This is a genomic window from Campylobacter sp. 2018MI10 (assembly GCF_018501175.1).
Lineage (GTDB): Bacteria > Campylobacterota > Campylobacteria > Campylobacterales > Campylobacteraceae > Campylobacter_E.
Window position 1 is genome coordinate 1 of record NZ_JAHCZD010000002.1, and the last position, 115343, is coordinate 115343.

Consider the following 115343-nt stretch of genomic DNA (forward strand, 5'->3'; position numbering starts at 1 on the left):
AGTGAATGATTTAAAACTTATATATAAGAAAGTTTTAAATGGCTCTTGATCACTTGTTTAGATATCAAAGATTGACGTTGAAATAATTGATATATTTAAAATTAACAATAAAACTATTTAAAATAACAAGTTTGATAACTGAAGTTATGCAAACGAAAGCCTGAATTATATACAGCAAAACTTAAAGTATTCTTAAATATAAAAATATTTTTTAAAAAAATTGAAAAAAATGAAAATTATTTGGAAAAATAGGGAAAGTTGGGAGAATTTAAAAAATACAATTTAAAAACATTAAAAACTAAAATTAGTGAAGATAGTTTGTAGTTTTGGTGGTTATGTGGTGAGAGTTAGGTTTGAGAAATTTGAAATTTAGTAAGAAAATAAATAATAATTTTGAATAATATAAAAAACATTACTTGAATTATTTGTATAAAATATTTTAGATAAGTTAATTTTACATAACTTAATGGCATTATATATTTTATAAGATTATTAAGTTATATAGCTAAATTATAATAAAATATCTAAGTTTTAAAATAGGAATTTATATTTAGATTTTATTCCAAATATAAATTATCTTTAGTTTTTTTAGCAGGTTCAATATTTTTTGAATTAGGTAATTCTAAATTATCTTTGCCCTTTATATAAGCTATAATATTATCAATATCCTTATTTGACAATTTATTTGCATATCTTTGCATAACAAATCTTGTTTTGCCTCCAAAATCTTTATCGTTTTTGTAAGATTTTAACATTGATTTTAAAGTAGATGCTGAATGAGTGTTTAAGGATTTAAATGTAGTGCTTGATTTATCTCCTAAATCTCCATGACAAGAATTGCATTTATGAATATTTATAAAAAGTTCTTTACCTAAATTAATATCTAAATTATCACTAAAAGTATAATTTAATAAATCATCTGTAGTCACTGCATTTATAGAATTTATAATACATAAAAATAATAAAATTTTTTTCATTCTAAGTCTTTAAAAAGCTAGGCTTAAAGCCTAGCAATTAATTAAAATGTATATTTAGCTTGGAATCTGATTAAACTTTCTTTTTTCTTATCAGACTTATCAAGACTTAATTTGTTATCTTTAGTAATACTTACTTCAGTAGCATCTTTAGTTTCTGCGTAAGCATAGAATGCTGAGAAGTTTAGTTTGTCGCTGTATTTGTAAGATAGTTGTGGCTTAACTTCAAATAATTTTTCTTTATTGTTAACAATTTTATTTGTTCCGCTAATAATATCAACACCAAATCTTACATCTTCAAATGTATAGCCAATTGTTCCGAATACGAAATCTTTTTTACCAAAACCACCTTGGTAGTCTTTCATTACGATTTCGCCGTAGTTGATTAATTGACCTTCATCTTCTACAGTATTAAGAGTTAATTTATCTTTTTTACCATAACCAGCATAACCTACATTGAAGTCTAAGCCGAATGCATCAAAGCCAGCTTCTGCTGCATAGAAGTTACCATTAGCTGCTGTTTCACCTTTTCTATCTTTTTTAAGGCTATTGCCTGCGTATTGAGCGTGAATATTGTATGCGAAATCATCTTTATCGCCTAGAGCAACATTGAAATCTACTGCATAGAATGTGCCCCAGCTAGCCATATTTGAAACCCATAATTGAGCTGCTACTGGGTCAAAATTAGCAATTGCTGCTATACCATAAAGGTTCTTACTTGTAGCGTATTTATTACCTTCTTCATCTTTAACAAATAAAACACTACTTAAATCTCCATCATTGTTATAGTTATCAAATGCATAAGCTGCTAAAGTTACATTTTCAATGCTGTTATTTACTATTTTTAATCCTGTTCCTAGTAAATCATCAGTCCAAATTGAACCGATTTCCATTCTACCGAATATGAATGAAGTATCGTAATTTGTATAAGTTAAATAAGCATCTCTTACATTAAAAGTTTTTTTATCATTTAAATATGCTGAATTACCAAAAGAACCATCAGTGTTTGAATATTGGAATAATGCTGTAGCTTTAAAATTATCAGCGATATCAGCACCAAATTTTAATTGAACTTTATATAAATGTCCGTTATCTTCTGATCTATCTATTTTCGTAGTAACTGAATTGTTTTTTATTTTTTCAGAATTTGTATCGTATCTATATCTTAACATTCCTGATAGGTCTACATTTTGAATAGCTTCATCTAAAGCAACTGCGTTCGCGAATGAGAACGAACCCGCAGCAACAACTGCTGCTAAACTTAATTTAACTAATTTCATTTTTTCTCCTTTTTTTGTAAAAATGTAAGGGAATAGTAGCATAAATTTTGAAAATTAAGCTTAAAGTTATATAAATTTTTAAAAAAATGTAATTTGAATTATTCTTAAAAAAGGAAAACCCCTTGATTTCTCAAGGGGTTTAAGTCTCTCAAGGAGTAAAAAACTAGTCTAAGTTGCGATGATTTTAAAGAAGCTAGGTTAATACTTAGTAAAAGTATTTATAGTAAGATTATTTTTTTAAACAAAACGAAAGAGCTATAATGAAAATTAAAGAATATTTACAAAAACATATAGATAAAATATATAAAAGTTATTGCAAAAAATCAGTATTTACTAACTATAAAATAATAGGAGTTAGAAATAATAAGCTTAAAAGGTATGCAAAAACTATAATTAAAAAGTATGATTTAAATGATTATTTATCAAATACTAATTTTAATAGTTTTGATGAAATGCAACTTTATATACATGTGCTAAATGAGTTAGATGATTATGATTTAGTAGTTAAGAATTTAAAAATAATATTAAAAATCATAGATAATTGGTGTAGTTGCGATACTATAAGACCTAAGTGTTTTGATAATAATCTTGATAAGGTAGAACAAATCATATGCGAATGGATTGAATCTAGCGCAATATATGAAAAAAGATTTGGGATTTTATGTTTTATAAGATATTTTAGCAGTGATACCACAAAATTAGAAAAAATATTTAATATAAAAAGTCAAGAATATTATGTAAATATGGCTAGAGCTTGGTATTTTACAGAACTTTTAAGTAATAATTTTGATGAAACTTTTAATTTTTTAAAAATTAAAAAATTAGATAATGAAACTTTATCAATGATGTTTCAAAAGATAAGTTATAGTGCAAAAATATCAGCAGAGAATAAGATTTTATTAAAAGATTTAAGAAAGTAATATGTTTTAAATAAGTAAAAATTAAATATGATTTCTACTTATTTAAAATTCTTTAACTTAGCTACTAAAATATCGCAAAATTCATCAAAATTAGCTCTATAATCTTTTAAATCCCCTAATTGCTTACCCCACATACATTCAGGATAAAATCCATCATCACTAAATCTAGCCATTATATGCCAATGAGCTTTAGGAAAGTAGTTAGCAAATGAAGCGTGATTAATCTTAGTTGGCTTATAAAAACTAATCATTTCTTTTTCTATAAGCATAGCAATTTTAAAGATTTTTAGGCTTGTTTCTTCATCATTACTAAGTTCTTTGTATTCGTCTTTTGCATGGATTTCTAGCCACGGGATAGAACTCTCGTGGCGTTTAATATAGCAAAAACTATTTTCATAAATCATACTTCAAAATCCCAAAAGAAACTAATCCATTCTTTAGCTTCTTTTACACAAAATTCAGGTTTTATAATAGCGCTTGGCTTATAAAAAATAACAGCAAGTTTAACTTCTAAATGTGGGTAAATTTCTAAGATTTTTTTACGAATTGCATCAAGACTTTCACCACTATCTACGATATCATCAATGATTAAAACTTTTTTAGCTTTACTTAAATCAGGAATATTAGTAATTTCAATAGTATCTAATTTTTTTTGCCCATCATAATGAATACTATTTAATACAAAAGCATTTCTGCTTTTAAGCGCAGTTGATAATGCGTGAGTAAGTGTAAGACCACCACGAGCAACACCTACAAAAGCGTCTGGGTTGAACTCATCTTGAATGCGTTTTGCAAACGGCTCAAAGTCATTTTTAAATTCATCGTAAGTATATTTATACATAGTTTTACCTTTTAATTAAATTTCATAAATTGTAGCAAGAACACTGCCATACAAATAATAGAGATAACGATTATACCACTACTTAGCTTATTAAATTCTTTTCTTAATAATCTAACTAATACATAAGAAATAAATCCAAAAGCAATACCTGTAGTAATTGAGTAAGTAAATGGCATCATAATTACTGTAAAAAACGTAGCAACACTATTTGCAGGGTCTTTAAAATCAATATTGCTAACTTCCATAAACATTAAAATTCCAACCATTATCAAGATAGGATAAATAGCATTAACAGGAATTGCTTGGAAAAATGGTAAAAAGAATATGCAAAGACAAAACATTCCCGCTAAAAATATATTGCTAAGTCCTGTTCTAGCACCACTTTCTATACCAGCACTACTTTCTACAAATGCAGTTGCGGTTGATGTGCCAATAACTGCTCCGATACAAGTTCCTGCCGCGTCTGCTATCATAGTTTTACCTAATTTTTTATCTCCACTATCATCAAGAGTTCCGTCTGATTTTGTTTTATTTTTAAATATTCCGCCCCTAATTCCAGCACCAGTAATCGTGCCTATACTATCAAATAATTGAGTTACAAAAAGTGTCATTACTGCAGGTAATACCGATAAACTTAAAGCACTCATAATATCAAGTTTTGCAAAAATACTCATAAGCCCATCTTTTTCACTAAAATTTGGAATTGCCACAAATTCACTTGGTAATTTTGCTCCACCTATTCCAAAAGTCCAAGCGATAATACTACCTATTAAAACCGCTAAAATAAAACCTGCTTTAATCTTCCAAGCCCAAAAACAAACAATTAAAAATAATACAAATAAACAAAATAACACATTCGGGTCTGCAAAATTACCTATTTTTAAAAGAGTTACAGGATCAGCCGTAACAATATGAGCCTGATTCATCCCCATAAACGCTAGAAAGCACCCAATACCAGCACTTATAGCACGGCGAAAATCTTCAGGAATGCTTTTTAAAATAAAAATACGAAAATTTGTAAAAGAAAGAACTAAAAATATAAAACCACTTATAAAAACAGCACCTAAAGCAGTTTCAACAGGAATTCCTTGACCTTTGCACATTGAAAATGTAAAAAATACATTAAGCCCCATACCTGTACTCATTGCTATTGGAGAATTTGCAAAAAGTCCTGTAAATGCAGTTGCTATTATAGTTACTAAAGCAGTTGCTAGCATTAAAGCTTCTACACTAAGCCCTGTATTGCTTACTATAAAAGCATTAGTTGGAATAATATAAAGCATTGATAAAAATGTTGCTAAAGCACCATTAAACTCATTTTTAACACTTGTATTGTTTTCTTTTAACTTAAAAAAGTCCATTTTTTTCCCTTATAAAAAAATATTTAGCGTAAAGCACCTAAGATTAAACACAATAAGATTAAAAATTCTAGCTCATAGCAGTATCCTTTTGTTTGTAGTAAGAAATTATTAGATTAAATTGTTTGAAAGTATATTTTTTGCAATCATATATTAATTGCATAATGAGTTTGAATGATGTTTTTAAAATGGAGCTAAAAACATATAAAGAATTCAATCAATATTCCTTAATCTCATTGTATAAACTATCTCTTTCTATTGGAATTAAATTTGATGTTTTGATATTGTCTATGAAGTCTTGTAGCGTAATGCCATTAGCACTTTTTGCACCACCTGCACTTTGGATATTTTCTTTTTCTATTGTTCCATCAAGGTCATTTGCTCCGTATTCTTGAGCCACCATTGCAAGGTTTAACCCTAAAGTCGCCCAATAAGCTTTAATATGAGAAATATTATCTAAAACAAGCCTTGCTATTGCAATAGTTTTTAGAATTTCTATACTTCCAAGCGGTTTTAAATCCTTTAAAAACGAATTGTCTTTTTGCCATACTAACGGAATAAAAGCATTAAATCCTTTGCTAATATCTTGTTGTTTTCTTAGTCTTAGCATATGGTCAATTCTGTTCTCACGACTTTCAATGTGTCCAAAAAGCATAGTTGCATTACTTTGTTTTCCTTTTTGATGCCATAGCCCATGAATCTTAAGCCAATTATCAGAACTAACTTTGCTAGCACAAAGCTCATTTCTAACTTTTTCATCAAAAATTTCAGCACCGCCACCCGGCATAGAGTCAACTCCATATTCAAGCATTTTGTCAATTACTGCAGAATAATCTCCATCAAAAAAACTCTTTGCAATAAAATTAATTTCAGCAGCTGTCATTGCTTTAATATGTAAATGTGGGTATTTATCTTTAATTTTTCTAAAAATCTCAAAATACCATTCCCAACCACCTTTTTTATTGTGAGCTGAAACAATGTGTATTTCTTTTGTCCCACGAGTAACGGTATCATCAACTATTTTTAAGATTTCTTCGTGTGTTAGATGATATGGATTTGGATTGTGCCTATGAGCTGAAAATGCACAAAAAGCACAAGTATCAACGCACATATTTGTAGGATTTATGTGACGATTACAATTAAAATAAACTTTTTTTCCGTGAAGTTTTAATCTCTTTTTATTAGCGTAAAATCCTAAGACTTGCAAATCTAAATCGTATAACTTATAACAATCTTCTTCGCTTAATCTTTTGCCTTCATCTAACGCTTCTAAAATATCCATTTACCATCCTTAAAAAAGAAAAGTGATTATATTTATCTTTGTTTAACAACTTACTATAAATTAGCGTAATTTTTATTATTAAAGGATTAAAAATGTGCGGAATTGTTGGGTATTTAGGACAATTAGAAAAAAAAGAAATTATACTAAACGGCTTAAAAGAGCTTGAATATCGTGGATATGATAGTGCTGGTATGGCTGTGTTGGAAAAAGACGAATTGAGTTTTTTTAAAAAAGCTGGAAAATTAGAAAACCTAGCAAATTTTATGAAAAATTTAAACTTTAATGATGAAGGTGTAGCCATAGGTCATACTCGTTGGGCAACTCACGGAAAACCTGATGATACAAATTCCCATCCACATTATGGCGAATATTCTTGCGTAATACATAATGGAATTATAGAAAATTATAAAGAAATAAAAGAAGAACTAAAAACCACACATTTTAATTCGCAAACAGATACAGAAGTAATTGTTCATTTATTTGAAAAATACGCAAATACTTTAAGTCCTGAAAAAGCTTTTAGTGAAGTTATTAAAAAAATTGATGGAGCTTATGCAATATTACTAATCACAAAAAAAGCTCCAAATACTATATTTTTTGCTAAGAAAAACGCACCACTAATAATAGGAAAAGGCTCAAATAATAGTGAGTTTTATATGGCATCTTGTGATGCTCCATTGGTTGGAATTTGCAAACAAGTTGCTTATTTAAACGATGGGGATTTTGGCTTTTTAGATAAAAATGGAATTCATTTGTTAAATGGTGTTGTTGAGTTTAAAGAATTAAATTGTGATAAAGAAAGTGCTTTAAAAGATGGATTTGATACTTTTATGGAAAAAGAAATCTACGAGCAAAGCCAAATCGTTCAAAATATATTAATAGGAAGAATTATTAATGATAAAGTATGTTTTGATGAATTAAAGAATTTAAATCAAGACTTTAGTAAAATCATAATTTGTGCTTGTGGCACTAGCTATCACGCAGCATTAGCATCTAGCTATATTTATGAAAGAAGTGCTAATATTGAATGCCGTGTAGAAATAGCAAGTGAGTTTAGATATAAAAATGGCTTTTTAGATAAAAACGCTTTATTCGTTTGTATATCTCAAAGCGGCGAGACAGCTGATACTCTTGAAGCTTTAAAAATAGCAAAAAATGCTGGGCTTAAAACTTTAGCATTATGCAATGTTGATAATTCAAGCATAGCAAGAGAAGCTGATTATTGTATTTTAATTCGTGCAGGGATTGAAAAAAGTGTAGCAAGCACTAAAGCATTTTGCGCTCAAATGCTAAATCTATGGCTACTAGCATTGTATTTAAATAAAAATCCTAATTTAGATATTAAAAAAGAATTACTTGCTATTAAGGATTTATCTAATGTATTAAAAGTAAATAAAAATACTCACGATAAATTAAAACGCTTAAGCAAAAGATACTTACACGGACACGGATTTTTCTTTATAGGTAGAGATTTATTTTATCCTTTAGCACTTGAAGCGGCATTAAAATTAAAAGAAATAAGCTATATGCACGCAGAAGGCTATGCAGCAGGAGAGATGAAGCATGGTCCTATCGCACTTGCTGATAGCGAATTATTTACAATTGCATTTATGCCAAAAAATATTTTATATGATAAAACTCGCTCAAATGTCTTAGAATTAAGCGCAAGAGATGCAAATATTTTAGCAATTTCTCCTATTGAGTTTAGTGAAGCTGATGATTTTATAAAAACAAGCGAACAAGAACATTATCTAAGCGAATTTTTTGAAATGATGGTAATTATGCAATTATTTGCACTAGAAATTACAAATCGTGTTGGTGCAAATGTAGATATGCCAAGAAATCTAGCAAAAAGCGTAACGGTTGAATAAAGAATTTAAATTAGGATAATTTCCTAATTTAAATTCCACAATTTTTATTCATTTATAGCATTTAAGTGCTGTTCTATTTCATCAAGGCTATTTGTATGAAAATTTCTTAATTTTATATTTGAATAAAATAAGCCATTGGTTTTGATTTTTAAAATTCTCTTTTTTCTTTTATAGCTTTTAATATCGCTTAGTTTTATGTATTTTGTAAAAAATATAAATCTAACTCCAATTCTATCTTTATACAAAATCACTTTAATTATAGGCATATCATAAATATAAATCACAAGCAAAATTGAGAAAAATATGCCTAAATAAACAAAACCTGCTTTAAAAGCTCCTTGTGTTATTGCAATAATCAAATAAATAAATACAAAATACAAAACACTGCTAAAATCTAATTTAGATTTAATTATTTTCGCATCCATAATTTACTCATTAATTGATAAAATCTCGGCTCTTCCATTTACAATAGCTACGCAGTGTTCATAATGAGCAGTATTTAACCCATCTGCTGAAGCAGTTTCCCACATACCTTTTAGATTTTTAGGTCTTCCATCTTTTTGACAAATCATAGGCTCTATACAAAATACCATTCCATTTTTAATCTTTGGACCATTTTTAATACTATCATTTGGGTGTAGATAGTTTGGTATTTCAGGCTCTGCGTGTGGTTTTCTACCAATGCCGTGTCCGCAAAATCCTTCTAGTGGAACAAAACCACGAGAGCGAATAAAGTCTTCTAAAATCTTGCTAAGCTCTTTAAATCTCATACCATCTTTAATATTACTTATTGCATTTAGCAAACAATCCTTGCTACAAGCAATTAATTCTTCATCTTTTTTAGAGATTTTGCCAACACCATAAGTCCTAGCAGCGTCTCCATAATATCCATCTATGAAAGTTCCAACATCGCAACTCACAATATCGCCTTCTTTTAAAACTCTATCATCAGGAATTCCATGAATGCAAGTTTCATTAAGACTAACACAAATTGCACCCGGAAAACCATAAAGCCCTTTAAAAGCTGGTTTTGCACCAAGACTTAAGATATAATCTTCTGCAGCTTTATCTAATTCTTTTAAAGAAATTCCTGGTTTTATTAAAGTTTCAAGATAATCTAGCGTTTTTGCAACCATTTTATTAGCTACTCTTAATTTTTCTATTTCTGCTGGTTTTTTAATTTCTATCATATTCATCCTTTCTTACTTTATACCCCAAAAATACAAGCACTAAGGCTATTATAAATTGAGAGATATTATCTTTATTAAAACCCACATAGTCTAACATTGAAGCATTAATTATAATTATACCAATGGCTGAATAAAGAAATATTTTAGTTAAAACCCCAGTATTAGCCATTCTTGTGCAAGGACATTTTCTACTAAGTCTTTCTATTTTTTCATTTTTTGGTGATGCTTTTTGAAAAAACCAAGCCATCAAACCAAAAAATACTAAAATTAATTCTATTATTAACATTGCTTAATGTATCTTATCCAAGAATCAAAATGTGGTTTTTCTAAACTAACTTTTGTTTGATTTCCATGACCTGGTAGTAAATAAAAATCATCTTTTAAATTCTTTGCTTTTTCAAGACTATTTACCATATCATCAGCATTTGAGAACTCAAAATCCCATCTGCCTATACTTCTTTCAAATAAAAAATCCCCACTAAAATAAACATCATCAAATTCAATCATAGAACAACCTGGAGTATGACCTGCAAAATGATGAAAAGTAAATTTTAAACCATTAAACACTAATTCTTCTTTGTCTTCAACGGCTATTGCTATATCATCGCTTGGCAAAAAACCATAAAAAGGATTTTTTAACATAAATATATCATCTTTTGGGGTATATAAAGGAGCGTTAAATTCTTGTGCTACTAATTTATTGTCCCATATGTGGTCGTGGTGTCCGTGAGTGTTTAAAATCGCTAGGACTTTGCTTGAGTTTTCTTTAATAAAACTTAAAGCACCTTTGCCTGGGTCTATTACAATATCTCCTAATTCGTGCTTTACAATATAACAATTTGTAGCGTAATCTCCACAAGGTCTTACTAAAATCTCATACATTTTTAATCCTTTCATAAAAATCTTTTAATATCTTAGTATCTTTACTAGCTCTAAAATCAATTATAATTTCTGATTTAAAATCTTTATTAAAAAATTTATCTTGCATAGTTTGTGCTAAAATTTTTGCTGGGTCAATCAATGTGGCTTTAGGAAAATAAGTTTTAAATTCTTGCTCTAAAAATGGATAATGAGTACAAGCATAAAGAATATAATCATAATTATTTTTATTAAAATAATTTGCAAAATCTTCACTCGCTTTAGAATAATCCATGCTCTCAACAATAGGAACAAAAGAAATAGGACTTATAAAATCAGCTTTTATATTATATTTTTTACAAGCGTTTTGATAAAGCCCTGAGCTAAGAGTTGCTTTTGTAGCTACTACTAAAGAATTTTGATTATTAGCAATTTGGCTAAGCCCTAAAATACCATAATCACTTATAGGAAGAACTTTAATAGCTACATTTAGCTCGCTTAAAATTGAGCTAACTGTGTTACAGGCTAAAATAATCAAATCTACATTTAAACTTGTTAAATAATCAATTGCATTTTGACCGATTTTTAAAATTTCTTCTTTGCTTTTAGTTCCAAATGGGACATTTTTATTATCAGCATAATAAATTATTTCTTTTGCTACACGGCTTTTTACTAATAATTTTAAAGTTCCAAGCCCACCTACACCACTATCAAAAATTGCTATTTTATTTAGCATTTATATACCTTCTTGCATCTAAATATCTTGTATTCCAATATCTTACATTAAGGCTTTGAATTCTTGTTCCACCTTTTGAAGATAAATGTATAAAATTGTTATTTTCAAGATAAATTCCAACATGTAAGCCAAAAGGTCCATCTGTTCTAAAGAACACTAAATCTCCTGCTTTAAGCTTAGATTTTGAAACTTTTTTACCACCTAATCTTTGCTCTTTTGTACTTCTACTTAGATTAAATCCATATACTTGTTTATAAATCTCTTGAGTAAAAAAAGAACAATCCGCACCTTTGTTTTTATTAGTGCCGCCAAGTCTATAAGGAGTGTATCTCCACTCACTTGAAGAATTTAAAATACGCTCTACATTTTTATTTGTTTGTTGTACTTTTTCTATATCCAATTTAGTATCAAAAATAGCATTAGGAGTAAACATTTGTGCTGGATAATTAGAATAAACATCATCAATTAATACTACACCATTGATTTTATTTTGATAGTTTTCATAGTTATTGTTGGCTATATTTTGCGAACAAGCCACAAAAAATATAGCCAAAATAATCGGCAAAAATATTTGCCTATTTATAATCATAAGCCTACTGCACTTAAGGTTTGATATTTATTCACATACATTTGAGCTTCAATTTTTCTCATTGTATCAAGTGCTACCTGAACAACAATTAAAACTGATGTTCCACCAAAATAAAATGGAACTCCCATAAATTTAGCTAAAAGCCAAGGAAGCGTAGCGATAATTGCTAAATATATTGAGCCACTTAATGTCAAGCGACTTGCAATTTCATTTAAATATAAAGCTGTTCCTTCTCCTGGACGAATACCTGGAATAAAACCACCTTGTTTTTTTAGGTTTTCTGAAATATCTTTTGCATTAAATGCAATTGATGCGTAAAAATATGCAAAAAAGATTACAAAAAAGAATGTAAAAATATGAAATACATAACCATTTGGATTGAAAATATCATTAATTTTCATAATGTATTCATTTGTACTTGATTGTAAAACAGTAGCAGGAAATGTCAAAATTGCACTAGCAAAAATTGGAGGAATTACACCACTTAAATTTAATTTAATAGGAATATAATTCATAATTCTTTTATTTTGATTTTGCATTAAAACTTTTCTACTATAAGAAATTGGAATTCTTCTTTCTCCCAATTCTACATAAATAATAGCACCAATAGCTGCAATAATAACTAAGGCAATACCAATTACTACTAAGAAATTTAATTCACCAGTATTTACAAGGTTAATTGTGCTAGAAATCGCACTAGGAATTCCCGAAACGATACCAGCAAAAATAATTAATGAAATACCATTGCCAATACCTCTTTGAGTAATTTGCTCGCCTAACCACATAAGCAACATAGTTCCAGCTAACATACTAGCAGCGCTTAAAGCTATAAATGTATTAAAATCAATCATAATAGCAGCTTCACCTGTTCTTGAGTGTAAGCTTTGAAGCCCTACTGAAACTCCAACACTTTGAATTAAAGTAATTACAATAGTTGCTACACGAATAATTTGCATATATTTAACCATTCCATCGCGTTCTTTTTTCATACGACCGATATTTGGAAATGTTGCTGCAAGTAATTCCATAATAATTGATGAAGTAATATAAGGCATTATACCTAAAGATATGATTGATAAACGCTCAGCAGCTTTTCCACTAAACATATTAAACATACCTAAAGCATTATTTGTGTTTGATTCAAAAAATTCTTTAATTACATCTACATTTACGCCAGGAACTGGCACGTAAGCCAGTATCCTGTAAGCAAATAAAAGCGCCAATGTTATAAAAATTTTATTGGCAAGATTTTTATTCATTATTTACTTCCGCTAGTTTTAATGTTTTCGTCTTTGATTTTTGCTACTAATGAACTAGCACTTGCGCCAATTAATTTTATTTTCTTAACGCTTGAAGAAAATTTATGAACACTTTTTAAGCTTTCAAAAGTAATTTCTTTTAATTCTTTAATAGCTGTAACTTTTTCAACATTAATTACATAAGGTTTTTCAAACTTAGAAGTAAAACCAACTTTAGGTAATCTTCTTTGAAGTGGTTGCTGACCACCTTCAAAACCTCTTTTTTCATTATAACCTTTTCTAGCTGTTTGACCTTTACCACCTTTTGTAGCAGTTTTTCCCCAGCCAGAACCTTGACCACGGCCTATTCTTTTTGTTTTATGAGTAGAGCCTGCTGCTTTTTGTAAATTTTCAAGTCCCATTTTTTATCCTTTCAACATACTTAAAGCTTTGATTGTAGCTCTTACAACGTTGCCTGGATTTGATGAACCAAGTGATTTTGTAAGAATATCTTTAATACCTGCAAGTTCAATAATTGGACGGCTTGAACCACCTGCGATAACTCCAGTACCTTCGCTAGCAGGTTTTAATAAAATACGGCTTGCATTGTATTTTACTTCAATATCGTGTGGGATTGTTTGGCCACGAAGTTTAACTGAAATGATATTTTTGAACGCATCATCTACTGCTTTTTTAATAGCATCAGGAACTTCTTTAGCTTTACCATAACCAACACCTACAAGGCCATTTTTATTACCTACAATTACAAGTGCTGTAAATCTAAAGCGGCGACCACCTTTAACAACCTTTGTAACTCTACCGATATCAACAATTACTTCTTCAAATTCTTCTCTATTATATTTTTCCATAATTTATCCTTATAGTTTGATACCGTTTTCTCTTAAAGCATCAGCAAAAGCTGCTACAACACCATGGTATAAATAACCATTTCTATCAAAAACTGCTTCTTCAATTTTTGCCGCTTTTAAGCTTTTTGCAAATTCAGCTGCTAATTTCTTAGCACCTTCAATATTTGCTTTAATGCCTAATTTTTTACCATTTACGCTAGCTATTGTGTGAGCTTTTACATCATCAATTGCTTGAACATAAAGCGTTCTATTTGATTTAAAAATAGATACTCTTGGTAAAGTTGCACAACCGCTAATTTTTGCACGAATTCTCTTTTTTCTCTTAATTCTAAGAGATAATTTTCTTTTTAAGATATTTGCTCTCATTATTTATCCCTTACTTCTTAGATGTTTTACCAGCTTTGCGAATAATACGCTCATCTGAATACTTAATACCTTTACCTTTATATGGCTCAGGTGGTCTAAATTCACGAATTTTAGCTGCAACTTGACCTACTACTTGCTTATCAGCACCTGTAATTACGATAGTATTTTTCTCAACTGCTATTTCAATGCCTTCTGGAGCATCAAAAATTACTGGATGTGAGTAACCTAAAGCCATTTCTAAAGTTTTACCTTTCATTGCAGCTTTATATCCAACACCATTTATTTCTAATACTTTTTTAAATCCTTGAGTAAGACCTATTACTATGTTATTAGCTAAAGCTCTGTAAGTTCCCCAATAAGCTCTTGAACTTCTATCATCACTTTTTGGAGTGAATACTACTTGATTATCTTTAACTTCTACATTTACATGGCCTTTAAAATCAAGTTCTTTTTTTACATTTCCTTTAGTAAAACTAAGAACATTACCATCTACTTTAGCTGAAATTCCAGCTGGAATTTCAATTGGTTGTTTTCCTATTCTTGACATATTTTTCCTTTTTATTTGTCTAGGGAAAGCTTAAGCTTTCCGAATGCCATAAAAAGCATTAATTACCAAATAGTGCAAAGTACTTCGCCACCGATGCCTTCTTTATAAGCAACTTCATTGCTAATAACACCTTTGCTTGTACTTACAACTATTGTTCCATAACCGTTTTTAAATCTTTTGATTTCATCTTTACCACGGTAAACTCTACGACCAGGTTTGCTAACACGCTTTATTTCATTAATAACGCTTTTGCCTTTTTCATCATATTTTAAAACTACATTGATGAATTTCTTTTTATCTTCTTCAACAACGCTATAATCTTCAATATAACCTTTCGCTTTAAAAATATCAACAATAGATTCTACAACTTTTGAATGTAGTAATTTTGTTGTATCTAATTTACGAAGTGCTGCATTTCTAATACGAGTTAGTGAATCTGAAATTAAATCGTTAATCATAACTTCTCCTTACCAGCTAGCTTTCTTAAGACCAGGAATTAATCCTTCATTAGCCATTTTTCTTAGGCACACACGGCAAATTCCAAAATCTCTATATACTGAGTGTGGACGACCACAAATTTGGCATCTTGTATAAGCTCTAACTTTAAACTTAGCTGGACGAGCAGCTTTTGCTATCATTGATTTTTTTGCCATATTACTTTCCTTTTGTGAAAGGCACACCGAATAATTCTAATAATCTTAATGCCTCTTTATCGCTATTTGCTGTTGTTACAACATTTATATTCATACCATGGGTTCTTAAAATTTGGTCATATACAACTTCAGGGAACATTAATTGTTCATTTAAACCGAAGCTATAATTTCCACGACCATCAAAACCATCTCTACTTAGGCCTCTAAAGTCTTTAACTCTTGGTAATGCAATAGAAATTAACTTATCTAAAAACGCATACATATTGTCTTTTCTTAAAGTTACCATTACACCAACAGGGAAACCATCTCTTACTTTAAAACCAGCAACTGATTTTTTAGCTTTAGTTACAACTGCTTTTTGTCCTGAAATTAAACTAATTGTATCAACAATGCTTTGTAATACTTTTTGATCTTTAGTAAATTCAGCACCTAAACCAACGCTAATTACAATTTTTTCAATAGCAGGAATTAACATAGGATTTTTAATATCAAATTCTTTAGCAATAGCAGGCTTAATGCTATTAACATATTTTTCTTTTAATCTCATATTATGCCTCCACCTTTGCTACATTTGAAATATCCATAGGCATTTCCTTATTTACAAAACCACCTTGTGGATTTTGTTCGCTTGGTTTAACTGCTTTCTTAGCAATTTTGCAACCTTCAACGATTACTTGATTTTTCTTAGGAAAAACTGCCTTTACAACACCTGTTTTACCTTTATCATCACCTGCGATAATTTTTACATTATCACCTTTTTTAATTTTAAATTTAACAGCCATTATAAAACCTCCGGAGCTAGTGAAACAATTTTCATAAAGCCACCATATCTTACTTCTCTACCAACTGGCCCGAAAATACGAGTTCCAACTGGCTCTCTTTTAGCATCTAAAATAACTGCTGCATTTTCATCAAAACGAATTAATGAGCCATTTTCTCTTTGAACTTCTTTTTTAGTTCTTACGATTACAGCTTTAACTACTTGACCTTTTTTAATTTTACCATTTGGTAAAGCTTTTTTAACAGATGCAACTATAACATCACCTACAGTAGCATATCTTCTCTTGCTACCACCTAATACTTTTATACACATAATTTCTTTTGCGCCGCTATTATCAGCAACTACAAGCCTTGTAAAACTTTGAATCATTACTCAACTCCTGCTGCTAAGATTGTTTTAAGACGAAAAGATTTGCGTTTTGACAATGGTCTGCATTCAATTGCCACAACTGTATCGCCAACATTAGCAGTATTTTTTTCATCATGAACTAAATATTTTTTAAAGCGTTTTACAATCTTTCTATATCTTGGGTGAACAACTTTACGCTCAACTAGAACGCTAACTGTTTTATCACCTGATTTTGCAACGATTACGCCTTGTATTTCTCTTTTAAAACTCATAATTAGCCCCTTATTTCATAGCTGATATTGCAGTATTGATTTTAGCAATATCTTTTCTTACTACGCGAAGCTCATTTGTATTTGTAAGCTGCATCGTTTTAAGCTTTTGTTTTAGTGTAAATAAAAGCACCTTTTTCTCTTTTAACATAGCATTTAATTCTTCTGCTGTTTTATCTTTTAGCTCAGTATATTTCATTTTCACTCTCTCTTGTAACGAACTTAGTTTTAAATGGTAATTTACTCATAGCAAGTGCAAGAGCTTCTCTAGCCATATCTTCACTAACGCCTGTCATTTCAAAAAGAATTCTGCCTGGTTGAATATTCATTACCCATTCTTCAACACTACCTTTACCTTTACCCATCCTTGTTTCAAGTGGTTTTTTAGTTAAAGGTTTATCTGGGAATACTCTTATCCATGATTTACCTTGTCTTTTAACATGACGAGTTAGAGCAATACGAGCTGCTTCAATTTGGCGTGAATTAACTCTACCACCCTCAGTAGCTTTTAAAGCATAATCACCTAGAGCAAGTTTTGTGCCACGGCAAGCATAGCCACGATTGCGGCCTTTCATCATTTTTCTAAATTTTGTTCTTTTTGGCATCAACATAATTATTTACCTCTTCTGGTTCTTCTTGTCTTCTTTGCTGCTGGCTCTTCAGTTTTATCAGCTTGAACACCTTTATGTAATACCTCACCTTTGAATATCCATACTTTAATACCTATGTTTCCATAAGTTGTATGAGCTTCAGCAAAACCATAATCAATTTTTGCTCTTAAAGTATGTAAAGGCACACGACCTTCAAGATACCACTCTGTTCTAGCCATTTCAGCACCACCTAAACGACCTGCAACGCTAACTTTAATACCTTTTGCTCCTGCTTTTTGTGCATTTTGAATAACTTTTTTCATAGCACGGCGGAAAGCAACACGCTTTTCAAGTTGAGTTGCAACACTTTCTGCTGCTAATTGAGCTGATGCATTAGCACGACGCTCTTCTTTAATATTAAGATTTACTTCTTTATTGATAATTTTTTGTAGTTTTGTTTTAATTACTTCAACATCACTACCTTTTTTACCAATGATAATTCCAGGACGAGCTGCAACTACAGTAACTCTTAATTTCTTAGCAGTTCTTTCTATTATTATTTGACTAACGCCTGCATAGTATAGCTCTTTTTTAAGAAAAGCACGGATTTTATAATCTTCGCCTATGCTTTGTGCTAAACTAGCTTTAGCTGGAAACCATCTTGATTCCCAATTTCTATTAATTCCTAGTCTAAGACCGATCGGATTTACTTTTTGTCCCATTTTAGCTTTCCTTACTTTCAGTTTTTGCTCTGCTTACTTCAACCATAATATGAGCAGTTGGTTTTCTAATGCGACTTGCACTACCTCTTGCTCTTGGTCTAATTCTTTTTAAAACTGCACCTGCATCAACACGGCATGAACTTACTACAACTTCACTTGGCTCATATCCACCATTTGCAACAGCACTTGAAATTGCATTAGAAATGTATTTTGCTGCTTTATTTGGCATAAATTTTAAACTAGCCATTGCTAATTCAGCATTCATTCCTTGAACTTCTCTTGCTAACAATCTTGCCTTAGTTGGTGATAGTCTTATGAATTTAATTAATGCTTTACTCATCTACTACCCCTTATTTTCCAATTTTCTTCTGCACAGAACCTTTGTGGCCTTTAAATGTGCGAGTTGGTGCAAATTCACCTAATTTATAACCTATGTGATTTTCAGTTACATATACTGGAATAAAGCTTTTACCATTATGAACGTTAAAAGTAAGACCGATCATATCAGGAGTTATAGTGCTTCTTCTTGACCAAGTTTTAATTGGTTTATTATCGTTAGCTTTTTTTGCTGCGATAACTTTTTTCATAACATGAGAATCAACAAAAGGACCTTTTTTTAATGATCTAGCCATCTTATTTTCCTTTTCTTCTTGATATTATTAGCTTATCGCTAGCCTTTTTACGGCGAGTCTTAGCACCTTTAGTTGGTTTACCCCAAGGTGTAACTGGGTGACGACCTGAGTTCTTTTTACCCTCACCACCACCATGTGGGTGATCTACTGGGTTCATTGCACTACCACGAGTTTGTGGGCGAATACCTCTATGTCTATTGCGTCCTGCTTTACCGATTGTAACGTTAGCCCAATCTTCATTACCAACTTCACCAATACTAGCCATACATTCAGCTAATACTCTTCTCATTTCACCTGATTGTAAGCGAACGATTACATATTTTTCTTCTTTACCCATTAATTGAGCAAAAGAACCTGCTGAACGAATCATTTGTCCACCTTTACCTGGTTTTAACTCAAGGTTATGGATAATTGTACCTACAGGAATTGATTTTAATTTCATAGCATTTCCTGGTTTAATATCTAAACCTTCAGCAGCTGAACAAACAATGTCATTTACTGCTAAACCACGAGGTTGGATAATATATCTTTTTTCACCATCTTTATAAGCAATTAATGCAATACGGCAATTTCTGTATGGGTCATACTCAATAGCTTCTACACGACCTTCAATTCCAAATTTATTTCTTTTGAAATCAATGATACGATATAGTTTTTTAGCACCTGCTTCTTTATGGCGACTTGTTATTCTTCCGTTGTTATTTCTACCTGCTGCAGCTGGAAGTTTTACAAGTAATGAGCGGACACTAGCTTTTGCTGTAATATCATCGCTACTTACACCTGTAATATATCTTCTGCTTGGGGTATATGGTTTATAAGTTTTAATAGCCATCTTAGCCTTCCTTATTCTCTAAACTAGCACCCTCAGGTAGCTTTACATAAAACTTTTTAAAGTCACTTCTTTGGCCTTCAATTCCTCTAAATCTTTTAACTTTTCCATCCATTCTTAATGAATTTATTTTTAAAGGAACGATACCAAAATATTCTCTTAACACTTGCTTTAGACCATTTTTTGTCATTTTAGGACTAGCTTGAATAACTACTACGCCACTTTCTTGAAGGCCTAAAGTTTTTTCTGTATAAACTATATTTTTTATATCTGTGATATCAGCCATCTTAGCCCTCTTTCGTAATTGATGCTAAAGCATCTTTTTCAATAATAACTGAGTTAAATATACTTAATAAATAAGCATTTACTTCAGTAATATCAACAACATAACAATTTGCAAGATTTCTAAATGCTAATAATGTTTTTTCATCTAATAATGATTTAACTATTAAAGCATCTTTAACACCTATTTTATTAATCATAGCTCTTGCATCTTTTGTTTTACCACTTTCAATAACTATATTATCTACTGCAAATATTGCGTTTGCATTTGCTTTATCAGCTAAAGCTCTTTCAAATGCTAATCTCTTTTGCTTTTTATTTACTTTTTGAAAATAGTTTCTATTATTTGTTGGACCAAATGCAACTGCACCACCTACCCATACGTTAGTTCTAGTTGAACCTGCACGAGCACCGCCACGACCTTTTTGTCTCCATGGTTTTTTACCACCACCGCTAACATCACTTCTACCTTTAGTATGAGCTGTATTTGCTCTCATGCTAGCTTGATATGATTTTACATATAAATAAAGGTTATGAGGATTTACTTCAGCGTATCTTGCTGGTAAATCAAGCTCACTAGCTTTTTCAAATTTATCGTTTAATACGCATACTTTCATTTTACAATCCTTACTTTACCCATTGCACCATTATAACCTGCAACGCTACCTTTTAATACTAAAACACCATTTTCAGCGTCAAATGAAACAACTTCATTTTTAACAGTAACTAATTCATTACCAAAATGACCCGCCATTTTGCGTCCTTTTTGAACACGACCTGGCCACTCGCGGTTACCTATAGAACCTGAGCGTCTGTGAAAACGGCTACCATGACTTGCTGGACCACCTGCAAATCCGTGTCTTTTAATAACACCTGCAAAACCTCTACCTTTTGAATTAAAGCTTACTTTTAAAACTTTTGCTTCAGCTAAAGGTGTAGTGTCAATGTCACCTGCTTCTTTATTTGCTACTTCTAAACTAGCAAATTTGTTAAACTCTGCACTTAGGCTGTATTTTTTTTGCTGACCTGCTATGCACTTGTTTTGATGTTTACCTTGTGCGTAAGCAACGATAGCTTTACCATCTTTAAGTTCGCAAACTTTTGTTTTTACTAACTTAAGTAATGTTACAGGAGTGCTAGATGTGTTAATTGTTCTACTCATTCCGATTTTTTCAACAATATATTCCATACTCTATCCTTACTTGCCCATTGCACGAACTTCAACATTAACTTCTGGTGCCAAATCAAGCTTTGTTAAGCTATCAACGGTGTCAGTAGTAGCAGCCAAAATATCAATCATACGAGCGTGAATTCTCATTTCAAATTGTTCTCTTGAATCTTTATTGATGTGCGGAGATCTTAAAACGGTATAACGCTTTATTTTTGTAGGCATTGGCACTGGACCTCTAATTTCAGCACCAGTTCTCTTAACGGCTTCAACAATTGCCGCAACTGTACGATCTAGAACCCTATGGTCATAAGCTTTTAACTTTAACCTAATTCTTTCCATAATTTTTCCTTTTAAAAGAACTCGTTGGCATTTAAGCCAACCCATTAAAGAACATGTGATAAGTATCACAAAAACTAAAATAGGTTCGCAAGTGTATTTAATATAAGTTTATTTGTCAAGAAAAAATATAAAATTCTACATATTTTTATCTTTTTTAAAGAGATAATAAATATAATTTAATTTATTTTATCTTATTTCTTATATAAATATATTTAAAAATTTACATTTTTTTAAGTTTTAAAATTATAAAATTAAATAATTTTTTTAATTTTATATTAAGGTAAAATATGCTTGAGTTATTTTATGCTTTATTTTCAGGTATTTGTTTAATTTGTTGTGGTGTTTTAATGTATATGAAATTGTCTAAAGAAGAAAAACAATGAATATTATAAGCCTGCTTGTTTTAATTTCTTTTATCTTATTTTTAATCTTGTCTTATTTTCTTTCAAAAAGAACTAAAAATTTAGATGACTTTTTTGTTGCAGGAAGAAATGCTAATACTATATTTTTAACAGGTACTGTTTTTGCAAGTATGTTATCTACAAATGGTTTTATGGGTGATTGTGCTTGGGTATATGATGGCCACTTTATATCATTAATGGTGATAAATACTATGTGTGCTTGTGGTTATATCTTAGGCTCTTTATTTTTTGGAAGATATCTAAGAACAAGCAAAGTAAAAACTCTACCTGAATTTTTCTATTTAGTATTTAAAGAACATAAACTTGCAAAATATCTAAGAATGTGTTCGGCTTTTGTAGTTTGTTTTAGTATGTTTGCTTATCTTGTTTCAGTTATGCAAGGTGTTAGTATTTTATTAGAAAGTTTAACTGATTTTAGCAAAACTACAAGCTTAATTGCAGGTTTTATTATAATTTTAGCCTTTGTAAGCCTTAGTGGCTCAAATGGAGCAATTATTAGTGATACTCTTATGTGCATTATGTTTTTAAGTGTTACTATAATTGCAGCATTTTATATTTTTAATACTATTGAAAATCCTTTTATAGCAATGAAACAACTTGCTCAATCACGGCCAGAAACATTAAAAGCTCCAAATGAATTATCTTATGTATTAACTATGGGAATTATCTGGTGTATAACTATAGCTATTTCTCCTTGGCAAGCAGGTAGAAATTTAATGGCTAAAAATGAACATGTGATTTTTAGAACGAGCGTATTATCAGCAATTTTAACAGTATATTTTCTAGGAATTTTATACCTATTAGTAATAGTTATTAAATATAGTGGAATTAATATTAATACCAGTGAAAAAGTAGTAATTATTTCTGCTTTAGAACAAATGCCTCCTATTTTAGGTGCAATGCTAATAACTGGTATAGTTCAAGCAGGAATTAGCTCTGCTATGACATTTTTAGCTGTTATTGGTTTTAGTTTTAGTGAAGATATTATAGGACAAATAAGCAAAAAAGAAAAAACTGATAAACAAAAACTTATATTGTGCAGAATAATTATATTAAGCGTATGCGTTTTATGTTTTATAATTAATACTTTTGAATTAGCAAGTATTAGAATAATTGCTTGGTTTGCAAGCACTATAATAGCAGCTAGTTGGATAGTAAGCGTTATTGGTATTTTATATATCAAAAACTATGGAATAAAATCAGCCCTAGCATCTCAAATCAGTGGATTTTTAACTTATATAATTGTTAGATTTTTAAGCGAACTAAACTTAATTACATATGAAGCATTTTTTTGCTCTATATTGTCTAGTTTAATCTTTGGAATTATGTTTTTAGAAAAAAATTCTAATAAAAATTTAAATTTTATGTCTATTAAATTAGAAACAAACGAATACAAAAAAACTAAATTATATGCCATATTATTAATATTTTCAGGCGTTTTATTATCTTCGTTATTGCTTAAATATTATTCTTCATTATTTAATTAAATATTTATATCAATATATCTTTAAGTTTCAAACAAGGAAAAAAATATATAATTAAAAAACTTATATTTAAAATTTAATATTTTAAATTAAGATTAAATTAAAAAAGGAGATTTTATGAATATTTTAGTTTGCACTAAAATTGTTTTAGATGAAGAAGAATTAAAATTTTCAAATGGTGAATTAGATCAAACTTCTAATTTAAAAATTTCTAACTTTGATTTAAGCGCAATTGAATGTGCTTTATCAATTAAAGAAAAAAATGCTGATTGCAAAATCATAGGAGTTTATGCTGGCGAAAGTCTAAATTCAAAACTTAGTAAAGATTTATTAAGCCGTGGCTTAGATGAGTTAATCAATTTAAAAGGCGTTGCAGTTGATAGCATAAGTGCAGCAAATGCAGTTTGTGAATATGCAAAAAGCATTGATGCAAAAATTATAATCGCTGGTTCAAATTCTTCTGATTTATTTCAAGGAATATTTTCACCTTTTCTAGCTGCAAAATTAGATGCTGCATATGCAGGTAATGTAAGTGCTATTAATGCAGTTTCAAATATTGTAGATTTAAACACTAGTGATTCTTTAAACGAAAGTCATCTTAATTTAGATTTACCTGCAGTGCTTAGCGTAAATCCTGAATACTATGAAGCAAAAATACCTGGTATGAAAGCTATCTTACAAGCTGCTAAAAAACCTTGCAGTGAAGTTGCTGCTAGTAATAATGTGTCGAAAATTACTACATTAAAAATAGAAGCTCCAAAATCAAAAGATAGAGCAAAACAAATATTTGAATTAAAAGACTTTGAGAATTTCAAATCGGAATTTGAAAAATTATTATAAGGAGCAAGATATGAAAATTTATGTATTTACAAACGAAATTGATACCTTAAAAAAGATTAATAATTTAGGTATTATTGACACTCACTATTGCACTGAAAATATACAAAGCATTGCTGAAAATCAAATTAAGTTTAATATTGCTAATGGTGCTAGCATTAATGATTGTGCAAAAAGCATTGCTGAAGATTTAAAAAATCAAGATGTATTATTTATCACCTCATCAGCTAATAAAGATTTAGCAGCTTTAGTTGCAGGATATTTAGACGCTCCTATTGTTAGTGATGTATCAACTATAGATTTAAGCAATGGGGTAAAAACTACTAATATTGTTTATGGTGGTGCTGCTATTAGAACAAGTGAACTTACAGGAAATGAAAAAATAATCTCTTTAAGCACAAACTACGCGGCAAATGAAAATGAAATAGCTTTGAAAGATGTAAATACTACAACGAAAGAAATATCGGCTAATAAAGTAAAAGTTTTAAGTGTTAATAAAAAAGTAAATAACGATGTAGATTTAAGCAAGGCAAAAATTATTGTTGCAGTTGGTCGTGGCTTTGCTCAAAAAGAAGATTTAAATTTAGCATATAAATTAGCTGAAAAATTAGGCGCGCAAATTGCATGCTCAAGACCTATTGCAGAAACTGAAAAATGGATAGACAAATCTCGCTATATAGGTATTAGTGCAAACATTATTGCACCTGATTTATATATTGCTATAGGTATTAGTGGACAAGTTCAACATTTAGTAGGTTGTGTAAATTCTAAAAAAATTGTAGTTATTAACAAAGATGACAAAGCACCATTCTTTGAATCTGCAGATTTAGGAATTGTTGGTGACTTAAAAGAAGTTTTAAATAACTTATCAAAAGTATTAATTTAAAGGAGTATTTATGGTTTATTTTGAAAATGAAGGTTTAAAGTGTGAATTAAACGATGGAATTTTAATTATGAAAATTAATCGTGAAAATAAAGCAAATGCACTAAATCACGAAACAAGTTATGCTATGGAAGATGTTTTAAATCGTGCAGAGCTTGATAAAGATGTAAGAGTTATCATAATAACAGGTGCTGGTTCAAAAGCCTTTTGTGCTGGAGAAGATTTAAGTGAACTTAGTGGAAGTGGCGAGTGTGCTACAGTTACACCGCATGGCTTTGGAGGTATTACAAATCGCCTTAGCAAAAAGCCAATTATAGCTGCTGTAAATGGCTTTGCAGTAGGTGGTGGCATGGAAATAGCTATGAGTTGTGATTTAATAATTGCATCAGAAAATGCTAAATTTGGCTTAACCGAAGTTAAAGTTGGACTTATTGCATCAACTGGTGGTCTTGTAAGACTTGCAAGAGATATCCCTACAAAACTTGCAATGGAAATGATGCTAACAGGTCGTGTAATTAAAGCCGACGAAGCTTTAAAATATAATCTTATTAACAAGATAGTTCCACAAGATGAGCTCATGAATGAAGTTTTAGAATTAGCTAAAACAATTACAAAAAATGCTCCATTATCGCTTGAATTTTCAAAAATGATTTTTCATAGAGCAAAACAAATGAGCCTTGAAGATGCAACTGCATATTGTGATATAGCATATCGTTTTATAGAAAAAACAGCTGATGGAATTGAAGGACCTAAAGCCTTTATTGAAAAGCGTGAACCTGTTTGGCAAGGAAAATAATCATGGTAGAAAAAAGAGGAATAGAACCTAAAGTATTTTTTCCATCACTTTTTGTAGTGATTCTTTTAGGTTGGTGGGTTATAAGTGATTTAGATGCTGCTAATGCAACTATAAATAAAACCTTTGATTTTGTTACTCAAAAGTTTGGTTTTTTATTTGAATGGTATATGGTAGCAATGTTGGCTGGATTTTTTTGGCTAGTGTTTGGACCTTTAAGTAAAAGAAAGTTAGGAGATGGCGATCCTGAATACAGCACTATATCTTGGATATTTATGATGTTTGCAAGTTGCACTAGTGCAGCTATTATTTATTGGGCTGTTTTAGAGGTTTATTACTACTCTATTTCTATGCCATTTGGATACGAAAAAATGAGTTATGAAGCTATGGATATGGGGCTTCCATATTCTATGTTTCATTGGGGGCCTTTGCCTTGGGCTTCTTATGCACTTTTAACAATTGCATTTGGTTATTTTATGTTTGTTAAAAAAATGGATACTATTCGCCCATCAGGAACATTAGCACCAGCAATAGGAGAAAAATTAGCTAATGGTTGGCTAGGAACTATAATTGATAATGTTTATGTAGTTTGCTTAATTCTAGCAATGGGAACTTCACTAGGTCTTGCAACCCCTATTGTAACTGAATGTATGCAATGGTTATTTGGAATAGAACACACTTTAATGCTAGATGCAACAATAGTTTCATGCTGGGTAGTATTTAATGCTATTTGTGTGGCTCTTGGTATTTCTAAAGGTATTAAAATTGCTAGCGATATTAGAACATATTTGATGATTATTATGCTTGGATATGTGTTTATATTAGGCTCTACTACATTTATGCTTAATTATTTTACCGATAGTATTGGTATATTTATTACAAACTTTGCAAAAATGATATTTTACACAGATGGTATTCGTAGCAATGGTTTCCCACAAGCTTGGACAGTGTTTTATTGGTGTTGGTATATAGTTTATGGAATTTCAATGAGTATTTTCTTAGCTCGTATTAGTAAAGGTAGAACAATAGGACAACTTTGTATAGGAATTGTTGCTGGAATTAGTGCTTCAACTTGGATTATGTGGGGTATTTTAGGTGGAAACACAATGCATTTAATGGTAACAAAAGGCCTTGATATCCCTGCAGTTATTGAAAAATCTGGCGCTTTTAGGGCTGTAATTGAAACTTGGGCAACACTTCCTATGCCTACTGTTTGTATTTTTGGCTTCTTTATTTTTGCATTCATTGCAACTATTACTTTAATCAACGGATGTGCATATACTCTAGCAATGAGTACTTGCAAAGGTGTAAAAGAAGATGAAGAACCACCTCTATTTATAAGAATAGGTTGGAGTATTTTAGTAGGAGTTGTAGGTGTTACGTTGCTTGCATTAGGAGGATTAAAACCTATACAAACAGCAATTATAGTTGGGGGTTGCCCTTTATTTTTCGTAAATATTTTAATCATTTATGCATTCTTAAAAGATGCTAAAAAAATGAATTGGTTTTAAAAATTATTAAAGGAGAAAAATTATGGATTTTAAATTAAACGAAGAGCAAGAATTATTCGTAGCAGGCATTAAAGAATATATGACTAGTAGAAACTGGGAAAGCTATTTTGCAGAGTGCGATGAAAAACATGAATATCCTATTGAATGGGTTAAAGGGTTAGCAGAACTTGGAGTTGATACTATGCTTTTAGATGAAGAACATGGTGGAATGGGTGTAAGTATGGTAACACTAACAGCTATTTGGGAAGAATTAGGTCGTCATGGAGCACCTACTTATGTATTATATCAACTTCCAGGATTTGGTACTATCTTAAGATATGGAACACAAGAACAAATTGATAAAATATTTGCATTCCGTGGAACAGGCAAGCAAATGTTTAATAGTGCTATTACAGAACCTATGGCAGGAAGCGATGTTGGAAGTCTTAAAACAACTTATATAAGAAAAGATGGCAAAATTTATTTAAACGGACAAAAATGCTTTATTACAAGTTCATTACATACTCCTTATTTAATAGTAATGGCAAGAGATGGATCAAGTGAAAAGCCTATTTATTCTGAATTTTTTGTTGATATGAGCAAGACTGGTATCAAAGTGACTCCACTTGATAAACTAGGTCTTAGAATGGATAGTTGTTGTGAAATTACATTTAACAATGTAGAACTTGAAGAAAAAGACTTCTTTGGAAAAGAAGGAGAAGGGTTTAATAGAGTTAAAGAAGAATTTGATGCTGAAAGATTTTTAGTTGCTTGCACAAATTACGGCGTAGCTTTATGTGCTTTTGAAGATGCTTGCAAATATGCTAATGTTAGAGTTCAATTTGGTGAAGCTATCGGGAGAACTCAATTAATTCAAGAAAAAGTAGCTTTCATGGCAATGAAACTTAATTCTATGAAAAATATGATTTATGAATGTGCTTGGAAAATGGATGAGGGAATTGCTAATTCAGGAGATAGTGCAATGTGTAAATATTATTGTGCTAATGAAGCATTTAGCGTAATTGATACAGCTGTACAAATTCTTGGTGGAATTGGTGTTACAGGTCATAGGGTAGGAAGATTTTGGAGAGATTTAAGAATAGATAGATTAAGTGGTGGTAGTGATGAAATGCAAATCCTTACACTTGGTCGTGCAATATTAAAACAATATAGATAAAGGAGTTTAAAATGAATACACCTAAATTTGGTCCATTAAGTGGAATAAGAGTAGTTTTCTCAGCTATTGAAATAGCTGGACCATTTGCAGCACAAACTTTAGCAGAATGGGGAGCTGAAGTTATTTGGATTGAACATAGCAAATACACTGATACTATTAGGGTTCAACCAAATTATCCTGAACTTAGTAGAAGAAATTTATATGCTTTAAGTCTTAATATTTTTAGTGAAGAAGGTAAAGAAATTTTTTATGATTTAATAAAAACAGCTGACATTTTTATTGAAGCTAGCAAAGGCCCTGCATTTGCTAATAAAGGTATAACAGATGAAGTTTTATGGTCTTACAAAAAAGATTTAGTAATTGCACATTTAAGTGGTTTTGGTCAATTTGGTGATGATTATCACACAAATTTAGCAGCTTATAACACAATAGCTCAAGCATTTTCAGGATACCTAATACAAAATGGAGACATCAACCAACCAATGCCAGCATTCCCTTACACGGCTGATTATATGGTAGGTCTTACGGCAGCAGCATCTTGTTTAGCGGCTTTACATAAAGCAAAAGCAACAGGCGTTGGAGAAAGCATAGATGTTTGTATGTATGAAGTAATGCTTAGGGTTGGGCAATATTATATGATGGATTACTTTAATGGAGGAGAAATGTGTCCTAGAATGATTAAAGGAAAAGATCCACTTTATGCAGGTTGCGGATTATATAAATGTGCTGATGGTTATATTGTATTTGAAGTAGTTGGTGGATATCAAGTAAGTGAAATTTTTAAAGATTTAGGTATAGGAGAATTAATAGGCACTGAAGAATATCCAGAAGGTATTCAGCTAATATCAAGAAAAACTAGTAAAGCTACTTTATTTGAAGAAAAACTTGATGAATATTTTGGCAAATTAAATGTAAAAGATGCGCTTGATTATTTAAAGAGTAAAAAAATTGCAGGCGCAAAAGTTCTTGAAGTTAGTGAATTAGAAAGTAATTCTCAATATATTGCAAGAAATAGCATTATCACTTGGGAAAACGAAACAGGAAAAACTATTAAAGGTCCAAATATTATGCCAAGATTTAAAAATAATCCTTGTAAAGTATGGAGATCAATGCCTAGTTATGGAAAAGATACAAAAGATATTTTAAGTAGTATTGGTGTTAGTAAAGAAAAAATTAATAAACTAGCAGAAGAAAAGATTATTAATTGCGGTAAATAAAAATGCAAATAGTAAGCGAAAAAAACTTAGCTCATTTTTTAGAGCTAAAAGCAAAAAATGCTAAAGTAGATGATTCTACTTTAGCATCTTCTTTAAAAAGCCTTTGTTTTGTTTATGATAAATGTGAGGCTAACTATGAAAATGCTTATCTTGATAATTATGAAAATTTTGATGAGTATTTTATCAATAATGCAAAATTAGTTAATGGTTATTTTCAAGTTGGAGATTTTATAAAAGCAGTGAATTATAAACAATTAAATGCTTTAGCAAACCAGTGTGCTAATTATTTTAAAGAACTAGGGTTAAAACAAGGAGATAAACTAGGGCTTATGATTTATAACTCTTTTGAGTTTGCAATTATCTTTTTTGCTAGCTTTAAGCTAGGCTTAGTTTTAGTTCCTATAAATGCTTTATTTGCATATGATGATGCAAAATATGTAATAGATAAAACTAAGCTACAATATATTATATTAGAAAAGGAATTTCAAAAAAATTTTAAATTTAATATTAATACAATAATTAAAGAAAAATTATTAGAAAATATCAAAAATAAATCAAAAGAATTTGAAACAAATATTATAAATTGTGATGATTTAGCAATAATATTATTTACTTCAGGGACTACAAGCAAACCAAAAGGCTGCAAATTGACTCACTATAATTTACTTTATGCAAGTCATTTTACTTCAGCTCAAATAGGTTTAAGGTGTCAAGATATTTTTGCTACTTCTATGCCAAATTGGCATATAGATTTACTCACAACTGCATTTATGCCAAGTCTTAGAGCCAATACTAGATTTATTTTACTCAATAGATTTTCTGCTAGAAGATTTTGGCAACAATTGGTATTTTTTAAAGCAAATGTTAGTGAAGTTGTTCCAAAAATGATAGAAATAATAAAATTACAAAAACCATTTTTTAGAGAAGATAAGCACAACCTAAGATTTTTATTATATTTTCTAAATATGAGCAAAAAAAAATATCTTGAATTTAAAGCTAGATTTAAAACTGATCTCTTTACTAGCTATGGACTTAGTGAAAGCATAGTTGGTATTATTGGAGATAATCACTATGAAGAATTTAAATTCGGAAGTTTAGGTAAGGTTTATTTTGGTGTAGATGTAATTATTGCAAATAAAAAAGATAACAAACTAATACCATTAAAAGCTAATGAAATAGGTGAAATTTGTATAAAAGCAAGAATGGGTAAAGAAATTTTTGCAGGTTATTATGAAGATGAAAAAGCTAATAATGAAGCTTTTTGCGATGGTTATTTTCTAACTAAAGATTTAGGCTTTTATGATGAAGAAGGTTTCTTTTATTTTTATTCAAGAAACAAAGATTTAATTAAAATAAATGGAGAAAATGTAAGCGCTATTGAATTAGAAAATAAACTATGTGAACATGAGGCTATTAAAAACGCTTGTATTATAGCTGCATGTGATGACATTAGCTGTGATTTAATTATTGCTATTGTTGAACTAAATAATAATGAAGGTATTAGTTACAAACAAGATTCAAAAGATTTAATGAGTGCTATCTTAGATGAGAACTTAAAAAGCTTAAAAAAAGACATATTAAAAATTAACAATACTCTTACAAGTTTCAAAAGAATTAGAGATATTGTTTTTGTAAAAAATTTACCTTACAACCACATAGGTAAAGTTTGTAAAAATATTTTAGGAGAAGTTTATGGAAGAATTTGATGTGATTGTAGTGGGTGGTGGTATAAGTGGGCTTATTTGTGCTTATATACTAGCCCAAAAAGAATTAAGCGTAGTTTTATTTGAACGTGCAGATATAGGGACTAAAAATGTTTCTGGCGGAAGGCTTTATGCTCATACACTAAGAGACATTAAAGGATTAGAAGATTTTGACACTGCTTGTGAAAGAGCTATTATTTGTGAAAAATTAGGCTTTATGAATGACGAAAGTACTTTTATGATAGAAAGTAGAACTATACTTAGCGATGATAAATTTTCAAACTCTTATAGTGTGTTGCAAAATAAATTTTTAAATTATCTTTCTAATAAATGCGAAGAATTAGGAGTTATGATTGCTAGCAATGTTTTAGTAGATGATTTGTTAATTAGGTTAGAAAATGGTGAAATAACTAAATCAAGTTCATTAAATAGAACATTAAGGAACAATGAGAGCGTAATAGGTGTTAAAGCTGGTGAAGATGAAATGAATGCAAAATATGTAGTTTTAGCTGAAGGATTAAATTCTCTTCTTTCACAAAGCATTGATTTGCATGCAAGTAATGATGGCAACAATAGTTTTATAGGCAAAAACTATGCATTAGGAATAAAAGAAGTGATTGAGCTTCCTGTTAGCTCAAGATTTGCTTTAAATGATAAAGAAGGATTAGCAGCACTTTACGCAGGAAAAGCTAGTGATTATTTAATGGGCGGTGGATTTTTATACACTAATGAAAATACTATTTCTCTTGGTTGTGTTATAGGACTTGGAAGAAATATGAATAAAAAAAGCCATGAAATATTTGAAGATTTTAAAAATCACCCAAGCATTGCTCCACTTATTAAAGATGGAAAAACTTTAGAATATAGTGCAAAATTAGTTCCTGAAGGTGGATTTAATGCGATGAGCAAATTAGGAGCCAATGGTGTTTTGGTAGTAGGAGATGCTGCTGGTTTTTGTATGAATCTTGGCTACACCGTACGTGGAATGGATTTAGCAATTATGTCAGCAAAAAATGCTGCTCTTGCTATATCAACAGCCATTAATGATAATAAAAATGCTTTAGAAACTTATAAAGCTAACTTAGAAAAAGAAGGATCTTTTTTAGATTTCAAACAATTTAATCAAATAGGAGAATTCTTAGAGAATAACGAAAGAATGTTTAATGACTATCCAAAAGAATTAAATATTTTAATGAAAAGTCTATTTAAAATAGATGGCAAAAGCGAACCTATAAAAGCAAAAGTTATAAGGCTTATAAAATCAATCGGGGTTATCAATTTAATCAAAGATATATGGAAAGGAAGCAAAGTATTATGAATATTGATGAAAAATTAGGATTAAATAAATTTAATATTGATGAAGAAAATGCTCATATCATAATAAATGATATAGATAGCTCATTGGCAAAAGCATTATGCGATATTTGTCCTGCAAATTTATATAAATTAGAAGAAGATGTTCTAAAATTTGATTATGCTGGTTGCCTTGAATGCGGAACTTGTAAAATGGTATCTTGCATATATGCAAACCAAAAAAATGAAATAACAAGTACAATGGCAAGTGCAAATAACTGCGGAAAATTACTAAAACAATGGAAAGTTCCTAATGCAAGTTTTGGTGTAATATATAGATATGGATAAGTTTATAACTTATCCTTCTTCTTGAATAAATTCTGGAGTTGGTATATCTAAACTTTGTATAAGCTTATTTAATTCTTCATCCATATTACTTTCATAATAAGCCCAAGTTCCAACTCTTTTTACTTTTAACAAATTAGCTTCTTTTAATATTTTTAAATGCCTTGAGATTCTTGATTGACTCATATCAAACGACCTGCACATATCACAAACACATAAAGGTCCATTTTTGATTAAAAAAGCAGTAAGTGCTATTCTAGTCTCATCGTTAAGTGCTGAAATTCTTTTTAATAATTCTGTCATTTATTCTCCATATATATTTAATTAAATATATCATTATATATAATTTTTACTTTCAAATTGATTAAACTTATCTTATTATTAAAATTTTTATAATTATTGTATAAAATAGGAAACTTAATTCCTATTTTAAATTCCTAGACTATTTTATTATCTTGTAATAGTTTTTTAAATTCTTCTTTTAAAAATGGTTCTATTTCTTTATATGTTAAACGAACTTTTATATATCCACTAGCGTATGAAAATAATTCATAAGGACTATATGAAAATACTATTCCTAAATTATCAAAATAAAAATTATTTAATTCTAAAGAACTAAAAAATTTATTATCTTTTTCTGGATGTTTAGTTATATTTTGAAAATCTCTTATTTTTTTAGATATTTTTTCTTTTAACCTATCTGTATCTTTAAAAGCTTCGTTTGATGAAATAATTTTACCTGCTTTATCTAAAATTGCATATTTTTTAAAATGTAAAGGATGGGCACCTTTATTATCTTCTACTAAACTAAAACTTATACTCGTTAAATCATTCTTAGCAAATATTACATCTTCTAATATTTCTAAAGTTCCAAAATGAGTTAAGCTTTGAGCAAAAAATTCATTTAAATTAAGCTCTTCTTTATTATTTCCAGATAAATATCTAATCTTAAAATTACCATCGCTTGTACTGATACTAATACTATCATATTTAACCCCAATTGATTTTGAAGCCTCATAATCTATATTATTTGTTATCGTATCGTTACACGCAAAACATACATTATCTTGAATTATACTCATACCACTAACAAACTCAACTTTATCTTTATGGTCGTTAATTGTAAAATATGCGGTTTTATCTTTATCTATCATTAAAAACCCAGCAGAATTTAAACTAAGTGCCAAAATACTTGAAATTAATACTTTTTTCATTTTATACTCCTTAAATAAAAATAGTATTTTATCCTAAGTTAATAACACTTAAAAATTTTAATTAATTTTGTTTCACGTGGAACATATTTTATAATAATCTAAATTTGTTCTAACCCGTTTTCACAATAACTTTTATCATTTAATAAAGTATTTAAATAAATTTTATGGTTCTGTTCTAAATTTCTTTCATTTTCTTTATGATATATATGATATGCTATTGCTTGATGTTTTAGTCTTTTTAATTTATAGCCCTTATTTAAGAACCTTATTACAAATTCACTATCTTCTCTTCCCCAGCCTTCAAAATCATTATTAAATCCATTAATTGAAATAGCATCTTCTTTGTAAAAACCCATATTGCAACCACGAATACCTTTTATGTATATTTTTTTATCATTCGGTGTTTTTTGTGCTATTGATTTTAATTTTTTACAAATACTTTTATCAATTTTTGAGAAGTACTTAATTATTTTTGATAGAACATTAATTTTGTTTGCTTTAAATGTTCTTATATTTAATTCTATATTATCTTCTCTAATATCTTTTGAAATATTTTCCTTTAAACAAATTCTACTACCTTGTAAAAATACCCCTTTTTCAGCATTATTTTTATAATTTTTTATAAAATCATTATCTACAAGCATATCTGAATCAATAATAACCAAAAAATCTCCACTTGATATTTTTATAGCATTATTACGAGATCTTGCTAATCTAAATCCTAAATCTTCTTGATACGCATGTTTTAATATAACAGGATATTTACTAAACTTTTCAATTATATCCCAGTTATCTCCACCATCATCAGCTATAATTATTTCATCTGGTAATGTAGTCATTTTAAAGACATATTCAAGGCATCTTGTTAGTGCTACTTTATCGTTGTAAGTTGTGATTATTAAAGAACAAGTTGGAATTTTTGCATCTTTTAATTTTGCATATTTAAAAAAAGAACCTAAAGCATTGCATAAACTTATTATAAATCCATTAAAACCATCTTTTATTCCTAATTTTAAAAAATAGAATTTAAAAAATGTAAAAAATCCGTGGCTTATAGCTTTAAAAGTGCTAGTTTTTTTATTTTTATTATTTTGTGCATAAATTTCTGTATATCTTTGTAATTTTGTTATTAAATCATAAATTGAATTGAAAGCAAAATGGTGAAGATGGATATTGGTTTTTATTAATTGTGAATTATTTTTAATGATAATATTTTCATGAACATTAGCGTCATCATAATTAGTATGAGTTTTATTAAAAATCCTAACTATATAATCAGGATAAAACCCACAAGTTTTTATCCATTCATTTTTATAATAATTTTTTCTATTTATTGCATAGATTTTTGTAATATCGCTAAAATCAAGATTTTTTAAAAGCTCTAAACTATTAAAATCTATTACTTCATCAGCATCAATACAAAAGACCCAGTCATTACTAGCTAAATTTACAGCAAATTGTTTTAATTTGCCAAATCCTATAAAAGGTGAGCTAAAAACTTTTACATTTTTAAATTCTTTTGCAATACTAACGCTGTTATCAGTGCTTTCATTATCTACTAACACAATTTCATCAAATTCTGCTAAAGCATTTAAACAACGCTTTAAATTTTTTTCTTCATTTTTAGCGATAATGCAAACACTTATTTTCATTGACAACCTTCGCATTCAATGCTTCTATCGACAGGTTTATTATCTAGATGTTCGCTTGCTGGACTTTCACTTCTTAGATAATAACAAGATTTAAGTCCTAGCGAGTGAGCTAATGTATAAATACTATTTAAATACCCGCCACTTGCTTTGTCAAGACTAACAAATATATTTAAGCTTTGTCCTTGGTCTATCCATTTTTGGCGAATTGCAGCAGCACGAACTAAATCTCTTTGGTCAAGCTCATAAGCTGTAACATAATATTGCCAGGTATCAAGACTTAGATTTGGTACAACATTAGGTATCATTCCACTTAAGTTTTGTTCAAACCATTTTCTTTTATATACAGGTTCAATTGTTTGAGTAGTTCCAACTAGAATTGATATACTAGAAGTTGGAGCTATTGCCATTAAATAGCCATTTCTCATACCTTGTTTGCTAACTTTTTTTCTTAAATCATTCCAATCACAATTTGATTGATTAAATAAATTATCTCCTAGTGTTAGCATTTTTGCATTATCGTTAGCGACATCAATAGGGAAAATTCCCTTACTCCAATTACTTCCTTCATATTCAGGATATACACCTTTTTCAACTGCTAAATCACTACTTGCACTTATAGCTTCATAAGATATATTTTCCATAATTTTATCAATTAATTCAAAGTGGTCGTTAGTCCCAAACATTATTCCTTTTTCTGCTAACATTTGTGCTTCACCCATAACACCTAAACCTATTGCACGAGATTTAAGGTTAGTGTTTTTTACTTTTGCGTGTGGATAAAAATTAAGTTCAATTACATTATCAAGCATTCTAATTGCTATTGGAACTACTCTTTTAATATCTTCTATACTATTAATTTTACTTAAATTTATACTAGCTAGATTACAAACTGCGGTTCTTCCTTCATCATATTCTTTTTCTACTATATAAACTTTTTTACCATTTAAAGTATCAAGGCTACTTAATTTTTTTGCAGTTTTTACTTGTGAATTATCAAGAGTTAAAATATCATTTTCTTCATAAATCTTTATACTACCATCTTCAAAAGTAGCTTTTATTTTATAATGATTTGGGTCTGTATTTTGAAAAATTTCTGTACATAAATTAGAACTTCTAATAAGACCTGAATGAGAATTTGGATTAGCTTTATTAGCATTATCTTTAAAGCATAAAAACGGCATTCCACTTTCAAAATAATTTGTTAAAATCTTTTTCCAAAGCTCTTTTGCATCCATTACTTCTTTTACTATATTTTCATCTTTTTCAAGTCTTTCATACTCTAATTCAAATTCTTTTCCGTATAAATCACAAAGTTGTGGAGTATCAAATGGGTCAAATAAAGTCCATTTTCCATTTTCAGCAATTCTTTTCATAAATAAATCATTTATCCATAAAGCAGGGAATAATTCGTGAGCTCTTCTTCTTTCTTCTCCGCTATTTTTTCTAAGGTCAATAAAATCACAAACATCCATATGCCAAGGCTCAATATAAACAGATATTGCACCTTTTCTTGTGCCTAATTGATCAACCGCTACGGCAATGTCATTTGTGATTTTTAAAAATGGAATAATTCCACCAGCTGCATTTTTATGTCCGTCTATACTACCACCCATAGCACGAACCTTACTCCAATCCCAGCCTATTCCACCGCCAAATTTAGATAATAAAGCCATTTCTTTATAAGAATCAAAAATACCTTCTATATTATCAGGGGTTGAGCCGATATAACACGAGCTTAATTGGTGTCTTGTTGTTCTTGCGTTACTTAAAGTTGGAGTTGCACACATAACTTCAAATTTGCTTATTAAATCATAGAATTTCTTAGCCCATTCTTGCCTATTTAATTCGTTTTGAGCTAAAAACATAGCTATTGCCATAAACATATGTTGTGGTAATTCAATAGGATTACCTTTGCTATCTTTAATTAAATATCTATCATAAAGGGTTTTAATACCTAAGTAAGTAAATTGTAAATCTCTTTCAGGTTTTATATAAGAATTTAAATCATCTAAGTCATATTTTTCTTTAAGACCTAAAAATAATCTTCCTGCTTTTTCTCCGCGCTCAAAATATTCTCTTAAATGCACATATTCTTTTTGTGGATTAACTTTGTGATATAAATCATATAAAAATAATCTCGCAGCTACAAAAGTCCAATTAGGTCTATCTATATCTATTTTATCAACTGCTGTTTTTATTAAAGTATTTTGTATTTCTTCAGAAGTTATCATATCTCTAAATTGTATTTTAGCATCAACTTCTAGCTCACTTTGGCTTACATTATCAAGCCCTTCAGTTGCTAAAGTTGTATATTTTTTAATCTTAGATATGTCTAATTCTTCTACTCTACCTGTTCTTTTTACTACCTTCATGATTGATTATTTTTCCTTTGTGAATTTTAAAAAAGAATGTATTATAATAAGTAGATATATAATAAAGGTTAAAAAGAGTGGGATATTTATATAAAAAATTTTTTACTACAGAAAATAAAAAAGCTTATCAATTAGTTATGCAAAATTTAAACTACGATTTAAAAAAAGCACAAAGATTTTGTGATAAAAATCGTGTTATTATTTTTAAAAATAATGTTAGTAAAAAGCTAGAAAATACTTTAAATATAGAAGAAATAAATTTAACTGATATTGAAATATGTAAAAAGAATTCTATTATTTGTGGAGAATATTATTTACTAATTTATGAATGCGTTAGTAATAATTTAAAACCAATTTTTGAAAATGAATATTTTGCAATTTTTAATAAACCAAGCGGAGTTTTATCACATCCTAATGGAAGAAATTGTGAATATTCTTTAAATGATGAAATTTGGCAAAAATATGGAGAAAATGCAAGTGTAGCTCATAGACTTGACGCTGCTACAAGTGGTCTTATAATGGTAGCTAAAACAAAAACTGCCAATAAAGAATTAAAAGAACTTTTTGCAAAACAAAAAATACACAAAGAATATTTAGCATTAGTATGTGGTAATATTAAAAATGATTTTTGTGTTAGTGCAAGACTTAAAAATGATGATGATTTAAAAAATAAAATGCAAGTTTGTGTAGATGGCAAGATTTCGCAATCTGAATTTATAGTTATCAAAAATTATCCTAAATATACACTTTTAAAAGCAATTCCACTAACAGGAAGACAACATCAATTAAGAGTGCATTTGCATTATGTAGGAAATAAAATTGCAGGGGATAATTTGTATGGACTTACTAACAAACAAGCAAGAGATATTTTAGATAAGAAAATATCAAATATAAAAGAACTTTGTGGTGCAAGTAGGCTTTGTCTTCATTCTGCAAGATTAAAATTTACTTATAAAAATCAAGATTATGATTTTTTTAATTATGATATAGAAAATGAATTTTTAGGAGCAATTAAATGAATGGATTAGATATATTTCAATATTTATTTATGGGTGTGGTTTGCATTGGTGGAATTATTGGAATGATTTTTATCATAATCAATGAAAAGAAAAAATAATGTTTCACGTGAAACTTTTTATCATTAGATTATTTTAATGTTTCACGTGAAACAAAAAACTTATAATAAAATTAAAATTATTTACATACAAAATAAATTCATTAAACAAAAATTTTATTCTAAAACTTTGTTATAAATATAAATATAAAATATTTTATAAATTTTATTGAAGGAGAAAATATGAAAAAGATATTAATTTCTTTATTTTGTATAGGTGCATTAAATGCTAGTTCAATCAGTGAAATTGAAAAATTAAAACAAGAAAATGAAATTCTAAAACAAAGAATTGATGCTTTAGAAAATAAATTCTATGACCCGTTTGATGATTTTTTTAAAAGTTTTGATGCAATCAATAAACAACATATAAAAGCTTTAAATGAAATCAAAAAATCAATGGAAGATGATTTTAAAAACTACAAATCAAATTCTAATTACTCAAGTTATTTTCAAATCAACAATATCATATCTTATATGAAACAAACTTCACAAAATATAGATAATAAAACCAATTCAAAAATAGAAATAAAAACATATAACGAAAACACAAAAAAGGAATATTTATTAAAAGATATTATAAAAGATTTTGATACTTTTAAGGTATATTTTAATTCAAAAAATCTTGATAAAAATATAGAATTAGACAAATTCTATATTAGCAGTAATGGTTTTGTATTCTTATCAAAGGATTTTAAAAATCAAATTATTATTAATTTTGAAGATATGAAAATTTATTTAAAAGATGAATTTTTAAAAGAACTTTCTTTATAAATTCACAAACCCTATTTTATAAATAGGGTTAAACTTTAAAAATATATTAAAATATAAATTTAATTACCGATATATTAGTATAATCAGTAACTAAATATAAAGGTAAATTATGAAGCAATCACTTCTATTAGAATTAATCTATCCACTTCCTGCGGCAACACTTGGTTTTGAACTTTTAGTATTTTTAGGTTCAATATATTTTAAAAAACTAAATATCACTTTTATAACATTGTTATTTTTAGCTAGTAGGATATTATTTATTTTTATGGATTTTCAACAAGCCCACGCATATATTTCACTATTTTCACCGATTGTATTTGCAATATTATTAACGCTTAAAAAAGATTATCTTTCTACAAAAAGATTAATTCCTGCTTATTTGGTAGTATTGTTTTATATCTTAATTGGTATATTTATTAAAGATTATCAATTCATATCGTATTTACATAATTTAAACTTTATAAATCTTACTTATGCTTATTCAGATTTTTCTTTTTGCTTATTCTTGGTTTTAATGATTTATGTTGTAATTCTTAGAAAAATTAAAAATTTTGAATGTTTCTTGCAAGGTGCATATATTGCAGCCTATTTTCAATTTATATTCTACAATAGCCTTCAATTTTATAATTTAAGTTATTTTGAATTAGGCTCATTTATATTCTTAGCTGCTATTGGTTATCAAGGATATAAACTAGCGTTTTATGATTCACTAACTAATGTTTATAACAGAAGAGCTTATGATACTACTGAAGTAAAAAATAAAGATGTAATTGCTGTAGTTGATATAGATTTTTTTAAAAAGATTAATGATACTTACGGGCATGATGTAGGAGATATTATTTTAAGAAGTCTTGCAAGTATTTTGAAACAATATTCAAAAGCTTATCGTTATGGTGGAGAAGAATTTGTTTTGATTTTTAAAGAATATGATTTTTATAAGTGTGTTAGCTTACTTGAAAACCTTAGAAACGAAGTGCAAAATCATACTTTTAAGGCTAAAAATCACGAAATAAAACTAACTATTAGTATAGGTGTTAGTTTGGTTACAAACTCTAAATTTGGAGCGTTTGAAACTGCTGATAATAGACTTTATAAAGCTAAACAAACAGGAAGAAATAAAACTATATTTGAATAACCAAAGTCATATTAAATTCTTTAATAAATTTATTATTTATACTAAGTTTGTGAGTATATTTATTTTTATAAAATTACTTAAAAGATAGTAATATTTGAAAACCTTATTTTAAATCCTATAAATTAGAATTTAAAATAAGAAAATTCAATGTTTAAAACTCAAATCTAATACTTGCATTAATATTATAATCAATATTTAAATTCCCACTAAAAGTCTTTTCAGCTTCTATATTTAATCCTAATTTTTTACTAATATTTTTATTAAGTCCTATACTTGCAAAACCTCTTTTATCTTTCTTCGCTCCACTAAAAGCAAAAGAACTAATCCCATCACTAACTAAAAAATCAGGATTATTAGTTAAATCAAATATTCCACCAATTCCAGCTCTTAATGTTGTATTATTAATATCTACTCCAGTATAAACTGCTGCTTTTGATACCATTAAAACTTTTGAAGAAGATGTAATATTGACATTTGATACTTGAGATAAATTGCCAAATTGAATTACTTTTTCACCTTTAATATCAGTCTTTGGGATATAATTTGCAATCAATTCTACGCTAGGCTCTAAATAAAATTCATCACCAAATCTATAACCTAATTCAGCACTTGCTATTATACCTGTTCCTTTACTAGTAGAATTGCCTAAAAATGTATCGTTTTTAAACTCGCTTTTATAATGATTTGTTTTAAGAGTAGCATCTAAGAAAAATCCATTATTATAAACATTACTAACATACACTCCAAAACCATAATTATTAATTTTTGAATTAGTAGTATTATCAGTAGTTGTTTTACCGATATTTAGCATAATTCCTGCATAAGTATCAAAATCATTATTATTTATAATTTTGTCAGCACCTAATTGTATTTCATTGGCTTTTATAGAAGTATTTTTGATACTACCTTTATTTATATATCCACGAATCCAAATTCCTGCATTGTTATTAGCAAAACTTCTTAATTCTCCTAAACGCTTATTAAGGTTATTGTATTCAAACACTTGAGAAAAATAAAATTGCGAAGTCATTAATTTAGCTGATTCTAAAGCTTTTTCATTTTTACCTGTTACCATTAATTTGATAGCTTCTTTTTGTTCTTCTAATGCTATTTCAAATTTTTCTTCATCAGTCTTAAGCTCACTTGGTTTAATAGGATTTGCAGGTTTTAAATCTATCCAAGGAATGCTTGGTTTGATTTCAGGTTTTGCTTCTTCGTTAGGATTAGGTTTAATATTTTCATTAGGATTTATAGGAGTTTCTGGTGTAACTTCTGGCTTAATATCAGGTTTTATTTCTGGCTCACTTGGTTTAGTATCTTCAATATTTGGTGGGGTTGTTGGCTTAATAGGATTTGCAGGTTTTAAATCTATCCAAGGAATGCTTTTATTATCAAAATCTTTTATCATTGTGCCTTTATTTTCTAGGCTTTTATCCGTATTTTGATTAATTAACTCTTTTGCTTCGTTACTTGCTAATAAATTATCATTAAAATCTACTAAATCTTTTATTTTATCACTATTAGCCACTATTTCATTTATTTTATTTATATCTAATTTAGAATTATTTTTATAAGTTAAATCATTAAAACTTTGCTTATTATCCTTAGCTAAAACATATACTTGATAATCTCCTACCTTTTCACTCTTTAAATAAGAATTAGCTAAAGCATATTCGCTAATTCCTGAATAGAATTTAAGATTTGTAGCAAAATCATTATTAGCACCCTTTAAAATAGCTAAAGGTAAATTAACACTTAAATTATTTGCTACTAAATTCCCTTTAGTATCTTTGCTAACTACTCCAATAATTCCAAAATTATTATTAGCCCCACTTGTGCTAATTTTAGAAATTATTGCTCCATTATAAGTAGTATTTGTGCCACCTAAGAAGAATGTAGAATTATTTGCAATTAGTTCATTTGTGCTAAATGTTCCTAAACTTGTAGAATTATTTAAGCTTATTTTATTTGCTGATATTTTATTTCCTGCTAAATCTTTAAAACTACCTACTAAAGAACTCCTAGTTAAATCAATATTAATAGAATTATTACTTTTAATATCAAAATTAAGAGCTGAATTTGTAGCCTTTAAAACACCCCCCCCCCATTAATTCTAAATATCCTTTAGTATTTATATCTTTACCTACTTTTGTATTAGTTAAATTAAAATTTTTAGCACTATATTTAGCATCACTTATAGATGGTAATTTAAATCCTTCTAAAGTGCTTTTATTTAAAATTATTTCATCAGCACTAAAACCACCTTTAAAAATTGAATTAGTATCATCAATTTTGCTTACATATTCACTTTTTACAATTTTATTAAATACTGAATTAGAGCTTTTTATTTCTCCTGAATAATTATTTAAAGCCCCATCTAAATAAACATTATCTAAGGTTATTTTAGAATTTATAGTAGGTTTTAGAGTTTTTATAAGTCTAATATCATCAGAATTTACAATATCGCCTTTAATATAACTATTTGTAATTATAAATGTTCCAGTAGAAGTTGAACTTTTATTTAAATCAAGACCACCACCAATATAAGCTTTGTCAATATTTGCATTTTTTCCGAGATTTGTTTTAGTGCTTGAATTGATAATAGTATCAAAAGTATTATTTGTAGCATTCATAGTATTGCTTGATTTTGCAATGAAATTTGAATTATTTTTATAAATACCCTTAATAGTAAAATCCCCATCAGTATTTATATACCCTGTTATACTAGAGCCTTTATTATTTTTAGTATCATCTATTACAATAGTGCTTGATTGATTAGCCATAATAGCTGTTGATTTTATATCATTATCTCCTGCTTTTATGATTGAACCACTTATATTTAAATAGGTTTTATCAGTTCCAAAACTACGAGCATTAATAGCTTGATAACTTCTACCACGCTGATAACCTCCTTCTACTAAAGAATTATTTAAATTTAATGTCCCCTTATCTATTAAAATAGCAGAAGCAAATTGAAAATCTGTTCTATCAGCATTACCAGCATAAACACTAGAATTAATTAGAGTAACTATTCCATTATTTTTTATTTTAATAGCTTCTATATTATTACTAAATACACTATTGCCTTGAGAAATAAAAATAGAACCATTATCTGTAAAATTACCGCCAGATACTAATATTAAATAATCTTTATTATCAATTTGTGTATTTTTATAATCAAATATTAGATTTTTATTTTCTATACTATTTGTAGTTAATGTGCCATTAATTACAAAAGTTGAATAAATACTATCATCTATTTTATTGGCTTTAATACTAGATATTCCTGTTTGTTTTATGTCTATATTTTTTGTTAAGTCACCAACAATATTTGTAGCATCATATGAATATAAAATAGTTGTAAGAACTATACTTAATTTAAAAATATTTTTCATTAAAAAACCTTTATTTTTTACATAAATTTGTATTACATGAATTAATATTAAATAAAATTTAGTTATTTTAAAATATTAAATATAAATATTAGAAATATTTAGCTGAATTGTAGGGCTAGGTTTGAAATAATTTTTTTGCAAACTATAATGAATATTGACACATTCATTTTCAAATGGGATAAAATCACAATTAAAACAAATCGCTTCAAAAGTTAAATTATTTTGAGTAAAAGTGCATTTTAAGTGCTTTTCGTTTAATAAAACTAGATTTTTAATAATTACGCCTTTACTTATAAAAAATGGCTTTTCATTACCTTGTCCAAAGGGCTCAAAATCACTTAAAATATCTAATAATTCCATATCAATTTCGCTAAATTCTAACTCGCCTAAAGTATTAGTAGTATCACAAAAATCAATATCATTATAATTAAGTTCTAAATTATTTAGCCTTGTTTTAAATTCTTTTAAATGTTCAACCTTTAAAGCAAGTCCAGCAGCTCCTTTATGTCCGCCGTAATTAGTCAAAATATCGCTCACATTTGATAAAAGCTCTAAAATATCAAGCTCTGCTACGCTTCTAGCACTTCCTTTTGCTAAGTCATCTTCAATATTAAAAACAAAACTAGGTTTATTAAATTGTTTAGCTAAACGACCTGCAACTATGCCTAAAATACCCTTATGCCAATTCTTAGAATAAGCTATGATTACTTTATCATTTTCGTTTGCAAATTCTATGCTTTCTAAAAAACTTTGCTTTTCTTGTTCTTTTCTATCTTGGTTTAATTTTTCTATTATTTCTAATAAATTCTTAGCTTCATTAAGGCTTTTTGCTCTTAAAAATTTATAAGAAATACTAGCATCATCCATTCTTCCACTAGCATTTAATAATGGTGCTATTAAAAACGGAATACTCTCATAATCAAAGAATTTCTTTTTATATTTTTCTTTTAAAACTACAAAAGCAGGACGATTTAATTTATTTAACTCTTTTAAGCCATAGCGAACTAATATATGATTTAAATCATTTAAATTCATCATATCAGCAACAATTGCAATACACAATAAATCTAAAAAACTAGCCATATTGTATTCTATATCTAATTCTTTTTTAATAGCCCCACATAGCCACCAAGCTACTTGCGCCCCGCAAATCTCACAATTAATATGCTTAGAAAACTCACAATCATCTCTTTTTGGATTAATTACAGCATAAGCATTTGGTAAAGTATCTCCTGGGGTGTGATGATCGCTTATTATTAAATCTATACCTAATTCTTTACATTTATTTGCAGCTTCATAAGCTACTATTCCATTATCAACCGTGATTATTAAACTAGCGTCTAAATTACTCACTATATCTTCGCTAATTCCGTATCCATCGCTAAAACGATTTGGAATTTTAACAATTATTTCTACACCTAAATTAGCAAAAAATTCACTCATAATAGTAGAAGATACTATGCCATCTACATCATAATCTCCTACTACTGCTATTTTTTCTTTATTTTTTATTGCCTTAGCTATTCTAATTGCTGCTTTATTCATATCCTTAAAGGTATGAGGTTTTGGAATAGTGCTAAGGCTTTTATGAAAATCGTTTTTAAATCTATCTTCTAAAACCTGCTTAATTTTAGTTTTATTTAGTGCAAGCATTGTCTAATAAAGCCTAAGATGACAGGATTTGCTTTAGTTAGCCTTGAAGTAAATTCAGGATGATATTGAACGGCTACGAAGAAATCATTATTTGTATTTTCAATAGCTTCAATAAGTCCATTTGATTCCCCACTAATAATAAGTCCATTTTGCTCGTATAAATCACGATATTTTGAGTTAGCTTCATAGCGATGGCGATGTCTTTCATAAGCTACTTTAGAATTATATAACTTACTTAAAAGTGTGCCTTCTTTTATATTGCAAACATATTCGCCAAGTCTTAAAGTCCCACCTAATGGAGTTTTTATTGTTCTGATTTCTTTTGAACCTGATTGATTAATAAATTCATCAATTAAATAAACAATAGGATTTTTAGTATTCTCATCAAATTCAGTTGAGTTAGCATCATCAAGTTTTATAACATTTCTAGCAAATTCAATTAAACTAAGCTGCATTCCAAGACAAATTCCTAAAAATGGAATATTATTTTCACGAGCGTATTTAATAGCCTTGATTTTACCTTCAACACCACGCTGTCCAAATCCACCAGCTACAAGTATTCCATCATTTCCAGCTAAATCATTTTCATCTTTTAATTCTTCGCTATCTATCCAATTAATTTCTACTTTTGTATCAAGATTTGCACCTGCGTGAATTAGTGCTTCTGTTAAAGATTTATAACTTTCTTTTAAATCTATATATTTTCCTACGAAAGCAATTTTAACTTTTTTGCTTGGATTAATTATTTTTTCTGTTAATGCTTCATACTCTTTTAAATTAGGAGTTTTTAGCTTTAGATTTAAATGTTTTGCAATAGGTAAAAGTATATTTTGCTCTAAAAATTTAAGTGGAATTTGATATATGCTTTTTGCATCAATACTTTCTATTACACAATCAATTTCTACACCACAACTCTTTGCAATTTTTTCTTTTATTTCATCGCCTAGTGGAATTTCACTACGAGCTATTATCATATCAGGACTAATACCTATTCTTCTTAATTCTCCAACTGAATGTTGGGTTGGTTTAGTTTTTAATTCTCCTGCTACTTTTATAAAAGGAACAAGAGTTAAATGTGCATAAAATACATTATTTTTTCCGTATTTAAGTCCTAAAGAACGAATTGCTTCAAGAAATGGTAAGCCTTCAATATCTCCAACCGTTCCACCAATTTCTACTACTAAAACATCTTGATTTAAAGCCGCTGCTTCCATTCTACTAGCAATTTCGCCTACAATGTGTGGAATTACTTGAATAGTTTTACCTAGATATTCTCCACGGCGTTCTTTTTCAATTACGCTTTGATATACTTTTCCTGTAGTAAAGTTATTAAGATGAGTTAAATCTTCATCTAAAAATCTTTCATAATGTCCTAAATCAAGGTCAGTTTCTGCACCATCTTTTGTAACAAAAACTTCTCCATGCTCAAGTGGGCTCATAGTTCCTGGGTCAATATTTATATAAGGGTCAGCCTTTAAAATACTTACCTTTAATCCACTTTGTTTTAATAAACTTGCAATACTAGCTGCTGCAATTCCTTTACCAAGTGAGCTTAAAACTCCACCTGTTACAAATATAAATTTAGCCATACTTTTTCCTATCAGTTTTTTTTATTGTATATAATTTTAATAACCAATCAAATAACTTCGTTTTTTAAAAATTCTAAAACCCTAATTTGTGCGAAATCTTCAATTTCTTCTTCGCCTTCTTTAATTGATTTTTTCAATACTAATCTATCAAGTTGAACGAAATTAATTTTTCGCTTTAGTTTTGGATTTTGTTTAGTTAATTTTTTAATTCCTTTAAGTATATTATCAACTCCCATTGTATCTTGTTTAATATATTTTATATATTGATAAATGGTCGCTAAAAATATTCTTCTTTTGATTTCTTTTTTATAGATTTCTTTTGAGAGTTGTTCTATTTTTCGCTTTAAATCTTGTCTTTCATCTTTAACAACTCCTGCAATACAAGAAATTAATTTAGCTCTTAAATCAAAAGAATTATTAACTCCTATAAAAGTAATTCTTAAATTCGCTAAAAAAATATAAATTAAATCTAATTTCATTTACCCTCTATTAAGTCATTTTATCTTAAAATGCGTTTTCTCAAGTCAAGCCTTGTGCAATGTTTGTAAAAAGCAGAGCTTCAGGATGGGAACATAGCAGAGCACTTTTTATGAGTGTGTGCCGCAAGTCTCTTGGCTTGGGTTTGTAAAAAACTCTTCAAATTCTTTTAACATTTCATAAAAATTTACTTCACCAATTTTAGGATTTTCTTTAAAATCATTTAAAATCTTTGAATAACCATTTTTTAAATCCTTAGATTTAACGCCGTAATAATTAGAAATGATTGCTTCTAAAAAAGCTCCAGTTTTATCACAAGCTTTAAGCATTTTTCCATCAATTGTATTAAAACAATCTTCATTATAATCGTTAGGATTTTGAATAATTTTTACATTTTCTTTATTTATTCTATTTTTAAATTCATCTTTTTTAATCTTACCATCTTCATTATAAATTCCTAAAAGATAAGCAAATTCAACTCTTATATTATTAGGCACAAAAGGTAAAATCTTTTCATCAATTAATTTAAGCTCATAATCACTTATTATTTCACTAAGCCCATCAATTCCGTATTTAACAGGTGTAATAATATCTCTTGTAAGACTTTCTGGTAAATCGTGAAAAATCGCACAAAAGAAGTTGCTAATAAATCTAGTATCACAAGCTTTTATTTTAAGACAATAAAAATAGCTTAAAACAGCTACTACTAACATATGTCCTAAAACACTTGTTTCAGGAATTCTAGGAGTTTGAGCCCAACGCTTTTGAAATCTTAAACGACCACTTAAATCAATTACCTTAGCTAATTTTTGATTTAATGATATTTTTTGAACTGCTAAAATTTCTAAATAATCTTCTAATTCTTCATCTAACTTAGCTTTGATTTCTTCATAATTACTAACATTTGGATATATGAATGAAAACTCATATCTAGTTGATAAATACCCTGCTGCTTTTAAAATAAATTTTTCTTTTTCGTGAGTTTTATCATTATAATAATCATTAAAAATTTTTAAAAAATCATCGTTTTTATTGATTAAACTAAATTGTTTTTGTATCCATTCATCTAATTCTTTTTGTTTTGTTTTTTTGATTTCATTTAATACATCAGGGCGAATATCAGTAACTATTACACGAGAAATAAACTCAACAACAATAGCATCAAGTAAAAATCTCATATCAATGTCTTTTTCACTTTTTGCTAAAAAATAAGCAATAATAGCCTTATGAGCTTGTTTATCAAGTTCAACTAAATTACAAATTCTAGGAAAATCATTCCATCTTGAAATTGAAGCAGCCTTAAAAATATGTAAAACAAGCTCTGGGCTAATCATTATTTATCCTTTTTATCTTTTTTCTTTTCTTTTTTAATTTCCGTATCAGAGCAGCACTCAATCACCGTATGAACATTACCACGAGGATTAAAATCTCCAACTAATTTAATATATTTTGGTTTTAAACGCTTTTTAAGAGTATTATAAATCTTATTTATACTATCTTCGTGGCTTATGTTTTTGTTATAAAATGAATTAACATAAAGTTTAATTGCTTTAAGTTCAACTACCCATTTATTAGGTATATATTCTAAATATAATGTTGCAAAATCAGGATAACCACTTCTTGGGCAAAGACAAGCAAATTCAGGTAGAGTTATTTTAATAATATAATCATTTTTTTGCTTATTTTCCCAACGCTCTAATTTTTTACCTTTAATTTTTTTTATTTCTTTTTGTCCGTATTTTAATTTTTCTTTCATTTCATCTCCTTAAGATTTTTGTCCTTATAAAATAAAAAGCCTTGATAATAATCAAATTTAATATCTTTTGTTAAATCAAGTAGATTTTTATTATCAATAAATCTCATAATAGTTTTGATATTTAGGCTTTTACATAAATTAAATAAATTTTCATAAATTATAAAATATTTTTCATTTTTTACATTTTTATTAAACTCAATATCAAAAATACCAAATTCAAATTCTAATCGTTTTAAATATTCTAAAGAACTAGGCGAACCTATACGATTTAGGGCAAAATTGATATTAATTTCTTTATATTCTTTTATTATTTCTTCAAATCTTGGCATATCATAATAAACATCATTTTCAAAAAATTCAAAAATAATTTTCCCATTTGTATTAGGGTGCTTAATAAAATATTCTCCCAAATAAAATAAGAAATTTAAATTCCTTAAAAAATCAGGAGATATTTTAATAATAATCCTATTATCAAAATGATATTCTTTCGCTAAAAGTTCTAAAAGATTTTTATAATAATTAAATTCTAAATTATTTTTAATAATTATTTCATCTAATTTAGCTTGAGATATTTTCTCTGGATAATCTGAATTAATCCTATAATTTAAATAATATATTTCTTCTTCGCCTTCTAACCTTTGGATTTTTAAGAAAAAATCACTCTTATTTATAGAGCTTATAATACTATTAGTAATGATATTTTCAGTGGCTACATCTACATCATCTTTTAATCTATTTTGTGCTTCTAAATAAAGTTTATTAAAATTAATACTTGATTTTATAATAGAATAATCACATTTAAAATCAACTCCATCTATTCTTTCTCTTTTAATTTCTAAAAATATTTTTTTAATTTCGTGTTGCAAGGTTTTATGTTTTGAACTACTTAAAATCATAAAATCAGCAGTAGTAATTCTGCCTATTATTAAATTTTCATCCCACGCATAGAATTTATCAATTAATTTTTTTAATAATCTATCACTTTTGTTAAATCCTAGCATTAATTTAATTTCGTTTATATTAGAAATTGTAAAAAACACTATAAAATCATCATTATTTAGGTATTTTGTAAATTCACTTTGCAATAAAGTCCCAGTTTTTTCATCAATTACATTATGCTTTACTGATTTATAAATTACAAAAACAAAATAATAAAAATACAAAAATATAAAACATAAAATTACTAATATATCTAATGGTTTAAAAACAATTTCATCAAATCCTTGTAAATATACAAAGGCAAAAACTAATAATAATAAAGGCATAATGAGCTTAATAGCTGCATCTTGCCTATTTTTTCTTTCAATTTTTTTACTAATTGTCATATATCTAAGTGTTTTACATCTTTAGCGTGTGCTTGAATATATTCACGGCGAGGCTCAACTTCATCTCCCATAAATAAATTAAACACTCCACTAGCCCTATCAAAATCATCAACACTAATTTGAATTAAACGGCGATTTTCAGGGTCCATTGTAGTTTCCCATAATTGTTCTGGGTTCATCTCACCAAGACCTTTATAACGCTGAATATAAGTTCCTTTTTTAGCATTTTTTTCAACTTCATCAAGAACTTCTAAGAAATCTTTATCATTAAAAATATTTCTTTCTTCAATTTTTTTATAAATATAAGAAGCTTCTTCAAAATATGGACTATAAAATAAATCATTATTTACAACTATTTCTTCTAAACCATTTTGAGTTTGAACATAGATTTTAATCTCATCTTCACTAAGATAATGATTTAATATATTAAATCCTTTTGCTTCTAAAAATTCTTTTGATACTTTAAAAATCTCTTGCATATTAAGAGCTAAAATATCAGGATTTTCAACATAATGTCTAATTAATTCAATCACATTAAAGCGTTTTTTAAGCTCATTTAAAATACTTCTATAAGCTGCTACAACTTTTAAGAAATCTTTTAAATCATTTGTCCCAATTCCACTAAATTCTAAATTCTCAACTCCAGTTTCAATCAAATAATCATTTAAAGCTTTTTCATCTTTTAAATATATTTCTTTTCTTTGACCTTTTTTATAGCGATATAATGGTGGTTGAGCTAAATATACATGTCCATTTCTAATTAATTCTTGCATAAATCTAAAGAAAAATGTAAGAATTAGAGTTTGAATATGAGAACCATCAACATCAGCATCTGTCATAATGATAATTTTATGGTATCTTAATTTTTCTATATCAAAATCATCGCCTATTCCACAACCAAATGCCGTAATCATATTTTTAATTTCATCAGATTTTAAGATTTTATCAAGGTGTGATTTTTCAACATTTAAGATTTTTCCTTTTAAAGGTAAAATCGCTTGAAATTCCCTATTTCTTCCTTGTTTAGCAGAACCACCCGCACTATCGCCCTCTACTAAATATATTTCTCTAATTTCAGGGTCTTTTGAAGAACAATCAGCTAATTTTCCAGGTAAAGTCCCTACACTTATGCTTTCTTTTTTACGAGTTAATTCTCTTGCTTTTTTTGCTGCTTCACGACCTCTTGCAGCCATTAAAGCTTTATTCATAATAGCACGAGCATCATTTGGATTTTCTTCAAAGAATTTAGTTAAAGCATCGTTTGTAATTTTATTTACTATACCACGAACATAAGAACTACCTAATTTACCTTTAGTTTGTCCTTCAAATTGTGGTTCAGGAACTTTTACACTAACTATTGCAATAAGCCCTTCTTTAGTATCTTCTCCTGTTATTTTTATATCTTTTTCTCTAGCAGCTGCATTTGCTTCAATATAACTTGTAATTACCTTTGTAAGCCCCATTCTAAAGCCTGCTTCGTGAGTTCCACCATCTGCAGTTTTAATGTTATTTACGAATGAAAATAAAGTCTCACTATAAGTATCATTATACATTAGTGCAATATCTACTACTACATCTTCTGCTTCATCATTAAATGCAATTACATTTGTAACAGCTTCTTTTTTATTTAAATCAGTTACAAATTGAGAAATACCACCATCATAATGATAAGTTTCGCTTTTACCATTTCTTTGGTCTTTAAAATTAATAGTAATTTGTGGATTTAGATATGCTAATTCACGAAATCTCTTAGCTAAAGTATCATAATCAAATTCAACTACTTCAAATATCTCAGGATCAGGGAAAAACTCTATGCTAGTTCCTGTACGATTAGTTGTTTTAATTATTTCTAGCTCACTTGTTGGAATACCTTTAGAAAATTCTTGTCTATGAGTATTTCCATCTCTTTTAACAGTTGCAATTAATTTAGATGAAAGTGCATTTACAACCGATACACCAACGCCGTGCAAACCACCACTAACCTTATAAGTATCTTTATCAAATTTTCCACCAGCGTGAAGAACGGTTAAAACAACGGTTAGAGTTGAGATATTTTCAGTTGGGTGAATTCCAACAGGAATTCCACGACCATTATCAGTAACTATACAAGAACCTTCTTTGGTAATTTCAATATCAATAGTATTACAAAAGCCAGCCATAGCTTCATCAATAGAGTTATCAACTACTTCATAAACCATATGATGAAGACCATTAAAGTTAGTATCGCCAATATACATTCCAGGGCGTTTTCTAACTGCTTCTAGTCCTTTTAATACTTTAATTTTACTTTCTGCATAATTTTCTTGCATTATTTATCCTTAGTTTTTATTTGCTGATATTAGTGATAAGAAATTTTTACTTTCTAACACAACAGGAGCTGCTGATGAATAGAATTTAAATGTGAAATATTCATTTTCATTTAAATGTAAAAAATCCATCATATGTTTGTTTGTAAGATTTATTTCAAATTTATCTTCTATAGTAATATTTGTTTCTAGCTCACTTGTAGCATTTGTTTCGTTAAAATCATCACTTAAAGCATTATTTTTAAATGTGATTTTACCGGTTTCAAATTCTATTTGACATTTTGTGCAAACTGCACTTAGTTTTTTTATTTCATTTAAAAAGTCTTCGTTTTTAATGATAATTTCATTTGTAGGTAATTTATGTGGCATTACTTCAACATATCTTAAAAAATCAATAGTTGCTAATTTTGTAAAGAATTTAAAATTATCATTTTCAATGATTAAATAATTATTTGTTTTATAAACCCTTACTTCTTCATTTAATAATTTTTGTAGTTCTTGAGCTGATTTTTTTGTAATTATTAATCTTTGTTCATATTCATTTTGAGCTATGAATGAATATTTGTGAATTCTTTTAGAATCGCTTCCTACAAAAACAATGCTATCTTTTAAAATATCTATATAACAGCAATTAAATTGAAAAGAAATACCATTATTATCAACAGCAGGTAAAATCATTTTAAAGCCGATATTTAGTTCTTTTGCACTTATTAAAATAGGTGTTTTGCTATTTTCATCTTCTAAGAAAGAAAAATTATTTTCACTATTTATTGGCAATGAAAAATTAGTTTTATTTTGAGTAATTTTGATAGATTTTTCTAATTTTTTGATTTTAATATCGCTATTATCAAGGCTTTTTAAAATATCAATTAATTTTTTAGCATTGATAAAAATTTGCCCTTCATTTATGATATTACATTCTTGGATTTTATATTCAATTCCTATTTCACTATCACTTGCTCTTAAAATTAATTCATTGTTATAAGCTAATAATAAAATATTAGAATTTAAACTTGTATTATCTTTTTTCTCAACATAATTGCTAACTATTAAAGCTATATTTTCTAATCTCTTTTTGTCTATTTGTATTTCCATATTCTTCCTTTTTCGCTTTATTATATTTAATAATCTTTATTTTTTGAGTTTATTATTTTATTTTTTAAATGTTCTACTAGGCTTCTAAAATCATCATCAAGACATATCATTTCATTTATTTTTTTAATATGTTTTGAAATAGCACTATGGTCTTTCATTTGAAAATGAGTTGCTATTTGGCTTACTGAATTTGAAATTAATTCTTTAGTTAAAAATATAACTATTCTTTTAGCTTTTACTATTTCTTGTTTTTTGGAACTTGATTTTATTTCGCTTATTTTTACATTTAATTCTGAACTTACTATATCAAAAATATCTTCAATTTCAATATTTGATTGATTTTCTTTAATGTATTCTTTTATTTGATTTTTTAAATCATCTAAGGTTATTTTTTGTTTTCTTATACTTTGAAAAGCGTAAATATAATTTATAATTCCTTCTAAATCCCTTACATTTTCACCTATATAATTAGCAATAGTATTAATCATTTCATCATTTAATTCTATATCATATACAAGGCTTTTTTTCTTAATAATTGCTTTTTTGGTTTCTATATCAGGGACACTAATATTTGCAAGAACTCCTTTGTTAAATCTTGATTTTAATCTATCTTCAATTCCATTTAAATTTATAGGAGCTACATCTGAAGTCATTATTATTTGACCATTTCTTTCTACTATATCATTAAAGATATGAAAGAATTCTTCTTGTATTTTATCAGTAGTGCCTAAGAACTGAATATCATCAATTAATAATAAATCACAATCTTTATATTCACTATTAAAACTATCAAATTTATTTGCTAATATTGCATTTTGATAGTCTTTCATAAAACCTTTTGAAGTTTTATATATTACTTTTTTTCCAAGTTCTAAACATTCATGTCCACTAGCTTGTAATAAGTGAGTTTTTCCTAAACCTGTATTTGAATATATAAAAATTGGATTAAAGTCTTTTCCAAATTTATTTTCATCTGTTATTGCTTTACAAATTCTATAAGCAAACTCATTACTTTGTCCTACTATGAAATTATCAAAAGTAAGGCTTTGATTTAATATTGAAATTTGTTTTTTAGCTACTATTGGTTGAGTTTCTTGTGGTTTGTTTATTTTTTCATTATTTACTTGAATTGTAATTTTATATTTTTTACTATTTGTTTTTTCTGCTATTTTTTCTAATATGCTTTGGTATTTTGTTTGAATATGTTTAGCTATGAATTGATTAGGTGCATTTAGAATTATTTCATTATTTTTACTTTCATTAATTTGTAAAATTTCAAAATAATTTTTATATTGATTTTCTCCAATTAATACTTTTAATTCTTCTAGAATTTTATTTAACATTTATTCCTCTTTTTTGTTATTACCTTTGATGATGTGAAAATCTAGTAATATTTGTTTAAAAATATTTAAAACACCTATATATCAATGCTTTTAATAGTGAAAAAATATACCAAAAATATACAAACAATTTACAATATTTCATCATAAATTTCACAAGCTCTTTAAAAAATTCTTTAATTTAGTGAAATTTTTTTATGAATTTTTATTGTAATTTTTAAAATTCTTATAAATTTTCGTGAAATTCTATAAAAATCAGTTTATGTGAAATTCTATTTCATTAAGAAATTTATCGTAATAATAAGCATTTCATAAAAAAATAATTTTAAATTTCACAAGGATTTCACATATGAAAATTTTAGGATTTGACCCAGGAACTAGATTTTGTGGATATTGCCTTTTAGAAAAAAATGGCAGCACAAATACTCTTTTAGAAGCAGGTCTAATAAGATTTAAGAGTAAAGAATTAATAGATAATATTTTAGAATTAAACGAAGCTTTAGAAATGATTTTTAAAAAAGTTCCAAATGCTAGTGTTGCAGTTGAAAATATATTTTTTGCTTATAATCCGCAAAGTGTTTTAAAACTCGCACAATTTCGTGGAGCAATGCTGCTTAAAATCTTGCAAACTTATGGGAATTTTAGTGAATATACAGCTTTACAAGTTAAAAAAACAATCACAGGCAAAGCAAAAGCAGAGAAAGAACAAGTAGCTTTTATGGTTAAAAAGCTTTTAAAAATCAATAAAGAAATAAAACCACTTGATATAACCGACGCAATGGCGGTTGCATTAACTCATAGTTTTTATATAAAAAATACTTAAAATATTAACTTAAAGATATATTAGAATCTGTCAAAACAGATTCTAAAATTTATTTTAAACTAGCTAAAATTTGCATAGCTTCTACATTATCTCCTTGTTTTACAAGTATTTTATCTATTATTCCATCACTCGTTGCTTCAATTGGAACTTCCATTTTCATAGCTTCAAGAATAAATAATTCTTGCCCTGCTTTTACTTTATCTCCTGCTTTTACAAGCACTTTAAACACATTTCCTGACATTGAGGCTAAAATGCTTTTATCATTAGCTATTGATTGTGAAATTTCTTGTTTTTCAATAATTTTTGAAGTATTTTCTTTTTCTTTTACTTTTATTTCGTAGCTATTGCCATTTACTAAAATTTTATCTTTTTCAATTTCTACATCATAGGTTTTATCATTGACTTGCACTGAATAAAGATTGTTAGAATTTGATTTAGTATTTTGAGAAATTTTTCTAACATTGACTTTTGCTTCACCTTTTAAAAATGCTAATCCTTTTTCTTTACAAGCTGCAACTATGAATAGATTTTCATCAGTTACTAAAATACCTTCTTTTTTAAGTATTTTTTCAATATATTTAAGTGATTTGGTTTCATCAAGGTCGGCTAAATCTATTGCTTTTTCTTTTGTTGGTTTTAGATTTAATTGCTCACTTGCAAGTTTTACTATTTTTGGATCTGGTGCTACAGGAGTTTTTCCAAAATAGCCTAAAACCATTTTGCCATAGCCTTCTGCGATTTTTTTCCATTCGCCAAACATTACATTATTAAATGCTTGTTGGAAATAAAATTGACTAACAGGAGTTACACTAGTTCCAAAGCCACCTTTTTTTACCACTTCACTCATAGCTTTTATAGTATCAGGGAATTTATCTAATACATTATTATCTCTCATCATTTGAGTATTTGCTGTTAATGCTCCACCTGGCATAGGTGAAATCGGTATTAATGGACTAACTTGTATAGCTTCAGGTGGCATAAAATAATCTTTCATACAATCTTTAAATACTTCTTCATATTTTAAGATTTTTTCAACTTCAAGCCCACCTAAATCATAATTTTTACCTTTTACAGCGTGTAACATTGTAAGAATATCAGGCTGACTTGTTCCACCACTAACAGGAGCTGCTGCAAGGTCAATTCCATCAACACCAGCTTCAAGTGCTGCTAAATAACAAGCTACACTAACACCTGCACTTTCGTGAGTATGAAGTCTAATGTGAGTATTTGCAGGTAAAATTTTTCTAGCCATTTTTATTGTTTCATATACTTTTTGTGGATTACTTGTCCCTGATGCGTCTTTAAAACAAATGCTATAAAATGGGATATTAGCTTTTAAAATTTCTTTTAAGGTTTTTTCATAAAACTTAGTATCGTGAGCGCCTTTGCAACCTATTGGTAAATCCATCATAGTTATTACAATTTCGTGTTTTAAACCATAATGCACTATTCTTTCGCCACTATATTTTAAATTCTCAACATCATTTAAAGCGTCAAAATTTCTAATCGTAGTAGTTCCGTGTTTTGCGAATAATTTTGCGTGTAAATCTATTATTTCACGACTACCAGTATCAAGTGTAACGGTATTTACTCCACGAGCAAGGGTTTGAAGATTAATACCATCTCCTACAATTTCACGGAATTTATCCATCATAGTAAATGCGTCTTCGTTTGTATAAAAATAAAGGCTTTGAAATCTTGCCCCGCCACCAAATTCAAAATGCCTTATCCCCGCTTCTTTTGCAGCTTGTAATGCTGGGAAAAAATCATTCATTAAAACTCTAGCTCCATAAACTGATTGAAAGCCATCACGAAAACTTGTATCCATAATATCTATATATTTTTTAGCCATTTTTCTCTCCTTTAATTTAATTTATCTTTTAATGCCGCACAAATTGAAGCGATTATTTCATCTTTATCTTTTTTATTTTTATCATCAATATTGCTTAGAATTTTTTCTAAATTTGTTTTTATATAACTCGTATCAAAAATACCTTTTCTAAATTCTTTACTTTTTGCAATAGTTTTTAAAAATGAAATTGTTGTTTTTACGCCTTCTATTGTAAATTCTTCTAAAGCTCTTTCTAATTTATTTACCGCTAAATCATAACTAGATGCTTTTACAACTAATTTTGCGACTAAAGAATCGTAAAATGGCGGGATTTTATAACCTTTATAAAGATGGCTATCAACCCTAACTGAAGGTCCTAAAGCAGGATAATATTCTGTAACCATTCCTGGTGTTGGTATGAAATTCTTATTAGCATCTTCTGCAGTAATTCTAGCTTCAATAGCAAAACCATTTGATTTAATATCACTTTGTTCTAATTCTTGAATTTGTCCTGCTGCATATCTTAATTGCCTTACTATTAAATCAACCCCTGTTATCTCTTCTGTAACGCCGTGTTCAACTTGTATTCTAGTATTCATCTCCATAAAATAAAATCTATTGTAATCATCTAACAAAAATTCAACCGTTCCTGCATTAGTATATCCAGCCGCTTTTGCAGCTGCTACTGCAGTAGCTCCCATACTTTTTCTTAAATGTTCGCTTATTGATGGACAAGGTGCGATTTCTATTATTTTTTGATGGCGTCTTTGAATAGAACAATCTCTTTCGCATAAATGAATTATATTGCCATAATTATCGCCTAATATTTGAAATTCTATGTGGCGTGGATTTTCTATGAGTTTTTCCATAAAGACATCATCATTATTAAAATATGCTTTAGCTTCTCTTTTGCAAGTATTAAATGCAGGTATTAATTCATCTTCATTCCAGACTTCTTTAATCCCACGACCACCGCCACCGCCACTAGCTTTTAATATTACAGGATAGCCAATTTTTTTGGCAAATTCTTTTATTTCTTCTTCTTTGCATTCATTTAATACTTTTGTTCCTGGAACTACTGGAATGCCGTTTTGTTGCATTAATTCTCTTGCTATATTTTTATTTCCCATATTTTTAATAACTTGAGATTTTGGTCCAACGAAAATTAATCCTGCATCTTCTACCATTTTTGCGAATTCATAATTTTCACTTAAAAACCCATATCCAGGATGGATTGCATCAGCACCACATTCTTTTGCAGTTTGGATTATTATTTTTGCGTCTAAATAGCCTTTAATGGCATCTTCACCTATACATTTTGCTTCACTTGCGATTTTTACATGCAGACAATTTTCATCAGGCTTTGTATAGATAGCTACACTTTGAATATGCAAATCCCTACAAGCTCTTATGATACGAACAGCAATTTCTCCCCTATTTGCTATTAAAACCTTACTAATCACCTTTAAACTCCTAATTTTAAATAGTGATTTTATTTTAATATTTTAGATTGAAAAAGATGAGTTTGCTTTTGTTTTAACCATTTATTTGTTACTAAAAGTAACAAAATTAAATATTCAATTTTTTAGTTTATGGAATTTGATTTTAATATTTTTACTTGGTTTATATTGAAAAATCAATATAAACCAAAATAAGCAAATTATAATTTATTTTAAATTCTCTTGGCTTTTTAAATACACACTAGCACAATCTTTGCTAAGTTCTCTTATTTTTAGCATAAAATCTTGTCTTTGAGTAACGCTAATTGCACCCCTAGCATCAAGGGTATTAAATAAATGCGCACACATTAGACAATAATCATACGCAGGTAGTGAGTAACCACTATCAAGCACACTTCTTGCTTCATTATATGAAATATCAAACATTTCTTTAAGTCTTGAAGCATTTGCTAATTCAAAATTAAACTTAGAGTATTCAAACTCACCTTGCTTATGAACATCAGCATAAGTTAGCCCACCGCCCCAATTAATATCATAAACATTATCAATATCTTGAATATACATTGCCAAGCGTTCAAGTCCGTAAGTAATCTCTGCACTAATTAAATCACAAGAAAATCCACCAACTTGTTGAAAATAAGTAAATTGAGTAACTTCCATTCCATCAAGCCATACTTCCCAGCCAAGCCCCCAAGCTCCTAAAGATGGGCTTTCCCAGTTATCTTCTATAAATCTTACATCGTGTTTATTTAAATCAATTCCTAAAACTTTTAAGCTATTTAAATATAAATCTTGAATATTCGCTGGACTTGGTTTCATTAATACTTGAAATTGATAATAAGCACCTAAACGATTTGGATTTTCTCCGTATCTTCCATCAGTTGGACGGCGAGATGGAGCAACATAACAAACATTATGTGGTTTTGTTCCAAGTGATTTTAAGAATGTTTGTGGATGAAAAGTCCCTGCACCTGCAGGAAAATCATAAGGCTGGATTAAAGCACAACCTTGCTCGCACCAATACTTTTGTAAGTTTAAAATAATTTCTGAAAATGTCATTTAAAAGCCTTTAAAATAAATTTTATTTATCATACAAAATTAATATAAATTTATGTTATTTTGCATATAATTAGCGATTTTTTAAGGAGATTATATGAAAAAATTAATTTTAATTACAAGTTCTTTATTTGTTTTTAGTGCTTGTGTTAGTCAAGAAAATGAAGTTGTAAAAAGCAATTTAATGAATCTTGCTTTACAAACTGCTTTAAATCCTAGCTTAAAAGACGAACAAACTAACTGCATTACTAACAAAAATGCAAGCTCTTGTTTAAATATTGCAAATGTTTTATTACAAGGCACTTCAACTTCTCAAAACATTCAAGCAGCAGGTTATTACTATCAATTAGCTTGTTCTTTTGGCTTAGCAATTGGTTGCGATAAAGCTAACGAATTAAAAAAATAACCTTTTAAGAATTTAAAACGAGTTAGTTTTAAATTCTTTTAAATATATTCTTTCAATTAAATAAAAATCAAAATATTAAATTAATAAAATAATTATAATTTTTTAAGAAAATATATTAAAGGATAAAAATTATTATTAATTGTGTAAAATTGTAACAATGATTTTTATTTTTATTATATTTTATTCTTATATTAATCTTAATGATTTTCTTTTCTTATAACATTTAAGTAAGGAGGATTTATGATTGAACAAATTAACTTAATCATTTTATTTTTTTTATTATTGTCAATAGTTTTAGGCTATTTATTTAAAGCAAATATTGGTATTTTTGCAATTGTTTTATGCTTTATTGCTGCTTATATTTATGGCTTAAAACCTAGTGAAATTGTAAAATTATGGGGGCTTGATTTATTTTTTATCTTAGTTTCTATTACTTATTTTTATGGCTTTGTCATAAATAATGGAACTTTAAATAATCTAGCTTCAAAAGCAGTTTATGGGGTAAGAAACTATCCTTGGAGTATTCCTATAGTTTTATATATTGTTGTTGTAATTTTTGTTGGTATTGGACCAGGACATTATGCTGGATTTGCCTTTATGAGCCCATTAGTTTTATACATAGCTAATAAGATTAAAATGAATAAAATTTTAGCTGCTATTATAATTTATTCAGGTTCTTGTGCTGGGGGATTTAATCCTTTTACTTTAGGTGGTAGGGTTACTTATAATCTAATTGAGAATTTAGGTTTTACACCTGAACAATCAGCAATTATGCAATTAAATCTTGGAAAAAATATGTTTATAGCACATACTTTAATTTTTATTTTAGGATATGTGTTATTAAAGGGGTATAAGGTTGTATATTCATCAAATATTGATAAACCTGAAAAACTAAATTCTATACAAATTAAAACGATTTTAATAGTTACATTTGTATTTTCTTTGGTTATGGTTCCATCAATTTATTTATCTTTTCAACCTGAAAATTTATTGATGAGTAAAATGACTATATTTTTTAATCCTACTTTTGTTTCTTTCTTAGGAATTATTTTAGCTATTGTATTTAAGATAGGAGATGAAACACAAGCTTTTAAAAATATACCTTGGAATTTAATTTTTATGATTGGTGCATTAACTATGCTAATAGCACTTGGAAAATCTACTGGTGCTATGCAAATAATAAGCAATTTTTTAAGTGCTCAAGGTGGCAATGATAGTAGCTGGATATATTATTTATTAGGCGTTTTATCTTCTTCAATGAGTGCGTTTGCTTCTAGTATGGGCGTTGTAATGCCGACATTTTTTCCTATTGTTCCAAGTCTTAGCGTATTAGAGCCATCTTTGGCATTTTCTATTATCGCAACATTTGCAACATTTACGGGGTATTCAAGTTTTTCATCAGGTGGAGCATTGGTTTTAGCAGGGACACAAGATGAGCAAGAAAGAAAATATTTATTTATTAGGTTATTAATATTACCTATTTTGCTTGTGTTATTTGGGTTTTTGTTATTGTTTTTAGGTGTTATTAATTAATTTATGAAAGGGAAAATTATGGAATTTAAAAATTATATAGGCAAACAAGAAATTATAAAAGAAGAAATAAGTCTTACTCAAGTTGAAAAAATAGTCGCAACACTTGATTATAAAGATTTAAAATTAGGTGATGAATTACCTTATTTATGGCAATGGTGCTTTTTTAATAAGGCTTTAAGTAAAGATAAATTAGGCAAAGACGGACACCCTAAATTAGGTGGAAGCGATGATAGTTTTTTACCTAGTTTTGGAAATGTTAATCGTATGTGGGCTGGTGGTAGATTTACTTTTAATTCAGCGTTGATTATAGGCAAAATCGCTACTAAAATTACTACTATAAAAGATATTCAAGAAAAAATTGGAAATACAGGAAAATTAATTTTTGTTACTTTAGAGCATAAATATTATCAAGATGAAGATTTAAAAATTATTGAAGAACAAGATATAGTTTATAAAGAGCCAACTCCACCAAAATTAACTAGCAACAAACCTGTAAGCGAAGCTGATTTTTCTGAAAGTTTTTGCCCTGATTCTACTTTATTATTTAGATATTCAGCACTTACTTTTAATGGGCATAAAATCCATTATGATTATCCTTACGCTACTATGGTTGAAGGATATAGTGGTTTAGTAATTCACGGACCTTTATTAGCTACTAAGATGATTAGTTGTTTTGCAAAAAATTATAAAGATAAAAAAATCACAAAATATAGTTATAGAGGATTACACGCAGTTTGCACTCCTAGTAGTTTTTGCGTTGAGTCAAAAATAATTAGTGAAAACGAAGCAAATGTGTGGATAAATAAAGATGGCTTTATAGCTCATCAAGGCATTATAAATTATAAATAAAGGAGAAAAAATGTTGCCATTAGAAGGAAAATTAGTATTAAGTATAGAACAAGCAATAGCAGCACCATTTTGCACTAGACAATTAGCTGATTTAGGTGCTAGAGTTATTAAGATAGAACGCCCTGATGTAGGTGATTTGGCAAGAGGATATGATACTAGAGTAGATGGACTTGCAAGTCATTTTGTATGGACTAATAGAAGTAAGGAGAGTTTAGCTATTGATTTAAAAACCGAAGAAGGTATGAAAATAATAAAATCAATTTTACCTAAGGTGGATATTTTCGTTCAAAATCTAGCATTTGGGGCTGCAAAAAGACTAGGATTAGATTATGAAAATTTAATTAAATATAATCCAAAAATGATTGTTTGTGATATTTCTGGCTATGGAGAAGGTGGAGAATACGAACACAAAAAAGCTTATGATTTATTAATTCAATCAGAAAGTGGCTTAGTATCTATAACAGGAACTGGCGATGAGTGTGTAAAAGTGCCAATTAGTATAGCTGATATATCTGCTGGAATGTATGCTTATAGTGGGATTTTACAAGCACTTTTATATCTTGAAAAAACAAATAAAGGCTCAAGAATAGAAATATCAATGTTAGAATGTATGGCTGAATGGATGGGGTATCCAATATATTATACTTATAAGGGTGCTAATCCGCCTATTAAAAAAGGTGCTTTTCACGCTAGTATTACTCCTTATGGTCCTTATAAGGCTGGTGATGGTAATGTTGTTATGTTTGGTCTTCAAAATGAAAGAGAATGGAGTAATTTTTGTAAGATTGTATTAGAAGATGAAAGCTTAATTAATGATGAAGAATTTAAAAACAATACATTAAGAACAAAAAACGCACAAAAGATTAAAGAAATAATAGAAAATAAATTTAAAAATCTAACAGCAAAAGATGTTGTGGATAGATTAGAAAAAGCAAAAATTGCAAATGGTAATGTAAATGAATTAAAAGATGTGTGGAATCACTCTCAATTAAAAAGTAGAAATAGATGGAGAGAAGTTGATACTGAAGTAGGTAAAATCCCAGCATTATTGCCACCGGCTACAAATAATAATTATGAGCCTAGAATGGATAAAATCCCAGCGTTAGGAGAACATACTCATAAAATCTTAAAAGAATTTGGATTTAAAGATGAGATTTCTCAACTACAATCAAAAAATATAATAAAGGTAAGAGATGAAAACTAAGAGTTTTTTGTTTGTTCCATCAATTAAAAATGATAGATTTAATAAGGCTTTAAATAGTGGAGCTGATTATATTATTATTGATTTAGAAGATTCAATTAGCCCTAATCAAAAAGATAAAGGCAGGGCTAATATTTTAGAATTTGCAAATAATACAGATGCTAATTTTTTTATAAGAATTAATGATACTAAGAGTGAATATTTTAATGATGATATGAAATTATTAGATGAATTAAATAAAATGAAAAAATTATATGCAATTGTATTGCCTAAGAGTGAGAGCTCAAAAGAATTTGAATTATTTAAAGATTTTAAAGATTTAATAATAATTCCAATTATTGAAAGTGCTTTGGGCGTTGATAATTTAGATGATATTGCAAGTTCAAAATTAATTAAATTATTAAGTTTTGGTGCTTTAGATATTTCTTTAGAATTAGGATTAAAAGAAGGCAGCGGAAGAGAAAATTTATTAAATCACATAAGAAATCAAATAGTGATAAAAAGTGCAAAATATAAATTATTACCACCAATTAATGGAGTATATCCTGATATTAAAGATGAAATTGGTTTAAAATCTGAATTAGAATTTGTATCTTCTATGGGTTTTGGCGGGTCTTTAAGCATTCATCCAAATCAAATTCCAATAATTAATCAAGTATTTAGTCCTACTAAAGAACAAATTCTATGGGCTAAAGAAATAGTAGAATTGGCAAAAAATACTGATGATATTGTATTTAATTATAAAGGCAATATGATAGATTTGCCAGTAATTAAGAAAGCTCAAAATATACTAGCAAATATCTAATATCTCTCTTAGGAGAGATATTAAAATAAGTGTGGGATTATTCCTGCAATATATCCAAAAATTAAGCAAATAATACTAATTGCCCAAATATAAAAGAATGAGCGTTTAATATGTTCTTTTATAGATACATCAGCAAGACCACATCCAAGCAATGTAGCAGGAACAACAGGGCTTATAAATGTAGCACAATTTCTAGCTAAAACCATAATAATAGCAAGGTTCATTGGGTCAATTCCAAAAGCATTTGTAACGCTTAAAACCACAGGCATAACGCCATAAAAATAAGAATCCGTGCAAAAGATTAATGCCATAGGAACAGCAAGTAAGCCTACTACTAAAGGAATTAAATTACCATACTCATTAGGCACTAGAGTTAGAATTGAAGCTCCCATTTTATTCATAATTCCACTTTTATCAAATACACCAATTAAAATTCCTGCACCAATTAAAGTAATATACATCATTATTGCTCCACCACTTGCTTTATCTAAAACTTTTTTAGCTATTTTTAAATTAGGATAATTTAGTGGCAACGCAATTGCAAAACCTATCATAAAGCAAACATAAGAAGGTAATACATTAATTACTAAAGCAGCAATAACAGCTATTAGTAAAAATACATTTACTAAGAAAAATTTATCGTTTTGAAATTCGCTTTTTTCAATTTCAAGTTTAATTCCTTCAAGATTACCACCAGCACCACGCCTTTTTTCTTGATAACCGATAAAAATAGCTAAAGCTAATGCTAAAACAAGACCTAAAACTTGCATAGGGATTAATTGATGCCATAAATCATTTGCGTCAGCTTTAATAACCGTTGCAGCTCTTAGAGTTGGACCTCCCCAAGGAAGAACATTCATAACACCCATTGCACTAGCACAAATTAATAAAAGTGATGATTTTCTCATTCCAAGTCTTTCATAAATTGGAAGCATAGCTGGAATAACTATTAAAAATGTAGCTGCTCCACTACCATCAAGATGAACAAACATTGCCATAAGTGAAGTAAGAATTGTGATTACAAATACATTTGGTGTAACTTTGCTAAGTAAGAAATTAATAATTTTATTAAAAAATCCACTAGCACTAAGCACACTAAAAAAAAGAATAGAAAATACAAATAAAGCCGCTGTATCGCTAACGGTGTTTACACCATCTTTTATAAAACCTTTCATTGCTTTAAAGTTTAAAACATCTCCTTTAACTCCTAAAGCTTTTCCGACTTCTAACCCACAATAATCCATTATCATAAGCATCGCAGCAACTACAAAGCTAACTAAAATAAATGCTATCGCAGGAGTGGTTTTATCTTTTAAAAGTAGCCATACGATAAATCCAAGCCCAATAAAGCCTGTAAGTGATAAAAATAAATCCATTTTTAACCTCCATAAAAAAATGTTAGATTTTAACAAAGTTACAATTTGAAATAATTGAAAATGGATAATTTTTTTAAAAAGTGTTAAGTTTCGTAACAAATTTTAGAATTTAAGAAAAAATTAAAAAATAATAATTCAAATTCTAAAAAGAATTTGAATTAATAATTAATCTTGTTTGTTAGGTAAGATTAGATTTAGAATGATTGCAAGTAAGGCACTAAGTCCAACTCCTGAAAACGAAACGCTTCCAAAACTAGCACTAAGCCCACCAACACCTACAATCAAAGTAGAACTAATAATTACTAGGTTTTTATTGTTAGTTAAATCTATTTTAGCATCAACTAAGGTTTTAATCCCAAGACTAGCAATTGTTCCAAATAAAAGTATCATAACTCCACCCATTACAGGCAATGGAATTGATTGTAAAATGGCATTAAATTTACCCACAAATGCAAGTAATATTGCAAATATTGCAGCCCAAGTCATAATTTTAACTTGTGCGTTTTTTGTAATCATTATTGCACCTGTAACTTCTGAATAAGTTGTAACTGGAGGACCACCTATTAAACCTGCAACACAAACTCCAACACCATCTCCGCTTAAAGTTCTATGAAGACCTGGGTCTTTTGTATAGTCTTTTTTAGTTACTGCACCTATTGCCATAACTGCACCAATATGCTCAATTACAGGAGCAATTGCAACAGGTATCATAAAAATTGCTGCACTAAAATTAATGCTAGGTGTTTCAAAATGTGGGATTGCAAACCAAGGTGCAGCTTTAATTGCACTAGTATCAACATAGCCTAAAATAAAGGCTAAAATATATCCACAAATAGCACCTATTAAAATAGGAACTAATTTAAACATTTTTGAGCCAAAAATAGCAATTACAATAGTAACTAAGAATGAAAAAGTAGAAAGCATTAAAGCTATATCTTTATCAATTACTTGAGTTGAACCACTCATACCCATAGCCATTCCAGCCGCACTTACAGCAACGCTAAGACCTATTACGATAATTACAGGGCCAATTACAACTGCGGGAAAAAGTTTGCTAATAAAACTTTCACCTTTTGTTTTGATAATTGCAGCAAAGATAAAATAAACAAATCCTGTGCAAAATAAGGCAAACATAGTTGAATTAATTCCCCATTCTTTCATAGAATAAATTATAGGGGTTATGAATGCAAATGATGAGCCAAGATAGATAGGAACTTTAAATTTCGTAATGATTTGAAAAATAATCGTTCCGCACCCAGCACCTAAAAGAGCCATTGCAGGATTTAGTCCGGTAAGTAAAGGAACTAATACCATTGCACCAAAGGCTACGAATAAAATCTGAAGTCCAGATATCGCGTCTTTAATCATAAAAAAATCCTTTTTTATTTTGAGTTATTATCTCACAGGGGTAAGGTAAAAAAGGATTTTTTTCATTAAATTAAATAAACATAAAGGAGGATTGGTGACCCATACGAGACTCGAACTCGTGTTACCGCCGTGAAAGGGCGATGTCCTAACCGCTAGACGAATGGGCCTTTCAAGAAGTTTTTTCTTGTGATGTAAAAGCCGTTATTATATGTGAAAATTCTTAAAGTTTTCTTAAATTATAAAAATTTTTTTCAATTTTTTTAAAATTTTTGTAAAAAATTGTAATTTTGATGAAAATTTTCAATTTAAAAACGATAATTTTAATCTTTTATGTTTAATATTTACATTTTTTTATAAGGAGAATATATGAAAGAATTAAAAGAAGCAAGGCTTAGATTAGTTGCTATGCCAAAAGATACAAATCCTGCAGGCAATATTTTTGGTGGTTGGATAATGAGTCAAATAGATTTAGCTGGTGCAGTTGCAGCTAAAGAAATAGCAAATGGTAGAGTAGTTACTATCGCAGTTGAACAAATGACCTTTAAAAAACCTGTTTATGTTGGAGATATTGTGAGCTTTTATGCTGATATTGTAAAAGTTGGAAGCACATCAATACAAGTTCAAGTAGAAGTTATCGCTGAACGCTGCACTCCTAAATTATATGGAGTTTGTGTGCCTGTTACAAGTGCACTTTTAACTTATGTAAATGTTGATGAAAACGGAGAAAAAATCAAAATTGATGAAAATTTAAAACGCTACAAGGGATTTTAATAATCCCTTTTATTCAACCTACTTTTTAAACTTACTTGTTAGAATTAAAAAAACTTTTAAGGATAATTATGAAATATGTTTTATTTGATACAGAAACTACAGGAAATACAGAATTAGATAGGATTATTCAAGTAGGTGCTTTGGTAATTGATAGTGAAAAATATGAATTTAATGAAATAGAATATGCTGAAAATATTTTTGACAATATACAAGAAAGAAAAGTTTTAGTATTTGATGAATTATGCAGTAGCGAAGTAAATATTTCTTTTGAAGCTATGGAAGTTCATAATATAACCCCTGAAATGCTTATTAATAAGCCAAAATTTAGTGAAACGAAATTTTCAAAAATGTTAAATGAACTTAATTCAAACGAAAATTACTTAATAGCTCATAATATTAAGTTTGATTTAGGAATGTTAGAAAAAGAAGGTTTTCAAAATAATTTTAAATTAATTGATACTTATAAGTGCGCTAAGGCTATTTTTCCTGATTTTAATCATCATAGATTGCAATATTTAAGATATTTTTTAGGGCTTTATAAAATTGAGCAAGAAGAAGCACAAAAATTAGGAATAATTATAAAAGCTCATGATGCGATAGGCGATGTTTTGGTTATGAAATTATTATTAGATGAGTTATTAAAGCATAAAAACTATGAAGAATTGCACGAAATTACAAAAGCCCCATTAATTAGCACTAAATTTAGCTTTGGAAAATACAAGGGCAAAAGTTTTGATGAGGTTAGAGCTGTTGATAATGGATATTTGTTGTGGGCTATGAATAATTTAGATGATGAAGATTTAAAATATTCTATCAAGAAATTTTTAGGATTAATTTGAGAATTTAAATCTCAAATTATCATTTTTTCTATGTTATATTTTCTATATAATTAATGTTATTATCATTTATTGCTATTAAATCTATGCAATAATTTAAATTATTATAATCTTCATAATGTTGATTAAAAATATAAATAGATTTTATAATTCTTTCTAATTTTTTTGGTGTTAAATAATATTCGCTTTCATAATTTTTGCTTGACTTTACTTCAATAAAATGCAAGGTTTTATCCTTTAAAGCGATTATGTCAATTTCTCCAAATTTGGTTTTATAATTTGTTTTAATTATTGTGAAATTATTTTTTTCTAAGTATTTTTTAGCTTTTTGTTCGTTTTCATAGCCAAAAATATATGATTTTAGTCCTTTTATACTCTTATTTAATAAGTTCTCTTGCTTCATTTATTAAATCTTCGTTAGGATAAATTCCGCAAAAATATTCAAAAGCAAGGGCTGCTTGAAAAATAAGCATATCAAGTCCATCTTGAGTAATAATATCTGGATTTTTTAACTTACAAAAATCTAAAAATATATCGTGATTATATGCTAAATCATAAGCAATTTTTGTATTTTTTGCTAGTTTTTCTAAAAGATTTTCTTCTAAAGGTAGTAGATTTTTTAAACTTGCGCTTGTTGAGTTTATAATTAAATCAAATTCAAATTCATCTAATGTCGTATGAACTTCGCATAAAAAATCATCTTTTTTACTTCTATTAATTACTTTAGTTTTTATATTATTTTTTGCTAAAGAATAATAAACAGCCCTAGCAGCCCCACCAGCTCCTATTATTAAGGCATTGTTTATTTTGTAATTTTTTATAGGTTCATAAAATCCAAATATATCAGTATTATAAGCTTTTAAAATTCCATTATCATTTATTATAGTATTTGCTGCTTTTGTGTTTATAACGCCTTCATCTTTATAATTTGCTAGTATTGCAACTTCTTCTTTATAAGGTAAAGTTACATTAACACCTTTATATTTTAAAATTGTGTTTTTTAAATCATTTGGATTTTCTACTAAAATTTTCTCATAATTAGCATTTATATTTAATCTTTCATACCATAGATTATGAATTATAGGAGATTTTGAGTGAGCGATAGGATTTCCTATCACTCCGTAAATATTATTTTGCATGATAATAAAATGCGTCTTTTTTCACATTATCTCTTACAAATTTTAAGGCATTTGCTTTATCAGAATTTGAATAAGGTCCTACAATTACTCTACTCATACCTTTATTATCAGTAACTACTTTATATTGTAATCCTAGCGTATCTAGTTTTTTAATTTCGTGTGATTTTAGGTCAATATTTTTACCTGCATATACTTGAATATAGCTTCCATTATCACTTGTAGTAGGTGCTTTATTTGCTGGTTTTTCTTGTTGAGCAACTGGTTTTTTAACATTTAATGTATCAAATACTGAGTTTTCTTGTTTTGTTGTTTGAGTAGCTTGTTTTTTCTCTTCTACAACCACAGGCTTTTTCTCTTCAACTACAGTAGGTTTTACTTCTTCTTTAGGAGTTTCAAGTGCTGGCGTAGGTTGTTGATTTGCTTTTGCTAATTCTTTTACAACATTTTGAACTTCTTGAGATTTTTTAGGTTCTGGTTCTACTATATTATTTTCTTTTTTTAATCTTTCTTCTAAAGATGTAAAATCATCACTAAAACCATCATTTTCACTTTTTAAATTCTCAAAAACTTCATTATCTTGAGCTTTTTGTTCAAATGTAGCATTAGGTTCTATCGGTGGTAATGGGCTTTTTTGACTATCTCCATTGCTTATTAATTTATATATAATTAAGGCAATTAGAAAAACTATTATGCCTATAATTATCTTAAATAACATTTGTTTTTGTTTATTCTTTTTGTTGTTACTTTCTAAAACTAAATCTTCAAATTTATTGTGTTCTTGCATTTTCAATCCTTTACATATGTTTTGACCAAGATGCCCCACGCTCTTTTTGATAAATTTCATAAGGTAATGCTAAAATATTGTATTCCTTAGGCATATCAAGTGTTGGAAATACTCTCCATTCAACGGGCATTTTTTGAGCCAACATTGCACTTAGTTTATTAGCTAATCCACAACCTTCGGCAAATGCAGTATGACCTTTGTGAATATATAAATGAAGATGACCTGGCGTTTTGCTTTTATACGCTGTGAAATTAATAAAACCTTCTTCTCTTAATAATAATTGAGCTCTATGCCAAAATTTTTCAGTATTAAAACCATTGTAGTCAAATACTATATTTTCTACTTTATCTTGTGCGTTTATTAAATTGTGAGCTATTGTTATTTTACCTTCTGAATGTTCTCTTATTAAGCTTGGAGATAAAAACTCATTAACTCTTTCATACTTATTAAAAAAAGTTCTACCTTTATGCTCAATTTTGCTTACTATAGTATCTCTTTTTATAAAATAATGTGAATTAATCATTTTAATTAAGGCTAATTCATTGCTTGTTAACATTTTAAGTCCTTATATAATGGGAAATTTTCGCTTAATTTTAGCGTAGTTTCTTTTGCTTTTTTTATAATTTCATCGTTATTTAAATTCTTTAGCACTAGGCTTATTGTCTGTGCTATTACTTTCATTTCTTCTTCTTTCATACCACGAGCACTAAGTGCAGCAGTGCCAAGTCTTAATCCACTTGTAATAAAAGGAGAACGCTTTTCGTTAGGAACGCTATTTTTATTAGCTGTAATACCTGCTTTTTCTAATGCTATTTGAGCATCTTTTCCACTAAATTCACAATCACTAAAATCCATTAACAACAAGTGATTGTCAGTTCCACCACTTACTAATTTAAATCCTTCTTTTAGCAATTCATCGGCTAATACCTTGCAATTTTTTATAACTTGATTAGCGTATGTTTTCCAACTTTCATCAAGATTATATTTAAATCCAACTGCTTTTGCTGCAATAATATGCATTAATGGACCACCTTGAAGGTTAGGAAAGATTGCTGAATTTATTTTTTTTGCAAGTTCTTCATCATTAGTCATTATTATCCCACCTCTTGGCCCTCTTAGAGTTTTATGAGTTGTTGAAGTTACTATGTGAGCGTGTGGAAATGGACTTGGGTGAAGATTAGCTACTACAAGACCAGCAATATGTGCAATATCAGCTAATAAAAATGCTCCTACTTTATCAGCAATTTTACGAAATCTTTTAAAATCAATTATTCTAGCATAAGCACTAGCACCACAAACTATTAATTTTGGTTTTACTTCTAGGGCAATTTTTTCAATTTCATCATAATTTAAATAACCATTTTCATCTACTCCATAGCTATAGCTAGTATATACTTTGCCACTTGCATTTACCTTTGAGCCGTGAGTTAAATGCCCACCTGCACTTAAATCCATTCCTAAAATAATATCTCCTGGATTTAATAATGCTGCGTATGCACCTTGATTTGCTTGTGAGCCTGAATGGGGTTGAACATTTGCGTAATTACAATTAAATAATTTTTTACAACGCTCAATTGCTAAAACTTCTGCTTTATCAACGATTTCACAACCACCATAATATCTTTTTGATGGATAGCCTTCTGCGTATTTATTTGTAAGAATACTACCTGTAGCCATCATAACTTCAGGAAAAGTGAAATTCTCACTAGCAATCATTTCTAAATTCTCATTTTGTCTTTTAAATTCTTCTTTTATAATTTCATTAATTTCTGTATCAAATATCATCTTAACCCCTTTTTTTTATATAAATTCTCGCTAGTAATCATTCACAAATTGAAATTATCAATCCTTTTTAGGACGCATAGCAGGGAATAATATTACATCTTTGATTGATTTTTTGTTAGTTAGCATCATAACAAGTCTATCAATTCCTATGCCCTCACCTGCAGTTGGTGCCATACCAAACCCTAACGCATTTACGAAATCTTCATCCATTTCGCATGCTTCGTCATTTCCAGCTTTTTTAGCTTCTACTTGAGCCAAAAATCTTTCGTATTGATCAAGTGGGTCATTTAATTCGTTAAATCCATTTGCTAGTTCTTTTCCAGCTATAAACAATTCAAATCTCTCAGCTATTTCAGGATTTTCATCACTTCTTCTACTTAATGGACTAATTGATACTGGAAAATCCGTAATAAATGTAGGATTTATAAGTTTATCTTCTACATAATTATCAAATAATTCTGCTTGTAAATGTCCTAAATCTAATTTTTCATTTGCTTCAAATCCATCAGCCTTTAATTTCTTTAAAATTGCAGCTTTATCATTTACTATAGCAGCATCAATACCACCTATTTGAACTAAGGCATCTTTATATGGAATTTTTGCAAATGGAGTGCTAAAATCTATTTGCTTATCATCGTATGTAATAGTAGTGCTAAGTCCTAAGTGAGCTATTAATTTGCTTAATAAATCTTCAGTTAAATTCATTAAATCCTTATAATTATGATAAGCCCAATAAAACTCAATCGTGCTAAATTCAGGATTGTGAGTAAGATCCATTCCTTCGTTTCTAAAGCAACGATTTAATTCAAATACAGCTTCAAAACCACCAACTATTAAGCGTTTTAAGTAAAGTTCAGGTGCAATTCTTAAAAATCTATCAACACCTAAAGTATTATGATGAGTAATGAATGGTCTTGCGTTAGCTCCGCCTGCAATTTCGTGCATCATAGGAGTTTCAACTTCTAAAAATCCTAGATTTTCAAAATATCTTCTAACAAATGAAACAATCTTACTTCTATTAACAAAATCTTGTCTAATTTCAGCATTCATAATCATATCAAGATATCTTTGTCTATAGCGGCTTTCCATATCCACTAAGCCGTGAAATTTTTCAGGTAATACGCAAATACTTTTAGTAACTAAATCTAATTTATCTACATGAATACTAAATTCGCCTTTTTTTGTTACGAAAGCATAACCACGAACTTTGATAATATCGCCTACTTCTATGAGTTTTTTAATATTATCAAACCAAGTTTCATCAATTGTGCTTTTATTAAAATAAATCTGAATTGAGCCACTAAAGTCTTCAATGTTCGCAAAAACGGCTTTCCCACCATCACGCATAAATTTAATTCTACCGATTAATTCACAGATTTCTTCTGCTTTTTTTTCTTCAAGTTCATTTATGAAATCATATTTATCTTTAAATTCTTTTATACTCATCGGTTTTGTTACAAAATGAGAATAAGGATTAATACCTAAAGACCTTAGCTCGTTAGCTTTACTAATTTTTTGCTGTTCTAGTGGGTTTTCAAACATATTTTTACCTTTCTTTATATTAAATTATTTTTTTTGACATTCTTTGCAAGTTCCATATAATTGCATTAAATGGCTTGATAGTTTAAAACCATGTTCTTTTGCAATTTTTAATTGTCTTTGCTCTACTATATCATCTTGAAATTCTATAATTTTATTACAAGATTTACAAATCATATGGTCGTGGTGTGGCTTGTTTGCAAGCTCAAATTTTTTACCTGCAGTTCCAAAAGAAATTGAAGTTACCATTCCTGATTCTTCTAAAAGATTTAAAGTTCTATAAATTGTTGCGATACCTATGTTTTGATTAGGATCCATTTCTTTTAATGCTTCATAAAGTTCATCTGGAGTGCAGTGTTCGTCATTGTTATAAAGTAATTTTAATAAACTTTCTCTTTGTTTTGTGTATTTTAATCCACTTGTTTTTAGAATTTTTTTAAATTCTTCTAATAATACATCGTATTCCATATTTTCCATGTTTTCTCCTTTTATTTTGAATTTTCTTCTTTTAATTCATTATTTAATAAATTTTCTTTTTTTGTATTTATAGTATTTTGAATCGCTTGTATATTAGCGATTGCTCCACCTGTTTGAATTAAGACAGGATACATCATACTATTTGCAAAAAATTGGTTTACTTTACTATTTATTATAGGTAAGGCATTTATACAAGATGCAATTATAGAAAAAATTATAAATATTTTTCCAGCGCAAAATATAAATCCCATAATTTTATCAATTATTCCAAGTCCGCTTAAGGCTACTAGTTTTGATATTATTCTTCCTAAAATAAGAAAAATTCCCCAAACTATAACTAAAGTTATAACAAAACCACATAGGTTTAATAAAAGCTCATTATCGCTTTTATAAACATATTGATTAATTAATGCCCCTACTTTTTCTGAATTGCTAGTGCTTACATATACGCCTACTAAAATACCAGCTAATCCAAAACCTTCTTTAATAAGTCCTGAAATAATTCCACCAATACCTAAAATTAGCGTTACGCCAATTATTACACAATCTAGTATTAAGCCGCTATTCATATCAAATTCACTAGCTCATTATATTGAGTGCTATATCTTAAAGCAAGCTCACGAGTGATTAAACCAGAGCGAACCGCTTCAACTAAGCTTTGTGTTTGGGTTTTCATACCTGTGCCTTGTTGATTTAACTGCATTTGTGAATATATTTGATGGTTTTTGTTTTCACGAATAAGGTTTGCGATAGCCATATTATTAATCATAATTTCGTGAATTGCTAAACGACCACCACCTTTTTTAGGTATTAAGCTTTGTGCTATAACTGCTTGTAATGAAAACGATAACATATTTCTAATTTGGTCTTGCTCTCCACCACTAAAGCTATCTACGATACGGTTGATTGTTTGCATAGCTGAGTTTGTATGTAGGGTTCCAAATACTAAGTGACCTGTTTCAGCTGCTGTAATTGCTGCTGCTATTGTTTCTCTATCTCTCATCTCACCGATTAAGATGATATCAGGGTCTTGTCTTAAAGCATATTTTAAAGCTGTTTGAAAGCTTTTAGTATCTATATCAACGTTTCTGTAAGAAAATACTGATTTTTTGTTTTTATGCATAAATTCAACTGGGTGTTCTATGGTTAAAATATGCTTACTTTCTGTTGCGTTGATTTCATTTAACATTGCTGCTAGAGTTGTTGATTTACCAGAACCTGTTGGACCTGTTACAAGAATTAGTCCTTTTTCTTTTTTGATTAATTCTTTAAAAATTGGTGGTGCTTTTAAATCATCTAAACTAGGGATATTTTCAGGAATTAGACGAAATGCAGCTGCAAGTTTTCCTTCTTCAACATAGTAATAGTTTGCCCTAAAACGCCCTACTCCTTCAACTGCATAAGCGAAGTCTAGTTCTCTTTCTTCTTCTAATGTTGCTTTTTGTGCGTCTGATAAAATACTATAACAAGAAGCTTTAATAATTTCAGAATTTAAAACAGCAAATTCCAAATCATTCAAAGTTCCGTGAATTCTTAAAAGTGGTTTTCTACCAGGAATAAAGTGCAAATCACTCGCATCATTTTCTTTCATAAATGTTAAAATTCCATTCATTTGAATGGTATTAACGCTATCTTGAGTTTGAATATTTTCTTCCATTTATTTTCCTTATTCTATGATTTTAGGTACAGAGAAAAAATGTCCATTTGTAGATGGTGCATTTTTTAAAATATCTTCAATAACTTCTGATTTTTGTGGTATATCTTCTCTTAGTGGAGTATAATTTAAATTATTGATTTTTAAATTATTAGTATCAATTTCATTTAAATTATCTACGAATTTTAAAATATCATCAAAATCAGCAATTAGTTCTTTTCTTACATTATCATTTAACCTAATTGATGATAATTTTTCTAATCTTTCTAATAGCTTTTCATTGACTACCATAAGTTCACCTTGCTTTAATAAAATTTCATCTGATTATATAATAAAAATTTAATATAGCACTAAATTTATCAAGATTTACGAAAAATTGTTACAATTTCAGCTTTAATTTTATTAATTTTTAAGGAATTTAATTTGAAAGAAAATTCATATAGCGTAGAAGAATTTGGCATTAAAGTTGAAAGATTTATTAGAAAATACAAATTTCTTTTTATATTTTTGATAATCGTAATTGTTGCTTATTTTGTTATAACATCTATTAATGATTCTATAAAACAAAAAACAAAAGAAGAAGCAAATGCTTTATATAATGAGCTATTAATTACTAAAAATAATGATAAATTAAATCAATTAAAATCTTTAAATCCTAACTTATATTTAGCAGTGCTTTTAGATGAAAAATATTTAGATGAATTATTACAATTTAATCCTAGTAATGAGGATAAATTATTGTTAGAAATTTATAAAGCTAGAGAATTTAAATCAGATTTTTTCTTAACAGATTTAAAAACAATACAAGAAGCTTATGCGTTGTTAAAAGATAATAAAATTAAAGAAGCTGAAGTAAAACTTAATTCAATAAGTGCAAATTCTGTATTTTTAAGAATTGCTAATAATTTAAAACATTATCAAGGTAACCAATGAAAAAATATTCTTTAATAGCTTTATCTTTAGTATTTTTAGCGGCTTGTTCAGGTTCAAAACAATACTATAAGCCAGAAAATACTCAAAAGCTTACAACAATTAAAACGAAAAATGAGAATATCTTGAAGAATTTTAAAGGCTATGAAATCATTAACAAACAAGATAATATCTTATATTTATCTAATGATTTAGGATTTTTAAAAATCTTAAAAGATAAAGAAGTAATTTTTGATAAGAAATTTGATGCAAAAATTGTAAGCATCGCAACAGAAGGCAATAAGGCTGTAATGGTTGATGCTTTGAATAATATAATAATATTTGATTTGTTAGAACAAAAATATTTATTTAGTGAAAACTACGGACAAGCAAATGGAGTGGTGAAAAAATTAGCAAATCCTAGTTTTAATAACAATGTGATAATAATTCCTAGCTTAGATGGCAAATTAATCGTTATCAATAACAATACCAATACTTTTATAAGAAGTATAAATGTAGGAACTCAAGAATTTTTTAATAATGTTGTATTTTTAAAAGCTGATAGTGAAAAATTAATCGCAGCAAGTTCTAGTAAGGTATTTACAATAATTGATAATAAAACATATACTAAACTAATCAATATTAAAAAGGCTTTAGAAAAAGATAATTATATTTATATTTTATCAAATGAAGGCGTAATTTATAAATTTGATTATTTATTAAATGAAATTACAAAAATTAAATTTAAATATGCAAACTATAGTGATGTTTATGTTTATAATAACTTTATTTATGCTTTAGAGCATAATGGATACTTGATAAAATTAGATGATAAATTAAATGAATTAGCTGTTTATAATTTAGATTCTAAAATAGATTCAGGTGCTTATTTTAAGGATAATATTTTATTTTATAACAACAAAAGCTATGAATTGAAATGACTTTAATTGATATTGGAAACACAACAGCTTGTGTTTATAAAGAAGAACATGCAAAAAGGATAGAGTTAAAAGACTTTATCCCAAACTCTTTTAAAGAAAAAGTATTTTATATAAGTGTAAATTCTAATTTTTCTACACTACCTAATAACTATATTAATCTTGAACCTTATTTTAGTCTTAATACTTCTTATGTTGGTTTGGGTGTTGATAGAATTGCTTCTTGTTATTGCATTGATTCTGGCATTATTGTAGATGCTGGTAGTGCAATTACAATTGATAAAATGAGTGGCGGCAAACATTTAGGCGGATTTATTTTGCCAGGTATTCAATCATATCTTAATGCTTATAAGAATATTTCTTGTAGATTAGATTATGAATTAAATACATCTATTGATTTAAATTCGTTACCAAATTCCACAAAAGACGCTATTAGCTACGGGATAATTTCAAGTGTTGTAAATAGTATTAATGATTTTGCTAATGATGAGATAATTTATCTAACTGGTGGAGATGCAAGCTTTTTAAGTCAGTTTTTTAAAAACGCAATAAATGAGAAAAATTTAGTATTCCAAGGAATGCAAAAATTAATTAAAGACTTGAATTTATAAATAAATAAAATTATCATTAAAAAAATTACAAAAAGGATGGAGTATGGCACAACATTTTGATGTTATAGTAGTTGGTGGTGGAATTAGTGGAGCGGCTTTGTTTTATGAGCTTAGCAAATATACAAATGTAAAAAAAGTGGCATTAATAGAAAAATATCACGCATTAAGCACTCTCAATTCTAAAGGCACTAGCAATTCTCAAACAATTCATAGCGGAGATATAGAGACAAATTATACTTATGAAAAAGCTTCAAAAGTAAAACCTAACGCTGATATGATTGTAAATTATGCAAAATTAGTAAAAGCAGAAGAGAAGTTTATGTTTTCTCATCAAAAAATGGCTTTAGCTGTTGGTGAAGAAGAATGTGCTTTTATGCAAAAAAGATATGAAGAATTTAAAGATATTTATCCTTATATTAGAAAGTTTGATAAAGCAGAAATAAAAAGAATAGAGCCAAAAGTAGTAGAAGCTTTAGGTGGTGGTGATAGACCTGAAGAAATATTTGCAATGGGTGCATTAGCAGGGGATTGTTATACAACGGTTGATTTTGGCAAAATGAGTGAGAGTTTAGCTGAAGAAGCAATGAAAGCTAATCAAGAAAATCAAATGTTTTTTAATGAAGAAATTGTAAATATTTATAAAAAAGGCGATGTTTTTTATTTAATTAGTGCTAACAAGACTGAATTTAGTGCGAATTTCGTAGTGGTAAATGCAGGTGCTCATTCATTGTTTTTAGCACATAAGATGGGCTATGGTCTTGATTACGCCTGTTTGCCTGTTGCAGGTAGCTTTTATCTGACTAAAAAGCATTTATTAAATGGTAAAGTTTATATGGTTCAAAATCCAAAATTACCTTTTGCAGCATTACACGGCGACCCTGATATTTTATGTGATATGAATACTCGTTTTGGTCCGACTGCTTTAGTATTACCTAAGCTTGAGCGTTATCACGGGCTTAAGAGTTTGCCTGAATTTTTTACAACTTTACGCCTTGATGGAACTACTATTAAAATCTTACTTGATTTAATGAAAGATAGCACTATTAGAAATTATATTTTAAGAAATTTCTTATTTGAAGCGCCATACCTTAATAAAAATCTTTTCGTAAAAGACGCTAGAAAAATCGTCCCAAGTCTTACAACTGATGATATAACTTATGCAAAAGGTTTTGGTGGAGTTCGCCCACAAGTGCTAAACAAAACTGAAAAGAAATTAATGCTAGGCGAAGCTAGTATAGTGCCACAAAATCAAGGAATAATCTTTAATATGACCCCAAGTCCAGGTGCGACTAGTTGTATGGGAAATGCTTTAAGAGATTTAAGAATGGTGGTTGATTATTTAAAACTTGAATTTAACGAAGAACTATTCAATAAAGAACTAAGGGGATAAAATGAAAAAAACAAAAATAATAGCAACTTTAGGGCCTGCAAGCGATAGCGAAGAATGTATAAGAGAAATGATAAAAGCAGGTGTTAATGTATTTCGTTTAAATTTTTCTCACGGCTCTCACGAATATCATAAAGCGAATTTAGATAAGGTAAGAAAAATAGCTGAAGAATTAGGCGAAAATATCGGAGTATTACAAGATATTTCAGGACCAAAGATTAGGGTATTAGAACTTCCCGAGCCATTTTTATTAAAAAAAGGCGATAGATTAGATATTTATAGGCATACAATAAAGGCTAATCAAAAAGCACAAAATCACTATGAAGTAAGCACAAATTATAATGAAATTTTAGGTGCAGTAAGAGTTAGCGAAGCTATATATTTATGTGATGGTTCTATTAAAGTAATAGTTGAAGATATAAATCAAGATTATTTAAAATGCCAAGTTCAAAACGATGGAAAATTAGCGTCAAATAAAGGTATAAATTTTCCTAATACAAAAATCAATATAGAAGTAATTACTAAAAAAGATAAAGATGATTTATTGTGGGGTGTTAAAAATGATGTTGATTATATGGCAATATCTTTTGTTCAAAACGCTTATGATATCAAAAATGCTAAGCAAATATTAGCCGAAAACGGAAATAAAACTGCTGTTTTTGCAAAGATTGAGAAATTTGATGCTGTTGAGAATATAGATGAAATTCTTAATGTAAGCGATGGGATAATGGTTGCTCGTGGGGATTTAGGAATAGAAGTTCCTTTTTATAAGGTTCCAAGCATACAAAAATCAATAATCAAAAAAGCTAACGAAATAGGTAAACCAGTAATTACTGCAACTCAAATGCTATTTTCTTTAGCAAATAACAAAAGTGCAACTAGAGCAGAGATAAGCGATGTTGCAAATGCTGTGTTAGATGGAACTGATGCAGTTATGCTTAGCGAAGAAAGTGCAGTTGGAATTGACCCTGTAAATGCCGTTAGCATTATGGCTGCAACTATTAGCGAAGTAGAGAAAATCTATCCATATTGCAATTTTAATCACGATAAAAGAGATATGACTGATACCATCGCAGCATCAGCTGTGCAACTTGCAAAAGATATTAATGCAGACGCATTGATTTGTCTTACAAGTAGTGGTGCAAGTGTTAAAAAAATGGCAAGATATAGACCTGATACAAAGATAATAACAATGAGCCATTGTGATAAAACACTAAAAAGCCTTAGTATTTGTTGGGGTCTTAGTGAAGCTTATGTGGTTGATAAGGCAGGTAGTTTGCACGAACTTTTACAAAATTGTGTAAGAGTAGGGGTAAAAAAAGGCATTATGGATAAGAGTAAAAATTATGTTATTACAGCAGGTTATCCTGTAGGAGAAACAGGTAGCACGAATTTAATCAGAGTTCTTGGAAAAGAACAAATAGAGTATTATTTAAACTTGTAGAAAAAAAGGAATTTAAAATAGGCTTTTGCTTATTTTAAATTCTAAAAAATGAATGATATTTAAACTTATATTAAATAATAATTATTATAATACTTATCAATAATTATGAAAGGAAGTTTAAATGAAGAGAATATTCTTAAGCTCAACTTTAGCTTGTGTTTTAGCAAGTTCTTTAAATGCTAGTTATGTAATAAAACCAAATGAAATGATTGATATTTATGATGATAGTATTAATAAAACTAGCATTCAAGCAAATCTTATTAAGTCTTTAAATCCAGATGATAGTTTTAAGTGGCATTATGCAAGATACTTTGAAGGCAAATCAAAAACTGATTTGTATTTTAGAGATATTAGCGTAAGAGATGATAAATTACTAGCAGCAGGGAGCTATCATTCATCAATAGTGTTATTTGATTTAAAAAATGACAATATTGTTTATAATGATTTTTACGCGATAAAAGATGCTGATCATTCTGAATTAGGTAAGAAATATCCAGAAGCTACCGACGATGCAAAAAAACAAGAAAAAGTTAAAGAAGATAGCAAAACAGATAATAATAATGATGATGAGTGGAGTGGGGCAAGTGAGCTTTTCGTAGAGCAAGTAGAATTTATAGATGATAAAACTGCTTTTGTAAATACTATGCCAAAATATTTAGGAAGAGATAATAAAAATGCTAGACCATATTTGCACCATTCAGGACTACATAAAATAAAATTAGATAATAGCGGTGATTTAAAGGAATTAGCCTTTTTAAAGGGTGAATATTTTTTGTTTAGAAAATACAAAGATGGTGTAATTGCTTTAGATGATAAAGAAACTTTTAGTATTTTTGATAAGAATTTAAAATTGATAAAAAGCTTTAAGATTAAAGATGTAGTAAAGGCTGATGTTAGTCTTGATAGATTATTTGTGCTTGTAAAAGGCGAAAATAAAGGCATTTATGAATACGATATTAAAAAATCTAAACTAAATAAAATCGCAGATTTTAACGCACAATATTTTGGTCGTCCTATAAAAGCTACTACAAGCCCTTTTTTAGTAAGTCCTGATGCAAAAAATATTTATTATACAACACCACATAATTATAATTCTAAGCTATGTAAAGTAAGTGTATTAAATCATACAACAGAGTGTTCAAATACAGGTTTTGCTTTATATTCTGGCTCTTATGCTATTAGTCCAGATGGTAAAACTTTGGCTTATACTTTTGGAGATAGATTAGGGCAAACTAGCATTTTTAATATTGAAAATAAGCCGTATTTAGCAGGAAGTATTAAGGGTGGGAATGTAAGTTATGCCGCTACATTTAAAGACAATAATACATTAATTGTTTCTAATAATCGTAGAAATATTGATATTTATGATTTATCAAAAGGCAAAAGCATTAGTATAGATGATAAATTTGAGAATTTAAAAGCAAATATTTTTAGTTTTATTGCACCAAATATGGAAAACATTAAAATTAAGATGAAAAATAGTGGTGGAAAAGAAAAAATAAAATCAGATATTATTTTTCCACAACATATTGATGGGATAAATATTGTTTATCTTTTACCTGATGAGTTTGCAGATTTTGTTGATGAAAAAGGTAAAATTTTTGCTTTACCAAAAAATGATTTAAGTGGGGAATTTAGCGTTATATTAAAGCTATGTGAAAACGGCAAAATAATTCGTGAAGAAGCCTTAACAACTCCATTTAATATAAAAGTTAGTAAGTGAAAGAATTTGTTTTTTCTTGTTTTAGCACAAAATGTGTTGTTAAATTAGAAGCTAGCGAATATGAAGCTTCTAATTTAGCTATTAAATGTTTTGAGCTTTGTAAGAATCTACATTTAAAATATAATTATTTTGATAATTCTTCGCTGGTATCTAAAATTAATAATAAAAGCAAAAATCGTATAAAATTAGACCAGCAAACTATGATGATTTTGCAAAAACTCTCAAGTCTTAGTGAAATTACTAATTATGCTTTTGATATTACATTAATCAATAAAAAATTAAAAAATAATGCAAAATATGGTAAAAATTCATATTTTTTATCTAAAAAATTTATAGAATTTGAAGATATAAATACAAAAATTGACTTAGGTGGTGTGATTAAAGAATTTGCAGTTGATGAATGTGCTAAAATTTGTGAAAAATACAAATATGTGATTAATTTTGGAGGGGATTTAAAGACTAATAAAGAAATATTTGTAAATATTAAAAATCCTAAAAATCCACAAGAAGCTATTAAAAAATGGCAAATCTTAAATCAATCGCTAACAACTTCAGCACAATATGAAAGAGCAAATCACATAATAAATACAAAAGATTTTAAATACTCTCAAGTTAGTGTAATAGGAGAAAACACGCTTAGTTGTGGGGTATTTTCAACTGCTTTGTGCTTTGAAGAATTTATTTTGCCTAAAGAGTATTTAGCAATTTGCATTGATTTTAATAACGAAATAAAATACCAATCTAATCGCGACAGGTAATTTAATATATTTTAAGTGAAGTGAAAATAAAGATAGTTTTATTATATTGCTTTAGAACAATCTTGATTAAAAATATTGTTATAAATGCTTGCTTTTTAGATATTTAAAGAAAAATAGCAATAATTTTTGTATTACTTTCATAAAATAGATAAAATTACAAATACTGCTTCTTATCTTACTCATTGCAACATAATTTGTTATCAAAATCATTATTAAGAGTATTTTTAAAAATTTAAATATATCTTTATGAATAGTGCTTAAAACTATTGCTTGTTATATTTTATTTGTAATATTTTACTAATTTTAATATGTTTGTCTTGTTAAAATAATTAGAAGTTTTATTGAGTTTTATGTCTATTAATATAGTTTTGTTGTGATTTTTTATATTGTGCTATCAATTTTAAATTCTATTTTTTTGCAAATAATTATATTGCGAATTTAATATTTAAAATATTTGTTTTATTTTAGATACGAGCTAAAAATAAAATTAAGGGAAATAAAAAAGTGGCTCCGGATGTAGGATTCGAACCTACGACCAAGCGGTTAACAGCCGCCTACTCTACCGCTGAGCTAATCCGGAATAAGTAGTAATCGTTAAGTAAAAGCGTAATAATAGCCAAGAAAATTTTGTTTGTCAAGAGTTTTTTGAAAAAAATATAAAAAAATGTGAAATTTAATAAAAAATGCTTTTAGTCAAAATGATTTATTGACTTAAAAGCACTTATAAATTATAAGTTTTTAAATAGTTTATAAGCAGGATTTATAAGCAATGCAGCGCAAAATGCTTTTGCAATATCAGTTACTATGAAAGGATATAACCCTATACTAAGTATTTTATCCTTAGGAACATAAAAGCTTAAAATAAATAAGCCACAAATATAAAGCACCGCAGTAGCTACTAGAGCATATAAACTTAACGCAAAGACATTGTTTATATCATGGTCTTTAGCTTTTCCCATAATATAACCCATAGCAATCAAACCAAAAATATACCCACCACTAGGGCTTAAAATTGCGTGCAAACCACCACCGCTAGCAAATACAGGAAAGCCACACAAACCTTCTAAAAACCATAAAATCAAACTAAATAAAGCTAGTCTTGAGCCTAAAGCATAAGATATAGTTAAAACCACCATAGTTTGCATAGTAAAGGGTATGATGTCTATGCTTATTTTTAAATTAGCAGCAAACGCTATTAAAATACTTGCTAGTAATACTTTAGCTGTATTGCTTGCGGTATTTTTCTTTAAGCAAAAACTTTTTAAAGCTGCTAACATAATCCCTCCTTTGTAAAATTAAAAAATGATTATATACTAAAAATAATATTTATAAAGGAAGAATTATGAAAAAACATTTAATAGCCACTAGAGTAGGGGCGTTTTATTTAGAAGATGATAAAATTACGCCTTTTATTTACGATGAAGCCCCGACTGATTTGATTAATCATTATACAAGCAGAATAAATCATAGTTCAAGAATTAAAAATCCTTGCGTTAGGCGTGGATTTTTAGATGGTTCTAAGGATAGATTAGATGATGAGTTTATAGAGATTTCTTGGGATAAGGCCTTTGAATTAATTGCAAATAATCTTAAAAAATATTATGAAAAGTATGGCTCTAGCAGTATTTACGCTGAAAGTTACGAATGGGGTGGGGTAGGTAAAATCGGCTGGGGTAGAATGCTAATTCATAGACTTATCAATGCTCTTGGTGGCGGGGTCTTTGAGTTAGGAGATTATTCAACCGGCTCTGCAATAGCTAGTATGCCTTATGTTTTTGGCTCATCTTGTGTTTATGAAAGAGCAACTGATTATAAAGAAATAATCAAACACGCTAAAGTAGTGGTGTTTTGGGGAGCTAATCCTATTATTACAAGTAAAATTGCCCACGATATTCCTATGCACGAACACGAAAAATATCTAAAACAAATGGCTGAAAATAAAGATATTGAAGTAATTTTTATAGATATTAGGGCTAATGAGAGTGCAAAAATGATGAATGCAACAACTCTAACTCCTAATTCAAATTCTGATATGGCAATGGCTACTGGAATGTGCAATTATCTTTATACTAATAACCTTTATGATAAAGAATTTATAGAGAGTAAAACCACAGGATTTGATACATTTAAAGACTATTTTCTAGGCATAAACGACGGTGTAAATAAGGACTTAGAATGGGCTAGTAAGATTTGTGGTATTAGCAAAACTGATTTAGAAAATCTAGCCTTAAAGCTTAAAAATAATCCTAGTAATATTTTATTAGGTAGGTCAATTCAAAGACAATTAAACGGAGAATTTAACTACTTAGCAATAATTTGCTTAGCTGCTATGTGCGGACATATAGGCAAAGATGGTTTAGGGATTGAGTTTAATTTAAGCAGTGGTTGCAAGGGTGAGAGTGCAAAAAATACAGAAAAATTAAGCGATATAAATGCACTTTTAGGCGAAATAAAAGGCAAAAATCATTATATCCCAAGCTCAAGACTTAGCGAGTGCTTATTAAAGCCTAATACAAAAAGCACTTATAAAGATGAAGAAATCATCTATCCTGATATAAAATTAATGATAAATGCTTGTGGCTCATACCTTACCCATCAGCCAAATAGCAATGAGAGTTTAAAGGCTTTAAATAATCTTGAGTGCATTATCACACTTGAGCCTTTTTGGACGGCTCAAGCTAAGATGAGCGATATTGTTTTGCCTATTGCTATTGAAGGGGAGCGTTATGATATAGAGCAAAGCACGAATAAAGAAATAATTTTTGCACTAAAACCTATAAAAGAGCCTTTTTATAACGCAAAAAGTGATTTTGAAATATGCAAAGAAATAGCAAAAAGATTTAATAAATCTTATGAATTTTGCCGTGATTTAGATGAATTAGACTTAGTAAAATTAGCTTATTTAGATATTAAAGAAAGATATTTTAAAAAAGGAATAATTTTAAGTGAGTTTGATGAGTTTTTAGAAAAATCTTATGAAAAAGTGCAGGGCTTAAGCGAGTTAGAGCCTTTTACAAGATTTAAAAACATAAAAAATATTAATTTAAGTATAAAAAACAATATCGCAAAATACGAGCAAAAAGATGAGCTTTTAAGCAAATATCCTTTATTTTTAACTTCTGCACATAGTCCTTATAGACTTCATTCACAACTACATAATAGCGATATAAGAGATAGTGAAAATGATTTAGAGCCTGTTTATTTGCATAAAGATTTAGCTATTAAAAAGGGCATTAAGCAAGGAGATATTGTAAGGGTTTTTAATGATAGGGGTGAGATTTTAGTGGGGGTTAGAATAATTTGTGATATTAATCCTAATAATATTTTGATTTTTCAAGGTGCTTGGTGGCAAATTGATGGTAAAAGGTGCCTAAATGGAAATGTAAATGTGCTAACAAGCTCAAGCCCAAGTTCAGCTGTATCAAATAGCAACACAGCTCACACTTGTAAAGTAGATATAGAAAAATTTAATGGCACTAAAAACTGGGAGAAAGACTGCTTTAAAGCTCCGAAAATTATTAAGAATTTATAATTTAAATTCTTATTTTAATTATCCTAAAAACTAGGATAATTAAAATTCTTTTTTGTTTAAATCATCTAAAATATTGCTAGCTAGACTATCTACGCTATTTGCAGCTTTATTTGTATCATTTGCAATATTATCATTTTCTTTACTTAGCTCATCAATTTCGTTTATGGTTGTATTGATTAGATTAATTGCTTGAGTTTGCTCATCTATACTCATACCAATATCGTGAATTTGTTGGACTAATAATTTTACATTAGCTTCTACTTGATTTAATGATGAGCTAGTGTTATTAGCTAATTTGCCAACTTCACTTGCAACCACGCTAAATCCACGCCCATGCTCACCTGCACGCGCTGCTTCAATAGCAGCATTTAAGGCTAATAAATTTGTATCTTCTGCAATGCCTCTAATAACATCAATAACGCTTTTTATGCTATCGCTTTGTTGAATGATTTCTTGGCTTTTTTGAGCTACTGCAGTCATTGAGCTTGACATTTGATTGATTGCTACTGCACTTTCTTCAAGGTTGTTTTTAGCCTTTTTGCTACCATTTAATAAAAGCTTCATATTTTCTTTTAAATTATTAGAATTTGATTTTAAAGTATTGCTTATATTTTCTTGAGAATAAAGCATATTTTTAATTTCTTGTTGCAAGGTATTTAGGCTATTTTCTATTTCTCCTATTGGGTTTTTTATATTATTTTTGAAATTCATATTTGAGTATTCTTTTAATAGCTCATCAATTTGGTTAATATCTTTTCCTATTTTTAGTTTTAGAGTTTGCAACATTTCTTTTAGAATTTCTTTTAATTCTTTTATTTTTGGATTGTAAGGTTCGCTGGTTATTTCATTGTTTAAACTACCTTGTTTAATAGAATTTGTAATATTTGTAATTTCATTTATACAGGTTTGGTCTTTTTCATAATTTTGCTTTAGTTCTAATACGGTTGCATTTATTTGCATAGCCATTTTGCCAAATTCGTCTTTGTTGTTTGTGATTATTTTATCTACATCATTGCTTTTATATCTTAAAAAATCAAAAAAACTATTAAGACCAGTATTGATTAAAGTAAGGTTTTTAATGATATTTTTAGATATTACATAAGCTAAAAACATATTTAAAATCTGTGCTAATAAGGCTATTATTATTTGAATAATTATTTCTTGTTGAGCTTCAGACTTATTTATATTTGCTTTATTTAGAATTTGATTTGTTATTTCGTTTTCTAATTTTTTATAATCTTCTATCACATTAGTAGCTACTTGGAAAAATTCATTTGCATTTATATTAAAATTACCATTTATATTATTATTCATAGTAGTTGATATAAATTCTTGAAGTTTTTTATAACTTTCAAGATTTGAAAGATTTTTTAAATATTCATCTATAAAATTAATTTTTAATTCTTTTAATTCTTTTAATTTTCCAGAAATACTTGTATTTAGGTAACTAATGTTTGAAAAAGTGTTAATATCCATAGTATTTGCATTAAATACTCCGTTTAAAGTCCCCCTTAATAAGCCATATCTTTCTTTTGTAGTAGCTACTAAATTAAGAGCATCGCTTAAACTAGCATAGCTTTCATCAAGACTTTGAGAAATATCTTTAACTTTTTTGATTTGTTGATTTATTAAATTAGTATAATTTTGTAATACTACAGCTCTATTAGCCTTATTATCTACCATATTTCTTAGATTATCAACTTCGTTTTTTAAGTCGTTATTTAAAATAAATTTAGCTCTATGTTCTATTAAAGTTTGTTTATTTGCACCAGCTAAAAATCCTACGCTAAGCCCACGCTCAACTTGTAATAAGTGAATTATTTCGTTGGTTTGAGATATTATCTTTACGCTATCTTGTGCAGTTATTGAAGAATTATATGTCTTATAACTATTTTTAATTAGCAAAATATTATAAATTAATAATATAATTAAAAATGTGCTTGTAAGCAATAAAAGTTTTTTAGAAATAGATATTTTAGAAATCATAAGTCCCCTTAATTAATAGATTTAGATTTTTATTTTAAAGTTTTTTAAAGAATTATATAGATTTTAGGAGAATGGATGAAATTTTTTTTAATTTTTTGTATGTTTTTTTCAACATTACTAGGTAGCTCATTTAAAGGAAGTGATTTTGATGAGTTAAAAAGTATTGATGTAAGAGATTATTATATTAGCGAATATATTGATGGTATGGGTGCAAACTGGGATGGTAAAAAGTTATATAATAATCATAATCAAACTTATGAAATTAGCAAAGATTTTACAAAGGATTTTCCACCTTTTGAGATAAAAGGTCTTTTATTTTGTGGGACAGATTATTATGATACCTTTAATGATGTTATGTTAAACAAGCTTAAATGTGCTAAGTTTTATGTGGTTGATGTCCCTAATCAAAAGGGAGATTTAAAGGATAGATTAAATTATTTAAGAGATTATTTAAAAGAACACCCTAATAAAAATATTACATTCGTAGTTCAGAATGAATTTAATAGTGAAGATGAATTTGTAGATTTTTTTAATGAAGTTATATTAAAAGAATCAGAGGGCGTATATTTACACAAAAAGAACACTAATTATGATGTTCCAAGACAAGATAAAATAGTTCAAATTAGAAAATTTTATAAAGACAATTGCGTTATATCAAAAACTAATTTAAACAATGAAGGTAAGCTAATTAATTATGAATGCCAATGGAAAAAGATTAACGCTTTAAGAGCTCTTACTAAATTTACCGATGAAAAATTAAATAATAACGAGCTTACAACTATTACTATAGGCAGTGGTTTTAATATAAACGAAATTAATAAACCATTAAACATAGGAACCAAGATTGCATTTAAGTATTATAAACTTGATAAAGATGGAAAACCTATGCATAGCGTATTTATTAGAAGTTTTTAAGGAGTGGGTATGAAAAAATTATTATTTGTTGCTAGTTTTATTGCTGTATTTTTTAGTGCTTGCAGCGATGAAGCTAAAACTACAAGTATTAAAACTGGAGATATATTAACTTTAAAAAGTTGGGATAATCAAGAAATAAAAATCAAAAGAGAAGAAAATGGCTTTAGTTTGGTTGATAGCAATAAAATTTTAATTATTGATATATTTGGGACTTTTTGTCAGCCTTGTAGAGCCGAAGCTCCAATGCTTTTTGATATACAATCAAAGCATTTAGATGATTTAGTGTTTGTTGGATTATCTTATGCAGAAGAAGCAGATAATGAAAAATTAAAAGAATTTGCAAAGAACTATAATGCGTATTATTTTTTAACAAATGATAAAAGAGCAGATTTGATAGTAGAAGCAATAACAGATGATATAAAATATAATACTCAGGTTCAATTACCTTTTAAAGTAATGTTAAAAGATGGTAAATATCAAAAATTAGGAAATGAGTATTTTATTTTAGGTAAAGCCGATGAAGGATTATTAAGAGAAAGTATAAATAAAGCAAAGGAAAATAAATGAAAAAATCTTTAATCTTATTAAGTGTATTAGTGTTGTTTGGTTGTGTAAATACTAACAATGTTGAGGTAGCAAAAGAAGTGAAAAAATTAGAAAATAAAGAATATAAAATATCAAAAATTATAGTTAAAGACACAAATAAAGAATATAGCAATTCTAGTAATTGGTCTTTAATAATTGAAGATAATAAATTAGGAATGTTTGTAGGTTGCAATAGAATTTTTAGTGCTATAAAACAAGAAAATAATAATATTTATTATGAAAATCCAGCAAGCACAAAAATGATGTGCCCTAATCAAGTAATGGAAGTAGAAAACGCAGTTGCTAGTAGTCTTACAAGTATGCAAATAATAGAAAATGGCTTAGAAAACGATAAAGTAAAAATTATTTTTGAATAATGATTTTTCTAGCAAACAAACCAATTAATATTAGCTCTAATTCTTACGCTTTAAAATTAGGTAAAAAATTAGGGCTAAAATTAGGATATTCAGGCACACTTGACCCATTTGCTAGCGGGGCATTACTCTGTGCTGATAAAAAACACGCAAAATTATTTCGCTTTTTAAATCTTGAGCCAAAAGTCTATGAAGCAACGATTTGGCTTGGTGCAATTAGCCCTAGCTTGGATAATGAAAACATAAGCTTTTGTAGTGTTAAAGAGCCTAGTTTAGAGCAAATTATGCAAGCTTTTGCTAAGTATCAAGGAGATATAACTTACACTCCGCCTATATTTTGTGCTAAAAAAATCAATGGTAAAAGAGCGTATGAGTTAGCTAGAAATGGCGAAAAGGTTGAGCTAAATGAGTGTGTAATGAGTGTAAAAGCGGAGTTTTTGCATTATAATTTCCCTTTTATTAGTTTTAGATTAAGTGCTAGCAAAGGCACTTATGTTCGTTCATACGCCAAGCTAATTTGCGATGAATTAGGTGTAAAAGGGACTTTAAGTGCTTTAAGAAGACTTAGTGAAGGCGGCTTTAAAGAATTTAAAAATTATGATGCTTTTGGAAGTGTTGGTTTAGAAGAAAATTTTTATTTAGGCGATATAAACGACTTGCTATTAGGCAAAAAATTAAGCTTAAATGATTTTAAAAAACAAGATTACAAAATTTATAAAATAGATTTAGGAGATTGTTTTAGCATTATTAGATTAGATGAAAAAATAGAATATATTTTAAATAAGGTGGAAAAATGTTAGTAGTATCAAGAAATGCAGGTGAAGGAATAGTTATTGATGGTGGGATTAAAATTAAGATTTTTGAAATAAAGGGCGATTCGGTAAAAATCGGTATAGAAGCTCCTAAACAAACTTTAATTTTAAGAGATGAATTAGTAGATTCTATAAAAGATGAAAATATCCAATCAGCTGCATCTTCAAGTGAATTGTTAGATAGTTTAGTAAGCTCACTTTCAATGTATAAAAAAGATAAATAATGAAAGCTTTTGCAAAGATTAATATATTTTTAAAAATCACAGGCAAAAAGGATAATTATCATCAATTAATTTCAAGATTTTATAGGATTGATAATTTATATGATGAGCTTTATTTTATACCTAAAAGCGAAGCTAGGAATTTAGATAAAACTTTAATTCCTAATTCAAATTCTTTATTAAAAATCAATGGAATTACTTACGAAAATGAGTTTAAACAAGATGAATTGATGGATAAATTTTATTTGATAAATGATAATTTAGTAAGTAATTTTTATTCTAAAAGCGATATTTTTTCAAAAGTTTTAAGTTTGATTGATGAGAATTTAAAACAAGAATTTCAAAATAATTTCGCTTTAGTTTTACACAAAAATATCCCTACTTTTGCAGGACTTGGCGGTGCTAGTTCTAATGCTGCTTGTTTTATAAAACTATTAAATGATATAAAGCCTTTTGATACTAAAGCAATTGCTAGGCTTAGTGGGGCTGATGTGAGCTTTTTTGAAAGCGGGCTAAAGAGTGCTAATGTTAGTGGATATGGTGAGATAATTGATGATTTTAGCGATGATTTATGCGATTTTTCATTAGAATTTAGCACACCTTGTAGCACAAAAGATGTTTTTAGCGAATTTGCAAAAGAGCCAAAATATTATGAAAATGACGAATTGAGTAAATTAAAGACAAAAGAGCTTTTAAATAATTTTACAAATTATGAATTAAATGATTTGCTAAAACCTTGCAATGCTTTATATTCTATCACTTTAGACTATGCTAATAAGGGCTTATTTTTAAGTGGTAGTGGGGGTAGTTTTTTTAAACTTAAATCATAATTTATCTAATTTGCTTTAGTTTAGAATTGTTTATTTTAAACATTTTTGATGAACTTTTTTGAGCTAAATCCAAATCCACAATTACATTGGCTATATTTTTTGCATAATTTATATCAAATTCATATCCGTGCAAATTTGCACTACTTGAGTATAAATATTTAAAATTCTTTAAAAATAAACTATGTTTATTATCATTTACTAGCCTAAATGATATTTGGTTTTTATATATAAAGGTTGTTTTTTTAGCTTTTCTTACTTGATTTTTAAATTTATTTGGAACTCTTGCAAGGTTTTTAAGGCTAGTTAGATATGTGCTTGTGATTATGCAAGGTTTATTGATTTCTCTTTTTTTAGCTAAATTAATTTCTTTATAATCTTTACTTAAAAATCCAGCTGTAGTATCGGTTTGTGCTAGATAAATCATTTAACAAAACTTGGAATTTTATTTAATATCATAGTTGTAAAATCTATCATTTGATTCATCATCCAAGGCATTAAAAATATAATAATTACTACGACTAAAATGATTTTTGGCACAAAACTTAAAGTCATTTCGTTAATTTGGGTTGTCGCTTGAAATATACTTATTAAAAGTCCTGCAATAAGTCCAGCTAAGAGCATCGGAAGTGATAATAAAAGTGCTATTTTAAAAGTTGATACCCCAAGTGCAACTAAAGTGCTTTCCATATTAATCCTTATCATCAAAGTGTTAAACAATTTTAGGCAAAATTACTTAACTATTTATTATTAAAAAACAAGGAATACCCATTAGAAACGATTTTATTAAATTATTAAAAGAAATAGACATAAACCTTTGGCTACTTGTTTCTATATTTATTACACATTGTGTTTATTGTTTTTTGTTTTTAATTAATGGTATTTTTCCTATGGCTATTTTTAATATTTACTCAATAACGAGTTATTTTGTAGCAATTTGCTTTTATTTAAAAGACAAAATAACAGCAGCGTTTTTTGTAGCATTTGCCGAAATATTTTTACACCAAATTATGGGTTCTTATTATTTAGGGTTTGAAAGTGGATTTAGCACTATTATGATGTGCTTATTTTTCTTGCAATTTACATTTTTTAGCAAGTGGCTTTATAGAATATCAGTAAGTTTATTTTTGCTTTTTAGCATATATGGTTTATATTATTTTAGACATTATTTAGTAGGTGAATATAGTAATAGTCAAGATTTGTTTTTCTATATCAATACATTTTCAAGCTCTGTTTTTATGTTAATTTATGGTGGTCTTGCAACGGTTACTTCAAATAAAAAATTATCCGACTTAACTTATTTGGTTTATAGAGATTTTCTAACAGGTCTTTTTAATAGAAAATACTTTGAAGAAAAGATAATTCCTAACTTCAATAAAGATGAATCACTTTTAATAGCAATTTGTGATATAGATAATTTCAAAAGAATTAATGATACTTATGGTCATGATATAGGCGATATAGTTTTAAAAAGTGTAGCATCAGCAATTCAGTATGAAATGTTAGGGCTTAAAGGCGTTGTTTCTAGATGGGGTGGCGAAGAATTTGTAGTGAAATTAAATGTGAAAAACAATCAAGAAGCAGAATACTATATGAATGTAGTAAAAAATTCAGTTTCAAAACAAGAATTGAAAAAATATAACATAAAACCAACTATAACAATTGGTGGTATTTTTATTAAAAATCCTTGTAAAGATAGTTTTGAGCATTATTTTAAAATTGCCGATCAAGAATTATATTTTGGTAAAAAAAGCGGCAAAAATTGTGTAAATATACAAGTTTCATAATTTTTTTATAATTAAGTTTAATTTAAGAAAAAAAATATATAATTCTGTCTTTATTTCATAAGTGCGGGAATAGCTCAGTGGTAGAGCACAACCTTGCCAAGGTTGGGGTCGCGAGTTCGAACCTCGTTTCCCGCTCCATTATTTTACATATTTTGCCCAGATGGCGGAAATGGTAGACGCAAGGGACTTAAAATCCCTCGGTAGTTTTTACCGTGCCGGTTCAAGTCCGGCTCTGGGCACCATAAGGTGATATAGCCAAGCGGTAAGGCATGGGCCTGCAAAGCCTTGATCCTCGGTTCAAATCCGAGTATCACCTCCAATAAGGCTTTTGCAAAAAATCTTTTATCGCTTGTTTGATAATTTTTCGGGAGATGGCTGAGTGGTCGAAAGCGGCGGTCTTGAAAACCGTTGAGGTGCAAGCCTCCAGGGGTTCGAATCCCTTTCTCCCGGCCACTTCATTTTTAACAATCTTTTTCATTTTATATTTTTTTAAAAAAGTATTTTGTTCTAGCTTTTTTAGCTCCTTTGTTAGAAGAAAATATTTTAATTGAGTGTTGAAAAACACTCAATATATTTTAATTAGAATTTAATTCCGAATTGATTTATTAACAAACCATCAAGCATTCCATTAAATTGGTCTAAAAATCCCATTTCTTTTACTATTGTAAGTGCAAAATAAGATGAAGTGATAGGTCCAGCACTTGTGATTATATTTTTACGAACTACTACAGGCTCATTTAATCTTCTTCCTTTAATTCCTTCTTCACAACCTGGATAGCAAGTAAATTCATCACTTAAAACCCCAGCATTTGCTAAAACTATTGGAGAAGCACAAATTGCTGCTATTAATTTGTTTTGAGAATTTAAATCTTGTAAAATTGATTTGATTTTTTCACTATTTTTAAGATTTGTCATACCACCAAAACCACCTGCTAGAGCAATTGCATCAATGTTTTTAGTATCAACTTCGCTTAGTTTTACCTTAGCTTTTAAAACCATACCAGTATCTAGTGTAACTTCTAAATTATCATCTAAACTAGCACAAATTACATTTATATTAGCTCCATAATTTTTCGCTCTTAGAAGAATATCAATAATGCTAATTAATTCAATATCTTCAGCTCCATTTGCCATAGGCACTAAAATATTTTTCATTTTTACTCCTTTTAATTAGATTAGAGAATAATATTAATTAAAATTAAGTAATTAATTGTTAATATTCATTTTCAAATTTTTTAAAAAGGATATTGATGGATACAACAATTCAAGATGTAAAAGCCACAACCACAGAAACTCTGAATAAACTAATTGATTTGCAAAGTGCAGGTTTTGATTTTGAAGGATTTTTCTTAAAATATGGTTTTAAGATTTTAGGTTCAATTCTTATTATTATTTTAGCATTGTTTTTAATGAAAGTTGTAGGAAAAATTTTAAGAGTTACTTTAATTAAAATTAGCACAGATGAGACTTTAACCAATTTCTTAGTTAAGCTTGTAAAAATTATAATTTTAGTTGTTGGAATTCTAGCAGCACTTAATAATGTTGGTGTTGATACGACTTCATTCGTTGCTTTATTTACAGCTACATCTTTTGCTATATCTTTTGCATTTAAAGAAACTTTATCAAATATAGCTGCGGGTGTTTTGGTTGTAGTGTTTAGACCTTTTAAAATAGGTGATTATGTAAAATTTGGTGCAGGAGAAGGATTTGTATCTGATATATGTTTGTTTTCAGTTACGCTTAGAACATACGATAATACAAATATAATAGTTCCAAACTCAAAAGTTATAAGCGATAATATTTATAATTATTCTCGTGAAAAAACAAGAAGAATTGATTATTCTAAAGTAATTGACCCATCAACTTTATGTGATGTTAGAAAAGAAGTTGAAACAGCATTAGGTCAAAATGAATTAATTTTAAAAAATCCAGCAATTTATGTTGGGGTTAAAAATGTAAATGATACTAATATAGAAATAGCAATTCAACTATGGGTAAAAAATGAAAATTATGAAAAAGCTTCAATGCAGGTAAATGAAGCACTTGCAAAGATATTTATAAAATAATTTTAGAATTTGAAATGAGATTTTTATCTTATTTCAAATTCTTTTTTTCACAATAAAACTTAAAACATAAGCAATCATAAAGCAAAAACAAGCAAGTAAAATTATACAAGCTCCACTGCTTAATTCATAAGCAATACTTAAAATTAATCCACCTAAGCAAAAAAATAGCGATAATAATACAGAAATAATCATCATAGATGAAAGCTTAGTGCAAAACATAGAAGAAATATAGCTAGGAATACAAAGCAAAGCTAGTATTAAAACCATTCCAACTACTCTTAAACTAATCACTATACAAACAGCGGCTGCAATTATTAGCATATAATAAATTAGATTTGCATTAACACCATTTGCCTTGCAAAACTCACTATCAACGCTAACTCCTATTAATTGTCTATAAAACACAAAAGCCATTATGATAAAAGCTATATCAGCACTTAACATAATATAAATATCACTTAATTCAACTGCCAAAATAGCTCCAAATAAATAGCTAAAAACTATGGAATTTGAATTAGGACTTAAATCGCTAAGCAATATCCCAACACTCATTCCAAAAGCCCATACTACACCAATTACAGCATCTTGATTTTTGTAATTTCTTGATAAATATGCAATCAAAATAGCACAAGCAATAACAAAGGCTAAAGTACTAAGCATCGTGCTAACTCCAAAATAAAGCGAAATCCCAAGCCCACCATAAGCTGCGTGAGAAATACCACCTACCATTGCTACAAGGCGATTTGTAAGAACAAGCGCTCCTATAATCCCACAAGCAATGCTTACTAAAACCGCTGCTAAAATTGCATTTTGAATAAAATTATAATTTAGATATTCCATAATTTTCCCATATATCAACTTCGCATAAATTATTTTTATGCGTTGCTAAGTGTAATAATTTGTTGCTATCAAGACCTTTTGTGATTTTGTGTAAATGTGCGGTCTTGCTAATATGAATTAATTTATTTGCATACGAAGAAATTAAAGCTATATCGTGGCAAACACAAATTATGCTAATTCCTTGATTATTAAGGCTTTTTAATAATTCAAACACTTCTATTTGTCCTTTTGCATCAATACTAGCAGTAGGCTCATCAAGTAATAATAATTCACAGCCACTAAGTATTGCTCTAGCTATTAAAACTCTTTGCTTTTGCCCGCCACTTAAACTTGCAAATCTTTTATTTGCATAATCTTTTAAGCCCAATTTTTCAAGTGCTAAAAGTGCATTTAATTTATCTTGTTTTGAATTAAAAAAGAATGAATTTCTTTTTAAAGTTCCCATCAAAACCACATCTAAAACATTGATAGGGAAACTAGGATTTATATTAGCAACTTGCGGAACATAACTTAATTTATTTGTGTTTATAATAATTTCGCCTTTACTTGGTTTTAACAAACCCAATAAAAGCTTTAAAGTTGTGCTTTTTCCACCGCCGTTTGCTCCTATAATTCCTACGAATTCATTTTTTTCTACATTAAAACTAATATTGCTTAAAATCTCTTCCGTATCGTAAGAAAAGCTTACATTTTTTACTTCAATCATCCAAAAAATCCTATAAATAATCCAACGCATATTACAAATACAAGGCTTAAAATCTCTATTTTTGAGTTAAATTTAAATCTTGTTATTATAAATGCACTTAAAAATATAGCTAAACTCATACCTAATGCGATTAATAAAGCCGCTATAAAAGCTCTAGCACCTAAGCTACTTATAAAACCAATTACTAAAATAAGTCCAGGACAAGGCAATAAACCTATGCTAAATGCTAAGAAATTATCAAGAACTTTTTCTTTATTTACTACATTTAAAATTCTATTCTCATTAGCCACACTAAAGCTTTTTATATTATTTGGTGTTTTTGCAATTTGTGAAATTTGTGGTTTTTTTAGTTTTAAATAAAGCAAAATAAGTGCTAAGAAACTTATTAAAAATCCTGAAATTTTATTAAGATTTAAAAGATTAAATAAAGAGAAAAAACTAGCAATTATAAAGGCATTTGCTAAGTGAATAAAACCTACTTTTAGACTAAAAAATAATATTTTTTTCTTAGAGTTCATAAAATAAGCTGCGGTTATGCTTTTTCCGTGACTTGGTAATAAAGCGTGAAAAAAGCCATAAATTAGTGCGATAGGATATAAATATATGCTATTGTCTTTTAATAATTCAAGCATTTTGCTCTGTAATTTTGCTAATTTTTCTAATAAAATATCATAAAATGATTTTGAAGTGTTGGTTTCAAATTCTTTTGATTTTTCTACTTTTTCATCTACTTTTTGAGCTATTTTTTCTATTACATTTGCTTTTTGAAATTCATAATAAACTGCATTTAGATTAATGTTTTCATTAATGCTAAAACCATCTACTTTATAGGTATTTTCTTTTATTTTAAAATTAAAAAACCCATCTAAATCCTCTACCGAAAACATTAAAACTCTATCAATTTTAGGACTAAAATCATAATCTATAAAGTATTCTAAAAAAAGCTCCTTATCAAAACTTACTTTAATATCTTTAACAATAAATTTGATTTTTTTGCTTTCTCCGAATGGCAAATCATAATATTTTAAAGTAGTTAAAAAATCTCTAGGTAGTAAATAATCAAGCAAAGCAGCACGAACGGCTACTAATTCTTTTTCATCTAAATTCTTGTCATTATTTAAATCATAGCCGTCTAATAGTGTTTGTGAAAAATTAGAAGAAAATTCCCATGAAATGGAATTTCCTTTAAAGCTAACATGAGCAGTTGGCGTATATAAAGCACATAAAGCACAAGCGTATATATTAATGCTTAGAACAATTATCGTTAATAATTTTCGCAAAGTTTAAAAGCTCCTTAGATAATTCATTAGAAAGTTGATTGATTTCTACTAATTTTAATCCACTTTCCTTGTGAATGGTTTTTGCTAATTTATCATTAAATTGCGGTGCTTTTAAAACAAGGCAAGCTTTTTTATCTTTTGCAATTTCTATGATTTTTGCTAATTCACTAGGTTTTATTTCTTTACCTTCAAATTCTAAAGTATATTCAACAAGATTATATCTTTTAGCAAAATATCCCCACGATGGATGAGCACTTATAAAACCTTTTACATTCACATTTTTCGTTAAATCATATATTTTTAAGTTTAATTCATCTAATTCTTTTTCATAATTTTTTAGATTTTCATCAATTGTTTTGCTTTCATTAGGAAAAGCTTCTTTTAAAGCATTAGCTGAATTTTGTGCAATTTGTTTTAATAAAATAGGATCAGTCCAAATATGCACATCTAAGCCTGAATGCTCGTGATGATGTTCGTGGTGATGGTGCTCTTCTTTATGATTTGAGCCTATGTGATGAATTAAGTCTTTTTTAATATCTTTTACGCTCATATTTTTAGGATAATAAGTTGGCCAATTATCCATTTCTTTTAGCAATTCTTCTTGACTAGAGTTGCCAAAAAATATATGAAAATGTTCTAAATCTTTTGTAGGAGCGATATTATGGTCGCTAAATTGCACATATTTAAAAGCCGCATCTTTATTGGTAGCTTCAAATAAATATCTAACACCTTTTTTACCTGATTCATAGGTTAATATTTTGTATCCAATATATTTATAATTTGATTTTTTACTTATACCATTTTGTATAAATTCCATACTATCTTTTGTAATGATTATGCTTTCTACATCGGTTTTATAGCCATTTAGATAATATTCTTTATATTCTTGCTCGGTTTTATCTTTTTTTGCATTTGATTTTAATTTGTAATATTCATCAAAATCTCCATCTTTAGCGTAAGGATAAATTGATTTCCAATCACCAATCCAATCACTTAAATCTCTATTTTTTACATCATTATCATCAAAAATCCCATTATACACATCATTATTATGTTCGTGATGGTGCTCGTTTAATTCTTTATGAGAATAATTATTTTTTTGGATATTTTCATCAGTGTGAATTATTTTTATATTGGTATTTTCGGCAAGTCTTTTAAGCCATATATCTTCAATTTCAACCCCGATACCTAAAAATACTTTAGCCTTACTAAGCTCCATCATTTGCTTTGGTTTTGGCTCGTAAGTATGCGGGTCAGCTCCTGCTGGCATAAGAGTTGTAATATTTGCATTTGGTAATAGTTTTTTAACAATTTCAACTTGTGGTAATATGCTAACTCCTACATTATTAGCTAATAAATACACGCTAGCTAATGAACTTAATAATATCTTTTTCATTGCAATTCCTTTTCATAAATGTTTTAAAGTTGCAAGTGTAGTAAATTGTTGCTTAAATGCAACTTAGTTGCAAAAAATAAATTAGGTTTAAATTTTAATTTTTTTTGCTATTATTTACGAGATGAATTCAGTAAAATTATTAAAAAAGCACGATATCGGTATTACAGAACTTAGAATTTTATTATTAGATGAGCTTTTAGCTGCTAAAGAGCCTATGAGTTTTGATGAATTTAAAACTAAGGCAAATAAAACTACATTTTATAGGACGATGGAGCAGTTTCAAAAGTCTAAATTGGTAAATAAAATTGATTTAGATGGCAAGGGTTATTATCAAATAAATAAAGGTAATAATGCACTTTTTGTGTGTGATATTTGTCATCATACTAAAGATTTGGAGTTTCCAACAATTAATAATTTAAAAGTTAATTCTGTCTTGGTAAAAGGAGTTTGTGAGGAATGCAAGGACAATGATGAATAAGATTATATTTTTAATTGTATTTATTGTTTTTGCTTTTGCAGATGAGAATATATATAAACCTTTAACTAGCATACCTTATGATAAAAAATTAGCTGCCGTTGGTAAAAGATTATATTTTGATGTAAATTTAAGTCCTAATAAAGTATCTTGCAATACCTGTCATAATTTAAATCTTACTGGTAGTGGGACAAATAATTCTGGTATAAATTCTGATAATTTAACAAATCCACCAACAATTTTAAATATTGTATATTCTAATTTATTTTTTAAAGACGCAAATATTACTGATTTAAGAGAACAAATTAAACAAACATTAAAAGACGATATGAATATTACGCCTGATGAATTTAATAGTTGGGTTAAGTTAAATGTAACATATCAAAGATGGTTTAATGAAATAGGATTAGCCGCTAATTATGATAATTTAGTAAGTGTTTTGGTAGAATTTGAAAAAGCCTTAATAACTCTTGATGCTCCTTTTGATTTGTATTTAAAAGGAGATAAAAATGCTATAAGTGATAATGCTAAAAGAGGACTTAAATTATTTAATTTTTATGGCTGCTCGTCGTGTCATAATGGTAGTAATTTTGGAAGTAATATAATTGCTGATATAAATACTAGCTTTTCAGAAGGCTGTAAATTAGAAGATAAAAAAGTAAAAGTGCCTACTTTAAGAAATATTACAATTACCCAACCATATACATATCAAGGAGCATTTAATAATTTAGAAGATATTGTTAGAGTTATGTCTGCTTGTCAATTAGGCATAGTTATGCCAGATAAAGATGTTGATGATATAATAGAATTTTTAAAAACACTTGAAGGAAAAAGACCTAAGATTTTGGAAGAGAAATGAATAGAGAATATAAAAATATAGAAATAAAAACATTTGTTCAAAAGATTTTACAGATTTTCATTGCTGCAATGATGGTTGGCATTTTTGTATGCACTGGAATATTTTTTACCAAACTTCATCAAATAGATATTAATTACGATATAAATAATCACATACACGAAATTATGTTAGATAATCAAGAATTAATGCTAAATATAGAAAGACCAAGTATTTATGCAAATTTTGAAAATAGTGGCAAGAAGTTAAGTGAGATTGATGTTAAAACTAATGAGCTAATTCAAATTCTTAAAAACAATAAACAATTAAATGCTAATGAAGAAGAAAAAATTAAAAGTAGTATAGAAAAATTAAAACAATATATAAAAGATTTTAATAGTTTATTAGGGACTAGCGGAAGTGATTTTAAAAGCTTTAATGTGCTTTATTCTCAATCAAAATTGGTTGATGTAAAACAAAATGTTTTAGAGTATATATTTGCTACTAAAATTAGCGTGAGTTCAATAAAAGGATATATTGAGTTTTTAGACTCATTAATAGAAAATAATACAAAACAAATTATTGATTATAAAACACAATTAATTGAATTAAAACAAAATTATGCAAAAACCAAATTAGATAAAGATAAAGAATATATAGAGCTTTTAGAAGATAAAATATCAACTATTGATGATGAAAAAACATATTTAATATTAAGTAGAAAATTATTAGATGGAGTGAAAAAACTTCACGAAGAAAAAAATGAAATTAAAAATTTCACAGATTTTGAAAATATTTTAACTCAATTAAAATTGCAAGTTTTAAGTAAAATTGAGCATTTAGAAAAGACAAATGACCAATTAGTTTTAGTTGGTGCAATTTTTGCAGTTTTATTAATATTTACTACTTTTATTATTTTTAAATATAGCCTAGATTTAACAAGTGCATTAAATATTTTATATAAAGCATTTTTAAATTCTCCAATTCAACAAGTTTTAATAAATACAAAAAATAAAAAGAATTTATATGCTGAATATGTAAATGATACTTTTACATTCAATGTTCATGCACCAACCGAACAAAGTGAAAGTATAAGAAAAGCACAAGCTGTGAATTTTTATGATTCATTAGATGGAATTATTGATTTGACTGATAGTGCTAAAGGGTTTGATTATGGAACGCTAATTCAAGAAAGTCATAGCAAAATCCAAGCTTATAATGAAAATGATATTACAAGTAGAAAAGAAACTAGATTTTTCTCTGTATTTAGAAAAAATTTAGGTGATAATATTGAGCTGATTAATAAAGTTGATGTAACTAAAAAAATCTTACAAATTAAAGATTATAAAACTAAGCTTGACAATATGCAAAAGAAATTAGATACAGATAGCTTAACAGGTTTATTATCTTTACAGGCTTTACAAGATAGGGAATTAAAAGACGATAAAGCTAATAAAAATAATATTTTCTTATATTTAAAAATTGATAATTTCAATGATTTAAGGCTGAATTATTCAACTATTATGATTGATGAAATTATAAAGATTTTTGCAAATTCTTTAAAAAATGCTTTAAATGTGAAAAATAACGATGAGGTATTAAAAAGCACCAGTATTTATCATTTGCAACTAGACGAGTTTTGTATAGTTTATAAAAACCACGAAGAAGCTATGGCAGCAGCTGATTTGATACAAAATCATTTTAAAACCCAAACAATGAACTCTACACGGGGTAAAAAAAATAAATTTGAGTTAAAAATAAATTCTGGTATGGAACTTAAAGACTTAGAATTAAATATCGGAATTTCAAGTGAGCGTGATATTAGAAAGTCAAATCAAGAGATTATTAATAGACTTGCACAAGCAATCTTAGCAAGTTATGAGACTATTAAAACAAAAGAGCCTTATTGTGTTTATAAAGAAGGTTTAAGTATAGAAAAACAACACGCAGAGCAACAAAGAGTAGTAGGTCAGATAAGATATGCTTTAGAAAATGATAAAATATTTGTGGTTTGTCAAGGTGTGCATAATTCTATCACAAAAGAAGTTTCTTATTATGAAGTATTAGTTAGGTTAAGAGATGAACATAACAATATAGTATCACCGGGACTTTTCTTAGATGTAGCAAGAAAAGTGGGTCTTTATAAAGATATTCAAGAAGTAGTAATTAATAAGGTTTTTGATTTGATAGAGCAATATCCTAATGCGAATTTTAGTATAAACCTAGCTAACTCTGATATTATCAATAAAGAAACTAGAGATGTGTTTGAAGGTAGATTAGAAAAATGCTCTCGCCCAGAAGCTTTATGTGTTGAGATATTAGAAAGCGAAAGTATTGATAAATACGATGATTTATCAAATTTCTTAAAATCAATTTCATTTAGGGGTTGTAAGATAGCAATAGATGATTTTGGTAGTGGATATTCAAACTTTTATAGATTATTAAAAATTAAGTTTGATTATTTAAAAATTGATGGCTCAATTATTGAAAGTTTAGTAATTGATAATAATGCTAGAACCGTTCTTGAAACTCTAGTGGGATTTGCTCATAAGCAAGGTTATGAAGTTGTGGCTGAGTTTGTAAAAAATCAAGAAATTTTAAAAATAGTTCAAGATTACGGAATAGAAAAAGCTCAAGGGTATGAGCTAAGCAAACCTGAAGAACCACATAATATTTTTATTTAGAATTTAAAATAGGAATTTGAAAATCTACTAATATATAAAAAGGAGCAAGAATGAGAAGTGATACTATTAAAAAAGGTTATACAAAAGCACCAAGTAGGTCATTATTAAGAGCCGTTGGGCTAAAAGATGAAGATTTTGCAAAGCCATTTATTGGGGTTTGTAATAGTTTTATAGAGATTATTCCAGGGCATTTTTATCTAAACAAATATGCTGAAATTATCAAAGATGAAATACGCAAAAACGGCTGTGTGCCATTTGAGTTTAACTGCATTGGTGTTGATGATGGTATTGCTATGGGACATAGTGGAATGCTTTATTCGTTGCCAAGTCGTGAATTAATAGCAAGTAGTGTTGAGACGGTTATGAACGCACATAGCCTAGATGCAATGATAGCTATTCCAAACTGCGATAAAATTACTCCAGGTATGATTATGGGGGCTTTAAGAGTGAATGTGCCTACTATTTTTGTAAGTGGTGGAGCGATGGCTGCAGGTAAGCTTAAAGATGGTTCTCAAATTGATTTAAATACAGCGTTTGAAGCGGTTGGCGAATACGAAGTTGGTAAAATTGATGAAGCGAAATTAAAAGAAATTGAATGTGCTGCATGTCCTGGAGCTGGAAGTTGCAGTGGAATGTTTACTGCAAATTCAATGAATTCTTTAATGGAAAGCCTTGGTATTGCACTTAAAGGAAATGGAACTATTTTAGCTTTAACTTCTGAAAGAGAAGAATTATTAAGAAGTGCTGCAAGAAGAATTTGTGAGATTGCAAAGAGCGAAGAGCTAAGCGAAAAATACAAAATTAGAAATATTTTAAATAATAAGAGTTTAAAAAATGCTCTTGTTTGTGATATGGCAATGGGCGGTAGCACGAATACAATTTTACATACTTTAGCAATTGCAAAAGAAGCTTATGCTGATGAGATTGATTTAAAATTAATGCACGAAATTGCTCAAGATACACCACATATAGCTAAGGTTAGCCCAAGTCTACCAGGAACTCATATGCAAGATGTAGGAAGTAGCGGTGGAATATATGCAATAATGAATGAAGTTAGTAAAAAAAGTAAATTCTTTAGCAAAGATGCACTTACTATTAGTGGAGATAGCATAGGAGAACTGATTAAGGATAGTAATCCTGATGGAAAAGCTATAAAAACTTTAAATAATCCATATTCTGAGCGTGGCGGATTATGTGTATTATTTGGCAATATCGCAAGAGAAGGTGCGGTAATAAAGGTAGCCGGTATCGTTGGTGATAAGGTTTTCCGTGGTAAATGTGTTTGCTTTAATTCTCAAGATGAAGCAATAGCAGGGATTAGCAGTGGAAAAGTGGTTGCTGGAGATTGTGTAGTAATTCGCTATGAAGGTCCAAAAGGTGGTCCTGGAATGCAAGAAATGTTAAGCCCAACAAGTCTTATTATGGGTAGGGGCTTAGGTGCGTCGGTTGCATTGCTTACTGATGGTAGATTTAGCGGGGCGACTCGTGGTTTTAGTGTGGGACATTGCTCGCCTGAAGCTGCTGAAGGTGGCGAAATAGGGCTTATTAAAGATGGAGATTTAATAGAAATTGACACTATTAAATGCACTATAAATCTATTAATTGATGATGAAGAAATGGCTAGAAGAAGAGCAGAATTTAAGCCTATTAAAAAAGAGCTTAATTCAAGATGGCTTAGAATGTATCAAAAGCTAGTTAGTAATGCTAGTAGCGGCGGTGTTTTAGACCTTGATGGTTTGAATGAAATGAAATAATTTTAGGGATTTCTTAAGGAAATTCCTAGTTTTGTATTTGAAATTTTTATAGAATTTGAAATTGTTTTTTTACTTTAAATAAATTAATAAAAATCTCTTATTTTATTAAGCTAGGAACAGAGAACCTAGAAAATCAAGTGCAAAAAGGTGCAATTGATTTAGATATAGCTAGACAAACTAAAGATGATAAAATCGCACAAGAGCAAATAAAAACTGCAAACGATATGGAAACTCTAAAACAAAGTCAATTCGCTACAAAAACACAACCTGAAATATTTAAAATGCAAAAGGAAAATCACAAAGCAAACTTAAGCAATACCTATTCAATTATAAATGAGCGTAAGCAAAATATGTTTTTTAAAGACCAAGCTTATAAAGAACAAGAAGAAGCTAAAAAAGTAATGAGTGATTTTAATGAGTTTTCACTCAAGTTTCCTAACTTAAAAGGAGATGATTTAAAGAATGCTTATTATAAGCATTTAAACTATATGCAAATGGCTGCTTTTAATGACCCATTAGTAACAGATACCCCTACTCAAATAGCAAACGCTCAAAAATACTTAGATAAACAGCGTTTATTTGAAAAGCATTTAGGATATACAGGACAAGGCTATCGTGCAAACGAAGATAACTTCAACCCTATTCCTAAAGGTGGTAATAATAGTGTAAATGCTAGTGCTATAATCGGAGCTAATTTAGATGAAGTAAAACAAGCAAAAGAAAAGGTGCAATCTATAGAACAAGAAAATAAAACTACAAATAAAATACTAAAGAGCTTAATAGAAGATAATCCAAACGACCCTAGAATAAAAGAATTAGAACAAAAACAACAAAAACTATTAGCAGATAAAGAAAAATTAAATAATTTTATAAACACTAGCCAAACTCCTATGTTTAATTATAATCTTTTACCATCTGCTGAAGCAAAGGTTACAAGAAGCACGGAAGAAGCAGTAATAAAAACATTAGAGAGTATAAAAGAAATTGATGACTATTTGGACTTTTTAAATGGTAAAAGCATAGATGAGCAAGGAGTTGTAAAAGAAAAATTCTTTACCCCTAATAGTGGATATTTAAATTATATAGGAGATAAAATTGTAGGCGGACAAGGAGCTAGTGAAAGCGTAAGAAGATTTAATTCCTTGATGACTAATTTAGCAGATAAATCGTATAAATTAAAAGTGCAAGGAGATTTTTTTGCCAAGTCTATAACAAACCCTAGCGATTTTTGGACTTGGAGTTCTCAAATTAAAAATGATTTAGATAGAACTAAAAAAACATTACTTAGTAAAATTGGTGCAGAAGTTAATCAGTATTTATCTACTAATCCTGTGTTTTATGATTATATAACTATGAAATATCCTGAAATAAAAATTAAGTAAATTATCCTTAGGCTATAATTAGCCTAAGGAGTTAAGATGAAACATATATTATTAATACTAATTTGCATTTTTTCATTAAATGCAAAGAGCGTTGAAGAGCTATATAACGAACTTTCATATTTAAATAATGATTTTTTGCAAAAGAAATTAGCCGAAAATTATAAGAAATACGGCAAAGAAAATCAAAGCATACAAGAGTATGAAAAACAATATCGTGGATATAAAGAAAAAAGAGCCAATGAAGATTTTAGCGAAGAAAATATAAATAAATATTTTAGTAAGACTAAAAATAAAAGCGTATTAGATAGAGATTATTTTCAAGTAAGACATATAGAACAAGAAAACATAAGTAACGCATTAGATAAATATTATGATGAAATACACGAAAGAGCCTTACAAAATAAGCCCTTTATTAGTGCTGATGATTGGCTAGAAAATGAATATTGGAAATTAAGGGATTTAGTAGATGATATACCTTTACAAAAAGCTATAGTGCAGATACAAACTCTAAGCCTAAGTGAAAACATAAAAGCGTTTTTAGGTGCAGAAATTAGGAAAAAATCATCAATAGAACAAGCTTTAAAAAAATTTTATAAAGATAAATATAATTTAGAACTAAACAAAGAAACAGACAATTTTAGTAGGGATTATTATTATATAAATAATGGCTTTTTAACTTTAAGCGAGAAAGATGATGATAGTAACTTTTTATCACTTTTAGCATTTATTAAATTATATCCATTGGCTAGTTTTTTTATTCTTTCAATAATTATTATTAGTAGCTTTATATTTTTTAGGTTTTTAATAAGAAAAATAATAAACCCTAGCAAAACACGGCTAATTTGCTAGGGTTAGGTGAATTGCTTTAAGCTTAGGCTAAGCCGTGCTTCACTATAATTTGTTTAAGATGTTTAAGAATGGTTACTTAGAACTTTTTTAAGGTTCTAAGTAATGCTATGATTAAAACGATTAAAATAATTGTTTCTCCCATATTACCACCTTTCCACCCTAACAAGCCTAAGGCAAAAAGCAAATCATATTATAAATTAATTTTTATTAAAAACATTTTAAATAATATTTTTATGGTATTTTCCGTTTTAGAAAATACCACTTTTACGGCACTAAAACGACTTTTAGCTTTTAGTTATATTAAGTATAAGAAAGGACAAATAAATGAAAAAACATAAAAAAACAATTTTAATTATAGATTATTCTTATTATTATACTATTTATAAACCCTAGCAAAACACGGCTAATTTGCTAGGGTTAGGTGAATTGCTTTAAGCTTAGACTAAGCCGTGCTTTACTATAATTTGATTAAGGTATTTTCAAAGTAGTTGCTTTACTAGAACTTTTTTAAAGTTCTTAGTAAAGCTATGATTAAAACGATTAAAATAATAGTTTCTCCCATATTACCACCTTTCCACCCTAACAAGCCTAAGGCAAAAAGCAAATCATATTATAAATTAATTTTTATTAAAAATATTTTAAATAGTTATTTAAAATAAATAATTTTTAAAACCAATACTGATTTATTATTTTTATAAAATTACTTAAAATCTTGATTTAAATTATTTTAGGATAATTTTTGTATGATTAACATTTCTATTAACTTTTAACATTTATAATTTTTTAACAAATAAAAATTATTAATAAGGAGACAAATTATGTTAGTTACAAAAAAAGCACCAGATTTTACAGCTCCAGCTGTATTAGGAAACAATACAATAGATAACAATTTTAATCTATATAAAAATATGGGTAAAAAAGGAACAGTAGTATTCTTTTATCCAAAAGATTTTACATTCGTATGTCCAAGTGAAATTATCGCATTTGATAAAAGATTTAAAGATTTCCAAGATAGAGGAATTAATGTAATCGGAATTAGCGGCGATAATGAATTCTGCCATTTTGCTTGGAAAAACACTCCAGTAAACCAAGGCGGTATTGGTAATGTTCAATTTCCTTTAGTAGCAGACCTTACAAAAGAAATTGCTCGTGGTTTTGATGTATTATTTGATGAAGCAGTAGCTTTAAGAGGTTCATTCTTATTAGACGCTGATGGAACAGTTCGCCACGCAGTAATTAATGACCTACCACTAGGAAGAAATATCGATGAAATGATTAGAATGGTAGATACAATGCTATTTACAAATGAGCATGGTGAAGTATGTCCAGCTGGCTGGCATAAAGGCGAAAAAGGTATGAAAGCTGATCCAAAAGGTGTTGCTGATTACCTAGCTAACAATAGCGAAAAACTATAATTTAAAGGCTAGGATTTTCCTAGCCCACTTAAAATTAAATAATTTTTTAAATATTGATTTTTTCACTTCTGTTTTCTTACTCATAAAATTTACTTTTATATTATTTATATTATTTGGTATAAAGTCTTTGTTAATTTTGTGATTATTTATATAAAAATATTTTTTGCTAATATTATTTGCGAATGGAATTTCATTAAAAGATACATTGCCATTTCCAAGTGCTTTAAAAATCTCATCTTTTCTACTTTTTCTAAAATCATAAAACCTAAAGCCTTGCTTAATGCAGTTTAAATAAAATTCCACTTCTTTATCTATATCAAAATCTATCTCATTTGGGCTAAAAATACTATGATTTTTGGGTTTGAAATTATACAAAAACTCACAATTTTGATTAAATATTTTTATAAAATCTTGAGTGTATATAAATCTTAAAAATCTAGTTTTTTTGCCCTTAAAATGTCTTAAATCTGATTTTAAAAATCCGTTTGCAATAATTTTTGCATTTTTTGGAAAATTTATATTTTCTAAAAATGATAAATTTTCAATGAAAATATAATCAAAATATTTCAATTTTTTAACTTGTAAAATCGCTAAATCATTAAAAATATCTATGTGATAAATATTTTTATTTAAGCCTTTTGTATCAGTATTACAAATATATAAAACTAGATGATTTTTGCTTAGATTATTTGCTAATTCTTTTAAAAGAATTTCAATTTCGCTATTTTTAGAATATATATAAAATCCATCAAAACTCTGTGAAAACACATTGTTAAGTGATGGATTTTTAAACATTTTAAAGCTTTAAAACGCCTTCTTCAATCAAAGAAATTGAGTGCGGCTCAACCACTCTTGTATGCACTTCCTCTCCATTTTTTAAAAAAAGTATCGTAGGAATATGGCGAATACCCAAATCAGCTCTTATATTTTCATCTTTATCAACATTTACATGGTAAAAATTTATATTAGTATATTTTTGACTAAGCTCTACCAAAAACGGCTCAGCAATCTTACAATCCCTACACCAAGGTGCTCCAAAAGCTATAACACAAGTTGCATTGTCTTTAATATCTAAATATTCTTGATAATTAATCTCTTTCATTGTTTAAATCCTTATATTCATTTTTATTTAATGTTTTTAACTCGCTATCAGTCGCAATCGCTGCAATCATAGCACCATTTACATTGCTCATAGTTCTTACCATATCTATAATAGGGTCAATTGCAAAAATCACACCTAGCAAATAAAACTTATCTCCAAGTCCAAGCCCTGTAATCATAATAGAAGCTGCTACAATTGAAATTCCAGGAATTCCTGCGATGCTTAAAGACCCAACAAGAGTAATTATAATAATTAAAACTGCACTAGATAAATCAATGCTAAGCCCTGCACTATGCATAATAAACGCAGCCACAAGCCCTACATAATACCCAGCACAGCCACTCATTCCTATAGTAGCACCCAGCCCTGCTACGAAGTTTGCATTGTTTTCACTAACGCCTAATTTAGTATGAAGTGTGCGAATGGTAATCGGTAAAACACCCGCTGAACTTCTTGAAGTAAAAGCCAATAATAGCACTTCAAACGCTTTTTTATAATACACCATAGGAGATAAGCCGTGAAATGCTAAAATGATAGAAAATACAACAATCATTAAAATTCCACTTGCATAAGTTAGTATTATAAATAACCCAGCTTCTTTCATAGCTGCAACTCCATTTGCTATTAGCACATTTGCAATCATCGCAACAACAGCATAAGGCATTAGTTGGATTATATTTGTAATTACATTCATAATAATTTTGTTTATAAAAATTACTAGGTTTTTATAGGTGCTAAATATTTCTTTATTTTCTTCTTTTGTGCCTATTTTTCTTGCACCAAGAGTGAATAAAAATGCTACTAAAATTACTCCTAAAATATTATTATTTGCAAAAGAATCTATGATATTATTTGGCATTAAACCTAATAAAATTGAGCTTAGGGTTCTAGCTTCTTTTATAGTTTTTGAAGTTTGCACTACAACATCACTTCCTAGATTAAATATTACACCTAGACTAAGACCTATAGCACTTGCAATTGCAGTAGTTATTAAAAGCCAAAAAATACTTCTACTAAGAATTGATGAAATCTTTACTCCACCTTCAAGCTTTAATAAAGATGATGAAATTCCAAAAAATACAATAGGAACTATCATAAGTTTTAATAAGCTAATAAAAATACTTACAACGAAAGAATACCAAATTCTAGTTTGCTCAAGCCATAAAACTTCTTTAGAATTTGCAGGAAAATTTGCCAAATATTGAGCTAATACACCCAAAATAACACCTAAAAATAGTGCCAATGTCATTCTTTTTGCAAAACTTATAGTATATGCTAAACGATTTAGCCAAAAGCATAATATTAAATAAACTAATACAAAAGTAATTGATAAAGGCTCTGAAAGTGTAAAAAAGTTAATGAAAAAATCTTTCATAATTCTCCTTTAATATTTTTTTTAAGAGATAGATTTTATCCTAAATAAATTAAGAAATAAAAATATTAAAGGAGAGAACTATTGTTTAAATTTTTAAAAGAAAGGGAAATGGCGCGGCGGACGGGGCTCGAACCCGCGACCTCCGGCGTGACAGGCCGATATTCTAACCAGCTGAACTACCGCCGCAACCTAGTTTAAGAAATGGTGGTCGCTATAAGACTCGAACTTATGACATCCACCTTGTAAGGGTGGCGCTCTACCAACTGAGCTAAGCGACCAAGATTGATGGTGTCCTGTGCTGGATTCGAA

At 28.3% G+C, this 115343-nt stretch carries 122 protein-coding genes, 9 tRNA genes, 1 other RNA gene and 3 pseudogenes (1 of these 135 running past the window's edge); 53 read left to right on the forward strand and 82 right to left on the reverse strand.

Going from position 1 to position 115343, the window contains the following annotated elements:
- Positions 1-557: 557 nt before the first annotated feature.
- Together KJR01_RS01030 and KJR01_RS01035 are read right to left on the reverse strand one after the other, a co-directional pair.
- Positions 558-977, reverse strand: a complete 420-nt coding sequence (locus KJR01_RS01030) for a c-type cytochrome (protein ID WP_214116020.1) — start codon at positions 975-977, stop codon at positions 558-560.
- A gap of 41 nt (positions 978-1018) precedes the next feature.
- Complete coding sequence (locus tag KJR01_RS01035) at positions 1019-2254, reverse strand: major outer membrane protein (protein WP_214116022.1); 1236 nt, start codon at positions 2252-2254, stop codon at positions 1019-1021.
- A 260-nt stretch (positions 2255-2514) separates the two neighbouring features.
- On the opposite strand from KJR01_RS01035, the gene KJR01_RS01040 reads away from it, so the two are divergent.
- A complete protein-coding gene (locus KJR01_RS01040; protein ID WP_214116023.1) occupies positions 2515-3174 on the forward strand; it encodes a DNA alkylation repair protein in 660 nt (219 codons plus the stop codon).
- A gap of 38 nt (positions 3175-3212) precedes the next feature.
- Here the strand turns inward: KJR01_RS01040 and KJR01_RS01045 are convergent, their stop codons facing one another.
- The 4 genes from KJR01_RS01045 to mqnE form a co-directional block, all read right to left on the reverse strand.
- Positions 3213-3578, reverse strand: a complete 366-nt coding sequence (locus tag KJR01_RS01045) for an HIT family protein (protein WP_214116025.1) — start codon at positions 3576-3578, stop codon at positions 3213-3215.
- The gene (locus KJR01_RS01050; RefSeq protein WP_214116028.1) at positions 3575-4015 is read right to left on the reverse strand and encodes a phosphoribosyltransferase; all 441 of its coding nucleotides are present in this window, start codon (positions 4013-4015) and stop codon (positions 3575-3577) included. Before KJR01_RS01050 ends, KJR01_RS01045 begins: the two co-directional genes overlap by 4 nt.
- A gap of 11 nt (positions 4016-4026) precedes the next feature.
- Complete coding sequence (locus KJR01_RS01055; RefSeq protein ID WP_214116030.1) at positions 4027-5376, reverse strand: NCS2 family permease; 1350 nt, start codon at positions 5374-5376, stop codon at positions 4027-4029.
- Positions 5377-5590: 214 nt separating this feature from the next.
- A complete protein-coding gene (gene mqnE, locus KJR01_RS01060; protein WP_214116032.1) occupies positions 5591-6655 on the reverse strand; it encodes an aminofutalosine synthase MqnE in 1065 nt (354 codons plus the stop codon).
- Positions 6656-6747: 92 nt separating this feature from the next.
- Between mqnE and glmS the strand changes: the two genes are divergently transcribed.
- Positions 6748-8526 carry a glutamine--fructose-6-phosphate transaminase (isomerizing) gene (gene glmS / locus KJR01_RS01065; RefSeq protein ID WP_214116034.1) on the forward strand — a complete coding sequence of 593 codons (1779 nt, stop codon included), beginning with the start codon at positions 6748-6750 and terminating at the stop codon, positions 8524-8526.
- Positions 8527-8570: 44 nt separating this feature from the next.
- On the opposite strand, the gene KJR01_RS01070 is transcribed toward glmS, so the two are convergent.
- The 27 genes from KJR01_RS01070 to rpsJ form a co-directional block, all read right to left on the reverse strand.
- A complete protein-coding gene (locus KJR01_RS01070) occupies positions 8571-8951 on the reverse strand; it encodes a hypothetical protein (protein ID WP_214116037.1) in 381 nt (126 codons plus the stop codon).
- A gap of 3 nt (positions 8952-8954) precedes the next feature.
- Positions 8955-9716 carry a type I methionyl aminopeptidase gene (map, locus tag KJR01_RS01075; protein WP_214116039.1) on the reverse strand — a complete coding sequence of 254 codons (762 nt, stop codon included), beginning with the start codon at positions 9714-9716 and terminating at the stop codon, positions 8955-8957.
- Positions 9703-10002: a hypothetical protein gene (locus KJR01_RS01080; RefSeq protein WP_214116041.1), complete on the reverse strand. Its 300-nt coding sequence runs from the start codon at positions 10000-10002 to the stop codon at positions 9703-9705. Before KJR01_RS01080 ends, map begins: the two co-directional genes overlap by 14 nt.
- Entirely contained in the window at positions 9996-10598 is a 603-nt protein-coding gene (locus KJR01_RS01085) for an MBL fold metallo-hydrolase (protein WP_214116043.1), read from the reverse strand. The genes KJR01_RS01080 and KJR01_RS01085 overlap by 7 nt, the downstream gene beginning before the upstream one ends.
- Positions 10591-11310: a glutamate racemase gene (locus tag KJR01_RS01090; protein ID WP_214116045.1), complete on the reverse strand. Its 720-nt coding sequence runs from the start codon at positions 11308-11310 to the stop codon at positions 10591-10593. Before KJR01_RS01090 ends, KJR01_RS01085 begins: the two co-directional genes overlap by 8 nt.
- On the reverse strand, positions 11300-11899 hold the full coding sequence (locus KJR01_RS01095) for an NlpC/P60 family protein (RefSeq protein ID WP_214116054.1): 600 nt from the start codon (positions 11897-11899) through the stop codon (positions 11300-11302). Before KJR01_RS01095 ends, KJR01_RS01090 begins: the two co-directional genes overlap by 11 nt.
- Complete coding sequence (gene secY, locus KJR01_RS01100; RefSeq protein WP_214116056.1) at positions 11896-13158, reverse strand: preprotein translocase subunit SecY; 1263 nt, start codon at positions 13156-13158, stop codon at positions 11896-11898. Before secY ends, KJR01_RS01095 begins: the two co-directional genes overlap by 4 nt.
- Positions 13158-13559 (reverse strand): 50S ribosomal protein L15, encoded by a 402-nt coding sequence (gene rplO / locus KJR01_RS01105; RefSeq protein WP_214116065.1) that lies wholly within the window; start codon positions 13557-13559, stop codon positions 13158-13160. The genes secY and rplO overlap by 1 nt, the downstream gene beginning before the upstream one ends.
- Before the next feature lie 3 nt (positions 13560-13562).
- Positions 13563-14006, reverse strand: a complete 444-nt coding sequence (gene rpsE / locus KJR01_RS01110) for a 30S ribosomal protein S5 (RefSeq protein ID WP_214116067.1) — start codon at positions 14004-14006, stop codon at positions 13563-13565.
- Between the two features lie 9 nt (positions 14007-14015).
- A complete protein-coding gene (rplR, locus tag KJR01_RS01115) occupies positions 14016-14372 on the reverse strand; it encodes a 50S ribosomal protein L18 (protein WP_214116069.1) in 357 nt (118 codons plus the stop codon).
- Positions 14373-14382: 10 nt separating this feature from the next.
- On the reverse strand, positions 14383-14919 hold the full coding sequence (gene rplF, locus KJR01_RS01120) for a 50S ribosomal protein L6 (RefSeq protein WP_214116071.1): 537 nt from the start codon (positions 14917-14919) through the stop codon (positions 14383-14385).
- Between the two features lie 62 nt (positions 14920-14981).
- Positions 14982-15377 carry a 30S ribosomal protein S8 gene (gene rpsH / locus KJR01_RS01125; protein ID WP_214116073.1) on the reverse strand — a complete coding sequence of 132 codons (396 nt, stop codon included), beginning with the start codon at positions 15375-15377 and terminating at the stop codon, positions 14982-14984.
- A 9-nt stretch (positions 15378-15386) separates the two neighbouring features.
- A complete protein-coding gene (locus KJR01_RS01130; RefSeq protein ID WP_172234194.1) occupies positions 15387-15572 on the reverse strand; it encodes a type Z 30S ribosomal protein S14 in 186 nt (61 codons plus the stop codon).
- A gap of 1 nt (position 15573) precedes the next feature.
- A complete protein-coding gene (rplE, locus tag KJR01_RS01135) occupies positions 15574-16119 on the reverse strand; it encodes a 50S ribosomal protein L5 (protein WP_214116075.1) in 546 nt (181 codons plus the stop codon).
- A 1-nt stretch (position 16120) separates the two neighbouring features.
- Positions 16121-16354, reverse strand: a complete 234-nt coding sequence (gene rplX, locus KJR01_RS01140; RefSeq protein WP_214116077.1) for a 50S ribosomal protein L24 — start codon at positions 16352-16354, stop codon at positions 16121-16123.
- A complete protein-coding gene (gene rplN / locus KJR01_RS01145; protein ID WP_214116086.1) occupies positions 16354-16722 on the reverse strand; it encodes a 50S ribosomal protein L14 in 369 nt (122 codons plus the stop codon). The genes rplX and rplN overlap by 1 nt, the downstream gene beginning before the upstream one ends.
- A complete protein-coding gene (gene rpsQ / locus KJR01_RS01150; RefSeq protein WP_214116088.1) occupies positions 16722-16973 on the reverse strand; it encodes a 30S ribosomal protein S17 in 252 nt (83 codons plus the stop codon). Before rpsQ ends, rplN begins: the two co-directional genes overlap by 1 nt.
- Before the next feature lie 10 nt (positions 16974-16983).
- Positions 16984-17169: a 50S ribosomal protein L29 gene (rpmC, locus tag KJR01_RS01155; RefSeq protein WP_214116089.1), complete on the reverse strand. Its 186-nt coding sequence runs from the start codon at positions 17167-17169 to the stop codon at positions 16984-16986.
- Positions 17156-17581 carry a 50S ribosomal protein L16 gene (gene rplP, locus KJR01_RS01160; protein WP_214116091.1) on the reverse strand — a complete coding sequence of 142 codons (426 nt, stop codon included), beginning with the start codon at positions 17579-17581 and terminating at the stop codon, positions 17156-17158. Before rplP ends, rpmC begins: the two co-directional genes overlap by 14 nt.
- A gap of 2 nt (positions 17582-17583) precedes the next feature.
- A complete protein-coding gene (gene rpsC / locus KJR01_RS01165; protein ID WP_214116093.1) occupies positions 17584-18282 on the reverse strand; it encodes a 30S ribosomal protein S3 in 699 nt (232 codons plus the stop codon).
- A 1-nt stretch (position 18283) separates the two neighbouring features.
- Positions 18284-18622 carry a 50S ribosomal protein L22 gene (gene rplV, locus KJR01_RS01170; RefSeq protein WP_214116095.1) on the reverse strand — a complete coding sequence of 113 codons (339 nt, stop codon included), beginning with the start codon at positions 18620-18622 and terminating at the stop codon, positions 18284-18286.
- A 10-nt stretch (positions 18623-18632) separates the two neighbouring features.
- Positions 18633-18914 (reverse strand): 30S ribosomal protein S19, encoded by a 282-nt coding sequence (rpsS, locus tag KJR01_RS01175; RefSeq protein ID WP_214116097.1) that lies wholly within the window; start codon positions 18912-18914, stop codon positions 18633-18635.
- Position 18915: 1 nt separating this feature from the next.
- Positions 18916-19746, reverse strand: a complete 831-nt coding sequence (gene rplB, locus KJR01_RS01180; RefSeq protein ID WP_214116098.1) for a 50S ribosomal protein L2 — start codon at positions 19744-19746, stop codon at positions 18916-18918.
- 1 nt (position 19747) lies between these two features.
- Positions 19748-20029 (reverse strand): 50S ribosomal protein L23, encoded by a 282-nt coding sequence (locus tag KJR01_RS01185; RefSeq protein WP_214116101.1) that lies wholly within the window; start codon positions 20027-20029, stop codon positions 19748-19750.
- A 1-nt stretch (position 20030) separates the two neighbouring features.
- On the reverse strand, positions 20031-20642 hold the full coding sequence (gene rplD, locus KJR01_RS01190) for a 50S ribosomal protein L4 (RefSeq protein ID WP_214116103.1): 612 nt from the start codon (positions 20640-20642) through the stop codon (positions 20031-20033).
- A complete protein-coding gene (gene rplC, locus KJR01_RS01195) occupies positions 20639-21214 on the reverse strand; it encodes a 50S ribosomal protein L3 (RefSeq protein WP_214116105.1) in 576 nt (191 codons plus the stop codon). The genes rplD and rplC overlap by 4 nt, the downstream gene beginning before the upstream one ends.
- Positions 21215-21223: 9 nt before the next feature.
- Positions 21224-21535 (reverse strand): 30S ribosomal protein S10, encoded by a 312-nt coding sequence (gene rpsJ / locus KJR01_RS01200; RefSeq protein ID WP_214116107.1) that lies wholly within the window; start codon positions 21533-21535, stop codon positions 21224-21226.
- Between the two features lie 379 nt (positions 21536-21914).
- Between rpsJ and KJR01_RS01205 the strand changes: the two genes are divergently transcribed.
- The 10 genes from KJR01_RS01205 (at position 21915) to KJR01_RS01250 (ending at position 33182) form a co-directional block, all read left to right on the forward strand.
- On the forward strand, positions 21915-23444 hold the full coding sequence (locus tag KJR01_RS01205; protein ID WP_214116109.1) for a sodium:solute symporter family protein: 1530 nt from the start codon (positions 21915-21917) through the stop codon (positions 23442-23444).
- 114 nt (positions 23445-23558) lie between these two features.
- Entirely contained in the window at positions 23559-24281 is a 723-nt protein-coding gene (locus KJR01_RS01210; RefSeq protein ID WP_214116111.1) for an adenine nucleotide alpha hydrolase family protein, read from the forward strand.
- 10 nt (positions 24282-24291) lie between these two features.
- Positions 24292-25164 (forward strand): electron transfer flavoprotein subunit alpha/FixB family protein, encoded by an 873-nt coding sequence (locus tag KJR01_RS01215; protein ID WP_214116113.1) that lies wholly within the window; start codon positions 24292-24294, stop codon positions 25162-25164.
- Positions 25165-25174: 10 nt separating this feature from the next.
- Positions 25175-25957 (forward strand): enoyl-CoA hydratase-related protein, encoded by a 783-nt coding sequence (locus KJR01_RS01220; RefSeq protein ID WP_214116123.1) that lies wholly within the window; start codon positions 25175-25177, stop codon positions 25955-25957.
- 2 nt (positions 25958-25959) lie between these two features.
- On the forward strand, positions 25960-27465 hold the full coding sequence (caiT, locus tag KJR01_RS01225) for an L-carnitine/gamma-butyrobetaine antiporter (RefSeq protein ID WP_214116125.1): 1506 nt from the start codon (positions 25960-25962) through the stop codon (positions 27463-27465).
- A 22-nt stretch (positions 27466-27487) separates the two neighbouring features.
- Positions 27488-28621, forward strand: a complete 1134-nt coding sequence (caiA, locus tag KJR01_RS01230) for a crotonobetainyl-CoA dehydrogenase (protein WP_250325103.1) — start codon at positions 27488-27490, stop codon at positions 28619-28621.
- Positions 28622-28632: 11 nt separating this feature from the next.
- Positions 28633-29838, forward strand: coding sequence for an L-carnitine CoA-transferase (gene caiB, locus KJR01_RS01235; RefSeq protein WP_214116127.1), 1206 nt, complete (start codon positions 28633-28635; stop codon positions 29836-29838).
- 2 nt (positions 29839-29840) lie between these two features.
- Complete coding sequence (locus KJR01_RS01240; RefSeq protein ID WP_214116129.1) at positions 29841-31544, forward strand: AMP-binding protein; 1704 nt, start codon at positions 29841-29843, stop codon at positions 31542-31544.
- A complete protein-coding gene (locus tag KJR01_RS01245) occupies positions 31531-32859 on the forward strand; it encodes an FAD-dependent oxidoreductase (protein ID WP_214116135.1) in 1329 nt (442 codons plus the stop codon). Before KJR01_RS01240 ends, KJR01_RS01245 begins: the two co-directional genes overlap by 14 nt.
- Positions 32856-33182, forward strand: coding sequence for a ferredoxin family protein (locus KJR01_RS01250; RefSeq protein WP_214116137.1), 327 nt, complete (start codon positions 32856-32858; stop codon positions 33180-33182). The genes KJR01_RS01245 and KJR01_RS01250 overlap by 4 nt, the downstream gene beginning before the upstream one ends.
- A 9-nt stretch (positions 33183-33191) precedes the next feature.
- Here the strand turns inward: KJR01_RS01250 and KJR01_RS01255 are convergent, their stop codons facing one another.
- The 4 genes from KJR01_RS01255 to KJR01_RS01270 all read right to left on the reverse strand — a co-directional run bounded on the left by KJR01_RS01255 (position 33192) and on the right by KJR01_RS01270 (position 38417).
- Positions 33192-33482, reverse strand: a complete 291-nt coding sequence (locus KJR01_RS01255) for an ArsR/SmtB family transcription factor (protein WP_214116139.1) — start codon at positions 33480-33482, stop codon at positions 33192-33194.
- A gap of 134 nt (positions 33483-33616) precedes the next feature.
- Positions 33617-34393: an RsiV family protein gene (locus tag KJR01_RS01260; protein ID WP_214116141.1), complete on the reverse strand. Its 777-nt coding sequence runs from the start codon at positions 34391-34393 to the stop codon at positions 33617-33619.
- A gap of 98 nt (positions 34394-34491) precedes the next feature.
- Positions 34492-36045, reverse strand: coding sequence for a glycosyltransferase family 2 protein (locus KJR01_RS01265; RefSeq protein WP_442862252.1), 1554 nt, complete (start codon positions 36043-36045; stop codon positions 34492-34494).
- Entirely contained in the window at positions 36042-38417 is a 2376-nt protein-coding gene (locus KJR01_RS01270) for a ribonucleoside-diphosphate reductase subunit alpha (RefSeq protein ID WP_214116143.1), read from the reverse strand. Before KJR01_RS01270 ends, KJR01_RS01265 begins: the two co-directional genes overlap by 4 nt.
- A 137-nt stretch (positions 38418-38554) precedes the next feature.
- Between KJR01_RS01270 and KJR01_RS01275 the strand changes: the two genes are divergently transcribed.
- From KJR01_RS01275 to KJR01_RS01285, 3 genes are all read left to right on the forward strand, one after another.
- A complete protein-coding gene (locus tag KJR01_RS01275; RefSeq protein WP_214116447.1) occupies positions 38555-39436 on the forward strand; it encodes an RluA family pseudouridine synthase in 882 nt (293 codons plus the stop codon).
- Between the two features lie 278 nt (positions 39437-39714).
- Positions 39715-40302 (forward strand): hypothetical protein, encoded by a 588-nt coding sequence (locus KJR01_RS01280; RefSeq protein ID WP_214116145.1) that lies wholly within the window; start codon positions 39715-39717, stop codon positions 40300-40302.
- 109 nt (positions 40303-40411) lie between these two features.
- Positions 40412-41437, forward strand: a complete 1026-nt coding sequence (locus tag KJR01_RS01285; RefSeq protein ID WP_214116147.1) for a GGDEF domain-containing protein — start codon at positions 40412-40414, stop codon at positions 41435-41437.
- A gap of 151 nt (positions 41438-41588) precedes the next feature.
- Here the strand turns inward: KJR01_RS01285 and KJR01_RS10160 are convergent, their stop codons facing one another.
- On the reverse strand, positions 41589-42965 hold the full coding sequence (locus tag KJR01_RS10160; RefSeq protein ID WP_214116149.1) for an autotransporter outer membrane beta-barrel domain-containing protein: 1377 nt from the start codon (positions 42963-42965) through the stop codon (positions 41589-41591).
- Positions 42966-43314: 349 nt separating this feature from the next.
- On the opposite strand from KJR01_RS10160, the gene KJR01_RS01295 reads away from it, so the two are divergent.
- Entirely contained in the window at positions 43315-43548 is a 234-nt protein-coding gene (locus tag KJR01_RS01295) for a hypothetical protein (RefSeq protein WP_214116151.1), read from the forward strand.
- Here KJR01_RS01295 and KJR01_RS01300 read toward each other — a convergent pair.
- From KJR01_RS01300 to KJR01_RS01315, 4 genes are all read right to left on the reverse strand, one after another.
- Positions 43504-44832: a hypothetical protein gene (locus KJR01_RS01300; RefSeq protein ID WP_214116153.1), complete on the reverse strand. Its 1329-nt coding sequence runs from the start codon at positions 44830-44832 to the stop codon at positions 43504-43506. The genes KJR01_RS01295 and KJR01_RS01300 overlap by 45 nt on opposite strands.
- Before the next feature lie 75 nt (positions 44833-44907).
- The gene (gene recJ, locus KJR01_RS01305) at positions 44908-46485 is read right to left on the reverse strand and encodes a single-stranded-DNA-specific exonuclease RecJ (RefSeq protein ID WP_214116155.1); all 1578 of its coding nucleotides are present in this window, start codon (positions 46483-46485) and stop codon (positions 44908-44910) included.
- A complete protein-coding gene (gene pyrG, locus KJR01_RS01310) occupies positions 46473-48074 on the reverse strand; it encodes a CTP synthase (protein WP_214116158.1) in 1602 nt (533 codons plus the stop codon). The genes recJ and pyrG overlap by 13 nt, the downstream gene beginning before the upstream one ends.
- A gap of 47 nt (positions 48075-48121) precedes the next feature.
- Complete coding sequence (locus KJR01_RS01315; RefSeq protein ID WP_214116160.1) at positions 48122-48553, reverse strand: hypothetical protein; 432 nt, start codon at positions 48551-48553, stop codon at positions 48122-48124.
- Positions 48554-48596: 43 nt separating this feature from the next.
- Here KJR01_RS01315 and ffs point away from each other — a divergent pair.
- Positions 48597-48694: signal recognition particle sRNA small type (ffs, locus tag KJR01_RS10480), an RNA gene on the forward strand.
- On the opposite strand, the pseudogene KJR01_RS01320 reads toward ffs, so the two are convergent.
- The 6 genes and pseudogenes from KJR01_RS01320 to dnaA all read right to left on the reverse strand — a co-directional run.
- Positions 48695-49885, reverse strand: a pseudogene (locus tag KJR01_RS01320) (HD domain-containing protein); the annotation flags it as partial.
- Positions 49885-50307 carry a preQ(1) synthase gene (gene queF, locus KJR01_RS01325; RefSeq protein ID WP_214116165.1) on the reverse strand — a complete coding sequence of 141 codons (423 nt, stop codon included), beginning with the start codon at positions 50305-50307 and terminating at the stop codon, positions 49885-49887. The gene queF and the pseudogene KJR01_RS01320, both read right to left, overlap by 1 nt.
- The gene (locus tag KJR01_RS01330) at positions 50304-51632 is read right to left on the reverse strand and encodes an EAL domain-containing protein (RefSeq protein WP_214116167.1); all 1329 of its coding nucleotides are present in this window, start codon (positions 51630-51632) and stop codon (positions 50304-50306) included. Before KJR01_RS01330 ends, queF begins: the two co-directional genes overlap by 4 nt.
- A complete protein-coding gene (gene gyrB, locus KJR01_RS01335) occupies positions 51629-53941 on the reverse strand; it encodes a DNA topoisomerase (ATP-hydrolyzing) subunit B (RefSeq protein ID WP_214116169.1) in 2313 nt (770 codons plus the stop codon). Before gyrB ends, KJR01_RS01330 begins: the two co-directional genes overlap by 4 nt.
- Positions 53942-53950: 9 nt before the next feature.
- Complete coding sequence (gene dnaN / locus KJR01_RS01340) at positions 53951-55033, reverse strand: DNA polymerase III subunit beta (RefSeq protein WP_214116171.1); 1083 nt, start codon at positions 55031-55033, stop codon at positions 53951-53953.
- 26 nt (positions 55034-55059) lie between these two features.
- Positions 55060-56376, reverse strand: a complete 1317-nt coding sequence (gene dnaA / locus KJR01_RS01345; RefSeq protein ID WP_214116173.1) for a chromosomal replication initiator protein DnaA — start codon at positions 56374-56376, stop codon at positions 55060-55062.
- Positions 56377-56722: 346 nt separating this feature from the next.
- Between dnaA and ruvC the strand changes: the two genes are divergently transcribed.
- Positions 56723-57196: a crossover junction endodeoxyribonuclease RuvC gene (ruvC, locus tag KJR01_RS01350; protein WP_214116175.1), complete on the forward strand. Its 474-nt coding sequence runs from the start codon at positions 56723-56725 to the stop codon at positions 57194-57196.
- A 49-nt stretch (positions 57197-57245) separates the two neighbouring features.
- Here ruvC and KJR01_RS10485 read toward each other — a convergent pair whose 3' ends face one another.
- From KJR01_RS10485 to glyQ, 4 genes and pseudogenes are all read right to left on the reverse strand, one after another.
- On the reverse strand, positions 57246-57437 hold the full coding sequence (locus KJR01_RS10485) for an acyl-CoA carboxylase biotin carboxyl carrier protein subunit (RefSeq protein ID WP_442862219.1): 192 nt from the start codon (positions 57435-57437) through the stop codon (positions 57246-57248).
- A 128-nt stretch (positions 57438-57565) separates the two neighbouring features.
- A pseudogene (locus tag KJR01_RS01355) lies at positions 57566-59048 on the reverse strand (hydroxymethylglutaryl-CoA lyase-like TIM-barrel protein); the annotation flags it as partial.
- Positions 59049-59059: 11 nt separating this feature from the next.
- Positions 59060-60490, reverse strand: coding sequence for an acetyl-CoA carboxylase subunit A (locus KJR01_RS01360; RefSeq protein WP_214116178.1), 1431 nt, complete (start codon positions 60488-60490; stop codon positions 59060-59062).
- Between the two features lie 204 nt (positions 60491-60694).
- Positions 60695-61546 carry a glycine--tRNA ligase subunit alpha gene (gene glyQ / locus KJR01_RS01365; RefSeq protein ID WP_214116180.1) on the reverse strand — a complete coding sequence of 284 codons (852 nt, stop codon included), beginning with the start codon at positions 61544-61546 and terminating at the stop codon, positions 60695-60697.
- 94 nt (positions 61547-61640) lie between these two features.
- Between glyQ and KJR01_RS01370 the strand changes: the two genes are divergently transcribed.
- The 5 genes from KJR01_RS01370 (at position 61641) to KJR01_RS01390 (ending at position 66337) form a co-directional block, all read left to right on the forward strand.
- On the forward strand, positions 61641-61949 hold the full coding sequence (locus KJR01_RS01370) for an SEL1-like repeat protein (RefSeq protein ID WP_214116183.1): 309 nt from the start codon (positions 61641-61643) through the stop codon (positions 61947-61949).
- Positions 61950-62192: 243 nt separating this feature from the next.
- Positions 62193-63482 (forward strand): SLC13 family permease, encoded by a 1290-nt coding sequence (locus KJR01_RS01375; RefSeq protein ID WP_214116450.1) that lies wholly within the window; start codon positions 62193-62195, stop codon positions 63480-63482.
- 18 nt (positions 63483-63500) lie between these two features.
- The gene (locus tag KJR01_RS01380; RefSeq protein WP_214116185.1) at positions 63501-64331 is read left to right on the forward strand and encodes an HTD2 family dehydratase; all 831 of its coding nucleotides are present in this window, start codon (positions 63501-63503) and stop codon (positions 64329-64331) included.
- Between the two features lie 10 nt (positions 64332-64341).
- Positions 64342-65535 carry a CaiB/BaiF CoA transferase family protein gene (locus KJR01_RS01385; protein ID WP_214116188.1) on the forward strand — a complete coding sequence of 398 codons (1194 nt, stop codon included), beginning with the start codon at positions 64342-64344 and terminating at the stop codon, positions 65533-65535.
- Positions 65525-66337: an HpcH/HpaI aldolase/citrate lyase family protein gene (locus KJR01_RS01390; protein WP_214116190.1), complete on the forward strand. Its 813-nt coding sequence runs from the start codon at positions 65525-65527 to the stop codon at positions 66335-66337. The genes KJR01_RS01385 and KJR01_RS01390 overlap by 11 nt, the downstream gene beginning before the upstream one ends.
- A 20-nt stretch (positions 66338-66357) precedes the next feature.
- Here the strand turns inward: KJR01_RS01390 and KJR01_RS01395 are convergent, their stop codons facing one another.
- From KJR01_RS01395 to KJR01_RS01405, 3 genes are all read right to left on the reverse strand, one after another.
- Positions 66358-67713 (reverse strand): CitMHS family transporter, encoded by a 1356-nt coding sequence (locus KJR01_RS01395; protein WP_214116191.1) that lies wholly within the window; start codon positions 67711-67713, stop codon positions 66358-66360.
- A gap of 165 nt (positions 67714-67878) precedes the next feature.
- On the reverse strand, positions 67879-69081 hold the full coding sequence (locus tag KJR01_RS01400) for a uracil-xanthine permease family protein (RefSeq protein ID WP_214116193.1): 1203 nt from the start codon (positions 69079-69081) through the stop codon (positions 67879-67881).
- Between the two features lie 92 nt (positions 69082-69173).
- Positions 69174-69248, reverse strand: a tRNA-Glu gene (locus tag KJR01_RS01405).
- A 199-nt stretch (positions 69249-69447) separates the two neighbouring features.
- Between KJR01_RS01405 and KJR01_RS01410 the strand changes: the two genes are divergently transcribed.
- Both KJR01_RS01410 and KJR01_RS01415 read left to right on the forward strand, forming a co-directional pair.
- Complete coding sequence (locus KJR01_RS01410; RefSeq protein WP_214116195.1) at positions 69448-69852, forward strand: acyl-CoA thioesterase; 405 nt, start codon at positions 69448-69450, stop codon at positions 69850-69852.
- A gap of 65 nt (positions 69853-69917) precedes the next feature.
- Positions 69918-70691 (forward strand): exonuclease domain-containing protein, encoded by a 774-nt coding sequence (locus KJR01_RS01415; RefSeq protein ID WP_214116451.1) that lies wholly within the window; start codon positions 69918-69920, stop codon positions 70689-70691.
- Between the two features lie 28 nt (positions 70692-70719).
- Here KJR01_RS01415 and KJR01_RS01420 read toward each other — a convergent pair whose 3' ends face one another.
- From KJR01_RS01420 to gatC, 10 genes are read right to left on the reverse strand one after another with little or no spacing between them, the layout of a single operon-like run.
- Positions 70720-71091, reverse strand: a complete 372-nt coding sequence (locus KJR01_RS01420; RefSeq protein ID WP_214116197.1) for a YraN family protein — start codon at positions 71089-71091, stop codon at positions 70720-70722.
- A complete protein-coding gene (locus KJR01_RS01425) occupies positions 71066-71827 on the reverse strand; it encodes a shikimate dehydrogenase (protein ID WP_214116199.1) in 762 nt (253 codons plus the stop codon). The genes KJR01_RS01420 and KJR01_RS01425 overlap by 26 nt, the downstream gene beginning before the upstream one ends.
- Entirely contained in the window at positions 71817-72611 is a 795-nt protein-coding gene (locus KJR01_RS01430; RefSeq protein WP_214116201.1) for an SPOR domain-containing protein, read from the reverse strand. The genes KJR01_RS01425 and KJR01_RS01430 overlap by 11 nt, the downstream gene beginning before the upstream one ends.
- 10 nt (positions 72612-72621) lie before the next feature.
- Positions 72622-73167, reverse strand: a complete 546-nt coding sequence (locus KJR01_RS01435; protein WP_214116202.1) for a DUF1882 domain-containing protein — start codon at positions 73165-73167, stop codon at positions 72622-72624.
- A complete protein-coding gene (glyA, locus tag KJR01_RS01440) occupies positions 73161-74396 on the reverse strand; it encodes a serine hydroxymethyltransferase (RefSeq protein WP_214116204.1) in 1236 nt (411 codons plus the stop codon). The genes KJR01_RS01435 and glyA overlap by 7 nt, the downstream gene beginning before the upstream one ends.
- A gap of 57 nt (positions 74397-74453) precedes the next feature.
- The gene (gene lysS, locus KJR01_RS01445; RefSeq protein WP_214116207.1) at positions 74454-75938 is read right to left on the reverse strand and encodes a lysine--tRNA ligase; all 1485 of its coding nucleotides are present in this window, start codon (positions 75936-75938) and stop codon (positions 74454-74456) included.
- 24 nt (positions 75939-75962) lie between these two features.
- On the reverse strand, positions 75963-76412 hold the full coding sequence (locus tag KJR01_RS01450) for a Fur family transcriptional regulator (protein ID WP_214116209.1): 450 nt from the start codon (positions 76410-76412) through the stop codon (positions 75963-75965).
- Between the two features lie 11 nt (positions 76413-76423).
- The gene (locus KJR01_RS01455; RefSeq protein WP_214116211.1) at positions 76424-76981 is read right to left on the reverse strand and encodes a CvpA family protein; all 558 of its coding nucleotides are present in this window, start codon (positions 76979-76981) and stop codon (positions 76424-76426) included.
- Complete coding sequence (locus tag KJR01_RS01460) at positions 76978-78024, reverse strand: type IV pilus twitching motility protein PilT (protein WP_275592004.1); 1047 nt, start codon at positions 78022-78024, stop codon at positions 76978-76980. Before KJR01_RS01460 ends, KJR01_RS01455 begins: the two co-directional genes overlap by 4 nt.
- Positions 78025-78078: 54 nt before the next feature.
- Entirely contained in the window at positions 78079-78357 is a 279-nt protein-coding gene (gatC, locus tag KJR01_RS01465) for an Asp-tRNA(Asn)/Glu-tRNA(Gln) amidotransferase subunit GatC (RefSeq protein ID WP_214116213.1), read from the reverse strand.
- 132 nt (positions 78358-78489) lie between these two features.
- On the opposite strand from gatC, the gene KJR01_RS01470 reads away from it, so the two are divergent.
- From KJR01_RS01470 to KJR01_RS01500, 7 genes are all read left to right on the forward strand, one after another.
- Positions 78490-78999, forward strand: coding sequence for a hypothetical protein (locus KJR01_RS01470; RefSeq protein WP_214116215.1), 510 nt, complete (start codon positions 78490-78492; stop codon positions 78997-78999).
- The gene (locus tag KJR01_RS01475) at positions 78996-79916 is read left to right on the forward strand and encodes a putative periplasmic lipoprotein (RefSeq protein WP_214116217.1); all 921 of its coding nucleotides are present in this window, start codon (positions 78996-78998) and stop codon (positions 79914-79916) included. The genes KJR01_RS01470 and KJR01_RS01475 overlap by 4 nt, the downstream gene beginning before the upstream one ends.
- Positions 79913-80524: a type III pantothenate kinase gene (locus KJR01_RS01480; RefSeq protein ID WP_214116219.1), complete on the forward strand. Its 612-nt coding sequence runs from the start codon at positions 79913-79915 to the stop codon at positions 80522-80524. The genes KJR01_RS01475 and KJR01_RS01480 overlap by 4 nt, the downstream gene beginning before the upstream one ends.
- A 43-nt stretch (positions 80525-80567) precedes the next feature.
- On the forward strand, positions 80568-81914 hold the full coding sequence (locus KJR01_RS01485; RefSeq protein ID WP_214116221.1) for an FAD-dependent oxidoreductase: 1347 nt from the start codon (positions 80568-80570) through the stop codon (positions 81912-81914).
- 1 nt (position 81915) lies between these two features.
- Entirely contained in the window at positions 81916-83355 is a 1440-nt protein-coding gene (pyk, locus tag KJR01_RS01490; RefSeq protein ID WP_214116229.1) for a pyruvate kinase, read from the forward strand.
- Positions 83356-83476: 121 nt separating this feature from the next.
- Positions 83477-85078, forward strand: a complete 1602-nt coding sequence (locus KJR01_RS01495; protein ID WP_214116231.1) for a TolB family protein — start codon at positions 83477-83479, stop codon at positions 85076-85078.
- A complete protein-coding gene (locus KJR01_RS01500) occupies positions 85075-85836 on the forward strand; it encodes an FAD:protein FMN transferase (protein WP_214116241.1) in 762 nt (253 codons plus the stop codon). The genes KJR01_RS01495 and KJR01_RS01500 overlap by 4 nt, the downstream gene beginning before the upstream one ends.
- Positions 85837-86341: 505 nt before the next feature.
- Here KJR01_RS01500 and KJR01_RS01505 read toward each other — a convergent pair.
- Positions 86342-86416: transfer RNA gene (locus KJR01_RS01505), tRNA-Asn, on the reverse strand.
- A gap of 148 nt (positions 86417-86564) precedes the next feature.
- Complete coding sequence (locus KJR01_RS01510) at positions 86565-87113, reverse strand: biotin transporter BioY (RefSeq protein ID WP_214116243.1); 549 nt, start codon at positions 87111-87113, stop codon at positions 86565-86567.
- A gap of 65 nt (positions 87114-87178) precedes the next feature.
- On the opposite strand from KJR01_RS01510, the gene KJR01_RS01515 reads away from it, so the two are divergent.
- Complete coding sequence (locus KJR01_RS01515; protein ID WP_214116245.1) at positions 87179-89368, forward strand: molybdopterin-dependent oxidoreductase; 2190 nt, start codon at positions 87179-87181, stop codon at positions 89366-89368.
- Positions 89369-89407: 39 nt separating this feature from the next.
- Here KJR01_RS01515 and KJR01_RS10490 read toward each other — a convergent pair whose 3' ends face one another.
- The gene (locus KJR01_RS10490) at positions 89408-90481 is read right to left on the reverse strand and encodes a methyl-accepting chemotaxis protein (protein WP_442862270.1); all 1074 of its coding nucleotides are present in this window, start codon (positions 90479-90481) and stop codon (positions 89408-89410) included.
- Positions 90482-90580: 99 nt separating this feature from the next.
- Positions 90581-91354, reverse strand: a pseudogene (locus tag KJR01_RS10505) (nitrate- and nitrite sensing domain-containing protein); the annotation flags it as partial.
- 75 nt (positions 91355-91429) lie between these two features.
- Between KJR01_RS10505 and KJR01_RS01525 the strand changes: the two are divergent.
- The 6 genes from KJR01_RS01525 to KJR01_RS01550 are packed head-to-tail and all read left to right on the forward strand — an operon-like array spanning position 91430 to position 95091.
- On the forward strand, positions 91430-92269 hold the full coding sequence (locus tag KJR01_RS01525) for a hypothetical protein (protein WP_214116255.1): 840 nt from the start codon (positions 91430-91432) through the stop codon (positions 92267-92269).
- 9 nt (positions 92270-92278) lie between these two features.
- Positions 92279-92836 (forward strand): TlpA family protein disulfide reductase, encoded by a 558-nt coding sequence (locus tag KJR01_RS01530; protein WP_214116257.1) that lies wholly within the window; start codon positions 92279-92281, stop codon positions 92834-92836.
- A complete protein-coding gene (locus KJR01_RS01535; protein WP_214116259.1) occupies positions 92833-93231 on the forward strand; it encodes an META domain-containing protein in 399 nt (132 codons plus the stop codon). Before KJR01_RS01530 ends, KJR01_RS01535 begins: the two co-directional genes overlap by 4 nt.
- The gene (locus KJR01_RS01540) at positions 93231-94028 is read left to right on the forward strand and encodes a pseudouridine synthase family protein (protein WP_214116262.1); all 798 of its coding nucleotides are present in this window, start codon (positions 93231-93233) and stop codon (positions 94026-94028) included. The genes KJR01_RS01535 and KJR01_RS01540 overlap by 1 nt, the downstream gene beginning before the upstream one ends.
- A complete protein-coding gene (gene csrA / locus KJR01_RS01545) occupies positions 94022-94264 on the forward strand; it encodes a carbon storage regulator CsrA (protein ID WP_214116264.1) in 243 nt (80 codons plus the stop codon). The genes KJR01_RS01540 and csrA overlap by 7 nt, the downstream gene beginning before the upstream one ends.
- Positions 94264-95091 (forward strand): GHMP family kinase ATP-binding protein, encoded by an 828-nt coding sequence (locus KJR01_RS01550; protein ID WP_214116266.1) that lies wholly within the window; start codon positions 94264-94266, stop codon positions 95089-95091. The genes csrA and KJR01_RS01550 overlap by 1 nt, the downstream gene beginning before the upstream one ends.
- Before the next feature lies 1 nt (position 95092).
- Here KJR01_RS01550 and KJR01_RS01555 read toward each other — a convergent pair whose 3' ends face one another.
- Both KJR01_RS01555 and fliQ read right to left on the reverse strand, forming a co-directional pair.
- Positions 95093-95515, reverse strand: coding sequence for a Sua5 YciO YrdC YwlC family protein (locus tag KJR01_RS01555; protein ID WP_214116267.1), 423 nt, complete (start codon positions 95513-95515; stop codon positions 95093-95095).
- On the reverse strand, positions 95512-95778 hold the full coding sequence (fliQ, locus tag KJR01_RS01560; protein ID WP_214116269.1) for a flagellar biosynthesis protein FliQ: 267 nt from the start codon (positions 95776-95778) through the stop codon (positions 95512-95514). The genes KJR01_RS01555 and fliQ overlap by 4 nt, the downstream gene beginning before the upstream one ends.
- 200 nt (positions 95779-95978) lie before the next feature.
- Here fliQ and KJR01_RS01565 point away from each other — a divergent pair, with 200 nt between their 5' ends.
- The 5 genes from KJR01_RS01565 to KJR01_RS01585 all read left to right on the forward strand — a co-directional run bounded on the left by KJR01_RS01565 (position 95979) and on the right by KJR01_RS01585 (position 97328).
- On the forward strand, positions 95979-96875 hold the full coding sequence (locus tag KJR01_RS01565; protein WP_214116278.1) for a GGDEF domain-containing protein: 897 nt from the start codon (positions 95979-95981) through the stop codon (positions 96873-96875).
- 63 nt (positions 96876-96938) lie between these two features.
- Positions 96939-97013: transfer RNA gene (locus tag KJR01_RS01570), tRNA-Gly, on the forward strand.
- A gap of 16 nt (positions 97014-97029) precedes the next feature.
- Positions 97030-97117 (forward strand) — tRNA-Leu (locus KJR01_RS01575).
- Positions 97118-97120: 3 nt separating this feature from the next.
- Positions 97121-97194, forward strand: a tRNA-Cys gene (locus KJR01_RS01580).
- Positions 97195-97240: 46 nt separating this feature from the next.
- Positions 97241-97328 (forward strand) — tRNA-Ser (locus KJR01_RS01585).
- 126 nt (positions 97329-97454) lie between these two features.
- Here the strand turns inward: KJR01_RS01585 and KJR01_RS01590 are convergent.
- Positions 97455-98030: a DJ-1 family glyoxalase III gene (locus KJR01_RS01590; protein WP_214116280.1), complete on the reverse strand. Its 576-nt coding sequence runs from the start codon at positions 98028-98030 to the stop codon at positions 97455-97457.
- A 95-nt stretch (positions 98031-98125) separates the two neighbouring features.
- Here KJR01_RS01590 and KJR01_RS01595 point away from each other — a divergent pair, with 95 nt between their 5' ends.
- Positions 98126-98941, forward strand: coding sequence for a mechanosensitive ion channel family protein (locus KJR01_RS01595; RefSeq protein ID WP_214116294.1), 816 nt, complete (start codon positions 98126-98128; stop codon positions 98939-98941).
- Positions 98942-98974: 33 nt separating this feature from the next.
- Here the strand turns inward: KJR01_RS01595 and KJR01_RS01600 are convergent, their stop codons facing one another.
- From KJR01_RS01600 to KJR01_RS01615, 4 genes are read right to left on the reverse strand one after another with little or no spacing between them, the layout of a single operon-like run.
- Positions 98975-99781, reverse strand: coding sequence for a metal ABC transporter permease (locus KJR01_RS01600; protein WP_250325106.1), 807 nt, complete (start codon positions 99779-99781; stop codon positions 98975-98977).
- Positions 99762-100487 carry a metal ABC transporter ATP-binding protein gene (locus tag KJR01_RS01605; RefSeq protein ID WP_214116301.1) on the reverse strand — a complete coding sequence of 242 codons (726 nt, stop codon included), beginning with the start codon at positions 100485-100487 and terminating at the stop codon, positions 99762-99764. Before KJR01_RS01605 ends, KJR01_RS01600 begins: the two co-directional genes overlap by 20 nt.
- Positions 100484-101767, reverse strand: coding sequence for a hypothetical protein (locus tag KJR01_RS01610; RefSeq protein ID WP_214116303.1), 1284 nt, complete (start codon positions 101765-101767; stop codon positions 100484-100486). The genes KJR01_RS01605 and KJR01_RS01610 overlap by 4 nt, the downstream gene beginning before the upstream one ends.
- A complete protein-coding gene (locus tag KJR01_RS01615) occupies positions 101730-103163 on the reverse strand; it encodes a metal ABC transporter solute-binding protein, Zn/Mn family (RefSeq protein ID WP_214116305.1) in 1434 nt (477 codons plus the stop codon). Before KJR01_RS01615 ends, KJR01_RS01610 begins: the two co-directional genes overlap by 38 nt.
- A gap of 121 nt (positions 103164-103284) precedes the next feature.
- Between KJR01_RS01615 and KJR01_RS01620 the strand changes: the two genes are divergently transcribed.
- From KJR01_RS01620 to KJR01_RS01655, 8 genes are all read left to right on the forward strand, one after another.
- A complete protein-coding gene (locus tag KJR01_RS01620; protein ID WP_214116307.1) occupies positions 103285-103641 on the forward strand; it encodes a transcriptional repressor in 357 nt (118 codons plus the stop codon).
- The gene (locus KJR01_RS01625) at positions 103634-104497 is read left to right on the forward strand and encodes a cytochrome-c peroxidase (RefSeq protein WP_214116310.1); all 864 of its coding nucleotides are present in this window, start codon (positions 103634-103636) and stop codon (positions 104495-104497) included. The genes KJR01_RS01620 and KJR01_RS01625 overlap by 8 nt, the downstream gene beginning before the upstream one ends.
- Positions 104494-107157: an EAL domain-containing protein gene (locus tag KJR01_RS01630; protein WP_214116311.1), complete on the forward strand. Its 2664-nt coding sequence runs from the start codon at positions 104494-104496 to the stop codon at positions 107155-107157. The genes KJR01_RS01625 and KJR01_RS01630 overlap by 4 nt, the downstream gene beginning before the upstream one ends.
- A gap of 50 nt (positions 107158-107207) precedes the next feature.
- Positions 107208-108911: a dihydroxy-acid dehydratase gene (gene ilvD, locus KJR01_RS01635; protein ID WP_214116313.1), complete on the forward strand. Its 1704-nt coding sequence runs from the start codon at positions 107208-107210 to the stop codon at positions 108909-108911.
- A 137-nt stretch (positions 108912-109048) separates the two neighbouring features.
- Positions 109049-110293 carry a hypothetical protein gene (locus KJR01_RS01640; RefSeq protein ID WP_214116315.1) on the forward strand — a complete coding sequence of 415 codons (1245 nt, stop codon included), beginning with the start codon at positions 109049-109051 and terminating at the stop codon, positions 110291-110293.
- 36 nt (positions 110294-110329) lie between these two features.
- Positions 110330-111142, forward strand: a complete 813-nt coding sequence (locus KJR01_RS01645) for a hypothetical protein (RefSeq protein WP_214116316.1) — start codon at positions 110330-110332, stop codon at positions 111140-111142.
- A 107-nt stretch (positions 111143-111249) separates the two neighbouring features.
- Positions 111250-111480: a hypothetical protein gene (locus KJR01_RS01650; protein ID WP_214116318.1), complete on the forward strand. Its 231-nt coding sequence runs from the start codon at positions 111250-111252 to the stop codon at positions 111478-111480.
- A 480-nt stretch (positions 111481-111960) separates the two neighbouring features.
- On the forward strand, positions 111961-112557 hold the full coding sequence (locus KJR01_RS01655; protein ID WP_214116319.1) for a peroxiredoxin: 597 nt from the start codon (positions 111961-111963) through the stop codon (positions 112555-112557).
- Here the strand turns inward: KJR01_RS01655 and KJR01_RS01660 are convergent.
- The 6 genes from KJR01_RS01660 to KJR01_RS01685 form a co-directional block, all read right to left on the reverse strand.
- The gene (locus tag KJR01_RS01660; RefSeq protein ID WP_214116321.1) at positions 112552-113352 is read right to left on the reverse strand and encodes a hypothetical protein; all 801 of its coding nucleotides are present in this window, start codon (positions 113350-113352) and stop codon (positions 112552-112554) included. The two genes, KJR01_RS01655 and KJR01_RS01660, sit on opposite strands and share 6 nt — an antisense overlap.
- 1 nt (position 113353) lies before the next feature.
- Positions 113354-113659: a thioredoxin family protein gene (locus KJR01_RS01665; protein ID WP_214116323.1), complete on the reverse strand. Its 306-nt coding sequence runs from the start codon at positions 113657-113659 to the stop codon at positions 113354-113356.
- A complete protein-coding gene (locus tag KJR01_RS01670) occupies positions 113646-115034 on the reverse strand; it encodes a cation:dicarboxylate symporter family transporter (RefSeq protein ID WP_214116325.1) in 1389 nt (462 codons plus the stop codon). Before KJR01_RS01670 ends, KJR01_RS01665 begins: the two co-directional genes overlap by 14 nt.
- Before the next feature lie 109 nt (positions 115035-115143).
- A tRNA-Asp gene (locus KJR01_RS01675) sits at positions 115144-115220 on the reverse strand.
- A 16-nt stretch (positions 115221-115236) separates the two neighbouring features.
- Positions 115237-115312: transfer RNA gene (locus KJR01_RS01680), tRNA-Val, on the reverse strand.
- An 8-nt stretch (positions 115313-115320) separates the two neighbouring features.
- Positions 115321-115343, reverse strand: a tRNA-Lys gene (locus tag KJR01_RS01685) (it continues 53 nt past the right edge of the window).

What these genes read in the sequence shown, in the direction of transcription:
- KJR01_RS01030 (WP_214116020.1), bottom strand. Translation starts at nt 977, where the DNA reads ATGAAAAAAATTTTATTATTTTTATGTATTATAAATTCTATAAATGCA.
- KJR01_RS01035 (WP_214116022.1), bottom strand. Translation starts at nt 2,254, where the DNA reads ATGAAATTAGTTAAATTAAGTTTAGCAGCAGTTGTTGCTGCGGGTTCG.
- KJR01_RS01040 (WP_214116023.1), top strand. Translation starts at nt 2,515, where the DNA reads ATGAAAATTAAAGAATATTTACAAAAACATATAGATAAAATATATAAA.
- KJR01_RS01045 (WP_214116025.1), bottom strand. Translation starts at nt 3,578, where the DNA reads ATGATTTATGAAAATAGTTTTTGCTATATTAAACGCCACGAGAGTTCT.
- KJR01_RS01050 (WP_214116028.1), bottom strand. Translation starts at nt 4,015, where the DNA reads ATGTATAAATATACTTACGATGAATTTAAAAATGACTTTGAGCCGTTT.
- KJR01_RS01055 (WP_214116030.1), bottom strand. Translation starts at nt 5,376, where the DNA reads ATGGACTTTTTTAAGTTAAAAGAAAACAATACAAGTGTTAAAAATGAG.
- mqnE (WP_214116032.1), bottom strand. Translation starts at nt 6,655, where the DNA reads ATGGATATTTTAGAAGCGTTAGATGAAGGCAAAAGATTAAGCGAAGAA.
- glmS (WP_214116034.1), top strand. Translation starts at nt 6,748, where the DNA reads ATGTGCGGAATTGTTGGGTATTTAGGACAATTAGAAAAAAAAGAAATT.
- KJR01_RS01070 (WP_214116037.1), bottom strand. Translation starts at nt 8,951, where the DNA reads ATGGATGCGAAAATAATTAAATCTAAATTAGATTTTAGCAGTGTTTTG.
- map (WP_214116039.1), bottom strand. Translation starts at nt 9,716, where the DNA reads ATGATAGAAATTAAAAAACCAGCAGAAATAGAAAAATTAAGAGTAGCT.
- KJR01_RS01080 (WP_214116041.1), bottom strand. Translation starts at nt 10,002, where the DNA reads ATGTTAATAATAGAATTAATTTTAGTATTTTTTGGTTTGATGGCTTGG.
- KJR01_RS01085 (WP_214116043.1), bottom strand. Translation starts at nt 10,598, where the DNA reads ATGTATGAGATTTTAGTAAGACCTTGTGGAGATTACGCTACAAATTGT.
- KJR01_RS01090 (WP_214116045.1), bottom strand. Translation starts at nt 11,310, where the DNA reads ATGCTAAATAAAATAGCAATTTTTGATAGTGGTGTAGGTGGGCTTGGA.
- KJR01_RS01095 (WP_214116054.1), bottom strand. Translation starts at nt 11,899, where the DNA reads ATGATTATAAATAGGCAAATATTTTTGCCGATTATTTTGGCTATATTT.
- secY (WP_214116056.1), bottom strand. Translation starts at nt 13,158, where the DNA reads ATGAATAAAAATCTTGCCAATAAAATTTTTATAACATTGGCGCTTTTA.
- rplO (WP_214116065.1), bottom strand. Translation starts at nt 13,559, where the DNA reads ATGGGACTTGAAAATTTACAAAAAGCAGCAGGCTCTACTCATAAAACA.
- rpsE (WP_214116067.1), bottom strand. Translation starts at nt 14,006, where the DNA reads ATGGAAAAATATAATAGAGAAGAATTTGAAGAAGTAATTGTTGATATC.
- rplR (WP_214116069.1), bottom strand. Translation starts at nt 14,372, where the DNA reads ATGAGAGCAAATATCTTAAAAAGAAAATTATCTCTTAGAATTAAGAGA.
- rplF (WP_214116071.1), bottom strand. Translation starts at nt 14,919, where the DNA reads ATGTCAAGAATAGGAAAACAACCAATTGAAATTCCAGCTGGAATTTCA.
- rpsH (WP_214116073.1), bottom strand. Translation starts at nt 15,377, where the DNA reads ATGATTAACGATTTAATTTCAGATTCACTAACTCGTATTAGAAATGCA.
- KJR01_RS01130 (WP_172234194.1), bottom strand. Translation starts at nt 15,572, where the DNA reads ATGGCAAAAAAATCAATGATAGCAAAAGCTGCTCGTCCAGCTAAGTTT.
- rplE (WP_214116075.1), bottom strand. Translation starts at nt 16,119, where the DNA reads ATGAGATTAAAAGAAAAATATGTTAATAGCATTAAGCCTGCTATTGCT.
- rplX (WP_214116077.1), bottom strand. Translation starts at nt 16,354, where the DNA reads ATGGCTGTTAAATTTAAAATTAAAAAAGGTGATAATGTAAAAATTATC.
- rplN (WP_214116086.1), bottom strand. Translation starts at nt 16,722, where the DNA reads ATGATTCAAAGTTTTACAAGGCTTGTAGTTGCTGATAATAGCGGCGCA.
- rpsQ (WP_214116088.1), bottom strand. Translation starts at nt 16,973, where the DNA reads ATGAGTTTTAAAAGAGAAATACAAGGCGTAATCGTTGCAAAATCAGGT.
- rpmC (WP_214116089.1), bottom strand. Translation starts at nt 17,169, where the DNA reads ATGAAATATACTGAGCTAAAAGATAAAACAGCAGAAGAATTAAATGCT.
- rplP (WP_214116091.1), bottom strand. Translation starts at nt 17,581, where the DNA reads ATGTTGATGCCAAAAAGAACAAAATTTAGAAAAATGATGAAAGGCCGC.
- rpsC (WP_214116093.1), bottom strand. Translation starts at nt 18,282, where the DNA reads ATGGGACAAAAAGTAAATCCGATCGGTCTTAGACTAGGAATTAATAGA.
- rplV (WP_214116095.1), bottom strand. Translation starts at nt 18,622, where the DNA reads ATGAGTAAAGCATTAATTAAATTCATAAGACTATCACCAACTAAGGCA.
- rpsS (WP_214116097.1), bottom strand. Translation starts at nt 18,914, where the DNA reads ATGGCTAGATCATTAAAAAAAGGTCCTTTTGTTGATTCTCATGTTATG.
- rplB (WP_214116098.1), bottom strand. Translation starts at nt 19,746, where the DNA reads ATGGCTATTAAAACTTATAAACCATATACCCCAAGCAGAAGATATATT.
- KJR01_RS01185 (WP_214116101.1), bottom strand. Translation starts at nt 20,029, where the DNA reads ATGGCTGATATCACAGATATAAAAAATATAGTTTATACAGAAAAAACT.
- rplD (WP_214116103.1), bottom strand. Translation starts at nt 20,642, where the DNA reads ATGAAAGTATGCGTATTAAACGATAAATTTGAAAAAGCTAGTGAGCTT.
- rplC (WP_214116105.1), bottom strand. Translation starts at nt 21,214, where the DNA reads ATGGAATATATTGTTGAAAAAATCGGAATGAGTAGAACAATTAACACA.
- rpsJ (WP_214116107.1), bottom strand. Translation starts at nt 21,535, where the DNA reads ATGGAAAGAATTAGGTTAAAGTTAAAAGCTTATGACCATAGGGTTCTA.
- KJR01_RS01205 (WP_214116109.1), top strand. Translation starts at nt 21,915, where the DNA reads ATGAATATTATAAGCCTGCTTGTTTTAATTTCTTTTATCTTATTTTTA.
- KJR01_RS01210 (WP_214116111.1), top strand. Translation starts at nt 23,559, where the DNA reads ATGAATATTTTAGTTTGCACTAAAATTGTTTTAGATGAAGAAGAATTA.
- KJR01_RS01215 (WP_214116113.1), top strand. Translation starts at nt 24,292, where the DNA reads ATGAAAATTTATGTATTTACAAACGAAATTGATACCTTAAAAAAGATT.
- KJR01_RS01220 (WP_214116123.1), top strand. Translation starts at nt 25,175, where the DNA reads ATGGTTTATTTTGAAAATGAAGGTTTAAAGTGTGAATTAAACGATGGA.
- caiT (WP_214116125.1), top strand. Translation starts at nt 25,960, where the DNA reads ATGGTAGAAAAAAGAGGAATAGAACCTAAAGTATTTTTTCCATCACTT.
- caiA (WP_250325103.1), top strand. Translation starts at nt 27,488, where the DNA reads ATGGATTTTAAATTAAACGAAGAGCAAGAATTATTCGTAGCAGGCATT.
- caiB (WP_214116127.1), top strand. Translation starts at nt 28,633, where the DNA reads ATGAATACACCTAAATTTGGTCCATTAAGTGGAATAAGAGTAGTTTTC.
- KJR01_RS01240 (WP_214116129.1), top strand. Translation starts at nt 29,841, where the DNA reads ATGCAAATAGTAAGCGAAAAAAACTTAGCTCATTTTTTAGAGCTAAAA.
- KJR01_RS01245 (WP_214116135.1), top strand. Translation starts at nt 31,531, where the DNA reads ATGGAAGAATTTGATGTGATTGTAGTGGGTGGTGGTATAAGTGGGCTT.
- KJR01_RS01250 (WP_214116137.1), top strand. Translation starts at nt 32,856, where the DNA reads ATGAATATTGATGAAAAATTAGGATTAAATAAATTTAATATTGATGAA.
- KJR01_RS01255 (WP_214116139.1), bottom strand. Translation starts at nt 33,482, where the DNA reads ATGACAGAATTATTAAAAAGAATTTCAGCACTTAACGATGAGACTAGA.
- KJR01_RS01260 (WP_214116141.1), bottom strand. Translation starts at nt 34,393, where the DNA reads ATGAAAAAAGTATTAATTTCAAGTATTTTGGCACTTAGTTTAAATTCT.
- KJR01_RS01265 (WP_442862252.1), bottom strand. Translation starts at nt 36,045, where the DNA reads ATGAAAATAAGTGTTTGCATTATCGCTAAAAATGAAGAAAAAAATTTA.
- KJR01_RS01270 (WP_214116143.1), bottom strand. Translation starts at nt 38,417, where the DNA reads ATGAAGGTAGTAAAAAGAACAGGTAGAGTAGAAGAATTAGACATATCT.
- KJR01_RS01275 (WP_214116447.1), top strand. Translation starts at nt 38,555, where the DNA reads ATGCAAAATTTAAACTACGATTTAAAAAAAGCACAAAGATTTTGTGAT.
- KJR01_RS01280 (WP_214116145.1), top strand. Translation starts at nt 39,715, where the DNA reads ATGAAAAAGATATTAATTTCTTTATTTTGTATAGGTGCATTAAATGCT.
- KJR01_RS01285 (WP_214116147.1), top strand. Translation starts at nt 40,412, where the DNA reads ATGAAGCAATCACTTCTATTAGAATTAATCTATCCACTTCCTGCGGCA.
- KJR01_RS01300 (WP_214116153.1), bottom strand. Translation starts at nt 44,832, where the DNA reads ATGAAAAATATTTTTAAATTAAGTATAGTTCTTACAACTATTTTATAT.
- recJ (WP_214116155.1), bottom strand. Translation starts at nt 46,485, where the DNA reads ATGCTTGCACTAAATAAAACTAAAATTAAGCAGGTTTTAGAAGATAGA.
- pyrG (WP_214116158.1), bottom strand. Translation starts at nt 48,074, where the DNA reads ATGGCTAAATTTATATTTGTAACAGGTGGAGTTTTAAGCTCACTTGGT.
- KJR01_RS01315 (WP_214116160.1), bottom strand. Translation starts at nt 48,553, where the DNA reads ATGAAATTAGATTTAATTTATATTTTTTTAGCGAATTTAAGAATTACT.
- queF (WP_214116165.1), bottom strand. Translation starts at nt 50,307, where the DNA reads ATGAAAGAAAAATTAAAATACGGACAAAAAGAAATAAAAAAAATTAAA.
- KJR01_RS01330 (WP_214116167.1), bottom strand. Translation starts at nt 51,632, where the DNA reads ATGACAATTAGTAAAAAAATTGAAAGAAAAAATAGGCAAGATGCAGCT.
- gyrB (WP_214116169.1), bottom strand. Translation starts at nt 53,941, where the DNA reads ATGCAAGAAAATTATGCAGAAAGTAAAATTAAAGTATTAAAAGGACTA.
- dnaN (WP_214116171.1), bottom strand. Translation starts at nt 55,033, where the DNA reads ATGGAAATACAAATAGACAAAAAGAGATTAGAAAATATAGCTTTAATA.
- dnaA (WP_214116173.1), bottom strand. Translation starts at nt 56,376, where the DNA reads ATGTTAAATAAAATTCTAGAAGAATTAAAAGTATTAATTGGAGAAAAT.
- ruvC (WP_214116175.1), top strand. Translation starts at nt 56,723, where the DNA reads ATGAAAATTTTAGGATTTGACCCAGGAACTAGATTTTGTGGATATTGC.
- KJR01_RS10485 (WP_442862219.1), bottom strand. Translation starts at nt 57,437, where the DNA reads ATGTCAGGAAATGTGTTTAAAGTGCTTGTAAAAGCAGGAGATAAAGTA.
- glyQ (WP_214116180.1), bottom strand. Translation starts at nt 61,546, where the DNA reads ATGACATTTTCAGAAATTATTTTAAACTTACAAAAGTATTGGTGCGAG.
- KJR01_RS01370 (WP_214116183.1), top strand. Translation starts at nt 61,641, where the DNA reads ATGAAAAAATTAATTTTAATTACAAGTTCTTTATTTGTTTTTAGTGCT.
- KJR01_RS01380 (WP_214116185.1), top strand. Translation starts at nt 63,501, where the DNA reads ATGGAATTTAAAAATTATATAGGCAAACAAGAAATTATAAAAGAAGAA.
- KJR01_RS01385 (WP_214116188.1), top strand. Translation starts at nt 64,342, where the DNA reads ATGTTGCCATTAGAAGGAAAATTAGTATTAAGTATAGAACAAGCAATA.
- KJR01_RS01390 (WP_214116190.1), top strand. Translation starts at nt 65,525, where the DNA reads ATGAAAACTAAGAGTTTTTTGTTTGTTCCATCAATTAAAAATGATAGA.
- KJR01_RS01395 (WP_214116191.1), bottom strand. Translation starts at nt 67,713, where the DNA reads ATGGATTTATTTTTATCACTTACAGGCTTTATTGGGCTTGGATTTATC.
- KJR01_RS01400 (WP_214116193.1), bottom strand. Translation starts at nt 69,081, where the DNA reads ATGATTAAAGACGCGATATCTGGACTTCAGATTTTATTCGTAGCCTTT.
- KJR01_RS01410 (WP_214116195.1), top strand. Translation starts at nt 69,448, where the DNA reads ATGAAAGAATTAAAAGAAGCAAGGCTTAGATTAGTTGCTATGCCAAAA.
- KJR01_RS01420 (WP_214116197.1), bottom strand. Translation starts at nt 71,091, where the DNA reads ATGAAGCAAGAGAACTTATTAAATAAGAGTATAAAAGGACTAAAATCA.
- KJR01_RS01425 (WP_214116199.1), bottom strand. Translation starts at nt 71,827, where the DNA reads ATGCAAAATAATATTTACGGAGTGATAGGAAATCCTATCGCTCACTCA.
- KJR01_RS01430 (WP_214116201.1), bottom strand. Translation starts at nt 72,611, where the DNA reads ATGCAAGAACACAATAAATTTGAAGATTTAGTTTTAGAAAGTAACAAC.
- KJR01_RS01435 (WP_214116202.1), bottom strand. Translation starts at nt 73,167, where the DNA reads ATGTTAACAAGCAATGAATTAGCCTTAATTAAAATGATTAATTCACAT.
- glyA (WP_214116204.1), bottom strand. Translation starts at nt 74,396, where the DNA reads ATGATATTTGATACAGAAATTAATGAAATTATAAAAGAAGAATTTAAA.
- lysS (WP_214116207.1), bottom strand. Translation starts at nt 75,938, where the DNA reads ATGTTTGAAAACCCACTAGAACAGCAAAAAATTAGTAAAGCTAACGAG.
- KJR01_RS01450 (WP_214116209.1), bottom strand. Translation starts at nt 76,412, where the DNA reads ATGGAAAATATGGAATACGATGTATTATTAGAAGAATTTAAAAAAATT.
- KJR01_RS01455 (WP_214116211.1), bottom strand. Translation starts at nt 76,981, where the DNA reads ATGAATAGCGGCTTAATACTAGATTGTGTAATAATTGGCGTAACGCTA.
- KJR01_RS01460 (WP_275592004.1), bottom strand. Translation starts at nt 78,024, where the DNA reads ATGAATGGAATTTTAACATTTATGAAAGAAAATGATGCGAGTGATTTG.
- gatC (WP_214116213.1), bottom strand. Translation starts at nt 78,357, where the DNA reads ATGGTAGTCAATGAAAAGCTATTAGAAAGATTAGAAAAATTATCATCA.
- KJR01_RS01475 (WP_214116217.1), top strand. Translation starts at nt 78,996, where the DNA reads ATGAAAAAATATTCTTTAATAGCTTTATCTTTAGTATTTTTAGCGGCT.
- KJR01_RS01480 (WP_214116219.1), top strand. Translation starts at nt 79,913, where the DNA reads ATGACTTTAATTGATATTGGAAACACAACAGCTTGTGTTTATAAAGAA.
- KJR01_RS01485 (WP_214116221.1), top strand. Translation starts at nt 80,568, where the DNA reads ATGGCACAACATTTTGATGTTATAGTAGTTGGTGGTGGAATTAGTGGA.
- pyk (WP_214116229.1), top strand. Translation starts at nt 81,916, where the DNA reads ATGAAAAAAACAAAAATAATAGCAACTTTAGGGCCTGCAAGCGATAGC.
- KJR01_RS01495 (WP_214116231.1), top strand. Translation starts at nt 83,477, where the DNA reads ATGAAGAGAATATTCTTAAGCTCAACTTTAGCTTGTGTTTTAGCAAGT.
- KJR01_RS01510 (WP_214116243.1), bottom strand. Translation starts at nt 87,113, where the DNA reads ATGTTAGCAGCTTTAAAAAGTTTTTGCTTAAAGAAAAATACCGCAAGC.
- KJR01_RS01515 (WP_214116245.1), top strand. Translation starts at nt 87,179, where the DNA reads ATGAAAAAACATTTAATAGCCACTAGAGTAGGGGCGTTTTATTTAGAA.
- KJR01_RS10490 (WP_442862270.1), bottom strand. Translation starts at nt 90,481, where the DNA reads ATGTTTTTAGCTTATGTAATATCTAAAAATATCATTAAAAACCTTACT.
- KJR01_RS01525 (WP_214116255.1), top strand. Translation starts at nt 91,430, where the DNA reads ATGAAATTTTTTTTAATTTTTTGTATGTTTTTTTCAACATTACTAGGT.
- KJR01_RS01530 (WP_214116257.1), top strand. Translation starts at nt 92,279, where the DNA reads ATGAAAAAATTATTATTTGTTGCTAGTTTTATTGCTGTATTTTTTAGT.
- KJR01_RS01535 (WP_214116259.1), top strand. Translation starts at nt 92,833, where the DNA reads ATGAAAAAATCTTTAATCTTATTAAGTGTATTAGTGTTGTTTGGTTGT.
- KJR01_RS01540 (WP_214116262.1), top strand. Translation starts at nt 93,231, where the DNA reads ATGATTTTTCTAGCAAACAAACCAATTAATATTAGCTCTAATTCTTAC.
- csrA (WP_214116264.1), top strand. Translation starts at nt 94,022, where the DNA reads ATGTTAGTAGTATCAAGAAATGCAGGTGAAGGAATAGTTATTGATGGT.
- KJR01_RS01550 (WP_214116266.1), top strand. Translation starts at nt 94,264, where the DNA reads ATGAAAGCTTTTGCAAAGATTAATATATTTTTAAAAATCACAGGCAAA.
- KJR01_RS01555 (WP_214116267.1), bottom strand. Translation starts at nt 95,515, where the DNA reads ATGATTTATCTAGCACAAACCGATACTACAGCTGGATTTTTAAGTAAA.
- fliQ (WP_214116269.1), bottom strand. Translation starts at nt 95,778, where the DNA reads ATGGAAAGCACTTTAGTTGCACTTGGGGTATCAACTTTTAAAATAGCA.
- KJR01_RS01565 (WP_214116278.1), top strand. Translation starts at nt 95,979, where the DNA reads ATGGCTATTTTTAATATTTACTCAATAACGAGTTATTTTGTAGCAATT.
- KJR01_RS01590 (WP_214116280.1), bottom strand. Translation starts at nt 98,030, where the DNA reads ATGAAAAATATTTTAGTGCCTATGGCAAATGGAGCTGAAGATATTGAA.
- KJR01_RS01595 (WP_214116294.1), top strand. Translation starts at nt 98,126, where the DNA reads ATGGATACAACAATTCAAGATGTAAAAGCCACAACCACAGAAACTCTG.
- KJR01_RS01600 (WP_250325106.1), bottom strand. Translation starts at nt 99,781, where the DNA reads ATGGAATATCTAAATTATAATTTTATTCAAAATGCAATTTTAGCAGCG.
- KJR01_RS01605 (WP_214116301.1), bottom strand. Translation starts at nt 100,487, where the DNA reads ATGATTGAAGTAAAAAATGTAAGCTTTTCTTACGATACGGAAGAGATT.
- KJR01_RS01615 (WP_214116305.1), bottom strand. Translation starts at nt 103,163, where the DNA reads ATGAAAAAGATATTATTAAGTTCATTAGCTAGCGTGTATTTATTAGCT.
- KJR01_RS01620 (WP_214116307.1), top strand. Translation starts at nt 103,285, where the DNA reads ATGAATTCAGTAAAATTATTAAAAAAGCACGATATCGGTATTACAGAA.
- KJR01_RS01625 (WP_214116310.1), top strand. Translation starts at nt 103,634, where the DNA reads ATGAATAAGATTATATTTTTAATTGTATTTATTGTTTTTGCTTTTGCA.
- KJR01_RS01630 (WP_214116311.1), top strand. Translation starts at nt 104,494, where the DNA reads ATGAATAGAGAATATAAAAATATAGAAATAAAAACATTTGTTCAAAAG.
- ilvD (WP_214116313.1), top strand. Translation starts at nt 107,208, where the DNA reads ATGAGAAGTGATACTATTAAAAAAGGTTATACAAAAGCACCAAGTAGG.
- KJR01_RS01645 (WP_214116316.1), top strand. Translation starts at nt 110,330, where the DNA reads ATGAAACATATATTATTAATACTAATTTGCATTTTTTCATTAAATGCA.
- KJR01_RS01650 (WP_214116318.1), top strand. Translation starts at nt 111,250, where the DNA reads ATGATTAAAACGATTAAAATAATTGTTTCTCCCATATTACCACCTTTC.
- KJR01_RS01655 (WP_214116319.1), top strand. Translation starts at nt 111,961, where the DNA reads ATGTTAGTTACAAAAAAAGCACCAGATTTTACAGCTCCAGCTGTATTA.
- KJR01_RS01660 (WP_214116321.1), bottom strand. Translation starts at nt 113,352, where the DNA reads ATGTTTAAAAATCCATCACTTAACAATGTGTTTTCACAGAGTTTTGAT.
- KJR01_RS01665 (WP_214116323.1), bottom strand. Translation starts at nt 113,659, where the DNA reads ATGAAAGAGATTAATTATCAAGAATATTTAGATATTAAAGACAATGCA.
- KJR01_RS01670 (WP_214116325.1), bottom strand. Translation starts at nt 115,034, where the DNA reads ATGAAAGATTTTTTCATTAACTTTTTTACACTTTCAGAGCCTTTATCA.